Genomic DNA, 115,343 nt, shown 5'->3' with positions numbered 1-115,343 from the left:
TGTTTTCAAAAACAACGCTTCCGTTAAAGTCTGTGAGGGGATCGGGTAGCAATGGCGATCGCAACACCGCCTCTCGCACATTCATCGAACCGCTGATGGTGGGTCGACTCAATCGCCCCCCCACCTCAAGGGAGACTTGCCCCTTGCCAGACTCCCATATCACCTGATTGTTGAGAACATTGAGCAGAGCTAATCCCTCATCAGCCACATCCAGGGTCAATGCAATCCGATCATCAGCGGGTTGCACGGTCATAAAGTCAAAGGCATAGGGAATATCTCCCACCAGGGTCAGGGGCTGGGGATTATCGACTTGTAGCAACTCACCTTGCAACAGCAGGCGAGCATTTTCATATAGGAATAGGCTTTCCGCCTGCTCAATGGGTTGCTCGTTAATGCTGCCATCGGTCAGGACAACATCCCCTCGCAACGTTGGATTGCCCAAACCGCCACTAAAGTTTGCGATCGAATCCAATCGCCCCTCTAGCCCCACTGGCAAATTGAAAATATCACGCACCGCTGCCACCGGCAGGTCCTCAGCCACCAACTGCAAGCTGGATGCATCTTCTTCCACCAGCGATAGGTTACCGGCCAGGTTAACAAATGCCTGACGTGGATTCCCTTCTCCGTCCGGTGGCAAAGCGGTCTCTAAACGCACAGGCTGTAGCGTTAGGTTGCCATTGGCCAGCTGCCCCCGCGCCACCACCCGATCGGCCACAAAGTCCCTGGTCCAAGTCCAGGAACGACCGTCAACGTCAAACATAATTTCGGGAATTTCCTGGGGGCGACCGCTGAGGCGAACAGTCGCATCAAATCGTCCTTCCAGCTCATCTAGGGGCGGAATCGGGTTCTGTGCCTCAGCCAGAGCCTCTTGCTCCTGAATATCTTGAATTTCCGCCAACCGACGGATTTGGTCTAATAATGCTGCTTCGGTATTACCCGTCGCCTGGGTAGCTAATACCTGTGGAATCTCTTCAGGAGATGGCTGATTTTCTACCCACGTTGGAGCCTGAAATGTTTGGATTAAATCATCCAGGTCTGTAATCGCAAGGGCCGTGAATACGTCCTTGATATCACCATTTTCGACAGAAACATTGGCATTGTAAGCCAGGGTATCCAGCTGCACATTGCCATTGAAGCGATAGATACTGTCAGCCACATCCGGAGCGCCACAGTAGGAGGGCAATGCCTGACCATTCAGCCGATTGGAGCATGGGTTGAAAATGAGCTCACCCCGTTCCACAAAGACCCGCCGATCCCGATAGGCCAATTGCCCCGTAAGCTGTTGAGCATTGAGATACCCCACCCCTGGCTGAGCAATAAAGACATCGCCCACCAGGGTTTGACGATTCAAGTCGACGACCCATTCACCCCGGGAAGACAGGGTGCCCTTAAGGCCTCCCCCCAGACGCTCTACCGTTGGTAAGCCTAAGGCCTGCAGCGGCAGATCCTGGAGTGTGGCCCGTAAAATATCTCCCTCGGTGCGGCCAGAGGCTTGGGCCCCTTGCCAGCTGACATCAAAGTTTATGTTTCGGGGAGCTTGAAAATTAACCGCAATGCCATCGGCTAGACCATCGGGGGTGGCTGGCCCCGTTTGCCCATCTAAATCCACCATCAGTCCTGATGGACCCTGGTAGCTGACCGGCCCCAATAGCACTGGATCAAAGGCGACCTGATTGACGGCAAAATCTTCCAGTAGAAGGGTCCCGCTAAACTGGGGGTTATCGAGGGTGCCCACTAACCGTCCGTCTGATAATGAAGCAAAACCGGATAAGGGGACAGGGACAGGCAGTAGTGCCAACGGATAGCGCTGGGCGTCTAAATCTAACTCAAACCCACGAATCCCCTGATACTGATTGCCTTCAAACTGGGGAGAAATTACCCCCCGTGCCTGGAGCTGAGCACTATTAGCGTCTTCGATGAGTAGGTCTTGGCCGGTCCAGGCAAAGCGACTGGTGAGGGGGGCATCTAACCCCGCTAGCTGCGGCGAGAATCCGGCCAGGCCAGCGGAGAAACTTAAATCGCCACGCCCACGCAGATCCGCCAGGGTACGCGCGTTGACATCCCCCGATAAGGTTACAGTGCCGCTGGTGGTGCCCCCTAGCTGTGCTGCAAACTGACTGAGGCCAATGGTGTTGAGGTTGGCATCGGTTTGCCAGCGACCGTTTACCAGCTCTGCATTGCCCTGTACTGACCCATCGGCCAACTGCAGATTGTAGTCTCCCATGGCCAGCAGGTTTTCCAGGGAAGCCCCTTGAACCGGACCTGCCAGGGCAACATCGGCATTGAGATTACCCGCGAGAGCCTGGGCAATGCCCAATGCCTGTAAATCGATATTATTAGCGGCGATATTGGCCTGCCAGCTATCTGTCCCGACGTCACCGCTACCGGTTAGAGTACCTGCACCCACCTGCACCAATGCCTGGGGAATGGAGAAACCGCCATCGGCAAACACTGCCGTGGCATTGGCTGGATAAACCTGACCGCCATAGGCAAGGGTGGGGGCCTGGACATTAACTCGGGCTTCTAAGGCAGCAATGGGACCGGTAACTGTTGCTGTCGCAACAATCGCGCCCAGGGTGACTGGCAGTTGCTCAACATCATAGAGCGCAACAATCGCATCCCCTGGCACATTCGTCGCCGTAGCCTCAAAGTCCAACTCTGGTGGGCCATCGGGTAAATTTGCCAGATTCAAAACACCACTACCCGTGACTTGCCCCCCAAGCTCGGGGGTGGCACTAATTTGAGCCACCGTCACCGTGTTTAATAAATTTTCAATGCGATCGCTTTCTAGCACCACATCAGCATTGACATCATTCAGCACCAGTCGATCAACGGTGACTGGGCCATCAGCCACAACCCTGGCAGAGAGTTGGGGCTGCAAAATTGGCCCCGTAATCGCGATGTTGCTGTCAAAAACACCGCTTAGAGCAATGGGCGACTCCACCTCAGAACGCTCTAACAGCTGTTCAAGGTCCACATCTGCAACCTGGGCAGTCAGGTCATAGTCGCCATTCCAGTCAACGGTACCCGTGGCCGTAGCCACCAAGTCTTCATAGTTTCCCCTGGCGCTGTCAACCGTAATCGTAGTGCCCTTAAATCGAGCTTCAGCATCGATATCCTCGATAGTATTACCCCAGGGGCCCGTATTTGGCAGGGATGTCAACTGTAGCTGACCATTATCAAGGCTACCGGCTCCATCCACGGTTACCGGTTGGTCTGGCAAGAATGAAACGGTCCAGTTACCGCTAACCCGGCCAGCCGTCGCTGCCAGGGGCAAATCCTGTTGTCCTAACGTGGGCAACAGAAAGGTCAAACCCGTCTCAGCAGCGACTCCTTGAGCATTGACATTCAGCCTAATTTCTTGCTGTATAGGCTGTTCATCATTCCCAGAAGGTGTCGGCACTACAGCACCAGTGATTTCTAAATCACCCTCGTTGGGCGGTGTGATGGTGGCTGCAAACTCTATTCGTTGTGCCTCCTGACCATTAACGTCCACTGGCTCAATCGCCACAGTGCCATTAAGATCGACCAACGTTAACGGTGTCGGCTCTGCCCCATCCGCTGGTAAGGGGACCACAGTGATTTGGCTATCTACCAAATCAATATCATCCATCCGCACCTTGATCAGCGGATCTTCCACCGGTTCAAATGTGGGTACATCAATGCCTAGCCAGCCATCATCTGGGTGCTGCTCAACATAGCCCTCGGCCCCGACTAACCTGAGGTCAATCTCTAGCTCCCGTTGGAATAGCACCTGCAGTGGATTAAATCCCACATCTACAGTCTGCGCCGTCGCATAGGTGGGATCGGTTTCCGTAGCATTTAATTTAGAAGGCCCTACCCGTAAACCATTCCAAGAGAGGCCCTGTAGGTCACCGAGTTCTAATTCACGTTCTAAAAGAGTGGAGAGTCGCCGTTCCAATAGCGGCGTTAATCCTCTATTGATAAAAACCCAAGCCCCTATGGCGGCAGCGGTGCCAAGTATGAGGGTACCTGCCCCTAGGGTAATGGCTACTTTTTTCCAAAATAGCCGCCCTTTAGGAGGTCTATCTGTATTAGGCGAAGTCATGGGGGCATGGAACTACGTGCGCGACTACTCTAACAAACTTCCATCAAGGATTTTTGTAAGATTTGAAGTGAAACCAGGGATGAAGCTGCGGCAACCTTTAGTTGTTGCCGCAGCCGGTTAGAGATGTTGCCAAGGTTTTAGCTATTTCCTGGCCAGCCAAATAACCTTTTTCTAAAAAATTTTTATTTTGCCTTTATTTATCTTTTGTGAACCGATCTGAAGGGTCTGCTCGATTTCACTCTAACCAACGCCAATGGCTAAACCGTCACTTCGGGGGTCACAGGCCCCAAAAAGACGGGTCTTCTGCACCTGAATCATGTGGGCATGGCCCATGGCTTCGGACCAATTCGCCTCGATTTGAAGCTGATGTTTGCGCTGGCGTAGCCCATGGCAAATGTCATCACTAATACGTCCTTCTAACGCCAGTCGAGCAGACGTTTCACCCCAGGTACGGCCCCAACGCCAGCGGGGCATATTGATGGCAGTTTGAATATCGACGCCCAGATCTAAGACACGGGTAAGCAGGGCAACTTGGGTTTGAGGCTGACCTTCCCCACCCATGGTCCCAAAAACCAGGTGAGGTCGTTCATGTTGCAAAGCCATCCCAGGAATCAATGTCTGGAGGGGGCGTTTACCAGGAGCTACTCCATTGGCATGGTTTGGATCAGGGGAAAAGATAGCACCTCGATTGTTAAGCACAAAGCCTAGCTCTGGGGGCGCAACGCCACAGCCATAGTCAAAATATAAACTTTGCAGCCAGGAAACAGCGTTACCGTAGCGATCTACAACCGCTGCATAGATAGTATCGCCCCCCTTTGGCAAGGGGTTTTCAACTCGGGCCTGGGATAAATTAATTTGAGTTCTTAGCCGATCGGCATAGGCCTTTGAGGCTAACTGCTCTAGTGGGACATGGGTAAATGAGGGATCGCCAATCCAACGGTCACGATCGCAAAACGCCAGCTTAGTCGCTTCCACCATCAGATGGTAATAGCTGACCTCATCCAAATTAGCGATGTCGTAGGGCTCAATTAAATTCAGAATCTGCAACACTGACAGCCCCTGAGTATTGGGGGGCAGCTGATAGATGGTATGGTCTCGATAGGTGGTCGTCATCGGCTCCACCCAGTCGCTCTGGTGATTGGCAAAATCTCCCAAGCTCAGGGGACTCCCCAGGGGCGCAACATAATCAACAATGGCGCGGGCAATAGGCCCACGATAAAAAGCATCCACACCATCCCTAGCCAGGGTTTCCAGTACCTGTGCTAATGCTGGATTTTTAACCGTGCAACCAGGACGTTGTTCAGGGGCCAAAAATGTGGCTGCTGCCCCAGCGTCCCTAATCAATAGGTCTCGATCTTTCCGAGTCCAGCGAAACTGGGATGACGACAGCGGGTAGCCCTTTTGGGCCAGCTCTATAGCAGGCTTCAGCAGAGATGCCCAGGGCCACTGCCCAAACCGTTGATGGGCCTCCCACCAAGCATCAACAGCTCCAGGTACCGTTATGGCAGCGGCGGCCCCTCGCTGCGAGAGCACCATGGGCTTATTCAAGCAGGCAGCCGAACGACCTGATCCATTCAAGCCGTTTACCTGCCGAGTGGACGCATCATAAATCAACCACAGACCATCCCCACCCAGACCATTCATGTGGGGATAGGTAACTGACAGGGCAGCACTGACAGCAATGGCTGCATCGACAGCATTGCCACCCTGCTGCAAAATTGTCTCACCAGCTTTGGCGGCAACCGTGTGGGGTGAAACCACCATGCCGTGGAGAAACTGTTTACGATTTACCGCAACCGGTTCATGGGGGATTTTGACCATAGCGAAGAGGGTTGGCAGTATCCATCCTACGCCCCATAACAATTCACTATCCTGTAGCCCTTAGGCATAGATATGCTTAAGGGCATAGATATCTTAACAATCAGTCAGCTATGGATTCGGACCAATTGCAGTATTAAGTACTGCAACTTTGCATTCTAATCATTTAACCCAATCGATAACCAAACCCACGCACAGTCTTCAAGTACTTAGGCTTACTTGGATCTTCTTCCAATTTTTCGCGCAACCAACGGATGTGCACATCCACTGTCTTGTTATCCCCCATAAAGTCATACCCCCAGACACGATCAATAATCTGATCTCGGGACCACACCCGACGAGGTCGTCCCATAAACAGCTCTAGGATTTTGAATTCTTTTGGCGACAAGTTAAGTTCAACATCGTTGAGAAATGCCCTGCACTCATTGGGATGTAGCGTAATACCCTCAAAGCGCAGTGCGGAACTATCTTCTGACTTAGCCGTAGATTGATAGCGGCGCAGCAAAGCCCGACATCTAGCAATCAGCTCACGCATGCCAAATGGCTTAGACAGGTAGTCATCGGCACCCACTTCTAAACCGACAACGCGATCCATTTCTGTCCCCTTGGCACTGAGGATCAAAATGGGCACATTCAGACCTCGATGCCGTACCAATCGACAAAGATCTAATCCATTCATTCCTGGCAACATCAGATCCAAAATCACCAGACTGATGTCTGGAATTGCATCTTTGCTACCATCAGCCGAACCCAGTAATTTCTCTAACGCTGTTGGGCCGTCTGCGGCAACGACAATTTCAAATCCTTCTTCAGCTAAGGCCAGCGCTACTGTCTCTCTGATCAGCTCTTCGTCTTCAACGACTAACACTCTACCTAAACCTACCCGCAGCGAGGACTGGATAGGAGCTAGCCCGCTAGAAACCATGGCCATACATGTCGCCTTAATTACCTCTAGGTTGGATTCTATCAGGGATATTGCAAGGAAGACCCCTGTTTGAACTGATCATTTTCAGTAAATTTGACTACACGTCGAGTTGTGTAGGGGAAACTCCACAAGCTATAAACCAGTCTTCCACCTCTGTTAACTTGACCCATAAATCATTCTGGAGCGTTAACTAAATTTTTATCTTCTCGAAATTTTTCTATTAACTTCGTTTACAAACACAGACAAAGTTAATAGAGATTTTCATGACAAAACTTAAGCAATGGCTACGTCATTGCCCGATCAATATCAAGTAAATCCATCAAGATTGACGATGTTTAGGGCCATTGATGGGTAGCGCGCCCGTACAACTCTGTGAGGGTTCTAAATTGATGGCATACAGTGGGATTCAACATGGCAGCATCAAACCGCCACTCCCAGTTACCTTCGGCGAGTCCTGGGGTATTCATGCGGGCTTCGGAGCCTAGACCGAGTAAATCTTGCAGGGGAACGATAGATAGAGTAGCCACAGAAGACAGGGCCAAACGAATCATCGCCCAATGCACTGATTCCGGGGCCACACCACCCACAAAGTCGATCAGGCGTTGTTTTTCATAATCATTGGCCTTGCTATACCAACCAACGGTGGTGTCATTGTCGTGGGTGCCTGTGTAAATAACAAAATTGCGATCGCAATTAAATGGCAAATACGGATTACGATGGTCCGAGCCAAAGGCAAACTGGAGAATCTTCATACCTGGGAAACCAAACTTATCCCGCAGAGCTTCTACTTCAGGGGTGATGATGCCAAGATCTTCTGCTAAAAACGGCAGCTTACCCAATACTTCTTCCACCCGTTCAAACAGCGGCACACCGGGTGCTTCAACCCACTGACCATTCATCGCGGTTTCTTCACCTTCAGGCACCGCCCAATAGGACTCAAACCCACGAAAATGATCAATGCGAATCTGATCCACATAGGATAGGGACGTTTTAATTCGTTTAAGCCACCAATCAAACTGGGTTTCTTCTAGCTCTTCCCAGTTATAGGTGGGGTTCCCCCACAGCTGACCGGTTTCACTAAAATAATCCGGCGGCACCCCTGCCATCTGAGACGGCAGCAGTGTCTCAGGGTCCACCATAAAGTTCTCGGGGAATGCCCATACATCCGCACTATCGTGGGCCACATATATCGGCATATCGCCAATAATCTGAATCTGTCGCTCATTAGCATAGGCTTTGAGGGCAAACCACTGGCGACAGAACTCAAACTGGAAAAACTTCTGCAAAAAGATGGCATCCGCCAACTTAGTTCGCCACAGGTCTAACGCTTCTGGTTCCCGCTTAGCAATTGCCCGGTCCCAATCAGTCCAGCTGGCCCCCTGATTGGCATCCTTCAGCGCCATAAACAGACTGTAATCCTCTAGCCAAAAGGCCTGGGCCTGACAAAACTCCTGAAACTCTTGAGGCTCCTTCATCTGGAATTTTTGAGCCGCTTTCTTTAGTAATTCCAGCTTATGGGGAATCACTTTGTGATATTCCACCCGCTCAGCGGAAAACTCAGGCACCTCTCCCAGATCAGCTTTCTCCAATAGCCCCTGCTCTGCTAATTCATCTAAGCTAATCAACAAAGGATTACCGGCCATGGCCGAATAGCACATGTAGGGAGAGTTACCGTGGCCCGTTGGTCCTAGGGGCAAAATTTGCCAAAGCTGCTGTTTAGTTTCCACTAAAAAATCCACAAAACCATAGGCCGCTTGTCCCAAATCTCCAATGCCATAACGACTGGGTAGCGACGTGGGGTGCAACAAAATACCACTAGCTCGGGTGAATGCCATGACGAAGGGTGAAGAATAAAGGGTACTGGGTTAGTTGAAGGGCAATGCCCACTGTTTTATAAAGGCATGGATGTAAAGACAGGGAGTCGCACAGCCGTTCTTCACCAAAGCAAAGTCTAAGAGCTTAAGCTTTGACAATGTCTTGGCCTTAATCCAAGCCAATTGACTTTAGCATGGTTATTTGATGCAAGACCGTCCTGTTAAGAACACCTGTTAGCGACCCTATGGCCTATCGCAATCCCGCTCCCACTGTCGACATCATTATTGAATTAATCGATCGACCAAATCGTCCGATTATTTTGATTGAGCGGTTGAACCCACCATTGGGTTGGGCAATTCCCGGTGGTTTTGTGGACTACGGCGAGTCGGTGGAAACAGCAGCAATTCGCGAGGCGAAAGAGGAAATTGGGTTAGATATCAAGCTACTAGAGCAATTTCATGTGTATTCTGACCCCAGCCGGGACCAACGTAAACACACCATTAGTATTGTTTTCTTAGCGACAGCTACTGGAGAACCCACTGCGGGGGACGATGCCAAAAACTTTAAGGTGTTCGATCTATGGGAGCTGCCTGATAGTCTCTGCTTTGATCATGACAAGATTCTGCAGGACTATTGGCATTATCGCCATTATGGAAAACGACCGTGCTAAGACTATTGGCACTATCGCCATTATGGAAAACGACCGTGCTAAGGCTATTGGCATTATCGCCATTATGGAAAACGACCATACTAGGACTAAAGCTATGGCAGAGTCGTCTTTTGAAGCATTGCGGCTAAATCAAGTACGTCAATTTATAAGTTAACCGTGATCTTACGTAGAATCGAACGCATTATAGTATCGTAACCCTTAACCCTGAATGGAGCCAGAACTAATGACCCACAGGATTTGTCAACGTACTGCTGTGCAATTTTGTAATTAGACAATGCGTCCCCGGACTGACATTTTGGCAATTTTCTCCACATTTATCCAGTTCGAGGGAGATCGGTTTGATGCATGGGTATCTGAGCCACGTCTGGCCAGAAACATGCAACAGCAACTGCTTCAAAATAGACCATTGGAGCATTCAGAAAAGGATTGGGTCCTATATTGGTATCGACTCAGAGAGGAGACTCCTGACGCCACCAAACATCTATGGGCCTATTTGCAAGAACCCTGCTATTGGGCAGCCGATCATGTGACCCGTCGGTTTCCCATGGTTCAGTGCTCCCTTGCAGATGGCTTTCAGATTGCGATCGCACACGTTGATCGAATTCTCAATGGCTACAATCCTGACTACAGCAGCAATCTCAGAGCCTATGCCCGCACTGCATTTGGCAACTGCCTTAGAGACCAACTGCGCCAGCAACAAGCCATTAACATCAGTAGCGACTGGGGATTATTACGCAGACTGAGTCAAACGCAGTTAAAAAACTCCCTACAGTCAGCCGGATACATCCACTTAGACCCCTTAATCTTGATCTGGAAATGTTTTAAAGATGTTTGCATCCCTGAGCCAGGACGGTTGGTTCGCGGATTACAGCCTCCAAACAAAGAACAATTACAGGCCATCTCTGCACGCTATAACCAACTTCGTTACAATCTGATCCCTAACTCTAACGGTGTAGATATAAGTATAGATGTTGGTACTAAAGAACTCTTGAGAGAGCTCACCCAGTTAGCTGCGATCGCGAGATCTTATTTGACACCTTCTATAACATCCCTCAATCAACCTCAATATGATGACTCCGGTGAAGAACAGCTAGATGCTCTACAAACCCATGACACTCCAATGACAGAGCTACTCGCTACTGAAGACTATAAAGAACAGCAACTACGTGCACAGCAAATTGGAGCCATCTTGAAAAATGAAGTGGCAAATTTAGATACACCTAGTCAAACATTGTTAACCTTGTATTATCAGCAAGCACTTACCCAGAATGATATTGCCAATCAGCTAGATATCAAGCAATATCAAGTATCTCGTAAGCTTAGTCGAATCCGTCAACGCTTACTTCTCAGTGTTACAACCTGGAGTCAAGAAACCTTGCATATCCCCAATGAAGCTACCGTACTAGCTAGTGTTAGTGAGGTAATACATGAGTGGTTGCAGCGTCACTATTCCCCAGAGTTACCAAAGGTATTGGAATGAGCGTGTTATTTGACAATCCCGTACAGCCTGTTCTGGAAGTACCAACCGACCCGATCAAGTGGCAGCATAGTACGTCCATTTCCGATCCAGCTGCTCGCTGGCGTATCTATTTACACTCTTTGGGGCTAGAGGCACTCATGTCATGGTTCCAGGAAGAATTTGACCAAGCTGTGGGTTCATGGCCCCATGCAGCCCCCTTTGACATCTGGCATGTTGTCGAGGGCTTACCCCTATCACTGGGCAACAACCGAATTGTGGTAATTCTTGCCGAAACAATCGATGCAGCGGAATTAAGAGTACCTCAAGAATGGGTTGATCTACCTGGCTGGTCTGCAGATTATTACATTGCTGCCTACGTTGATGTTGATGAGCAACACCTGGTGTTGTGGGGCTACACGACCTACGGACAGCTTCAATTTAAGAGTGACTACGACTCTGCTGAACGTGTCTACCGCCTTAAGGAGATAGATTTAGTACAGGATTTTTCTACCTTTTGGGTCGCCCAGCAAATGGAACAAGTCCAATCTAGCCCAATAGATATGCTGCCTGATTTATCCGCCACTCAAGCGGAAAGCCTAGTGCAACAATTAGCGCATGTACCTGACCCTAGGCTAGCAATCAATTTTAGCCAGTGGGGTGCATTGTTTAGCAACGACCAGTGGCGACAAGCTTTATATATCAAGAGACAAAATGCCACTACCGTCAGCATCGAAGACTGGCTAGAAAATATCTTTGAGCAAGGCTGGCAAAGCTTAGATGTGTTGCTTCCTCAGTCTCAAATATCGAGGTTGCGCTCAGATGCTGACGGAACAGCTGTTCTCACCTGTGGCAAAAAGATCTTTCTGAATACTGCTCCCGATGATCTGTTGCTGATGTTTAGTGTGGATATTGAGGCCAACAAACGTCGTAATATTCGGATTCAGCTTTATCCATCTAGCGACACCATCTTGCCTAACAATGTCATGCTCGCCTTAGAGCTATCAGAAACTGGGGAACTGCTAAAAAGTGTAAAAGCTGGGGCGCATGATGATTACATCCAGATTCCTCCGTTTCGTTGTTCAGCCGGTCAACGACTGAGGGTCCATATCCAGCTTGCCGAAAGCACCTGCCAAGAAGACTTCATTAGCTAAACGGTTGTCAGAGATATACAGTCTCTTGATGCCATCAAGTTAGTTGGGGATAACAAATCACTTAGAGCCCCCCCCTGAACCGCAATGACTTTATTTTACATAGCCTCACAAAAGCGTTAACTATACTGTCCTGTCATCCCATAATCAGACTAGTAAGCCTACAAAATAGGCATCAAGTTTAGGGAACAGTCCATGAAACCTATTTTGACGAAAGGGCAGTTAATCACCTGGAAAGAAGGCAGAGGCTTTGGCTTTATCAAAGCCCATCATGGAGGTAAAAACGTCTTCCTCCATATCAGTGCGCTTCCAGAAAATAGTCCTCACCCTAAGGTGGGCGATACTATTTTGTATCAGCGAGTTATCACTCCAAAAGGAAAAGTCCGGGCGGCGAAAGCATCCATCGCAGGCATCAAACCTAAATCACCAAAACCCAGTTTCCCTAAGCAAAAAAAAAGTGGGCGAATTCAAACTATGATCGGCGTGATTATGCTATCTGCCATGGCTCTAATCATTCTGGAGTTTAGGTCCAGCCGTTCTCCTGGCCTGATTACTGCCATTACCAAACCAGGTTGCACCATTAAAGGTAACATCTCCATCAATACGGGCAAAAAGATTTATCACCTACCAAATATGGCAGATTATCAAACAACCGTAATCAGTCCAGAACAGGGTGAAAAGTGGTTTTGTACAGAGGCAGAGGCTATGGAAAAGGGCTGGAGTAAAGCCTCTAAATAATTTTAACCAACTGCGCCTCAAAGTTAGCTAGTCACATCAGTTATCACTCGTACAGAAAATCGACGTCTATATTCACTGGGTTGCAGCCCGATCAACCGATAAAAGACTTTTCGAAACGCACCCTGATCTTCATATCCAACTTTCCAGGCAATTTCACTAAACGAGGTTTGAGAAAACTCTAGCATTTCTCTCGCTTTACCTACCCGCAAAGCCTGAAGATATTCAATGGGTTTCATGCCAGTCGCTTTTTTGAAACGACGTAAAAATGTGCGTTCTCCCAATACGGCCACAGTCGTCATATCAGCAATAGATATGGACTCACTGTAATGGGCTTGAAGCCAATGCTGTACTCGCAATATCGCCTCATCACCATGGTAGAACTGAGGCGCAAACTTGCTATAAAACCGTTGTTCTCGACCGTTAGGATCAATAAGAAAAAACTGGGCCACCTCTAGCATTACTGAAGGGCCTAAAAATCGGTCAATCAGACGCAAGCCCAAATCAATCCAAGCCGTCACACCTCCTGCGGTGATGATATCGCCATCCTCAATTACCATCTGCTCGGTCCGCACTCGCACCTTAGGAAATTGAGTTGCCAGCACCTCTTTCAAAGCCCAATGGGTGGTAGCAGGTCGGCCATCTAGCAAGCCAGTACGAGCCAGTACAAAGGCCGCTGTACAAATAGAACAAATGACAGCTCCTCCGTCATGTTGTGTTTTTAACCAGTCCAATAGCACAACGTCTGGCTCATCTGTTCCTTGGCTTTCAAGATTAGGGGGAATAATGACTACCGTTAGTTGATTTGGGCAGTCAGTATTATCCAGAACCTCTACGGATCCTGACTTCGGGGCTAGCTGCCAACGGCTGACTGACAATGGTTCCACAGTTCGTGGGGTATGCTCCATCGCTATCCGATTAGCTGTAAAAAACAGGTCCGTCAGACCATAAACCGCTGACAGCTGTGCACCAGGATACATCAGGAGACCAATCGTTATCTGCTGAACCATAGGTTGTCAGAAATGACATCAAATAAGTCGATTTTGACACTGTTTTTCCAGTTTGAGTATCACTAACCTGGGTAATGTATACCGGCAAAGGAATCCAAACAATGAACCAGGTCCCTCAAAATTCAACCTTGTTAACAGCTGTCAATGAAGCTAGTTCAAGATGGAAAATGGCATTTAACACAGGTGATGCCGCAGGCTGCACAGCTCAATATGAGGCATCTGCCATCATGCAGGCTATTCCCTTCGGTACTTTTACAGGGCACGCTGAGATCCAAGCATTTTGGCAACAACTGATTGATGATGGTTTTTCTGATGTGGAGTACATCGAACCTAAGATCGAAGTCCTGGATGCAACAACAGCTGTTTTATCTTCGAAATGGAAGATGAACAAGGCCCATGGAGTGATTCATAAAGAGCTATGGGTTTTGCAGGCTGATGGTACTGCTAAGCTGAAAGAAGATAGGTTCGAGGCGCAAGGTTAACTGCATGTAGGAGATAAAATATACCGCCCTGAGAAGCTTGGTAATACGTGATTCGCATTGTAATTTGCAGGGATGGCAAAAGGCACAGCCACTTTTAGATCGTCTATTTTTATTGGGGATATTGTTGTCGAGACCGCTAGGGTTGAGGGCATTCAACAGTTTGGTCTGGGTTTGGGACCGCCGGGCGTAGTACAGGCATCCGTTTCGACATAATGCCGATAATATTCACAGCCCATTCTCAGGCTAACGCTTTAAGATGTCATACGTCTTGGTGAGAGGAACAGCTATGACAAGGTCAATCCATAGAAACTTGAGTCTGTTGTCGCTGTTGATGCTGATCGGCTGTCAGGATGTCACGTCTGGATCTACGCCTGAGATGACACAGGCGGACTGTGAGGCAATGCCAGGATTTGCATATGTGGAGGGTGGTGACTTTATTGCAGGTAGCGATCGCACCGAACGCGACTACGCCTATCGCATCAGTGCAGAAGGGTTTGCAGATTCGCCCGAGGATGTGGCTACAGCCGAAGCGGGCTACCGCCAGCGGGGTTGGTTTGAGCGGGAACCAGACAGACGCACAGAGACCTTGCCTTCATTCTGCATGGGCCAAAACCTGATCACCAATGCGGACTACCAGGCATTCGTGCTAACAACAGAGCATCGATCACCAGGGATTTCGGCAGCGGATTATCAGGAACAGGGCTTTTTAGTCCATGACTACAATGAGGTGGAACCTTATCTGTGGCATGAAGACCAATATCCAGCAGGGCAGGAAAATCATCCGGTGGTGCTGATTTCCTATGGAGATGCGGTGGCCTATGCAGAGTGGCGCTCTGGTCAAGATGGCGTCAGCTATCGGCTACCGACAGCATTGGAGTGGGAAAAGGCAGCGCGGGGGACAGATGGACGCTACTTTCCTTGGGGTCGTGAGTGGCGAGATGATGGGACAAATTGGGCCAAAAATGGTCCCTATGGGACGAGTGATGTAGGGACTTATCCATTGAGCCAGAGTCCTTACGGCATCGAGGATATGGCAGGAAATGTGTTTGAGTACACCAGCACTCTGACTAGAGGTGGCGCTGAGGTTTTCCTCAAGGGCTGCAGTTGGGACGATTTCCCCGGTTTTTGTCGCGCCGCCTACCAGCATGATCGGCCTGTAGAATCTCGACATATCCTATTTGGGTTCCGCCTAGTGATGGAGGACAACTAAGTCCTAAGCCACAAAAGTGCGGACATCCCCAACCCTGTTAAAGAAAAGATTCTCACCAATCTCTTCCTACAGACTCAATTGACTGAAATATTAGCCGAATATCCGAAATATTTAGCAGAGGCTATCCTGGTCCATCATAGCCAGTATGCTGGGCGGTTTTCTAGAATTAGGCTGGTTGCAGGCCCAAACTTTAGCCAGAGTTTTGCAGCATTGCCCCTATTTCCGTAGCCTGTATAAGCACAAACGGAAATCACAATCCCCATGTTCTACTTCACATCCTGGTAGGTCAACTTTAAAATTAGGGCGTTGCTGTAGATAAAGGATTATGGGTCGTTTACATTGGTTATGTCTGCTTAGCCTAGTTTTACTCTTACAAGCCTGTAGCAGTTTTGGCACCATGCCACCTCAATCAGTCATAGAACAAGGCCTAGCCATCAAAATGGCCCAAACCCAGCAGGCACTAATCATTCATCTAGCGCCCAAAGTACCTCAACTGCCCAACGTTAAACTCCGTCAGGTTGAAGTAACCCTACGCGAACCTCAAGATGACGATATATTTCACATTCAAGGCACCTACCAAGCTACCATCCAGCTAACCAGTCGAGAAAAAAAAGAATCTGGTCCATTTGATCTCTACCTTGCCAGAGAGAAAACAGAAGATACCGTCAGCTGGTTTTTGGTATCCGATGATCATAGAGAATTATTAATAACAAACCCTACGTAACACAAAGATAGCAGAGTACATTGAGCTTAATTCTAAAGGCTCCCTAATCATAAAAATAGAATGAGAAAACGTTCTCTTTGCCCTCAACATCGTATATGTCATACGTAAATGTGTGAGAAGAGAGGCCTATCTTTGATCTATACGCTGATCGGCAAACTGACGAATAAATCCGAACTTGTTCAACATGGTATTAAAAGGATCGTCAGTTTTTTTCTGTAACCGGTGTAGATCGTCTGCCACGCCATAAACTCCATCGGGCGTCAGAAAGAGAAACTGAATCAGGTCAGGTTCAGGTAGAGCATGGTCCTCGATGGGAGATGCTTTTGGCAGTAGCGTTTGAGCCATTTGAACAATTTCTTGAGCGACTTGGGCCACCTTGAGGTCAGCCCCCAACCCAACCATGCCACCCCCTGATGTGGGTCGAAAAGAAGCCTCGCCAGATAGAAACGCAGTCAACGATATCGCCCATTTTTCCGATGTGCGCTCATCCATCATACCAACGTCCATCAGCACAGCATACACTGGATCAATAGCACTGTCAGAACCCCCTGCCTGGCCAGCATCAATGTTAAAAATAGCCTCGCGCCAGGTTTGATAATCCGGTGTTATTCTCATGCGGTGATTGGAGGCATTGAACTGCCGTTCGCGCGGATTATCACCTTGCAAGGGTGTTTCACCTAAAAACTCTTTGATGGCTTGCAACGCTGCATCTACACCCTCACCATCATTGTAGTAGAGCATCTCTTTTTTCTGATCATCGCTGGTTGCAAACGTTAGGTTGTAGAACCAATGCGTTCCATAGTTACCATTGCGCTTTTTATATCGACGTTTGTGGGTACCTACACTGACATTCTGTAGTGTGGAGAATTGCAGCTGCCAACGTTTAGTGCCAAGTAGGGTTTTGCGATCGCATCTAACTGCATCAACCGTCTTATCCAAGGTTAGCGTTTCCGACTGTAGCGCCAGGTAGAGCATATACAGGCCATAGGCTCCCAAAGCCGCCAGTAACCAGAAACCATAGGCAGGCACTTCTCCACTAGAAACGATAAGGATACATCCCAATACTGTTAGGCTCAAAATAATCAGTGGCAAAATCAACCCGTTGCGATCGCTGGCACTGACAATAACAAGTTCTAAATCAGTCTGTTTATTAATTCTCATCAGAATAGAAGCACGGCGCTGTTAGCTCAGGCTCAGCTTACAGCGCCACGGTGTTGCCTCAGCAGACATTCATGAAACGTTAAGACATCACTCAGGCTTGGGATTGTTCTAGCACTCATACGCTTATCGCTCCATAACCGTTTGAGCAACATTTACAGGCACATCAGAAAAGTACTTTCGCTGAAACTGTTCTTCTCGTAAACTTGCTAAGAACAACCGTAGCTTAGTCTGTTGTTGTTCTGTTGTTGCAGCCAGACTCGCATCATATAGGAGAGTGATGGCCATAGAGGAAAATAGTAAAGGAGATGGGGGAAGCCCTCCGACTTCCATAGGCGCATCCAAATCAGTCTCTCTGATCTGAAACCCTAAACTACCCAATGCAGCTAACCCAGCTCCTAACGCCACCTCTCCCAGCTCCAGCTTTGTCATTAGTTCTGCCACCGTCACACATGTCTCCGTGCGCGCCAGATACTTGGCAATACCGACTAGCCGCTTCCACACCTCAATCGGAGGCACCGGCTCAGGCTTGTCATAGGCCAACACCAAAGGCGCATGCTGCTGGTTAGCCTGATGAAACCAGGGGCGCAGGTCTTGCCATGTCGTCGGACACTGGGTAACCACCAGCGCATCGGATACATCTGTTGCAGCAGATTGGGCACGACAATCAATCACCTGCTGCTTGGGTATGGCCACCGACACAGCAGTCTCAGACTCCACAGAGCGCACATCGATCAACCGCACCTCATAGCCGCCATACTGGGGCTGTTTCCGTCGAGAATAGGCATTAAAATCTATCTCTACCACCACATCACAACGACCCACGGGCAGGTCATCTTTATAGTGGCCCCACCACAGTCCCGGAAATCCAGCTGTCGACGTATCGTCCTTGATCAAAAAATGGGTTTTGATAAATCTCAGCTTACGATGCGAGATTGGGTCTTTAATCTTCTGATGCCAAGTATTATCAAACCAAGCATGGCGAATCAACAATCGGGGCACCGGATTGCCCATGCCATAGGGCTCTAGCAAATTTAGCTGCTGAAATAACTCCTTACCCAGCTCACATACGCTCACGTCCAAGTCCACCTGAATCATCGGACCAGAGGTGACTCCCACCTGCCGCAGCTGCCGGTTCAGGGCATCGGCAAACACACCGACATTCTCCACCGGCAACGTCATGCCTGCCGCAAAGGGATGCCCGCCAAAGCTAGTTAATAGATGCGCCTGGTCTGTCACTAGCTGATACAGATCAATCTGATTCACTGACCGAGCTGAGCCCCGCGCTACCTCACCATCAATGGTGAGCAAAATTGTTGGCTTGCCGTACTCCTGAGCCACTTGACCAGCAACAATTCCCAATACACCCGTTGGCCATTGAGCATCGGCTAGCACAATTACCTGGGCAGTGGCCATATCTACCCCACTCAGCTGCTGGCTCACCTGAGTGTAAACATCCTTTTGCAAGGCCTTACGACGGGTATTGGCGATTTCCGTCTGTTCTGCTAGCTCCTGACAACGGTCTGGGTCTTGGCTGGTCAGCAGCTCAACGCAAAATCGGGCATCGCCATGGATACGGCTAACGGCGTTGATGCGGGGACCAATGCCAAAGGAAATGTCCGTAGGGCGATCGCCGGTTCGACGACACAGCCTCAGTAGCTGAGCCACCCCAGGACGAATTGGATCGTCTGTTATTAGATGGGTCTGCAGTTGACGAATACCAATTTGTGCTAAGTAGCGACAGTCGTCGCTCAGCTGCACCAAGTCTGCAATTAGACCAATGGCCACTAAATCCGTCAGCTCTGCCAGAGGCCGTGTGGGTGTCAGACAGCCATAGAGTGCTTCGATTAACTTGTAGGCAACCGCAACACCAGACAGGTTAGCCAGGGGATGCTCGGGTTCAAAATAACGTGGATTAATGATGGCGACCACGTTCGGTCGCTCATCCGGCAAGGTGTGGTGATCGGTAATGATCGCATCGATCCCCAGTGTCCGGGCATGATCGATTTCTTGGAGGTTAGTACTCCCATTGTCACAGGTGATCACTAAGGTTGTCCCTGCATCTGCCAGGGCCTCAAGGCCATGGATAGACAGACCATGGGAATCAGTCAGCCGGTTAGGGATAAAGTAGTTGAGCTGTCCATCTGGAAAAAACTGGCGTAGACCATCCCACAACACCGCCGTAGAGGTAATACCGTCCGCATCAAAATCTCCCCAAATCGTGATGGTTTCTTGATGCTCCACGGCCTGAAGAATGCGTTCCACAGCTTGCTTCATTTCTGAGCCAAAAGCAGCTGGTGGAGTAGGCTGATAGGTATCAGGGGCAATAAACGCTGTTAGTTGCTCGGCTGTGCGAATGCCACGTTGCCACAGTAGTTCCGCCGCTCGCTTTGGCGGATTGGGTGAATTCGCAATCGTCTGGACAGTCTCGACCCAATCGGTGGAAATCGTCTCGTCGTTGGGGAGCTGCCACTGAGGAGTGGGTGTGGTCAAAATAACGGTGAATAGGCTAGTTTTTCTTTTGAAAGATTTTTATTTGTAGTAGGTTAGCTAAAATGGGCGGAATTCCGTCTGGTTATGGTGAGGTAGTTCTGTATTGGAGCAAATCCGATAACCAGTAAGCACAGTATGCCGTGGTGATAGTCAGGAGTATTTCGTGAAGCTTGGTGAATGGATTGGCCTGATCAGCATCTTAGCGACTTTCTATATTCTTTGGGCGCTACGGGCAATTTTACTGTTGGTGTTTATGGCAGTGGTGCTTGCGATCGCACTTAACAGCTTCGCACGTCGTGTACAGAAAACAGGCGTTCCCCGACGATTTGCCGTCCCCCTAGTACTGACGAGTAGTTTTTTAGTCGTTACCCTCTTTTTAGTTTTAGTAGTCCCCCCCTTTGTCGCACAATTTGAACTGTTAATCGCTCTCATCATTGATGCTATTCGCGAGCTCCCTGAAACGCTGGCTCAACTTGAAACGTACTTACCCGATCAGTTTCGTTTGCCCGAATTAGAGGAATTTATCAACTGGGCGACCTCTCCAGACTCAGCATTACTCAATGCTTTTAACAATTTAGATATTTTCAACAACTTTTTTACATTTTTCAACTCCTCACTGAGAGTTCTACTCCAATTTCTTCTGGTATTAATCCTATCCCTAATGTTCTTAGGGAATCCAACCATTTACCGCAACACTTTACTACGTCTCATACCATCCTTTTATCGCCGACGAGCAGATGGCATTTTACAAGATTGCGAAATCGCCCTATGCAACTGGATGGGAGGTATTGTTCTCAATTCAGTTTTTATCTTCTCTTTAAGTTTTGTCGGTCTGTGGGTATTACAAATCAAGTTTGTGCTAACTCATGCCCTACTAGCAGGCGTTCTCAACTTTATACCTAACGTCGGACCCAGCATAAGCGTTATTTTTCCAGCCATGGTGGCCCTTCAAGACCCCACCAACCCTTTAAAGATTGTTCCAGTTATTATTTGGTATGTCATCATCCAACAGATTGAAAGCTACTGGTTGACGCCAACGGTAATGGCCCGTCAAATCTCTTTGCCACCAGCATTCACCCTAATTTCCCAAATTTGTTTTGCCTTCATATTTGGTTTTCTCGGTCTTGTGTTAGCCCTACCGCTTGCCGTTGTCGCTAAAATCTGGCTACAGGAACTCGTAATCAAAGATATTCTTGACCAGTGGGAGGTTCCTAATTTTGCTCCTTGGAAAGTAGCTGTAGCCAATGGACCTGACAGTCCAGAATCTCTTCTTGATCAACCGGAACCATTCTCTGGAATCACACCGGACTCCAATGAAGAAGTTAAGGAGACAGGTAGTCCCATAAATAACGGCTAATCTGTTACTTTTCCTTTCTATTACTATCTGGGCATCCTGAGCCCAGCTACACCTGGATCGTTACCTTATGCCCTTTGCTGCCAGCGTTCGTCACCTGCAAACCTTAATCATGTCGTTTCATCCCATCATTGTGGTGGAAACAGTTGAAGAGGAACGCATACAGCAACTAATCAACAAAGCCACCCTGGATTTGCAACTCCCTATCTATGAATGGAGTATTGCTCAAGGGCTAGTCCGACTTGAGGGTAACCAGTATAACCGCTGGCAAAACGAATATGCACCACCTGGAGCCAGTCGTGCTGCTGTGGATCATGATACGGCTGAGCCCGTTGATGCACTGCGGCACATGCAAGCCGTTGCCCACCGCGCCATCTATTGGCTCAAAGATTTTTCTACCCACTTTAACGACCCGGTGGTCACCCGACTTTTCCGCGAAGTTGCCCAGCAGTTTGCCCACAACCAGTCCACTCTCCTGATCTCAGGTGAGCAAGTATCTCTATCACGGGAGATCGGACATGAGGCGGTCTATTTTGATATGCCTTTGCCTGATCGGGATGAATTGCATAAAGCCATTGTGGAAGCCGTACAGGCATTACGGGGACGCATCAAGGTCAAACTAAGCCCAGAGGAAATGCGTACCCTGGTCAGCACAACCCAGGGAATGACGCTAAACCAAACCAAAAAAGTGATTGCCTACGCCGCCCTAGAAGACGGTCACCTGACAGCCAAGGACATTAGTCGAGTCCTAGAGCGCAAGATGCAAATTATCCGTGAAAGCGGTTTACTTGACTATATACCGGTTGAAAAAAACACGGCTGAGCTGGGCGGTTTCGACAACTTAAAACATTGGTTAAATCGTGCTCGCACAGGCTTTAGCCCCCAGGCTCAGGCACTAAATCTCACACCACCGAAGGGCATCTTAATCGTAGGCATCCAGGGCTGTGGAAAATCCTTAGCGGCTAAAACCATTGCCCGTGAATGGCAAATACCCTTGCTCAAGCTGGATGCTGGGCGGCTCTACGATAAGTATGTGGGCGGCTCAGAAAAGAACTTTCGCCAAGCTGTTTCTCTAGCTGAGAAAATGGCCCCCGCTGTTCTGTGGATTGATGAAATCGAAAAAACCATGGGGGGTACCCAGAGCATGGATACGGATGGTGGTTTAAGCCGTCGCCTCTTTGGTTCGTTCTTAACCTGGCTCCAGGAAAAATCCCAAGAAGTTTTTGTTGTTGCCACAGCCAATGATATCTCACAGCTGCCGCCTGAACTGCTACGCAAGGGGCGCTTTGATGAGATTTTCTTTGTGGACTTACCCGATGCACAAGATCGCGCCAAAATTCTTACCATTCATCTCAATCGCCACCACCAAACTCCCGGAAATTTCAACATGGCCGAACTGGTTCAGGCTACCGAGGGCTTTAGCGGTGCCGAAATTCAGCAAATTATTGTATCAAGCTTATATCAATCCATACACGAGCAGTGCTCACTCGATACACCGTTACTGGTTCAAGCCATTAAAACAACCGTTCCTTTATCGATCTCTCGTCGAGAAGATATCCAAAGACTGCGTTGTATGGCGACCGATCGATTTGTACGAGTTAAGTAAATCTTTCAAGATGTAACTCTATCGGGGGCAACAACACTGAGAGCGGCCTTTTCCAAGAGTTTATGTAAACGCTTACTAAGCGGATCTTACAGTTTCTAACAGACAGACGGTGTTTTCGGGTATTCTCTGCAAAAGCTCTGTAACGTTGAGTACTTGCTCTTTTGCTCACAACTTTTTGACGCGTCAGGTGTTTGGACACAGGAGTCCATTGATCTGACATACCCGTTAGCTGACCTGACACACTATCTTACCGTTTTGGAGAAACCTCCCATGAACCCTGCTCAAATTCAAGGACTTTGGATTTGCCTGAGCTTTTCATTGGCAATGATCTTGCTAACACCAGTGCTCGTGTGGGTATTGCCCAATCGTCAGCAAACCGTTTAGAGAAGCACTTGTGCCATCAGGGTATGTTTTTGGCACCATAGACCCGGTACCATAATTAAAACCTACCCTGATTTTTTCCATGGCTTTTCGTGCAACCATTGTCGCCTTTTTAATCATGTGCTTTGGGCTCATGGCATCACCAGCCCAGGCAATGACACCGTTAGACGTGTCTAACCTCGCTTACGCTGAGTGCCCAGCCGAATATGCAGAAGGCATCGTTGACTCAGGCAGCCTTGGCAAAGCTACCTGCTACTTGGTCACAGGCACATTGACCAACAACTCTGGTAAGCCCATTCTCAATGCTGATATTTTTGGTCGTATTTACGACAAAAACAACAATCCAGTCATGCAAAATCGTGGTCGACTCGGTGGCGTAGACTATGTTCCCCCTGGCAGCAGCGACTTTGAAATCCGTGTGTCCATCGCTGCCAATCAACCCCCACCACTCAAGTTAAAGAACTTTAAGGCCTCTGGATTTGTAGGCAAAGTCAGACGCCAGGGTCGAATAGATTAAATTGAAATCTTTGAGAACAAAAAAGGGCGATGCTGTTAGCATCGCCCTTTTTTGTTCAAACAAACTTTGCCCATTCTGGAAACATTGTTGCATGCAACCCGCTAGAAGCTCGAATAAGCCATGTAACCACTTGCAGCCAACGCATAGGTTGCTTGCACCAGAGCACTGCGAACAAACTGAAGCACAATAAAGGCCAAAATCGCAGAAAAATCAATTCCACCCAAAGGAGGAATCACCGATCGGAACAGATTCAAGTATGGATCGGTAATCTGACTAAGCGCAGACAGGAGAGGGTTTCCCCAATCTAAGTTTGGTAGCCAGCTAAGCAGCACCCGTACCAACAGCAGAGCTAAATAGATACTGATAAACTGGGCTAACGCTGCAGGAATGACTTGAAGCATAGGTATCCTACCTTACGAAAATAGAGAATAACTCTAGGGCCTGGTGTTTAGTGTAACCGATGAGTTCTACAACCTAAAAGGGGTTTGATTCAAAGCATTACAACTTGAGTTTACGGTACCTCTCACCCCTTAGTAGAGTGTTGAAAGCCGATATAAACCGACAGTGTTGCTAATCTTCAGAACAGTTCTATCTGAAAGATACGGATATAGCGCAATTTTGCTAAATCCATGCGTCCCCTAAAGTCAATAGCAGCAAACCGACCGCATTAATCGGTGGTCGATGTTTCATAGTCAGCAGCTCGACCATTAGTACTTCCCAATTGCTCACGGACATCCTCAATGGCCGCATTTAGCTCAGAAATTTTATCCTCAAGACCGCGACGAGCAATTTCCATGCGTTCATCGTCACTTATATCAGCCAAATTTTGGCGAATATCTTCTGACAATTGACTAAAACTTGTACTTTTGTCATCCTCTACACGATTAATCCGATTGGCGGCAAGTACTCCAGCCACACCACCAACTAGCCCACCCAACAGAGCTCCTAGAAAAAATCCACCAGTGAAGTTACTCGATTGACTCATGATGTGACGTGATTAATTAGTACCAAATGTGCGATCCCCGGCATCGCCTAGACCTGGAACGATAAAGCCGTTTTCATCCAAACCTTCATCGATAATGCCTGCATAAATAACTAGTTGGGGGTACGCTTCAGCAAGTTTCTGTAGCGCTGGGGGAGCCGTTACTACTGAGACAATCCTAACCAGAGACGGGTCCACACCACGCTTCACTAACTCTGCCATAGTGGCCATCATTGTACCGCCCGTCGCCAACATTGGCTCACTGATCAAGATGCGAGTATTGGGACCAATCTGATCCGGCAGCTTGTTCAGATAACAGCTGGCCTCCAGGGTTTCTTCATTGCGAACAAAGCCAAGGTGATACACCGAAGCCGTAGGCAGTGCCGATTGGACGCCTTCCATCAACGCCAACCCCGCCCTCAAAATGGGGATCACCATCAGCGGCATTTCAGGATTGATAAATGTCGCAGGGCTAGGAGCCAGCGGCGTTTCTATGGTGGCATCCACAGTGGGTAACCAATCATTACGAATTGCTTCATAGGTTAACCATCGCCCCATTTCAGTCATGGCACTGCGAAATACAGCAGACGGTGTGTTAACGTCCCGTAACACACCGAGCCAATGTTTGATTAATGGGTGAGGAGGAACGTGAATCCGCAGCTGAATTGCCATGGGAAATGCTAATAGAGACAGTAAGATGGGCTCAAATCTGCCCAATCATACGCCTTTGATAGCGAGGCGGTCTAGGGTTTAGGTGCTGGACTTTTTACCCACTCCCTAGGCCATAAGCCCCCTATACTTATCGCCCCCGCAGCAAGTGTTTAACCGTTTCCACCATCTCGGCCGGGCGAAACGGCTTGGCAATGTAGGCGTCTGCCCCCTGCTTCATCCCCCAATAACGGTCAAATTCTTCATTTTTAGATGAACAAATAACCACTGGCACGTCCTTTGTGGGGCCGTTGTTCTTGACCCAGCGGCACAGCTCATAGCCATTCATATTAGGCATAACGATATCAAGCACCACAAGATCCGGTGGCCTTGACGAAATCATGTCTTTTGCTTTCTCGCCATCTTCAGCTTCTAAAACAGTCATACCCGCTTTGATCAGGAGACCAGAGATCATCTCCCGTAGGGTTGAACTGTCATCCACAATCAAAACCGTGGTCATAATGCAGGGGATAGGTAGAGTTCCTCAAGTGTTAGTTAGCCCATATCAGAGGGCTAGATTAAACGTAACCAGCTAATAATACGAATTCAGTCGACTTCAAGCAATGACTTTTACTACGAGCGATAGTTAAACAGTTAGACGGCTCTAATTTAGAAATGTGGCCTTACTAGCTATCCCTATCGTATTAATTATTAATTATACGAAAAAGATAAGAAGCATTCGTCACGTCAGTTGCCTATTATTCATAGCTCTTCCAGCAGGCTCAGTAGAGATTTAGGCTGTAGCTTATCTTTAAACCAAACAATCTTGGCTGGTACATTGTCTATATCGATACCGGCTTTTGCTAAGTTTAGCCGTTCTGAAATAGCCAGAATCAAATTCTGACAGTCGGACTTTTGCACCTGGGCAAACTTTTTGCGCAGATACTCTGGTCGCCAGTACCCTACTATTTCCAATAAATAGACACGACCGTCGGGATGCACTAACCGAAAGTCAGGAATCATGACGCTGCCAGGGATTGGGATTAAATCAACTTCTCGTTCCAACTGCCACGGAGTTTTCCCCTTCTCCACAAGGGTCATCCAGCGGTCGGCAAAGGCGGCTTCAACCATACTGTCGTAGGGTTTACCCGGCGGGTAATGACTTACCAGGTCACATTCAGAGTCAAGGGTATAGCTTTTTGCAGACAGCGCCTTGGTATAAGTGTCTTTCCATTGCAGTGTGGCGCTGAGGTGCCAACGTGTCACATGCAAAATAGCAGGTACTAACTTGGCAATATCGAGGCCATAGCGAGTACTGGCTTTGAAAAGACTGGCTGGACCGTCGATGGTAACGGTAAACCCCTGGTCTGCTTCCCCTTCAATGTAGGCCATCAACCGAAATAGCTTTAGATACCGGAACATCAGCTTGTACTCACCGGGATCATTACGGTGCAGATTTAAGACCACATGACTGGCTCGATAAAAGATGCCCTGTACTTGGGATAGGTTATAGCGATGGAGCAATGCCTCTGATGTAGGGGCATCAAACTGGGTAAGAATACGATTCTCCTTAAGGTCAGCGTATAATCCCTGCTGAATGTGAATGGGTTCAACATCTTTGTCGAGTTCCTGGGTCAGCTGGCCAGCCAGGTTTTTCAGATGTTGCTGTGCTGCTGTAGGGGATGGCACACTCGCAGCGGCAAGGGCAAAGACACGCTGTCTTAATGCCTGAGGCTCTAGAGGGCTAACAATCTCAAATGTGCTGAAACTGCTGCGGAGGATATGGGCTAAGCCTCGTTTGATCCGGTAGTCAGTGTCTTCACCTTCAAGTTCTTGTAGTTTTTGGTTCAGACTCCCTTGGGTATCGCCCACTGTCGCCTGGAACAGAGAAATGAGATTAGTTGCGATCGCAAGCCAATCTTTACTCAGCGGCAGCTGTTTTGCATCAATGGAGTCACCCCGAGGGCGATGGATTAGCAAGTCAGAAGGAAGCATGTTCCTAAGATAGAGGCTATATAGTTAGTTAAGAGCACAATTAATTTTGAGTTTTGAATTTTGAGTTTTGAATTTTGAGTTTTGAATTTTGAGTTGTGTCCCCCTCAAGCCCTTTTTGGTCAGAGACATCTCAAACCAAGAACCAAGAACTAAGAACTCAAAAATTTCCCCACCCAGAGCATTACATATTCCCTTCTAACCCTTGATCCAGTCCGAAACCTTAGACCTCTTAGAATGGCCCCGTTTATGTCAGCAGTGGGCCACGTTTGCCGCTACTAAGCTGGGTGCCCTCGCCGCTCGCCACGGGCGCATTCCCGAGCACCAAAGCGAAAGTGAACAGCTTTTGGCTCAGACCCGTGAAGCCTACCGACTAGAAGAGAAATCCCCCCTTAATTTTCGGGGTGTTCAGGACATGGGTGATGCCCTTGAACGGGCGAAGCGTCAAGCCATTTTGTCTGGGGACGAGTTGTTGCACATTGCCACCACCCTAGCGGGTGCCCGTCAGTTACGCCGCACCATCGATGCCCAAGAGGAAGAGGCTTTCCCAGTGCTACAGGCCTTGGTGGGTCAGCTGCGTACCTATCCAGAATTAGAAAAAGAAATCCACCACTGCATCGACGATCGGGGTAAGGTTACCGACCGGGCCAATCCAAAACTGGCCGGCATTCGTAAAAACCTTAAAAGTACCCACGATCAGCTCCATGCCAAGTTACAGCGCATCATGCAACGGCATTCAGGGGCCTTGCAGGAAACCCTGATTACTCAGCGAGCCGGACGCTTTGTAATACCAGTGAAAGCCCCTCAGAAAGAGTCTATTCCCGGCATTGTCCATGATGTGTCTACAAGCGGTGCCACCCTATATATAGAACCCCAGGGTGTGGTGGAATTTGGCAACCGTCTACGTCAGCTAGAGCGTCAAGAGACCCGCGAAGAAGAATTGGTACGGCAGCGCCTGACTGGACAAGTGGCCGCAGTCAGCGAGGACCTGGAGCAGCTCATGGCCATCGTCACAACGTTGGATTTGGCCACTGCCCGGGCTCGCTACTCCCTCTGGTTAGAGGCTAATCCCCCTCGGTTTAGTGAAACCAATGAGCGCACGGTTCTGCGGCAGCTACGTCACCCCATATTAGTGTGGCAACAGCGCCATGAAGAAGGCCCCACGGTGGTTCCCACAGACATCACCATGCACCCCGATATTCGGGTAGTAGCCATTACAGGCCCCAATACCGGGGGTAAGACAGTCACGCTGAAAACCCTGGGGTTAGCAGCCCTGATGGCCAAGGTGGGACTATTTGTGCCTGCTCGTGAACCTGTAGAACTACCCTGGTTTGATCAGGTTTTAGCAGACATTGGTGACGAGCAATCGATTGAGCAAAGTCTGTCGACGTTTTCAGGACATATTCGCCGTATTGGTCAGATTTTGGATGCGATTGGGGCGGATGGGATAGACGATGCGGACAATACGGCAGCGGTGGGTAGTGCCCACCACACAAATTCGTTGGTGCTTTTGGATGAGGTGGGGGCGGGGACTGACCCGACAGAAGGTAGTGCGCTTGCGATCGCACTCCTGCAACACCTAGCCAACCACACTCGTCTAACCGTAGCTACGACTCACTTTGGTGAACTCAAGGCCCTCAAATATCAGGATGAGCGCTTTGAAAATGCCTCAGTGGAGTTTGATGACGTCAGCCTGTCTCCCACCTATCGGCTGCTGTGGGGTATTCCCGGTCGCTCCAATGCCCTCACCATTGCTCGACGGTTAGGGCTCAATCCCAACGTAATTGATACAGCCCAAACCTATGTGGGCGTGAGTAAACAAGATGATGTCAACCAGGTCATCGCTGGCCTTGAAGCCCAGCGTAAGCGGCAGGAGGACCAAGCTAAACAGGCTGCCGGAATCGTTGCCCAGGCCGAAGCCCTCAAAGCAGATATCGAACGCAAGGCTGCCGTTATTAAAGAGTGGGAACGCAGTCAAAAGCTAGAACAGGAAAAAGCGATTCAAGCAGCCGTGGCCGAAGCTAAAGCTGAAATTGCCACGGTTATTCGCCAGTTGCAAAAGGGAAATCCCACCGCCCAGGCCGCCCAAAGGGCAACCGAGTTAGTCGAAGACATTGCTCAGCAGCAACAGGTACCCAAGGGCAACCATCCTGCCAAAAAAGTAATCACCGACTACAAGCCTAAACTGGGTGAAAAAGTCCGTCTGATTGGTCTGGGGGGCCAAACTGCCGAAGTCGTCGGTGAACCCGATAGTGACGGTAAAGTGGCCGTGCGCTTTGGCTTGATGAAAACCATTGTCGATCTCAGTGACATTGAATCCCTCACGGGTCAAAAAACAGCGACGTCTAAACCCGCTGCCGAAAAAGCACCTGAGAAACGCCGCACAACGGTCAAAGTTGCCAAAAAGGAACCAGAGGCTCCAGCCGTACGCACCTCAAAAAACACCATTGACCTCAGGGGCATGCGTGTGGCTGAAGCCGAAGCCGACCTGGAAAACTTTATTGCCAAATCCACTGGCCCCATCTGGATCATCCATGGCCACGGCACTGGCAAATTAAAACGCGGTGTCCGCGAGTTTCTCAAGCGACATCCCCAGGTGCAGAGCTTTGACAACGCTGAACAGGCAGATGGTGGTACAGGGGTGACCGTAGCCCAGGTTTAAGATCAGTGCTTAGTTTTGCGTCCGTAGTAATGCGCCCTTTTTGTTAAAGGCCTAACAGGAAAAAATAGGCAATGGCCGCAAAGAGGACAAAGGACAAAACCAACCGTGTACAAATAATCACCGCCGCTCCCATCGCTAGAGCGCCAAATCCATCTCGCCAGTCAACATTAAACTCTTTAACCACAAGGCTGGTCAGGCCAACCGCAATGATTTCCGCAATGATGCCGTATAGATACCCACCTAAAAACGGAATATAAAAGATAACGGTTTCTATCAGACCTAACACAAATGCTGTTTTATAGATTCCTTCCAAGGTGTAGCAGGTATAGCAGGAACAGAAAAGAACAGCGAGGAAAACCCCCACTACAGAAAAGAGCATGTAAGCCCCCAAGCGAATAAAAACAGCGTAAACACTGGCTGTTTTATTCAACGCGCTCACCCTGGCCTCAGCTTCACTGTAGGGTTCTTCAGGCCAGTTGAGGGCAATGGGTCTAGCTGCAAGTTCGCCAACAATATGCTTGTGGATATAAGCCTCAGAATCTGGTTCATGTTTAGTCCGGTCATAGGTGGATTGGACACACACCACCCGGAAACTTTTTTGGTCTTGCCCATCTGGGTCATTGACTATTTTTTGTACAGAAATGTCACTTAGCAGCACCCCTTCGAAAATTTCATGGGTCTCTTTAGAAATGGGAATGACTTTGTTCTCCTTGCCATCCCCTTGCAACAGATCGGGTGCCGTTACCAGGAGTTCTGCTGTTTGCACACAGTCTTTAATCGCCCACTCTTGCAATAGAGGCGTGACAGGGACAGATTCGTCAATTGCCGTGGCGATGGTATCTTCTCCTGCTAGTTGTACGGCCAGCTCACAGGCTTCGGGCGTTCCCATACTATTGGCACAAATGGGAAAACTGCTCCTGGTTGCGGAGTTAATGCCCAGCAGAATAAAAAGACTCATACAAACCAACCATCCCACTGGCACTGTCCAGGCGGGTAATGAGCCTCGAGAAAACGCTGGGCGGTTTTTGGGGCGGAAGTAAGACGCCTCCTCCTCAGCAGCAGCCCTACGGGGGATATTGGCTGAGCGCTCCATGGGGGTGTTGGCAGGTACTGAGGATAGCTCTTTTGGTTCCTGTAGTAACCCTGGGGATGAATCTGCTGAAGCAGTTTCCCCAGGGGGTTCAACCGGTATAGCAACGGGGCGTAATTGCTCAAGGGTGGCCCCGTGGTCCCTACAGTATCGACTCATCCAGATGGATAGCTTACGCTGCTTTGTTTTTTCCAGGATCGAGAGTTGCTGCAACCATTGTTGAGAGGCTTCCTCAAGCGCCTGAACAGTAACTCGCTGGCCATCTCGAAAGGCCTCATTCAGCAGCGGCAATATCTCTAATTTCTGTGGGTTGGTGAGCGTCTCAAAATCAAGGACTAGTTGGGCAACTGACTGGGGTGGCGCCGCTAATATACCCGTGAGTAAAGCTTGATTGCGAGTAAAACAATAGCTGCTGAGGTCAAGGGCTGGTTCCTCGGCAGGCGTTTGAACGGTGGTGGAATTGTCAGATGCAGACAAGGCAAAGTCAACACGTTCTTGCCAAGCTGGTTTAGGAGCGTTAATGGCCTTACCCCAAATCACCACCTGCTTCAGGTTGGGAATCTCTAATTTTGTTAATCCCCTGGTTAACCACTGCACTGTTTTCGCTTGATTCGGGGCCTCAGGAGCCTGTACAAGGATTTGATATAACTCTCCTTTCTGACGCACCTGGATAGTAACGTTTTTAGTTTTGAGAGATTGATTGATCAAGGTTGCGATCGCAGTTGGGTCACCTTGTTGAGCTTGTGCCAGTAAAACAGCGCGTGAAGTCATATCCTGGTGCCAGTCACCGTCCTCAGGTGTATTCTTCCCAGTTTCCTGATGTTCAGGAAACTCGCTTGCGCTCATGGTCGAAATAAGACTGACATGCCAACCGCTATGCTAACTATGGGTTTTATAGTTGCAAAGAAATTACGTCCAAATGGTCATCCCTACAGTTGGTCAAGCCTCTGATCAAGCGTCTGTCACTCAAGATTCTGACAACCCTGCCGCTCCCAAATCTCTTTGGGTTGCCGCCATTAAGCCCCCGATGTACAGCGTTGCCATCATTCCCATTTTGGTGGGTAGCTTACTGGCGCGTCTAGAAACAGAACAGTTAAACGGGCGCATCCTGGCCATTTTTTTGCTGTCAGCAATACTGCTTTTAGTCTGGGAAAACCTCAGCAATGACGTTTACGACGCCGACACTGGCATTGATAAAAATAAACATCATTCCCTGGTAAACCTGACCCAAAACCAAGCTTTAATCTTTTGGCTTGGCAATCTCAGTTTGGCCCTAGGGATTACTGGCGTAAGCGCCATTGCTCTCATGCAGCAAGATATGACCATTCTGGGGCTGATTTTAATTTGTTGTGCCCTGGGCTATCTCTACCAGGGACCTCCTTTCCGGTTAGGGTATCAAGGATTAGGCGAACCTTTATGTTTTATTAGCTTTGGTCTCGGCGTGGGCGCGGCTTACTATTCCCAAGCCCAGACATTTTCCCTAGCTTGTTGGGGATTAGGGGCTGTTATTGGCATGACGACTACATTAGTGCTATTTTGCTCCCACTTCCATCAAGTCAATGATGATATAGCTGCCGGTAAACGCTCTCCCATTGTCCGCCTGGGCACCCTGGGGGGGGCAACACTTTTACCATGGCTATGTGGCAGCATTTTTGTGATTTTGCTTGGAGGCATGCTTCTGCAAGTGTTTCCCAGCAGCCTGATCTTGACCTTAGTCAGTGCCCCATTTGCCATCCAACTTTGTCGCCATGTGAAGCGCTATCACAATCAGCCCGAGTTGGTACAAAATGCTAAGTTCGTGGCCATACGTTTCCAGTTTTGTTGTGGAATACTCGTATGCCTGGGACTGTTGCTGCCGATCACCCTTAAATTACGCTAGTCAAGCGGCTCCCGATTGAATTGACTCAGTACCTATCACCATGTCCTACCGGTTTGAGTTTCGTCCCTATAATCGTCGGTTTCGACAGCCGGTACGCACCCACCATGGGGAATGGCAAGTACGTCAGGGACTCATTCTTAAACTGACCGATGAAGATGGGCGCAGTGGATTTGGTGAGGTGGCACCGCTCCCCTGGTTTGGCTCTGAAACCTTTGAGCAGGCTTTAGATTTCTGCCAGCAACTGCCGACTCAATTATCGGACCATAGGGTGCCTTCTTTATTGCCCACACTACCTGCCTGTCAGTTTGGTCTGGAGTCAGTCTTTGCTAGCTTAGAGCGCAAACTACGCCCAATCGACTTACCCAATGCTCAATGTGGGGTTCTATTGGCTAGGGGTCAAGCTTCGCTAGCACAGTGGCAAACGCTATGGCGACAGGGCTACCGCGTCTTTAAGTACAAGATTGGTGTGGGCTCAGTGGCTGAAGAAATAAATTGGCTCGATCAGCTGCTGGGTCAGCTGCCATTAGGGGCCAAACTGCGTTTAGACGCTAATGGGGGTCTAAATGAATTGGCAGCACGACAGTGGTTAGATTGGTGCGATCGCAATAACCAACGCATCGAATTTTTAGAACAACCCCTGCCCCCTAAAGACTTTGATACTCTGATGCGACTCAGCTATCGCTATCAAACCCCCATTGCCTTAGATGAATCCATTGCCAGCTTAGAACAACTTAAGGCTCACTTTCACCAAGGCTGGGATGGCATCTATGTGATCAAAGCAGCCATCATGGGTTCACCCCAACGATTACAGCATTTCTATCACAAGTATCCGATCGATCTAGTAATTTCATCGGTATTTGAAACCGCCGTTGGTCGTCAGGCCTTGATTCGACTAGCCATCGACTTGGCCATGGCTTACCCTGATATTCCCCACCGAGCCTTGGGGTTGGGTACCGAACAGTGGTTTACCAATGATGGTCTCAGCCAGACCAATTGGCAGCAGCTATGGCAAAGATTGGGATAGTCCCGGCAAATAGGCAACACTTACCAGACATAGGGACAACAATGAACAATGGAAACCTAGGAGCACCCCGTTATGAGTGCCCTAGCCCCTGGGATATTTGGAATACCCTAAACGAACCCTGGTGCGATCGCATTCGGCAAATTCCAACGGATGCTGTGGTGCTGATTAACGAGGCTGAACCGACACAGTTCTTGGCATATCTTTGGAGCGGGCTGCTGGCTAAAGCCACTCTAGTGCTGGCAAATCCTAACTGGCAGCAACAGGAATGGCAGCAGGTGGCAGCACAGCTAAAACCCGATGTAATTCTTGGCCAACCTCCTCCTGTATCTCTTAATTTATCGAACCAGCAACCAGAGCCAGGACAGATCCTCATTGCCACCGGAGGAACGTCTGGAAAAATCAAATTTGTTATCCATACCTGGGCAACTCTCAGTACAGCAGCCCAGGGATTTTTAACCCATTTTGACCAAACACCGGTCAATAGTTATTGCGTTTTACCGCTGTACCATGTCAGCGGTCTCATGCAGGCAATGCGCGTATGGTTGTCCGGCGGTCAACTCATCATCCAGCCATTCAAAGACTTAGACGCAGATCAGCGATTAGTTCAACCCAATCAGACCTGGTTTATCTCCCTTGTGCCCACCCAACTACAGAGGTTGATAAAGAACGGCAACACCCTGCTCTGGCTTTCCCAGTTCCGAGCCATTTTGCTAGGCGGGGCTCCCGCTTGGCCTACTTTACTTGCACAAACAGCTCAGTTACCCATCGCCCTTACCTATGGCATGAGTGAAACAGCGGCCCAGGTAGCCACCTTATTGCCTACAGACTTTCAACAGGGGGTACGCAGTAACGGCTCACCCCTGCCCCATGTCACCCTAGCCGTCCACGAACTGAAATCATTTCAACCTCAGCCCGTAGGCACCATGGGTCGAATAGCTTTAAGGACAGCCTCTTTGGGCTTGGGTTATTGGCCCGCAATACCGTTGTCGCCACACCAAAGTTGGTTTTATCCAGACGATCTTGGCTATATCGATCAGCAAGGCCACCTACACATCGTCGGACGCCACAGTCAGAAAATTATTACTGGTGGTGAAAATGTCTTTCCTGTAGAGGTGGAAGCCGCCATATTGGCAACGGGGTTAGTACAGGATATATGCGTCGTGGGTTTGCCCGACCCGGTATGGGGCCAGGCAGTGGCAGCATTATGCGTCCCAGCACCCCATAGTCAAACCACTCCACAAAAGCTCAAGGCAGCTCTAAAACCTGTGCTCAGCGCCTACAAACATCCCAAGCATTGGCACTGGGTTGCACAGCTGCCCCGCAATGCCCAAGGCAAAGTTAATCGTTCGGTAGTGATGGAGTGGCTGACTGCATCCATTGCTCCAGTTCGGGGCTCAGGGGATGACGCTGGCGACTCGTGCTGTCAATACAGACATGGCGAGTAAGGGCGGTAGCTACGGTTTTCTCAGCGGCACCCTTGAGGCAGTAGCGAATTTCAAAGGTGGTTTCGTTTAAGCGGTGAGGTGTGAGCGCGATCTCAACCTCATCACCACAGTGCAGCGGTCGCCGAAAGTCCACAGAGGCATGGACCACCGGTACTGCTAAGGCCATTCCCCCGAAAAACTCTCGAGTATTGATGCCCGCATCAGCTAGAGCCGCTTCATAGGCTTCGTGGCAAAGGGTCAAAATATTGGCAAAGTACACCACACCAGCTGCATCCGTTTCATGGAAACGAATAGTGCGGCGATAGGTAAATAAAACATCCCTATTGTTGCCGGGCTCTTTACTGGGCATGGGGTTGAGCTGGGCGGAAGTGGGGCGCATCCTTCACCATCGTTTCGGTTTTGACGCCCTTGGGCAAAGCCGCCTGAACTGCAGCTGCCTGAGCTGAAGGAATAATGTTGAGCGCCTGTAGTGGCCGACCATCCATGCGGTTGTTGAGGTTAGCCAACGCATATCTCAATACATCGTCAGGGTTAATCGCCGACCATCCCTCACGGGTCAACTGACGTAGCTCAAAGTGCAAGTGTGGTCCGGTGGAATCCCCTGTGGAACCGACCAGTCCAATAACTTCTCCCTGCTCTACCCACTCACCTGGCTGCACGAGCATATGAGACATGTGTGCATAGCGGCTTTCTAAGGTGTTGTCATTGTGCCGCAAAATCACCGTCAGACCGTACCCTCCTAAATAATCAGCCACAGAAACCTGACCCGATTGAGTGGCTAGAATGGGCGTGCCTTGAGGAGCTCCGAGGTCTGTTCCACTGTGGAAGCGATAGGTATGGTGGATAGGGTGCCAACGCCAGCCAAACAACGATGTAATGGGAGATGGAGCCGCCAGGGGAAAGATAAAGGATTCACCCGCCTGTAGTTCAACCAGTGGCTTTGCAACCGTGTTGTAAAACTCACGCCCTGCCACAGTGGTAGCACCACCAGAGAAGCGGACGCCCGAGCGGCTAATACTCACCGGGCCGATATTGATGGCAGCTTCGGAAATAGTGGTTCCAGGCCCACTAGCAACCGTTGCAGTATCTTCGCCAGCGCCACAGCCACTGAGAGTTTCAGCATCAACCGTATACTCACATCCCGTCGATCGTTCTGAAACAACGACATCAGGCGCATTTGAATCCAGAGTCTCCCCTTCGCTGTACTCAGTTGGATCAACGAAGACATCCCCAAATTCAGATGCTAAGTCTTCTACCGTAGGTATGGCTCCAGGGACAACGTCACTGGGGGTAACGATTTCCACGGCAGGGATCACATTTTCCCCATCAGATATTGTCTCGCCTGCCGTCACCGTAGCATCAGCATCAGTCGCATCCTCTGCTTCTTCTACCACCGTAGCGTTAGCGTCAGTCGTCTCTTCTGCCGTTGTTACATCTTCTGCCTCTGCCACCGTAGCATCAGTGTCAGTCGCCTCTTCTGCTCCTGCCACCGTAGCGTCAGCATCAGCAGTTTTTCCGTCTTCTAATTCGACTGCAGGCTCCGATTCAAGCAATTCTGGCTCCAAGGCCAGTTCAGGGACGGGGGCAGTAATCTCAATGTCTACCTGGGATGTAATCGCGTCTATCGCACTAGATGGCACGGGCTGAGGAGCGGGGGAAAATTCAGGAGGAGCCGCCTCTGGAGACACTACAAGCGGCGGCGCTACTAAAGTAGACACTTCCGGTGCATCTGGCGTAGCAGCAATAAAAGGAGTTGCTTCAGCGGTAACAGATGGCGCATCCATCTCACCCGCAGGCATATCAATTTGAGCCAGTACTGGCTGACTACCCATCACAGCCACGGAACCGACTATGCCGATTTTTTTCCACAACTGTCCAGGCTGCTTGTTAGCAACAATTATCTTAGGCGTAACGTTACTGGAGCTAGTATTGGACGCATCAGAATTAGACGATGCCGAAGGAGATGGGCAAAAATCAGCCATAGGAAGATAAATAAATAGTTCGAGTGACGATTTAGATTAGTGATTAAGGAATTTAGTGTAAGAAGAACAAAATAAATGAAGTTATTAGGAAACTGAATCGAAGTCACGCCACCCAATACGGGTGCTTGCTATTCAATATCAGTGTGGGAGTATCCGAGGGACAGCTCACCGGGTTTGATGTAGACCAGTTGATCAACTGTCTGATTAACATCCCTTGAGACCTGTGACGAAGACTTTAAAGTTAAGTGTCCCGCTTCCGTAACACCAACTACCCTTAACGTCTTTCCTTCCAGAACTACAGGCATATTTAGATTGGTCAGCAGACTTTGATAAGCATCCGTGAAACTTTTGCCATCTGTATGATTCCTATAAAAAACACCTCGCCAGATACCTAGCAGCACAGCCGCAGCCACCTCACTCAAGCTGGCAACAGCCTCTTTACCCTTGACTTTAGTGAGTTTGTGCCAAGTGACACCGGTTACCGGGACTGGATTGTAGACATTAATCCCTACTCCAATCACGGCACGAGCTATAGTTCCCCGTTCCAGCTTGCTTTCACTCAAAATCCCCCCCAGCTTTTGACCAGCCACCACAATGTCGTTGGGCCACTTGATTTGCGCCGGAATGCCTAACCATCTAAATTGGCTGACAATGCCCCATGCACTACAGAGGGTAAGTTGGGCCGCTCGGTCAGCAGGCCAGTCGGGCTCTAACATCACCGATAGATAGACGCCGCCTAATGAAGACTCCCATTGTTTGCCTCGCTGACCTTTACCAGCGGTTTGGGTGTGTGCGATCGCAACCGTCCCTGCCTGAGCACCAGCCATCGCCCATAGGGTTGCATTCGTCGATGCCACCTGCCCAAATACATGGACATCAAACCTGGGCCGTACAGCCTTTAAAAATGAAGGCGTTTCAGGCATCGGCAATATCGCCAATGCTTGATTAACCGCATCCCGATTAAAATCGTCTAAGATCAGTCGTTCTTCCAAAACGCTGGAACCGCTTGCTAGACCAAACCAGCTAATTTTACCGGTCAACAGATTGCTATCCTAATGCTCTATTGCATTGCTACCTGTCATGACCGAGTTACCCCCTCTAACCGAAACCACCCTCTGGGCCATTCTTAACGAAGAACTTGAGGACGATATCGTTAATCGCTTAGTTTGGCACTATCTGGGCTATCGCTATGACGAGGCTACCAAGGAGTGGGACGCCAGTAACGTCATCGAACCCCTGCAAGAAAAGTTTCCTGAACCGCCCAACTTTATCGAGAGTCGCCCTGCAACGGTGCAACTCACCCGCTCAATTCCTAAATCCAATAAGCAATTACTTAAAACCTATCTAGGCTTCAAAGGCTATAGCATTGATCAGCTAGTCCCCCGCCTAACCCGGCGAGCCACCATGACTAGCTGGCTACTCAGCCATATGCAACTCAAAGGCTTGCTCAAAGACTCACCCAAAAATGAGACTTAAACCATAGCCGGAGAAACTCCCACAATCTGACCACCCCAAATAGTACACATAAACTATTTTGATGTGTTATCACTGATTTGTCACGCTCCAATCTTGGGGTAAAAGCAGCCATCAGCCAAATGCTTTCCCCTTGAACATCCGCTCCCTATTCCCCACCCAATATGGAAATCAAAAACGTCTACGCAGAACTCACTGCCCACTCTGAGGGATCTTTTGTCGACGTTGTACCCTTTAACGGCAACCATGTGGGCGCATGTAGCATCACCGGCATTTCACCGGTCTGGGAAATGCATCCAGACACGGATGAATGGTTCTACATCCTTGAAGGGGAATTTGAAATGACGCTGCTGGATGGAGAAACGCCGCAACACGTTGTTGCCTCAGCTGGTTCAACATTTGTGGTGCCTAAGGGAATCTGGCATAAGCCTGGCGCACCTAATGGGTCAAAGTTTATGTATCTCACCCCTGGTCAAACCCTGCATTCGGACAAGGAAGATCCTCGTATCCCCTAATCCCTCATTAACCTCGTCCGTTTTGTAGAGACGTTCCATGGAACGTCTCTACAAAACGGGGATTTTTCGAAGAGATCCCTAAGAACCACAAATTTGGATTAAGACCTTCCGTCCCTGTCTAGGGCCATCCAAATCCACCAACATCACCGATTGATAGGTCCCTAAAGCCAGTTGACCATTCACAATTGGCACCGTTTCGCTATTGCCCAGGGTCATCGCCATCAGGTGTGAGTGCGCATTAATGGGCTCATCAGAGGGCACATCTCGTAAATGCAGGTCATTGTGTAAATAGCGATCCTGCGGCGGAACAAGGCTACGCAAATAGGTTTTGATATCCACCAATAGCCGTTCTTCATGTTCATTGACAGTTAAGGCTGTCGTAGTGTGACAAGAAAAAATAACCACATGGCCCTGACTCACCTTAGCGACGGTCACTTGCTGTTGAATCGCTGAAGTAATGTTTAGGATATCAATAGTGTCAGCCGTGTCAAATAGTAGATAGTGAGAAACAATTTGCATGAGCTCGCGATATCCATTAACAGTCACAAGCCATGAACACCCTGTATAAAGATCCAACTGTCATTAAGCATGTTCTGGCCAAAACGAAGTATATCGCTGTTGTGGGTCACTCTCCTAAACCCCAACGCCCCAGCTATCAAGTGGCTCAATACATGCGCCAGCGAGGCTACGTTGTCTATCCCATTCACCCTGCCGTTAAAGAGATTGACGGCCATCGTTGCTATGCTCACCTAGCCGATGTTCCTGGCCCCATTGACATCGTGAATGTCTTTCGCCGTAGTGAGTTTCTCCCTGACCTTATGGAACAACTCCTGACACTCAAGACAATGTCTGAGGTGAAATGTTTGTGGACCCAGCTAGATATCTATGATGTAGGTGTTGCCCAACAAGCCATTGATCATGGCTGGCAAGTGGTCATGGATGCCTGTCTTAAGATTGAATTTCAAAAGATTCAGCACTCATTTGCGTCCGTTGAACCATAGTGGCAGTAAAGGTTTGCTGACGCGCTTGGAGCTGATGACGCTCATGGGTATGTTCCATCAACCATCGCAGTGATTGAACATACATCGGCTCTTGCCATAACCCCAGGGTTGAATTGGTCTGAGCTTGTTCAATATGGCGCTGTAACTGCATCTGAGCGATCCGTCGTAGCTCTCGATCAGTGTTATACAAACGCACATAAATTTGGTTGAATGTGGCTGTATCTGCTTGGGCAATAGCGGCTTGGAGTAGTTCCGCCTCTAAACTCTTCAGTTGACGCATTTTAGTTTGATAGGCGTCATCTTCGACCAAAAGTCGATCAGCAAAACTTGTGCCATAGGCCTGGATGGATAACAGTTGCTGCAAACCTAATAACTGAGATTCGACGGCATTCGAACGACGATGCAAATCTCGACGGTAGTCTTCCAAATTTGTAATAGGTTTTGGGAAAGAAGGTGGGGCCTCAGCCTGACGGACTTGCTGAGCCTGTGGACTCGCTTGAGAAAACCTTGGCCTGAGCAGAGCAGGTTCTACAGAGGAGGTCCCATTTGTATCGACAGCTGTAGCGGTATTGTCTGTCTCTCCCAACTCGTTGATCGGTGTGTTGGACTGCCCTAAAAACCCTGGCCATTCTCCCAGGGCATTGGCAGTGCCTTGGACCCCAACGGTTAGCGCTAACATACCTGATGCTGTAGGTAACCAATAAAGGGGTCGTTGCTGAGGTTGCATTGGACGACGAGTGACCGCTTTAGATTGAGTCCTATTTCGTTCCATGGATAGTTTGGGGAAAACACTGATGACGCAAGCGTACAGAACGATTAGCGTTAATCCACTATCCAAAGTGGCATAGCCAAGCCCGGAATTTCTAGGTGGCTTATGGAAGTCTATAAATTAAAGATTTAGATGCACATTGAGCCTACACATACTGAAATCAGGTAAATTAGGGCGGTGCTATTCGTTACATCGGTACGCGCTCACCCATTTGAACGCGCCATAGATTGGCATAGATGCCAGAACGAGCTAGGAGTTCCTCATGGGTTCCCCATTCTGCTAACTGTCCTCGATCCATGACATAGATACAGTGGGCATTTCGTACCGTTGATAACCGATGGGCAATGGCAATGGTGGTGCGATCGCACGTGATCTTTTCTAGCGAACGCTGAATGGCCGCCTCAGTTTCGTTATCCACCGCCGATGTGGCCTCATCCAAAATTAAAATCGGTGGGTCTTTTAGCAACGCACGGGCAATGGCCAACCGCTGACGCTGACCGCCTGAGAGTTTCTGGCCGCGCTCACCGACGATGGTGTCATACCCTTGGGGCAACTGCTCAATGAAATCATTGGCTTCAGCTAGTTTGGCCGCTTTCTCAATCTCAGCGGACGTTGCGCTAAAGCTGCCATAGGCAATATTCTCAGCCACCGTTCCATGGAATAAAAACACATCTTGACTGACTAAACCAATGGCTCGACGTAAATCATCTAGATGTAGCTGCCGCAAATCGTGACCATCAAGGATGATCTGCCCATTGCTGATTTCATAAAAGCGCAGCAAAAGTTTGACTAGGGTACTCTTTCCGGAACCCGTCGCACCGACAATCGCCGTTGTTTTACCGGCAGGCACTTTCAGAGTTAGGTGTTCTACCACCGGCAGGCGATCATGATAAGCAAAGGTCACATCCTTAAATGCAATATCGCCACGCACATTACTAACGGGCAACCGATAATCCCCAGGGCGAATAGCCACAGGCGTATCCAGCAAATCCATCACCCGCTCGATGGAGGCCATGGCACGCCGATACTGATCCAGGGTTTCGCCTAAACGAGTCAAAGGCCACAGCAACCGCTGCGTCAGAAATACCAACACACTATAGGTACCCACAGCCAGGTTGCCAGCCACTGCTTCTAAACCTCCATATAGCAGGGTGGCCGTAAATCCGATCAAAATCAGAATACGGATCAGGGGAATAAATGCAGAACTGAGTGCGATCGCTCCACGATTACTCCGACGATAGGCTTCGCTATCTGCTGCTACCCGCTGATTTTCATAGGCCTCAGCTGTGTAGCTTTTAATAGTGGCAATGCCTGTTAGGTTATTGGCCAGACGACCATTCAATAAACCTACACGCTCTCGTACCTCAGCGTAGCGGGGGGCCAGATATTTTTGGAATGAGATCGCACCCCACACAATAAACGGCATGGGCAACATCGCCAGCCACGCTACCTTAGGAGCCATGACAAAAAAGGCTCCACCAATCAGTAGCACAGTGGTCACCACCTGCAGAACTTCGTTTGCCCCGCGATCCAAAAATCGCTCCAGCTGATTGATGTCGTCATTGAGAATAGACATCAAGCCACCCGAGCTGCGCTCCTCAAAAAAGGCCAGTTCCAAGGACTGAAGGTGGGTATAGGCATCTAACCGCAGATCATGCTGAATCGATTGGGCCAAGTTGCGCCACAGCCAGTTATAGGCATATTCAAACGCTGATTCTAAAGCCCAAACAATCACCGTTAGTACTGACAGCCATAGAAACTGCCCGCGAATGCTCGCCACACCCCAGTTGGCAATGAGTGAATCCTGCTGTTTAACCACCACATCCACCGCTAGACCAATGAGTACTGGCGGGGCCAAATCAAATAGTTTATTGAGAACTGAGGCTGAACTGGCCAGCCAAATTCGTCGGCGATAGCGACGACCGTAGGTCAACAAACGTTGGAGTGGGTAGGTCATAATCCCTGACATCTAAGGATAGAAGGAAACATCAATATTTCCAGTTCCTCCATTGTGAACTATCACCGCTGCAGCTTAATCACATGGGTTGACCTAAATCGATGGCCCAATCCATCAAAACAACGACAGAAGTCCTAAAACAACGACAGAAGTCCGGATACCTTATTTGAAGGCTTTAAGAAGATCGCCATAGCTTGACCCCGAAATCCAAACTTTTTAGGTATTCTCCTTAGACAGGTGCTACACATTAACTACCAGTAGAGGTCTATCTGCATCGAGATTATTGGCAGCTTTCTTGGATAGACCGCTAATAGAGTTCTAGGTTTACGACTTAGCTCACAAGTTTTTTCATAGTCAAACGTTATCCCCATTTAAAATCAGCGTCTCAATTTTGCTTTTGCCAAATTTAGCTTTGGCACAGGCTTGTCAGCTAACGCCAAAGTCAAACTTGGTTGAGACAAAGCTCTCGCCCAGTATTTACTAGGGCGATATTTAACAATTTAAACAATTTCAAAACTCCCACCCCTCAAAACACCCAAGCCCTATGGAAACTCCTTTTGAGATTCGCTATAACAATATCAAGCTACAGGTAGAAAGACTTTACAAAAGCGCCGATCAAACCATTAAACAACACTTTCCAGGCCTAGAGGATATCTCATTCACCCTCAGAGGCGGAGAATGTGTTCACTTACATAGTTACGTACCGTCCGCCAACAGATTATTACTCGATACGCTGAGTGGTCATTTTCGCATTGATGCTGGGGCCATTTGGGTTGATCACCAGAGACAATGGTTAAACCTATCCCAACTATCTCAGCGGCAAACGGGCGAAATTCAAGCCCGCACTATCGGCCATCTAGGGTGCAGCGAAACACTACGGACACAATCCATCGTGATGGATTGTGTCTCCAAGCCATTCCTTAACCTCGGACTTTCCCGCGTTCAAGCCGAAGGACAAAGTCGACATGTTTTAGATTGGGTGGGTTTACCTCGACGGCTGTGGCACCAAGCACCTAAGCACCTGACCTTAGCTGAACTACATCAAGTTAATCTGGCTCGTACCTTTGCCATCGATTACAGCGTGATTGTGATTGATGTGCCCATCAATCATCTAGATCGAGACAATCAAAGGCGTCTGATTCAGCTGATTGAGTATCGCAAGGCTCAGAATACTTGTTTTATTGGCAGTTTCAACGACGATGATTTGCGTCAACAAATTTGCGATCGCAACCTCTCCATTCACGTTCCCACACCTATTTTCAGTGACTCAGCACCTACTCACGCAGCAGCAAGTAATATAGCTGCCCACTCGTATTAATCAATCCAGCCTGTTCTCCAGCATTAGTGCCCGTACCCACAAAAATATCCACACGACCAGGACCACGAATCGCACCACCCGTATCCTGATCCAGCACATAGCGATTCATCGCCATGGACTGCCAGCTATCCGTGGTGGTGGGCACCGGCAGGTTTAAACTAATCAAAGCCAAAGCCCCCGGCGGCATCAGTGTCTTGTCTGTAGCAATAGAACGACCTGCCGTCACAGGTACGTTCAGATTACCCATGGGAGGGGAGCCCCCAGTCGCCTTGAAAAATACAAACCGATCATTCTGGGGCAAGTAGCGATCAAGCGCCTCTGGATATTGCTCAAAATAGTCAAGCAACACCGGCAGAGTTAACTCTGACTCCGCCACAATGCCATCATCAATCAAAGCCCTGCCAATGCTCACGTAGGGGTACTCCGTACGGCCAGCGTAGCCCACTGACATGACTGAGCCATCGGTTAACTGTAGTCGGGCTGACCCCTGCACCTGCACCAAAAACGCTTCCAAACGATCTTGCAGCCAGACTAACTCTAGACCCGCTAAAGGCCCCTTCTCTCCCTGTAAGCCATCCATTCCTTCTAAATCAGAGCGGGTGGGATGGGGCAATGGCCAGGTGTCTAGATCCGCAGGTCGGCCATACAAGGGATAGCGATATTCCGCTGTGGGCACTGCACTGGCCCTGTATGTGGGCTCAAAGTAACCGGTAAAGTCCACCTGACCATTGTCATCACTCCCAATCGACCGATAAAAGTCAAATTCTCGTCGAACAGACTGCTGCAGCTGCTGTGCTGAATGACTAGTGGCTACCAACTCACGGAAACGCACCAAACTACGCTGTACCCGTTCCCGAGTAATACTTAACACTGGATACTCTTCATAGGCTGTCACTGCAGCCTCTGTCTCTAAATAATCCAGGCTATAGTCAACAGCTTGAAGTAATCGGCTACGATCCTGGCCAAACTGAGCGTCGTACCCCAAACATAGCTCCGGTAAAAACTCGACATGGCAGTTAACCAAATTTAACGGCACTGCCGCTGCCGACATCGGGGCACACACCACAGTCGTGACCAGAACCGTACGGAGCCACCGCCCACTTAGCATCACTGTCTGCCACCTAAAACCGCTCGACACTAGAACTAAACTGTGGTTCTACACGAATTGCCACTAGTCTAGAGGGACGAATCACCATATATTCACCAGGATTAATCTCTGGCAATGGCACCTTAATAAAGTCGTCCGAAGAGGACTTGGGCATTAGCTCATTGCTATACCACTTTTGAAAATCTTGAATCGATGAAAACCTTACTTCCTCATGATGGCCGCCATCAAAAAGTAGATGGACAATAAATTCGCTTGGTTTCCTGGGCATAACGGCTCGTCGATTTAAATCATCGCCCTATTATGGACCTCCAGCTGTCAAAAATTGCATCTAAAACGATACGAATACTTACAAAATATTGGTCGACTCTCTGGTGTTCTATAAATGGCGGTAGAGTTTATCTGTATTTTTGGTCCTGGTTCTGTCCCATAAATAGCCATACTCTTTAAACTTCATGTTGCGTAAAGTTTCCGTAGCCATCGGTGCTCTTTTGCTCATCGGGCTACTTGTTGTGGGTGGCTGTCAGCTCACCCAATCTAAAGCATCCTTACCAAGCGACACTGCTAAATGGGAGCAAATTGAAGAGCAAACACCCGCAGTCGCTGTTGACAAGAAAGCTGTTATTAACGGCGGTGAGTTCAACAAGTTCTTTCCCACAGCTAATGGATTTGAGCGGGTCTACACCCAAGAAAAAGACGGCTTTGCTGAAGCCAAGCTGAAGCAAGATGGCAATACGTTGGCGATGCTATCGGTATCAGATACCGCCTCTAATCCAAGCGCCACCCTTAAATATCAAAATAGCGATCGCACCCTTGCAGGCTATCCTTTAGTCGAAGTTGGCAGTACCGCCAGCAGCCTACTAGTATCTGATCGATTACAAGTAAAAGTCCTCTCTCGAGACACCGATTTCACCCCCTCTGATCGGGAAGCTTGGCTAGAAAAGTTTGATCTTGATGGTCTTGCTAAACTCGTCAACTAATATCGCCTGCGCCATCATACAAGGACATCAACATGAGCAAGTCGATTTATGAGCTAGTCAACGAGTTACCTCAGAAAAATCTCACGGTTTTTGCCCTCCGTTCCCTTGATAAGGTACTACCTGGAGAATGGGAGAACATTGTCGGTTTCGAAAATACTATCCGACAGGTTACTGGGGAGAGTGACACGGCTCTAATTGAACAAATTGGGGCACGGGCTATTCAGCTCTATAACGATAAGTCTGAAGGATACCAAAGAGCCATGTGGCTCTATCAAACCATTGACTCCACAGGGCGGGCTTTAGGCCAAGCGGCTTTGGCCAATAAAATGACAGAAAATGTCCGCTTTCTGTCCATTGTCAATCGCCTCACACCCAAGGCTGACAAAGCTCAGACCATCGATCTGTGCATGAAGCTAGTGACTGAAATCGTTGCTTTCTGCAAAATCAATGGCATCCCTGGCGACAGCGTGGGTGATTTTATTAAAGCACTGGGAGATTATGGCGGTGAGTCGTTGATCCGGATGGCCGCACTGGTATGTTTTGACGGTCTTGTTCCCCTGGGTCCTAACTTTATTAAGCAAACCGAAACTGTTTTAGGAAATCTCACCCCTAAAGACTTGGATAACAATCCAGCGTTCAAAGCCATTAAGGAAGCGGTGCCTGGCGCTAAAACAGCTGACCAGCTCACATTTATTGGTGCGAGCTTTGAGTCAGTCAAAGGTTGGATGGGCAATTTTGTTGAATCTAAAGGCATTACACCCCAAAGCGTAGCAGCTAATCTCAAAACATTTGTGGATATAGCTGACGACAAAATGGACTACTTTGGTGCCTTTCTAGATATTTCCATCAACTATTATGAGCACACGGGTGTTCAGACCCTCACTCGTCGGCTCGTTGAGCGAGCTGTTGCTGAAATTTAGATCTAAGGCTATGGCGATTATAAAAAACGTTCTGGGTGACAATCTACAAATATGTTGCACCAGTCCAATGACAGGATTTTATCGTGACGGTACTTGTAATACAGGACCGAATGATTTAGGCGCTCATGTCGTCTGCGCTGAAGTCACAGAAGAGTTTTTAACTTACACCAAGGCTCAGGGTAATGATCTGAGTACACCCATGCCCATGTACAAATTTCCTGGCCTCAAACCCGGCGATCGCTGGTGCCTGTGTGCTAGCCGCTGGAAAGAAGCCCATGATGCCGGTGTGGCTCCCAAAGTGGTGTTAGCCGCAACCCATGAAGCTGCCTTACAAATAGTTTCCCTTGAAATTCTGCAAAAACACGCTACCGAGTAACTATTAATGATTTTGGAATGTGCAGACGTTACATGCAACGTCTTTTCCACAGCCCTAACCCCCACTAACAGGTGGAATTAAAACAACTTCATCACCATTGCTGAGGGGAGTATCGGCTTCAACAAAATTGAGGTTAATGGCAAAACGCGTGAGGCCTTGCCATTTTTTTAGATCCGGGTATTGATTGCAGATGCGATCGCACAATTCCCTAACCGTTATCCCCTCAGGCAACTCCATTGTCATTTCAGGACACCCCAAAACATCCTGATATACCGCAAACAGCTTTAAGGTAATGGAAATCATTCCCGTTGCCCACCCTATCGTTCATCTCCATAGATCCTAAAATATACGGGAATAAACTGTCTTTTGGCTAATGTACAGACGTTACATGCAACGTCTCACCAAAACCTAATTCAAAGGCGCATTAAACACAGCATTTGCCAAAGTATCCAGCAACAGCTGTTCACGATAGGGCTTCGAGAAATAAGCATTGGCCCCCAGCTTCATCGCCAACTGACGGTGTTTATCACCGGTACGCGACGTCAGCATCGTAATTGGAATATGGGAACAACGCTTATGGGACCTCAGTTTAGCCAAGAAGCCATATCCATCTAAACGCGGCATTTCAATATCACACACAATCGCATTGATATCTAAGCCAGCATTGAGTTTTTCCAACGCATCTAGGCCATCCTTAGCCTGAGTCACTCGATACCCTTGCTTTTCCAACGTAAGGGCCAGCAACCGTCGCACATTGACCGAATCATCCACCACCATGATTGTCGGTTGTTTAGACACACTGGCGGCTACATCAGGTTGCAGGTCACTCAGCTTGCCACTGAGTAGAGGATTACCATATAGAACTGACGCTTCTTTGATATTGGACCCTTCACAACTCAACACCCAACGGAGAAATTCTGGAGCATTGAGCAAAGGCACAACTTGTCCATCACCCAAAATAGTGCAGTTGTTAAATCCTGTAGGCATAGGAACATTCCCTTCCACCCGACGCAGCGCCGCCTCTTGATCGCCCCATGAGCGGTCAATTTGTAAGCCAAATAGTTGATCGTTATATCGGAAGACCAAAACTGTCGGCACCGTCACGTTAGCGCTCATTTCCAAACTTTCAATATGCCGAGCACAGTTAAATGCTAACCACTTAGCCATGCGGATCAGTCGGATTGGCTCACCATTACGGGTGAACATTTCACGCCCAGCATCGTCGTAAATTTCGTCGTCTGCAACCTCTGTGATTTCCTGAAGATTATCGGTCGGAATAGCCATGGGGAGACGATTACTCTCGGCCAGCAGCACCCGAGTAACAGAAAGCGTATAAGGCACCGAAATGGTAAACGTCGATCCTTGCCCTGCTTTGGTCGCTACGCTAATATCACCACGAATCTCTTCAAGATTGTTGCGAACCACATCCATACCGACACCACGGCCGGATAGCGTAGTCACTTGACTAGCCGTACTAAATCCAGGCTCAAAAATGAGTGACAACAGGTCAGTTTCGCTTGCGGTAGCCAATAGGGATTCATCTAATCCCATATCTTTCGCACGAGCACGAATTTTCTCTAAGGGAATACCGCGACCATCATCCTGAATTGTGATCACCGTCCGGCTACTACGTTGTAGGGCACTAATGGTAATGGTGCCCTGCTCTGGTTTACCTACCGCTAGGCGTTCTGCCGGAGCCTCAATACCATGGTCAAAGGCATTACGCAGAATGTGCATTAAGGGATCATTTAAGGACTCTAAAATATTGCGATCAACTAAAGTTTTATCGCCTTCAACCTTGAGTTCCACAGGCTTACTAAACTCTAGCGACAGCTCACGTAAGGCCCGTGGAAAGCGATTGGTAATGTCTGATAAAGGCCGCATGCGCAGCTGATTGAGATTACGCTGTAGCTGACGAGTAGTACGCTGTAAATTGCGTGATGATTGCTCGGCTGTATCAACACTAATTTCAATATCGTCAGCAACTTCTCGCAACCTGACAGCGGTTTCCATCATGTCGCGGAAGGGCAGATGTCGCTCATCATAGCGATCCATCTCTAGGGCATCAAACCCAGGGGTTGTAACGCCATTGCCCCCCCCTTGGTTCAAGACCAGGGCAACAGAACCATTATTACCAGCAGCTGGTAGCATCGGTGGATTATTGCTGGCTGTTTTATCGTAGACATCGCGCAGATCCTCTTCCGATTCTTCTAAGGAACGCAACCGCTCGTGCAACAGTTTCACCAACGTCCTCAGACGTTTTACTTCACTGTCAAGTCGATGACGCTCAATGGTTAAATCACCGAAGTAATCATTGAGTTCATTCAGCTGTCGCACCGAAACCCTTACAGTCGTATCCTGCTGTGCATCCGGAGCGACCTTAGACTCATTACCGGACTTGCTAGAAAACCGAAATTCTGCAGCCTGCGATGCAGTCTGCGATGCAGCAGACTCTTTCTCGACAGACGGTGAACCAGATTCCACAAACGGTCTGACTGGTTGAACAGCGTCTCCTGATAATTCGGACTCTACCGCTGGATCTGCTGCTTCAGGTTGAATAGGTACTGTTGGCTGAATCTCTTCAGTAAATAGAAATTCCGTAGGTTGCGAGTTATCTGTTGCGGCTTGCGCAAAAATATCCTGGTCAACGGGTGCATTTTCCGCCTGAGCCAATATAGTGGCCCAATCATCCTCTACTCCCTGACCATCATTGAGCATGGGATCGTCCATCGCCAACGGATCGCTGACGTTTAGATCGACATCACTAAAGATATCTGAGGTAGCTGTCACTACAGGCACTTCAAAACTCAACCCCGACAGAGCAACGGGCAACTGTTCCACTTGACCATCTAAGATGCAAGTCTGAGACTGTCGCCAGGCCGTGAGAGCGGCTTGAGCCACTTCCATAACTTGGTCATCACTCGCCATCTTAATAGCCTGTCCAACTGACATACACAGCTCACAAAAAGCAGAGAGCTGTAGCATTTCCCCTAAACCGCCCAGTTCCTGAGCCAGGATGTCTACCTCTTCACGCAGCCGAGGCGTTTGACTAGAAATAGCCGCTTCTAATCGATTAAGACAGCCTTCAACCTCAGTGCTAAACAGAACAGGAATAATATCCTGATTTTCATCTGAAGACAATAAAATATTCTCGTCTTCAGGATCAGCTTCTCCTAGAATCTCATAAAGCTGCTCAAAAATAGGCATGGCTGTACCGTTCAGCCATGTTTCGTCAGGTGGTTTCTGGTTGCGATCGCACTCAATGACTCGACGTAAAATGTCCACCGCCGACAGTAGCAATCGCTCTAAATCATCATCAATCACTAAACCATCGCGCTGCAGTTTGAGGACCTTCAATGAGTCCTCAAGGCGATGGGCAAAGTCACTTAGCAGCACATACCCCATCATGGCAGCCCCACCTTTAATCGAGTGGGATGAGCGCAATGCTGCGTCAATATCGTTACGCAGTACACCTTTCTGCGCTAAATCCAGCAGGGCTCCATCTAAAGTCTGTAGATACTCATCAGCTTCATCCAGGAACTGAAGCTTAATTTCAAGTTCTTTATCAACCGCCATGACGCTGCACCTATTGGATACCTGCCTTATGTGACTGCCTATCGATCAAACTATTCGCTCTGCATCTATTCAATAATGACCTGCTATTGCTCCTGAGATGCTCTTGAAGCCTCCTGATCATCCACCTTAAAGGCAGCCATAGAAAGTTCTAGCTCCTTAGCCACTGCAACCGTCTGTTGTAGCGCTTCCGATACAGTTTTGGAAGAAATCGATGTACGTTCAGACACCTGGGAAATTTCTTGCATCAGTGTGGACACATTGGCTGCTGTTTCTACCTGGGAAACGGTAGCCGCAGAAATTGTCTGCACTAGAGCATCAATTTGCTGAGATACTTCCATCATACGCGCCAGGCTCTGCTTTGCCTCATCCACTCGGCGAGTTCCTTCAACCACCTGAGAAGTACTGCTTTCAATGGCATCCACCACATCAGCAGTCTCCCTCTGGATACTGTCTACAATGCGCTCAATATCCTGAGTCGCAGCTGCAGAACGGGCTGCTAGTTCACCCACTTCTTCAGCAACAGCAGCAAAACCTTGACCTTCTTCACCAGCGCGGGCCGCCTCAATACCCGCATTAATAGCCAGCAAGTTGGTCTGGGTAGCAATCTGGTTAATCAAGGAAACGACCTTAGAAATCTGCTGCGATGACTCACCCAATCGCTTCACCTTTTTAGCCGTTTCACCGACGGTTGTCCTCAGATCCAAAATATTCTGTACCGTCAGATCCATAGCTAATCCGCCGTCTTCAGCAGTCTGGGAGGCTTCACGAGCCACAACGGCCGCTTGCTGGGCCCGATCAGCTGCTTGGGTAATGGCCATGGTCATATTTTCTACAGAATCAAGCGTCTGCGTTGTGCGATCTGCCTGCTGTAGGGCATCATCAGCCAACACTTGCATAGCAACCTCGTTAGCTCCCAAAGATGTATTCACCTGCACCGCTGAAGTTTTAACCTGAGTCACAATTTGTCGCAGGCTCTCAATAATGGCATTAAAGAAGTCAGCAACAGTACCAATCTCTCCAGCTGAAACATCAGCACGAACCGTCAAATCACCACGAGCAGCGCCTTCAACATCGTCTAAGAGACCTAGTAATTCCATTTGAAGAGTCTCTTGGCGCTGTCGCCGCTCCTCAGATAGTGCCTCTGCCTCTAACTGTGCTTGCTGTTTCTGATTGAACAGACTAACTTGTTCAATAGATAAACCGATCTGCAAAGCAGCCTGCTTAAAGAAGCTAATATCCAACTCACTCCACTCTCTGGGCCCCGAACATTGGTGGGCGACCAACAAACCAATCAATTCTCCATTGTCCAAAATGGGGGCAACCAAATTGGCCTTAACTTTAAATGGCGTCAGTTGACCTAAATGACACTCAGTCAACCCGGCTTCAAAAATATTACTGGTTGCCTGTATACGACCGCGACGGTATTGATCAACATAGCCAGAAGCAAAACAGGGATCTTTAATAGTAGCCCCCAACGCCGCAGGCCATCCCATGCCAACGGACTCAGAAATAATCTCACCACTCCAATCTTCATTAAAACGATAAAAGATCACTCGATCTGTCTCTATCGCCTTACGAACACCATTGACAGCAATGCTGTACAAACGCTCCTCATCGATATTATTTTTGCGTAAGTCACTCGTCAAACTAGCTAGTTGATTAGCCCGTTGAGCCGCTCTTGCCTGGACACTCGCTTGATCCAGTAGAGTGCCTTCCGAACGCAGCACCGTATTCGTTAAGTCGTTAAAAGCAGTTGCTAGCTGACCGACTTCGTCCCTGGCAAAAACATCGGCTTTTGCCTGACGATCTCCCTCAGCAAACGCCTCGGTTGCACGCTGTAGACGCTTAATCGGACTAGCGATTGAACGCCCCAACAACTGAGCTAAAAAGATATCAGCTAAAATAGCCAATAATGCAATCAAAAATTGAATCTGCAGACTTCTATTAATTAACTGCTGTAAACGTGCCTCTGAAGTCCCACGGATTAAAATCCCAATCGGCTCACCGTTGATATCACTCAAGGTTTTTGCAGCCATAGCGTAGGCATCACCCTCGGACTCCACCAGACGTTGGGAAATCGTTTCACCTTGGCTGTCTAATGCACCTACTAACAGGTTCTGATCATAAACTTCAACTTCTTCACCAATTTCGATTTCAGTGGCCCCTTCATCTAAATTAGCCAAGGAAGCCAATTGAAAATCATCGGAGCCTTCACTCAAATAGATAGCGCCATAGCCAGTTCCAAATGCTTGAACAATGCCTTCAACAATCGATGTTTTACCGTTAACGAGATCACCCGCAATCAATACCCCAACTAATTGGTCAGTCTGGTTTTGAGCAAACACAGGAGTCGCTACATATCGAATGAGCGCCTTATCTCCATCTGTTGTTAGCTCAACTCCCTGGCGTTGCAACTCACTTTGCTCAACCAAACCATTGGCCTTAATCTGCTGGCGCTCAGAAACAACACGGGAAACTAACCCATAAGGATCAAACTCTTCTCCAGTGCGATCAGTTTGGGCATTGACAATGATTTTCCCATCTATGCCAATGAGCGTAGAATACTCAATATCGCGAGCCTCAACTTCTCCCTGCAAAATCTCCCGAACAACTGCGCGCTGATTAGCACTAATATCAGAACCATTAGCTACTCCCTCAGCCAGCGTCACAATGGCTGTGTTTTCGGATTGACCCCGGAAACCAAACCCCATTTGGTTGACTTTAATGTTGTATTGAATATCCGTGACCGCTAGTTCCGCCTCAGCTTGCTTTAATAACTGCTGACGGGCACCGCTAATAATTAGGAGTGAGCCTGCCCCAACCAAGCCAATAACGGAGATAACCTCTGAGGAGATTAAACCAATTAGCTGCTTGCTGCTAACAGGTAAGTCATAAAACCATTGTAGTAGAGCGCTACCACGAGAAATTTTAAGATTCTCAGGGGCATACCGCTCCTCTGCCGAAGGATATTTTACGCCTCGATAAGATAAAGTTTGTTGATCTTGCACATTGGCCATTGGTTTTGACACACCGTTAGACGAGGTTGGAGGAGATGCATTACGACGACTAACCGCCGCAATCTCTTCTAATTGGGCAGCTAGTTCTTGATTTGGATTGTGCTCACGGGCATCCTCCAAGCCATTATTATTTTCTTGAATATCGTCTACAGATTTCACTACAACACCATCCAATAACCGATCACGCTGAGAACTATCTTCTTGGTTAGGGGTATTATCCACTGCATCTACCTCAGAGTTAGACTCAGCATTTGAGTTCGTACCAACATCCATACCCATAAGAAGTTTCCTTTAGATAGCGTTTCAATAACAATTCGTCGAATGACTCAGAGTAGATAACTATAGAAATCAGCAAAAGATAATAACAACCTTAATCAAGGGAAGAGCCTAGGGTGCCTGTAGCACTGGAGACTGTAGCAGGGCTTCAACGTCTAATATAAAAATAGTTTCATCGTTGTGAGTAACACAGCCTATGAGGTACGGCAAAATAATACTGCTCACATTATTTGGAGGGGGATGAATAGCTTCCGGTGGAAAGCTGACCATACCATCAATAGCTTCAACCTGTAACGCTAGGGGTGTTGACTGTCCTTGAACTACGATTAAGCTATATTGTTGACTGTGGTGATCGGGCACTGGCAGCCCCAACAGGCGCACTAAATTAGCAACCCAAAATACACGGCCACGGCGATTAGTTAACCCTAAGAGGGCTGCTGGCATATTGGGCATCGCCATCACTCGTCGTGTGGGTAACACGACCGCTTCCTGAACAGCCCGGGCAGGAAACATGGCTACAACATTAGGAGCCAACTGGAACTTTAAGAATGACTTTGCCAGTACAGGCCTGTCTTTTTTCAGAGATAAAGCAGACAAAATAGTGACCTCACAAACGATATGCGATCGCACACTAAAAAAATTACAATACTGATTTAATTACCTTCAGTAGTTCCTCTCGCTCAAAGGGTTTAGTGATGTAGGCATCTGCCCCCTGTCGCATACCCCACAGGCGATCAATTGCCTGATCCTTAGATGAACAAATGATCACCGGAACCTTCTCTGTTTCAGGCGCACGCTTTAAACTTCGACACAGCTCAAAGCCACTCATTCCAGGCATCACTACATCCGTAACAATGACGCTCGGCTGACTAGAAATAGCCTTATCTAACCCCTCTTGCGCTGTCACAGCATGGATGACACTGTAGCCTTCTTCCTGTAAATAATGGCTAATTAATTCTCGTTCAGAGGGTGTATCCTCAACGATTAGCACTGTAGCCGTTTTAATTACCGTCATAGTCTGTCTGTCATCCCCCAAATGTGTGGCCAACCGCCCTCAGTGTTCATAATAGTAACTATCACAAAATCTGAAACATTGAAGTAGATGAGCAATTTAGCTCACTACTGTCTCGGCCCCACGGCCGGTAAATGCATGAATACCATTTTCAAGAGCTCTGACTGACTAAATGGCTTAGTCAAATAACCAGAAGACCTTACCAACTTGGCTTTCGCGCGATCAATAAAGCCCGTATTACCCGTCACCATGACAATGGGCGTATTTCTAAAGCTTGGATGCCTGCGTAACAAAGAGCATAGTTCATAGCCATCCAAATTAGGCATGGTTACATCCAACAGAATCAGATCTGGACGACAGCGCATAACCTGCATCAACGCCTTGACCGGGTCACTAATAGGGACAACGTTCAGACTCCTATCATTCAAGAATTCTTGAATTGCGTTCAAAACAGTTGGACTATCATCAATACAGGCAATTGTGTAAACAGCCCTGCGAGCATCAGAAGATGCTGAAATGTTAGCGCCTCCATCTCGAGCCTGAGGATTAACAACAGCAGCCCCAGCTTGTGCAGTGGATTCAGAATCCACCAGCTTATTAGCAGCAGGTGAAACAGACGGCACAGAGGCAGCTACAGACTGTACAGAAACCACTGGCGCTCCAGCTGCCACCGCTGAGGGGGATGATAGTAAGCTCTGCCGCCGATTTCGTTGACAGATTTCAACAATAGGACGTAAATCTAACTGACAGAGAACCGGATACTCACCAATATCCTCTAAACCAAGTAAATCATAACTACCTTCCTGCACACCCAAAAAGGACTCAATTACCTCAATCGCCATGGCGCGTATCAACCCACTCGCTTGTTCCGGCGTTAGATGAGATTGCTCTACCAACCAACTAATCGCCTGATAATCTGGCGTTAGGGGAGCCTGCTTAGGTGACTGCTCAAACATCAACCGTAGTTGAACTCGCACAGCACCTACTAGAGTAGAAATTTCACTACTCAAGTCCTGAAGATGACGATCTAAGCGATCAAAGGGCGCATCAGTATCTGTAGCAAAATTAAGCTTGCCTTGGTTAAGAAAAAGCGACCATGAGTTAGTCCCCGAGTACAACTTGAAGTGACCACTCACCTGCCGACTGATCAACTGAGCCAAAAAGCTTAGAGGATGTAACTTCTGGGTTGCACCATAACCCACAATCGAACGACTGTTCATAACTGAATGTTTAACGATACAGCAAAAAGCCAAAACCCTTTAGGGCTAAATTAGACCAAAGCAATGGGTAGTACACCTATTACACACGGCCACGAATAGATATATACATTTTCGACTCAATAACCATACAAATGGTTTCTTTCCTATGGAAATAGATATATGCGGCAATAGAAATAAATTTATGCGACAACTTCACTATGAAGAAATTCCACTATTTGCTCCCTAGTCCGGACCATCTATTTGGAAGAACCCTGTTTCAAGGTCACATTTATCAAAATTTTAATCACCCTGCAATAAGCCACTATATCCCCCTTAGTTTAGGAACATATAGCACTGTAAGTTTGTACATTTAGTTTGAGAATACCAGTAAAATTACGTACGCCCAAACAAAGTCTTCATAAAAGAGGTAACAGAAAAAGGAACTACGGTAATAATTCCCTATACCCAGGATCACAGGACATTACCAGGCTACGTACACCATTAGAATGACGAAATAATAATGAAAATCGCAGTTGCGAACTAGAACAAATGAGCTTTAGAAACCCATCACACGAGCAGTGATCTTTAGGCAACCTGTCTGAGTAACGTTTTAATTTGGTTCTGCTGTTGCTGATCCAAGGATGCAGGGAACGTAAGTTCCAAAGCCACACGATAATCCGAGAGTTGACTGGGATTATTTAAATCTGCGTTTGTAACCGAGCCACTATAGGTACTTGAAAGCTTAGGTACGAGTTCAAGACGCTCAACCTGAGCCATCAAATCATAGGAATGAACGCTATCCACTTGTGGATAGACCTGCAAATGTAACAGGGGGTGATTATCCTGCAGGGCAATAGCCGCCGTACTAGCATCACCCAACAACTCTAGCCGCATGTCCCTTGACCCCAGCTCAGTGATCATAGCAGCTTGAACATTGCTACCCCACCCTTTCCATCTAAGGTCACTCATCACCTCAACTTGTTTACGCATCTTAATGCTATTAGCTGGGCGTAACTCTTGGAAAGCTCGCCTCAAACTCATCAAAATAAAGCTGAGGGACTGCCATGGGTTATCAGTATTTTCACGAATTTGGGAATACCATCTGCGCACATCAGAAAAAATCACAATGGCGAGATCATCTTGCTGTGCTTGAGTCATATTGACAAAGTTAATGGCTAGCTTTGTCTGCAAGGCATCTGTTGCAGTAGCTCTGACAATTTCTGCATCTAGTAAGGCGATCGCTCCATAATCACCCAAAATCTCTAGCTGTACCCGGTCAGAAACATTGGGCCAAACATCAAGCAGCACCTGAGCGCCCGTTTCACTAACATCAATCGTTGTACCTTCCCAAACTTGACCATCATCACTGTAAAGGCGAGCAATTAGCTCACGCGGTAACCGGTGAGATTGTCGCAGCTGTGGTTGTTCAAATGCCACCAGACACGCTGTTAAAACCAGAGAAAGGTTAAACACACACCATAGGGTGTTGATCAGTACAGCCTGAGTATCCAAAGGGCTGAGAATTAGCCAGATAGGTACAGTCAGTAGAGACGCAGCTGTAATCGCTCCTAGAACCACAAGATAGCGCACACTATCGATATCAAAGCTACGAGATTCTACTGAGACTCCTTTATCAGTCACGTTAAAGGAACCTAAATGTGGATTGATCAACGCTAGCAATGTCACAATACCTGCCTGGAATGACATTGCAAATTCATAAATCTCATTCCAGAAAGAAAACCGAACATGTTTGTAGGAAATATGATTCGCATGCATTGAGAGCACAATGTGCGGCAATGCATAGAACAATGTCTCAATACCTAAACCCTTTACAGGGTTGATCCCAAACAGCAAAAACAGGTTGGGAGCAATTGCATACATCAACCGGGGAAAGCCAAAAAAGAAATGGGAAGTGGCACTGAAATAGCAAAATCGCTGAGATAGACGCAAATTAAGTTTGCGGTTAAACAGGGGATTTTCAATCCGTAAAATCTGAGCCATCCCCCTGGCCCAACGAACCTGCTGACCTACATATGAGGAAAATTTCTCAGGGGCTAAGCCAGCCACCATAATTTTGTCGTAGTAAACAGTGCGATAACCCAGAGAGTGCAATCGTAAAGATGTGTGGCAGTCTTCGGTTACTGTCTCGGTTGCAATCCCTCCAACGTCAACCAGATACTTACGACGAATCAAGGCTGCAGAGCCACAGAAAAAGGCTGCATTCCAAAAGTCATTACCTTTTTGCAACACCTTGTAAAATAGCTCGTTACCAACGGGTATCTGCCCTTGAGTAAGTAAATTACGCTCAAATGGATCGGGATTATAGAACCAGTGAGGAGTTTGTACCAGAGCTAATTTTTTATCAAAGAAGAAGCCAACAGTTTCCTGCAAAAACCCTCGTACCGGTATATGGTCACAATCTAGAATAAGCACTAGCTGACCGTCTGTTCTGTCCAGTGCTGTATTGATGTTACCAGCCTTAGCGTGATCGTTGTTGTCACGGGTCAGCATCATACATCCTAACTCTTCACACATGGCCTTTAGGGCAAGGCGACGTTCCCGATATTTTTCAGCACGACCATCATCTAACACATAAACAACCTTTTTATCTGCCGGATAATCAATCTTGAGGGCTCCCAATACGGTTTTACGGACGATGGCAACATCTTCGTTATAGGTAGGAATATAAATATCTACCTTAGGCCATTTCTCCTGTGGCCAACGATCGAGGGAAATAGATTTACGCTCGCGAATCCTTAAGGTCTGGAAATAGGACAATAACAGAGTAGCAATTGCATAAAGCTCTGCCGTAAACAGCAAAATTGAAAAGAAACCATCCAGCCAAGAACCTAAGTTAAGCGTGTAGTTAGAGCGATAGTACAGATACCGCAGGGTTGTGATGGTACTAACAGCTATCAATAGCAAATGCAAGTATTCACTGACTCGTTGGCTAGTCTGGCGATCTTCTAACCGCAACAATACCTGACCTACACCCAATAGGGCTAACGCCACCAGTCCCTGCTGCAGAATTGTTGGCCGCGCTGTCATGATAGGCCAGGCAAATGTGGTTAAACACAATGCCAACACCAATAGCTGTTGTTTATTGAGCCACTGCAAACTCTGATCAAACCAATCGGGGAGCGTAATGATCAGCAGTTCAATCAGTAAAGGCCGAACTCTTTTAGACAGATAGGTTTTGAAGACAGACTGAAAGTCTCTCAATCGATGGGTAATGAATATTCGTTCAGCCATAATTAAAGTTCTCCTGGCGCAGATGGATCGGTCATAACACCTTGGGCAGCCGTCAGAGCATCATTTCGTTTTAAGTATGCTTGGAGAACACCATAGAGCAACAATGAGAGCACAATGATACCGGGAATCAGGAGGAACCAATTACCCTGAATGACGGTGATGGCTCTTTGAAACGCACTCTTTTCTTGAATATCTTGCTGGGCAGAACGCTGTAAGAACTCTAGATTATAGGCGTTTTCGTCATAAGGAGATGGCGTTTCGTCATTGGCACTAATTAACACCGTGTCCCCTTGCAACTGGAAAAATAGGGAATCCAGTTCTAAGAGATCGCGGAGCTGCTTCAAACCATCTTCACTTTGAGCTGTCATAGTCAACAATACTCGTGATTCATTCCACGGAGATAGTTGCTGCTGTAAAACACCCTCTGCATCAGGCAACGTTTGAACCTGACTGTCACCCCATTGGCGGGCTCCATCTTTCAGGTTAAACTCCGCAGCTTCTAAAGCTTCAACCAAGGGAAATTGCGATCGCAATCCAATAGCCACCAGATTCTGTGATTCCCGTATTTCCGGGGTCAGTTTGCCAACCGGATAAACCTGGACCCGTACTGCTTCTGAACGACTTAAACGACCGAGACGCTCACTTAATTCAAGCATCAACGATAACTCAGTCATACTGGGTTTGTTGGGCAACACAATGGTAGTACGAGACAAATCTTGAGGTGCTGCAAACGGATAACCAGCCTTTAATAGATTTAGATCCGGTAGTTTTGCCACCTGTTGACGGTTGAGATTAAAGGCACTGTCGCTGTGGATGGTGCCCCATAGTTGGTGGTCTGTAACACGGCTACAGGAACGACGTTCCCGTGGATCAAATCTCAAATAAACTTTTAAACGTGACTGAGGTGTAATGTGCTGTTCTGGCAATTCCACTTTCAAGGTGGATCGCCGCTTACCGTCAATCGAATCGAGACGGCGACCAGCAACGGTAATACCGTCTAACTGCACTTCCACTAGAGATGTGAGCGGGTTTACCTGGGGACCATAGGTGTACCGCAGAGTCATCACATTTCCTGGCAAAAAGCGATCGTCCGGTAACGCCTTAAAATCAAATTCAAACGGTGGCGCATGAGCACCTCGAATCACCACATCATCAATCGGCTCATTATTAAATCCTGTTAGATCGCTGAGCTCAAAATTATCAGATAGGGGCAGATAACGAGGCCAATCACGAATGTCAGGTGCCTCAATTTCTTCCACCTCATCTACCAAAACAATTTGACCGGCACCAATTTTGCGATCTTGAGACTGTGTTAAGAACCGCACTGCCTTATCTACAGCAGTAGATCCATTACCTGTTGCTACTAATACAGGGGACTGTTTATCCTTAAGCACAGTCCACATCAAAATACCAGTATCAGAAGAAATTAGTGTCTGTTTGTTATCCAACCAACGCTTATTTTTGAGAGTCAGTGGTAAATTAAGGTTCTCCAACATGGGTTGCTGACTAGGTGTCCCAACTATTACGACTCGGTTGCCATCAGCTACATCATCAAACTTTTCAACTAGATCTGTTTCTAAAGGGCGATAGTCAGCAATACGTCCTAAAGATGTCTGTAGCCGTGAAATAGCTGTTAACCAAGCTTGATCCTGCTCAGTAGGAACAACATAATCAATGTGGTTTGTTTCCAAACTGAGCACGTCAATCAGGGGATAGGGATAGCTATTGAAATCCAGTTGGAACGGTTCAGCGTCATAGTTAAATACCAGCTTTGAATCCGGTAAAATTTCTGTCCAAAGTGATGGGTCAAATGGATCCTGGGTACAGGTGGGTGAGTTATTCTGCAAACCCGCAATAATGAGCTCGTTGTAATCTTTTAGAATACGTGTAGGAATGTCAAAAACAATGGTGCCCGTATCACCCTGTTTCAGATTTAGCGGTACACTACCAACATTATTGTCATTAACAATCACGTTCAGATTGGAGCGAGTTGCGTAAAGAGCCCCAGAATGACGATAACGCAACAGAATCTTGACAGACTTAACCGACCAGTTACGTGGCCGTGTAAACCTTAACCGAGACTCATTATAAATACCCTCTAGACGCAGGCGTGTACCTACGACCGGACTACGATTGAATTCAAGAATATATTGACTGCCATCTTCCTGTTCTAATTCAGCCGCTTGAGCATCTTGCAGAAGATCTCGTCCTAATGTTGCACCATCTTCGTTACGATTACGACGATCAACAGCAGTACCTGCCTCCGCTGGATCATCAGAAGCTCCAGGAGATGACGTCACCTGAGCCATACTAGGCCCTAAGGTGGTCACAATTAATAGAACAGATAAAAATAGCGAGATAAATAAGCGTTTTCTGATTATCCTTAAAAACACTGCTGTAAGCACTCCCCCCAGATACATACCTAGGTCAAAATAATCAAATTATTGGCTCTTTTGCCCTTTCAAAACATATACAAACCCTGATGAACCCTAGGCGGGTCTCAATCAAGTCTTACCCAGTCAGAAAATTCTTTGCAAGGGTTTGCTCTGTAGCTTATTGATTTACACATAGATCAGTCTTCACCCTGAGAACTCTATAAAGGTTAGTGTTATTTTGTTTAAGGAATAATGCATTAAGAAGCTTTTTTACAGTCTTCCAAGATCAAATATCAAGCTTAATCGCCACAATCCGGCAAAAATAGATCAAGATACGATTAAGGTGACTACTATATTTTGTTATTCATAATTAAGTTTTTTACGAACTAACGAATACCTATACTGACCTATGATGGGCAAATTCACGCATAAAGGAATCATTAAAAACACTAGAATTTGTATATTTTTTCGGTGAAAAGGCCTAATTCTATTCATTAGGAACAACCCCATCCCAAAATTGATCTATGGATTCAATAGTGATTTTATAAGTCATATAAAGTGATTTTTATGACTTATTTCACCTAGTTCTGACGGAGATAACGGAAGTTTCTTTCCGGTTAGACAACAGAAATTGTTGTAACCGTTGTTTATGGCAGTAGCCAATTACTAAAGCTTCAAGCAAAGACTCCCTACGAGAAGGCTCTTATCTGTTCTCTGACAAAAATTCTGACAAAAGTACAGCCACGTAATTTATCCGGACTTACTATTTACTGACTATGTCTTTCCATATAATGACGCCATCTAGTCTTCGTAGACTAAAGTTATTCTTCCTGCTTGGCGGCTTAGGTAGTGTGTTAAGCGGCTGCGGTTTTTCAATCGAGACACCTAATAATCCTGTTTTAATCAATCGGTTACCTGTGGCTGAAATGGACTTCACCATAGAACCAGGCAGGAATAACTATACCTATGAATTACAAGGAACAGCTAACTTTCCTAACCAAACGGAACTTAATGTGTTGGCAATGCGACAGCTTTCGCCGACTGATGACAATGTAGAACCTAAACCCACCTATTCAATCTTGGACTATCAGGTCGTCAACGTACAAAATGGTCGCTGGCAAGGAGAACTGACCTTCAAACAGCTGGCTGATGATGGCAGCAGAAAAGAAACTTGGCAGCTTGATCAGTCAGAATTGAATATGGATGTGGAACCCCTTGACACAGTTGTTGTTATGGCTACCTACACTCCATTAGATCAGCTCACCACTCTAGAGCGCATTCTTGCGCAACAAGGTCTCAAGGTATCCCCTGAACTGCTCCAGACAACCTTTGAAGGTCGGCGCTATTTAGAAATGAAAAAAGTGCTAGATATACCTGTAGATAATCTGGTGGGCGCACGCCCTGAGCTCTATAACGATGGTTGGGGCACCCGGCATATTCTCATTGAAGAACCACCCTTGCCTTATCAAGTCGACTTTCCTAAGGAACGGCAAACAAATCGTCCTGCGGAACCTACAGAATTCTTATATTAGAGACAATTTGGGTGCTCAAACCACCTAGGAAAGCATGGTAGCTTCAAGGTTAGCGGTGTCGATTTCGGCTCCTGTCAGGTCTGCATCAACCAAGTTCGCACCCCATAAATTTGCACCAGCTAAACAGGCATCTCGCAGATCGCACCCTTGCAAATTAGCTCCCCATAAATCGGCCCCTGTAAAATTAACGCCGACCAGGTTAGCTCCGCTAAGATCAACCCCAACGAGCGCCAGATTACTTAGATCAGCTGCCCACAAAGATTGATTGGGTCCTAGACAATAAACCCCAGCCCACTCCCAATCAAAGTCTTCGGGCCACTGGGTAGATGGATCACACACAGCTCCGGATAAACAACTCTCTTTTAGCTCTGCATGAATTAAGTCGACACCAAATAAGATGGCTTTTGATAAGTTCGCCCTAGTCAGATCAGTACCTTTGAATTTGGCCCGTTGCAAGTTGGCGTTGGAGAGATTGCTGGAATTCAGATTTGCATAGCTTAAGTTCGCTTCGGTAAGCTGTGCACCGACTAACCAGGCTCCCAACAAATTTGTCTTTTTTAGTTGAGCACCAGCCAAATTACTATGGCTAAGGTCAATACCACCTAGATCACGCTCACTCAAGTTGCAATCAATTAATGCAGCTTTAGACCCCAAATAATGAACTCCAGCCTGGGCAGGGTCAAAGGTTTCCGGAAATTGGGTTTGATAGTTTGCGATCGCATCCTGAAAATTGGCATCCTCTAACTGAGCACCCAGGAGACATGCCCCCCGTAAATCAGCTTCTTGAAAATTCGTTCGTCGTAAATTTGCCCGTTGTAAATCAGCACCCCGCAGATTGCTTTGGCTAAAATCAACATCCGCCAAATGAGCATCCGCTAAATTACAGCCCCATAAATCAATCCCAGTTAGCTCATACTGAGACATCCGAATAGCCGGCATCTTACAGTAGCTAAAATCTCGTCGTCCCTGAGAATACGCGGCAATTACCTGGGAAGATAAGTCAGCCATACTTCATTACGTATAAAAAACAGAAATAAATATAAGAATCTAACGTATGCCCCTCATGTGGGCACTTGATATCCATCTAATTTATCTAAGATGTTTGGGGGGTACATACCATAGCGAATATTGCGCCTCACTATTCTGAGTCACAATCACATCTCTATGTTGCCGGATGAGACGTCTCGCCCATCCCAACACTTTTTCCTGGTCTGATGTACTGCGCCATAAACAGTAGTACTTATTTTGATAACGTACACCAAACACCATGGCATCACCAGTATCTAAATGCGCCGGATCCACCTGCTCTAGAAACGTAAGTATAGGAATATCGACTGGAGTGACATCGGCATCCAACTGCATCAACTCATCCAGAGAAATCGGTTTTAACTCAAGACCGTCAATAGTACCATTCTGGGTATATCCTCTAAAATGAACAACTGTTTGACCTGGGGCCAGTTTTGTCGCCAATAAGCTCTGCCCATTTAATGTCATTGAGCTACCCACCGCCATAGAAGGCGACACCGAATCGTCGAAACTAGTAAACGTTTTCTCCTCTGAAGAAGTAGTTGGCTCAATTAAAGGGGCTTCAAATGGAGCAGGCACTGCAGCGAGAGCACGTTGGCGTCGGTAAAGACGTCGCAAGACGTCTGCCGTTATCATGCCAGTCCCCACACTACCCAGAATGGCCAACCCAATGTAACGAATAATTGGCTTAGCCGAATTATCTAGAGGGCTAACTAAATCACCCCGAGCCTGACTAGGAGACACCCAAGTGGGTACTGAATTTGCCATTGACAACGGTAACGTAATAACGACAAATGCCAACCCGGATGACACTAGTGATGGTAAGAAAATACTACGAAAGGGAGATGAGCCCATGGAATTCAATCTGTAATCGGTGAATAATAACGTAAGGTTGAGCTACCGTCTGTAGGGTCCCCTTAAACAATCCATCCAAAACCGTTGACGTCAGGAGGCCGTTTAAGAAAGCCATAAGAACAGACTCATCTGTTGCCGACATCCCATAAAGAATAATGGAAACAGATGGTACAAGAACTCAACTTCAGGGTATCAATACACACACTAGAGTCAAGCATAATTAAAACCAATTTTTATTGATTATTAGATAGGTAAAACCTATAACCATGGTCTGAATGTTCTGGTGTGCGTCCTTTGGATTAGGACAGGTATAAATGGTAGAGGTTTTTATTCTGACTCTGGGTTCTAAAACGAGCCCATAATTTTGATTTTTTAGATAACTTTTATTATCGGCAGTGCATGGCCTATGAAACTTAACTTTCTGCTAACCCTGTTGATTTTATCTGCAGCCATGACCCCACTACTTATGCGATTACCACAGGTCAATAAGGCGCTATCAAAATCAAGCGACCCTGCTGCAGCGGTTACTCAACGGGATAATTCGTTAGATGCTATGACCGATCCACAGCATCCAAACTATACCTGTGTTAGCTGTGATCTGCGCGGTAAGGATTTTAGCAATCAAGATTTGAGTCGAGCCAATTTTTTTGGCTCCGATTTACGGGGAGCTGACTTTAGTAATAGCTTATTGATTAATACTGTTTTCCGAGAAGCCAAGTTGGATGAAGCGGATTTGAGCTACACCAACATGCGAGGAGCTGATTTAGAGGAGGCCAGCTTAGTACGAGCTAACCTACGCAATGCCAAAATCCTCCAGGGCACCTTGGAATATAGCAATTTAGAGCGGGCAGACCTGACTAATGCAGAACTGCGTGATGCTAACCTCTGTGCCGCTCGGTTAGTCAACAGCAACTTCGAAAGCGCCAGTCTCTATGGCACTATCTTACGGGCAGCTGATATGAGCGGAGCTAATTTTACAAAGGCCTATATGCGCTACGCCGACATGTACAACGCCATTACTCGCAACACTCGATTTGATCAGGCTGACATGGCCTTTGTCACCTACCCCGATGGATCAACTGCTCACGAAGGCTATATCAACTCAGTAAATCAGGCTACTGACTGCAATATTGATGATGAGTCAAGTAGTTCAGAATAAAAACAGGGATGCTGCTTACACACCATCCCTAACAGCGGCTTAATCTCAGGGCCGCATAAAAAAACGATTTAGCGATCTACTGAGCCCATAATCACGTCAATACTTCCTAAAATTGCCATAATGTCGGCCAGCTTCACACCCCGCAATAGATGAGGCAAGATCTGAAGGTTATTAAAATCAGGTGCACGAATCTTCCAACGCCACGGGTAGATGCTGTCATCGCCAACAATAAAGACTCCGAGTTCTCCCTTCCCACTTTCCAAGCGAACATAGTGTTCACCTGCTGGAATCTTAAATGTGGGAGCAATCTTCTTACCAATAAATTGATAATCAAAGCTGTTCCATTCAGACTTAGGCCCCTCTGCCATACGTTTGGCCTCAAGGTTCTCGTAGGGACCACCAGGCAACGCTTTCAAGGCCTGACGGATAATTTTGATGGATTCCCGCATCTCACGTACGCGGATAATATAACGGGCAAAACAGTCTCCAGCAGTTTCCCACTGTACTTCCCAGTCAAAGTCGTCGTAGCATTCATAATGATCAACTTTGCGCAGGTCCCACTTAACGCCAGAGCCTCTCAGCATAGGCCCTGAAAGTCCCCAATTCAAAGCATCCTCACGGGTAATGGTTCCAATACCCTCAACGCGACGACGGAAAATTGGGTTGTTGGTAATCAACTTTTCGTACTCATCAACCTTGGGTAAAAAGTAATCACAGAAGTCTTCACACTTATCGACCCAACCGTAGGGTAAATCTGCTGCTACACCACCGATGCGAAAATAGTTGTTATTAATTAACCTTGCCCCTGTAGCCGCTTCCCACAGGTCATAAATCATTTCCCGTTCACGGAAAATATAGAAAAAGGGGGTTTGAGCACCAACGTCAGCCAAAAATGGTCCCAACCAGAGCAAGTGATTCGCAATGCGATTTAACTCCAGCATAATCACCCGTATATAGCTGGCCCGCTTAGGCACTTCAATGTCAGCCAGCTGCTCAGGAGCGTTGACAGTAATTGCCTCATTAAACATGCCAGCCGCGTAGTCCCAACGGCTAACATAGGGCACAAACATAACGTTTGTACGGCTCTCGGCAATTTTCTCCATGCCGCGATGCAGGTAGCCAATCACGGGCTCACAATCAATCACATCCTCACCATCGAGGGTAACGATGAGTCGCAACACACCGTGCATTGAGGGATGATGAGGACCCAGGTTGATTACCATGGGCTCTGTTCTGGTTTCGAGCCGTGTCATAGAAACTACGCCGTATTATTCTCTGATTTACTTTAGCAAGATTCTTCGCTGAAAGTTTGAATAAAAGCGCAATAGCTCAATTAAGTAGATCTGATTGTTGCCTAATTTTTCTGCGCTAGCAAGATATAGCGATTAATTCACCTCATTTGCCAAGCTCATCACTGCGGTATGATGCAGTCCCAATTGCAACGAGACGATCCGTGAATACTGTCAGTAATGATGACCCGTTAAATTCAGCTACGCCCTTTGACCATCAACCTGTCCTTGCAGAGGAAGTTTTGACAGGGTTAGCCCCTCAACCCCATGGTTATTATTTGGACGCCACAGTAGGCGGTGGGGGCCATAGTCGTTTGATTTTAGAAACTGATCCTACGGTTCATTTGATGGCTCTAGATCAAGATCCTATGGCCTTAGAGGCCGCTCAACGGAACCTGGCGGAATTTGGGGACAGGGTGACGTTTTGGCATGGTAACTTTGCGGATTTTGAGCCTTCTGACGAAGGTTTTGACGGCGTGCTGGCAGATTTGGGCGTAAGCTCCCCTCAACTAGACCAACCTGAACGAGGCTTCAGTTTTCGCCACGAGGGGACATTGGATATGCGTATGAACCCCAACCAACCCCTGACAGCGGCTGACTTGGTTAATCACAGTTCAGAACGTGAACTGGCAGACATTTTTTATCACTATGGTGAGGAACGCCTCTCCCGCCGGATTGCCCGTCGGATCGTGGAGCGTCGACCGTTTCAAACCACAACCATGCTGGCTGCTGAGATCGCAGCTAGCGTCCCAGGGAAATATCGTCATGGTCGCATTCATCCTGCCACCCGGGTTTTTCAATCCCTCCGTATTGCCGTTAACCGAGAGTTAGACGTGCTTGAACAGCTAATCGAAACAGCACCTAACTGGCTCAAAATAGGAGGCAAGCTAGCCATCATTAGCTTTCATAGCCTTGAAGATCGACGGGTCAAACATGGCTTACGGAACCATGAACAGCTCAAGGTTTTAACTAAAAAACCGATTACTGCTAGCGAGGCAGAATTGCGGCACAATCCCAGGGCTCGCTCTGCAAAATTACGGCTAGCAGAACGTATTTAGGCATGGGCTCTACATCTTCAAAGAGCCTATGCCTAAAACACAACCCGTTAACAAATCTAGGGCAACAACGCTTGATATGGTGTCACGCCTGTCAGGGTCACTGTATAGTCAAAGCTATTATTTTGACTAGTTTGCCAGCCCACAATCAGACCATCAGCATCCAGAATAGGGCTGGTACCTTGGGGACTCACCACAGCAAAATAGACATCCGTGCTAGGAATCATAAAATCTTGAATTGACGCCTGCAAAGCATCAATCTCGCTTTGCACAAGCAAACGCCCTCTGTGATCGAATAGGAGTAGATGGGGATCCCCCCCATATAGGCCCGGGTAACATCTATCTCCAGGGATATGCGATCGCCTAAACGAGCTAGCAGGTTATATACCTGCGGCCTGCTATTAATGCTGCCACCCACCACACTAAAACCATCAGTCGTATCGACGGGAATCGCAAAATCCACTAGGGCGTCAGGGCTGTTCACCGTTAGTTCAGGCGGAATTAAGGTGTCAGTTGGCTCAAAGTCGCTATCAAACTGAACAATGGGGCGAGGATTGCGAAACGTAGCTAAAGCGCTATTCCAATCTAAGGGCTGAGGTTGAGCAGGCTCGGGAGCCGTAAGGGTGAGGTACATGGGGAGGGTGCGATCGCAATTGACTTGCACGATAGGAGTCGTTTCACTGATGCGCCATGCCTGTAACTGATGTCTAAAACTCAGCAATTCCTGACGATAACTAGATGACACAGAGGCAGAAGCTATCAACCTACTGGTGATATTAATCGCTTGGTCCCACTGCTGAAGACAAATTGCTCGATCTAGCTGCGCTAACTCCTCAACCAAATCACGATGGGATGACTGACCATAAGCCCACCCACCCGATAAAGCAATCGCCATGGAAAAAACTGCAGAAAGCCCTAAACAAATTGAGGAATGTTTAGCCATAGTTATCAACGACCAGCAGAAATCTCTAGGTAGACCATAGTTTAAAGCTAACCGAACGTCCATCACCTATATATACGCGAAATGCATTAATTTTGATGGGAATGGGCACAGTCTCCCTAGGATTTCCCTGGGCACACTAAGATTGACTGGTAAATATTGGTGAATTGGTGATTATCTTCCCAAGGTTGGCCCTAATATGCCCCGAGAATCAGATATCCCACAGGATAGTATGAGTTCCACCACTCATGAACAGCTCAAGTTACTTGTTGTCGACGATGAACTCGATAACTTAGAGCTGCTGCACCGCACCTTTAGGCGTAGCTATCGTGTCTATCGGGCCAGTAGTGGTCAAGACGCCCTGGAGTGCCTTAAACAGTACGGTGAAATGGCGATCATTATTTCCGACCAGCGCATGCCCAAAATGAATGGTACGGAGTTTTTAAGCCTCACCACCGATCAATATCCCGACACCATTCGTATTGTCCTCACAGGCTACACCGATGTTGAAGACTTAGTGGATGCAATTAACTCGGGTAAAGTTTTCAAATACATTACCAAACCGTGGAAACCTAACGAGTTACGTCAAGTTATTGACCAAGCCGCCAACACATATCGCATTGTCAAGCAACGCACTCGCGCCCTATCTCAGTCCCTCAAAAAAGAATCGCTATATAACTCAATTACCACAACGATTCGGAGTTCTCTGGACTATGCCAGTACCCTCCAAACTGTGGCAGAGGCCCTAGGGAAAGCCTTTGAGGCCGATTATGCCGTTTTATATCCCGTGGATTCAGTCGAAGTCGGAGAAGCACCCAAACCGGTCACCTATGCTAAATCAGAAAAATCCATGGCTGACTTGGCAGAAGTAGGTGCCCCCTGCCAGGAACTCGTGTTAGACAAGTTCCCCCATGGAGATACCTCCCTAACTCGTTTAGCGGCAAGGTTTACCTATCGAGATCAGCCCTTAGCGTCGATTGCCCTGTACCAAATCGCAGGCACATGGGACAGTACGACCGTCAGCCTATTTACCAGCATCACTGAGCAAGTAGTGATGGCTATATCCCAGGCGAAACTTCACCATCATATCCAGCGACAAACTGAACAGATGCGTACGGAGCTGGAGGTGGCACGGCAGATTCAGCATAAACTGCTCCACCAAGTTTGGCCCGATATCCCTGGTCTTAAAATTCAAGCAAAATGTCAGGCGGCACGAGCCGTTGGGGGTGATTTCTACGAAGTTTTTATCCATCCCCAAGGCGATATCTGGCTAGCCGTCGGAGATGTCTCTGGCAAGGGAGTTCCTGCTGCTCTGTTTATGGCTAGTGCTATCTCCTTGCTGCGTCGAGAACTATCGGCCAGCCAACCACCGGGGCCTGAAACCGTCATGGCAAACCTGAATCAGGCCCTCAACGCTGATCTGGTCAATAACGAACACATGATTACCATGGTGTTGGTGCGATACACCCCCACCAGTAAGGAGCTAGTCTATGCCAACGCAGGCCACGTTTATCCAGTGGTGTGGTCCCAAAAACTCTTAATGCAAGGCACTGCGCCACCACCAGAACCTACTTATTTAAGGAAAGGTAACGGCGTTCCCCTCGGAATTTTACCGAAATGGCAGACTCAAGCAGGCCAACTAGCATTAAAGGATGGGGATGCTCTGCTATTGGCCAGCGATGGCATTACTGAGGCCTTAGTGACCATTGATGGCCAGCACAAGATGCTAGGTCAACAGGGCCTGTGGCAGCTACTGCAAAAACAGACCACTGGGTTGAATCTTGAGCAATTGCTGGCTCAATTGAATACCGCAGCCAACGAACAACATGACGATCAAACCATCTTGTCTTTGGAGGTAGGGTTTTAGCTATGAAAACTGAACTTGCTATCCCCAGTGACTTAAAGTTTTTGGCTGTAGTGGAAGATTGGCTACTCAGTTCACTCAAAGCCGAAATAGGCAGCGATACCGATCTAGATTGGCAAAAAGTTGAAAGCCGACTGCGACTGGTCATTGTTGAAGTTTATTCGAATATTGTGCGCCATGCCCATCAAGACCGTCCTGATATTCCCGTTGTTCTACGCCTCGGTATTGAAGGTTATTTCTTGTCCCTAGAAGTCTGGGATGAAGGCCATGGTTTTGATATGCGTAACTATCGCACGCCTAACCCCAATTCCCCTCAAGAAGGAGGCTATGGCTGGTTGATCCTGCACCAGCTAATGGATCGTGTGGACTATCAACTCAGGGTAGGAGATGGGCGTAATTGCCTCACCCTAGAAAAAGATTTAGGTGTAACCGTCGAATACTCAAAATAGGTTCACCCCAAGGTCACTGCTTACAAAACCAAAGAAAGCATTGGTCAGAAGAAAGTTGTGCACCCGTTAAATTCATTAATAAACCACTATCCGTTTGGTTCTCTAACAAACTGCGAAGAGCAACTCCCCTAGGACTATGTTTGATGTCATTGGATGTGACCAGGCCACAGATGCCTTGAGGAGCCAAAAGCTGATAGCATCGCTCAATGAAAAGCCAGTGTCGACGCAATTGAGTCCGCTGCCGCTGCCCCTTAAGCAAAGGGCTTTGGTGATCATATTGTGGGGAACGATAAAAATAATCGGTTAGTAACGAATATTGGCTTTGGTACAACAACCAGGCATTCGCAATTTCAGCATCCGTATTGAGCAGCGAACGCTTAGCTGTTTTAAACGTATGAACATCAATATTTTTTCGTTTAGCCAAGTCACAAAAGCGTTGAAAAAATTCTTGGGTAGTGGGTCGAAACGAGCCTTGGGGAGGCCTAGATAAAATCACGTTAAACCCATGGGACTGTTCCAGCACATGGCTAAAGTGATATCCCCAATGGAAAGGACGTAGGACTGTCATATCCTCAATACGCAGCAACCGCCGCCGTGGAGCTTCCAGTAATTGAGATTCTCTAAATTGGATACCTAGGGTTTGACTAAATTCAGTGAGCAACAGCTCGTTCAGTTTGGTCTGGGCTCTAACATCAAGGCGACTAATCTGATCTCGAAAAAATTCGAGTCGAGCATAATGGGGGATACCCTGACTTAATTCCTCCAACACATAGGACTGAGACCGATAATGTTCAAGAGCAATATTTTTCTCTGAGAGAATCGTGCGATAGCTTTCAGCCGCTAAAGGCTGCAACAAATTGCCCTGCAGCAGAGTTTCTGAAGCTCTTAATCGATCAAATCCAGCCTCATCTACCCGAATGAATCCTACTAAGCTATCCCCCGTAACAAGATTGAAATCGAGACTGGGTAAGGGTTCAATATCTTGCGGTTGCCGCGCCATGGTCACCAATCCCAGCAGCAACTGAAGACGGGCGATATCAATCACTGCTGGATTGAGGTCCACACCATAAAGACCATACCTAAAGACGCGGCGATAGATGGTCTGTAGCAAGGAAGGGTGTTCTGTGTGTACTCCTTTAACCCAAATATCAAGCTGACTGTCAACTTGATGGGCCAATTGCCCAATTAGTGCACTGTAAACGTCAACGAGCCGATACTGTAATGCCAGCAGCAAAGTACCAGCACCACAGGCTGGATCTAGAACGGAAAACTGCGGCAAAATGTCCTGCACTAGCTGGCGTAGATGCCTAGGATGTCCACGAAATAGAATATCCCAGAAATCGGGCACAGCTTGCCCTTGATCAACCTCAAGATGACAGAGCATGAACTTATTAAGAATTAGCTCACAACAAACACCGAGAGCATCCGTCACATTCTCCGAATGATCAGTCTGCCCCTCTATCAGTACTTGTTCAAACGCCAGACCAATGGTGCTGATTTGAGAGCAATGAGTCAACTGTTGCCATAAGGGGGACTCAAACCACACTAAGATTGACTCGAACAGCGCATCAGCTATGTCCAACTCGCCATATTGCTGCTCAAGAGGATGGGTGTAAAAAACGTCTCCTAAGTAAGGAATTTGACCGGCCCAACTAATCCGTCGAGGACGCTCAAGAGGAGGCAGCGATAACCCTTGAGTAAACAGGGGCTGAAGCACCTGTCGAAAAAAGATATTTCGCTGCTGTTGCTGACTACGCCCCAGTTGATTATGCAGATACCAAATATCTTGATTTAGAAATCCACGCCGCTGAAGTATGTGGATAATAATCAAACGTTGCAATAATATAGCCGCATACCAACGTCGATCATGGCTGTTAGGGATCCCAATAATCCCGTCACTCAGATGATTTAATTGTTGTCGCAACTGCTCAGTAAACTCAGCACAGCTGACAGACTGTGACTGTAAATCGAGGGACCCTGAGTCAGGGCTATAATCGGCCAAATAATTTAATCGAGCTTCCCATGCGGCTAAGGGTTGCCGAGGGATAAAGACCATTGAGTGAGAACTTTTAGAGGCGCTTTGCCAATACCAAAGACTCCGACATCGCTGACGATCAATAAAGACAATTAAAGGATGCGGATATTTTTTATGGATGGACTGATAGAGTTTTGTCTTTAGCTTTGCAGTCAGAACTTCGGGGTTATTGAGCTTGATTTCCCAAACTCGGGCATCACCTCGCTGAGCGATGCAGTGGGCACGATAAGGGTGATTGAACGCTCTGATTGCGATCGCACGTCCATTAGCCGGAGTGACCCACCCTAGCACATCCGTAAACAACATAACCAGGTCTAGAGACTGCAAGCATGTCTCTGCCTGCTGCATGTCGAAGCTCATGAGCACCCGTCGAAGTAATCAACAATCACCACTAGGGTCTAGTAAATGCCCTTCAGCCAGCCTTAGCATCCTGTTCAGCTTTTTGGCGAAATCGCTCCAGGTCAGCCTGTAGCGTAGAGTCGACAATTTGTCGCAACCAGCCATTTTCCATAAAACGGGCCAATACACTTGGCACCGAATAGGAAAGGGTCATCTTAACTGTGCTATTACCAGCATGATGGCCATAAAACCGGATTGCACCACGATTGGGCAACCCATCTACCGATTCCCACTGCAAAATCTGATGGGGAACCACTTTAACTGTACGAGACATCCAAGTAAATTCCCAAACGCCCGAAGCTAGCTTCCAACGAGATAGTTCGGGCTGATCGTCTAAAAGTTCTACCGAATCAATCCACTTCATCCACTGGGGCATCTGCTCTAGATCCGACCAGAGAGCCCACACTAATTCAATGGGGGCCTCCACATCAACGTACACGCTATGTTCAAGCCAATTTGCCATGGGGGATATGGACTAAAACAAAGAACTAATGGCTGCAAAGACCACTACATTCCCATGACTTCATAGCCAGAGTCAACGTAAAGGATTTGCCCAGTCACACCGGAGGCTAAATCACTACATAGGAACGCTGCGGCATTTCCTACTTCCGACTGAGTAACTGTACGACGCAGGGGAGCAACTTCCTCTACATGGTGAATCATATCTAGAATTCCGCCCACCGCTGACGATGCCAGGGTGCGGATCGGACCGGCTGAAATCCCATTTACTCGAATATTGTTAGACCCGAGTTCTGCCGCTAGGTAACGAACATTCATTTCCAGAGCCGCCTTGGCAATACCCATTACATTGTAGTTAGGCACTACCCGCACACCCCCCAGATACGTCAGGGTAAGGATGCTGCCGCCCTCAATCATTAAAGTTTTTGCCTGCTGAGCAAGCTTCACCAGAGAGTAAGCGCTGATATCCAGAGCAGTTTGAAACCCCTGACGGGAAATATCGCTAAAATCTCCCGCTAAATCATCACGATTGGCGAATGCCAAACAGTGAACCAGAATGTCCAACTTGCCCCAATCGGTCTTCACGGTATCAAACGTAGCCTGGACCTGCTCATCATCCTGGACATTACAGGGCAAAAACAAACTAGGATGCAAAGGCTCGGTTAAATCCCGAACCTTTTTTTCCATGCGCCCCTTGTCATCAGGAAGATAAGTGACACCAATATTCGCACCAGCCTTACTCAACTGCTGAGCAATTCCCCAGGCAATTGAACGATTATTGGCAATACCAGTTACCAAGGCATTTTTTCCAGTCAGGTCTAACATGATAGTTGGGTGGAGCTGTATCGAAATTAGTTAATTAAGGCTATGCCGCCGGAACGGCCCCTAGGAGCATACTGAAAAATGGCTCCCATGAATACCCTTGCCAGCGAGTTAGCCCAATTAACGTTGAGGCTAGTCATTAAGGTGACCGGAAAACAAAGTTTAGTATATTGCTATACAAAAGCCTCGACGAACTTGGGTTTTATTGGTCTAAAGTCAGGAAATCTTACCAATTGGAGGTTTTCTACCGATTGGTTGAGTATTTTTACTGAGGCACTGATTGGTTAGAAACGCTGCTAAATTGTTTTCGGCATCTCCGCTTCTGATCGGTTTAAAACCTGAAGGCTCAGTTTGCCACTACAGCTTTCAGCTACTCTTATTTGCAAATATTTGCTATAGCTTTGAGATCGCATACTCCCACTACCGTGACTACAGAGAAACCTCTTGCCAACCTATTACGGCAGCTATCCACAGGCTCATTCCCCCCTGTAGCCGAAACCTACGAGCGCGGTAAGACAATTTTCTTTCCAGGCGATCCGGCTGAACGAGTTTATTTTTTACTGAAGGGTGCCGTTAAGCTTTCTAGAGTCTATGAAGCTGGCGAAGAAATTACAGTAGCTCTGCTTAGGGAAAATAGTGTTTTTGGCGTTCTTTCACTGCTAACAGGCAATCGGTCAGATCGGTTTTACCATGCCGTCGCCTTTACACCAGTCGAACTAATGTCCATGCCCATTGAGCAAGTGAAACAGGCACTTGAGGAACATCCTGAGCTCTCTATTATGCTGCTCCAAGGGTTATCCTCTCGTATTTTGCAAACTGAGATGATGATTGAAACACTGGCTCATCGGGACATGGGTTCTAGACTTGTCAGCTTTCTTCTCATTCTTTGTCGCGATTTTGGAGTGCCCAGCACCAGCGGCATTACTATAGACCTCAAACTTTCCCATCAGGCCATCGCCGAAGCCATTGGCTCCACACGAGTTACCGTCACACGGCTACTGGGGGATTTGCGTCAAGACACGATGATATCTATTCACAAAAAGAAAATAACTGTCCACGATCCCGTCGCTCTCAGCCAGCAGTTTGCTTAGGGTTATCGTCGGTTTACTCACCACAGTGACAAACAATCAAGTAACCTATACGAGAGCCTGCTCAGGTGCTTCTGCTCCGTTGGATAGACGTTAGATGGACGTTGGTCTAATACTGATTACGACCGTGCTCGTCCTCGGTGGCCTTATTGCCACACTGGGCGACCGAATTGGTATGCGTGTGGGAAAGGCACGTCTATCGTTATTCAATCTTCGCCCCCGACAAACAGCCACCCTTGTCAGTATTTTGACGGGCAGTGTAATTTCGGCTTCAACCTTGAGTCTATTACTGATCACCAGTGAGCAACTACGCAAAGGCCTTTTTGAGTTTGAAGAAACCCAGGCTAATTTATCAGAGGCCCGCAATGCCTTAGAAGAAACTCAAATCGCTAAATCTGAAGTAGAACAAGCCCTCAATCGAGTCACTCGTCAAAAAATTAATGCCGAAGGTGAACTGACCGAAGTGATTACGTTTTTAGATGAGGCCACTGAACGAGAAACCATCATCCGACAACGTCTTGGTCAAACTCAAAATCAGCTTGGCATTGTTTCTGAACAGGCCGATCAGCTCCAGGGAGAAATTAGCCGACTACAGCGGGATCGTCAACTTCTACAACGTCAGCAGGCCGAGGTCAAGCGACAAATTGCCCAGCGAGACCGCTCACTGGCTCAGCGAGACCAAGAGTTGCTACAGCGAGATCGCGCCATTGCCCAGCGAGAAGGAGCCCTGGAGCGATTGAAGACTGAGCAAGCTTTTCTAGAGGACGAGATCCAGCGTTTAGAATCAGAGTTCCTCAAATTACGCGCTGGCAATGTTGCCATTAGTCGGAACCAAACCCTGGCCCTGCTAATCACTCGGCCATCCTCCATTGCAGCCGCCACAGCAGAAATCGAACAACTCTTATCAGAAGCCAACCGATTAGCCTTAAATGCGATCTGGCCCGATGCCCCTAATAAGGCAGTGCAAATTTTGCGCATTAATCCCCAAATCATTCGAGGAATCGCCAGGAATATCACCGACGGTCAGCAATATGTAATTCGCGTTGGCGTCTCGGGAAACTATGTAGTCGGTGAACCCTGCGTTGTACAGCAAGAAGTTCCCCCATGTGTAGAAATCACTCTGCAAGCCAAGCTCAACCGTATCGTTTTTGAACAGGGGGAAATCATAGCCCGTGTCCCTATCGAGGCAGCTTACCCTAGCACACCTTCTTTAGTAGAGGCCCTACGCACCCTGGTTACCAGTGCTCAAATCAGAGCGAGTTTAGAAGGCATCATCATCGTAGATAACCCTCGCGTAGCTGGCGGTTTTAGTGAACCTGTTATCGATTTTCTTAACCAGGTGCAAAACTATGGCGCTCCTCTGGAAATTGAAGCCGTTGCAGGCAAGCAAATTTTCACCACAGGCCCTTTGGCTTTAGAACTCGTTGCTAGCCGTGACGGTCAACGTCTATTCCAAACCCAACTCTCTTCATCACCCTCACCAAGGGACGAACAAGAACCATAACTCAAGGCCCTTGAACTAGAAAAATATCAAATGGCATTTCTGACTATTAGTACAGTTTGCCAAATTTAGGCTGGTGAAAATTTTACGGATCGATTCATCCTCTAAATCAGTAACAGCGAACGGAGAAAGGACTATCAGGCATTTTTTATTATCAAAATCTCAAGCTAGTTTATATTTTGTTTGCGGATAGTAACTATATAAGGCAGCGATCCCACTAAGCATTTTTTAGCGTCTAAAATAAAGCTTAGATTTTTTAATAAAATCTTTTGACGAAATATCTAGGTTGGCGAAATATCTAAGGTTGAGGCTGTAGCTTTTGCTCCTTATTGCCATGACAAGGGTATACACGCAACATAGGTCATAGTCACCATTTAGCTTGAATAGCTCAGTCAGCTTTTGAGAAGCCCTCTCATTTGGTGATCTCCACCAAGTAATGGTGACTATCACCAAATAGTGGTGACCATTACCAAGTTTGGTGACCATCACCAGCCCTTGAGCTTGAACTACTCAAGGGCCTTTGGAACATTAATTTATAAAGCCGTTAGGTTGGACCTAACACTTTTTCAATGCTCCATTAACAAATCATCAATAGCCAAGCTGTCTTAAACCCATCCCTATTGCAGCCGGAGCAATAAACCATGAAATTTGAGGACATTTATCAATTTTTTGAAGATCCGCCGCCTCTCTACCTCAATAAGGAATTAGCTGTTTGTTACGTCCTTTCGGTACTCATACGTCGTGATTCTTACGGTACTGAACTGATTCACGCGATTGAAAATGAGTACCCTGACTATCGTTTGTCAGATACAGTGCTCTATAGTGCTCTGAAATTCCTAGAGAATCAGGGTGCGATTATGGGCTATTGGAAGAAGGTTGAGGGTCGTGGCCGTCCCCGTAGAATGTACCGCCTACGCCCTGACTGGCAGACTAAAGCACGAGAGCTCGCAGAGCTTTGGCAGCGTTATATTTTAGGTCAGCGTAATACTACACCTAGGCGTCGAGCAATGAGCTCTTAAGGTATCGTCTCAAGGATGCGTCTTAGATTCGATAGCTATCTAGCAATCAGTCAACCGCATAAGCAACAGCTACTGGGGTATAGTCAATGTGATTCCAGTAGTTGTTGTTTTTGCAGGGATAGCTGTTGTGGAAAGTGCAGTCAGTCAGTCAACCTTTTTCCTAACTATGCTTTTAGGAGTAGGGTTGTTCTTTTTTATCAAAGCAGCTACTAAGGATCGTACCGAGATCGCTGAATTTTTGACCGATCAGTCTCCAGAGACATTACACCAAAAGCTACTTGACTATTTTGAGGAGCGTGCCTACCACCTAATGCCCGAAGTATCAGCATCTGATGAAGATACTTGGGTTAAGTTAGTTGGCTTAGTGAGACCTAGCATCTTTTTGGCTATTTTTTTGGCATTTTTAGCAGCTGTAGCGTTAATGTGCTTTTCTTTGGTATTGGCGACTCTATTTAGTAACTATGGGCCAGTTTTCTTTGTCTTAGTCTTGTTATCCCCTGTTGTTGCCATTGCCTATTGGAAACAGGCTAAACGTGAAGAACAAGTTGCTTTCCGTATTAGCAGCACAGATAAGGGGAGTGCTCTAGCTGTAAGGGGTCATCGGGATGAAATTATTCAGCTTAAAGCCCATGCTCCCTTTCAACTCTTGTAAAACGTCGGACAACAGCCTGCTTGTGGCATCAAAATACTCGCCAAAAAGGGAGGCACAAATGGTACACCTCCCTGGTAATCTTTTATAGGTTTTGTTTGAACAGGTTAAGTGCTGACCAAAGCACTTAACCTTTACTTTTTAGCCCAGAACTGCTTCTTCCTCTTCACCAATTAAGGCGCGAAGACTAGGAAACAAAAAGTGGTTCTCTTCAACATACTGAGCACCAAACAGCCCCTTCTCTGCCCAAAAGTACCGGTCAGTGGTATGCTCATTACGCTTGACCAGTAGTACAGCAGGTGGTTGAATTCCTTCAGAATGAATGAAGTTACGAGCCGCAGTCACAGGCTTTGCTTCTCCACTCTCTATGCTGTATTGAGGAACGGACTCTAAAATACGACGCCCTTCGAGGCGGCGACGGCTTTTGCGTTTACGTCTCCGTGCCAAGTTAATTGACCTCCCATGCATTTATTGAATAGCGGCTTCGTGTATTGATAGTTACAAAAACACTTAACCCAGCAAAGTATATCGGTTGTGCCTTAGATTTTCAACTTCTTTTAAAAATGTGGCGTACTGGCTGAAAGTGTGCTGGTGACAATCATCTAAAAAATCGGGGACAATATAGACCCCATAATTTTTCTGGTTATCTTGATAAAAATTAAACTTTAGATAATTTTATCCGGATTTGTGAAATACCCAAGGGATCGTTCCATTGATCAACGTAAGGCCAGACCATGCCAGCCAGTGCCGAATTAGTAGATTTATGTCAGGCTCACCTCGAATTATTGCGCCGGACATTCGGCGAGGTATCGTCTGTCATCTATCTCACCTTAGGTATGGATCAAGAATCTGAACCCATACTGGTTCCCATAGCTCAATTACCAGAGTCTGGCGACTTCAAAGATTTGCTTGATCCTAGAACTAAGCGCGATGCTCTACCGCCATCAGACCTAGATAGTGCTTCACCTGGAGAATTAACTGGAATTGAACCATCAGGTCCAGACTTGGGGGGTGAACGCCTGGTTATGCCATTAATGCATCAGGAAATCGTTATGGGCGTCCTAGTTACCATGCGTTCGGACCGCGCCTGGCAAGCGAGTGAACAGCAGTATTTACAAACGGTCTCGACGAGCTTAGCGGCCGGTTGCTTTTTAGATCGGCAAAATCAATGGTTACGTCAACGTCTCAAAACCAAACAGGCGTTACAAGGAGAACAATCTGACGTTTTTCATAACCTGCTACATCAGTTTCGTAATCCTTTAACCGCTATTGGTACGTTTGGGAAGCTAATGCTGCGGCGATTAACCCAAGATGACCCCAACTATAGATTGGCAGACGGTATTGTACGTGAAAGTCAACGACTGAAGGAACTGGTTACTGATTTTGACGCTGCAGTTGACATTGGGGATGCTGATATTGCCCAAGAAGTCACACCTCCCCTGCTGCCACCAGATAACATTGACACTAGTCAAAAGCCACTGCTGCCTGCATTAGGTCGCTCTTTAGAAATTACCCCCCAACGTTTGGAAGATGTGATTCACCCCTTGATCATGGTGACGGTAGCTGCTGCTAGTGAAAGAAATCGACAGTTTTGGCATTCTCCCTTGGATGGTTTCCCGCAAACACTCGTAGGCGTTGATGCCCAAGCATTACAGGAAGTGATTGCGAATTTACTGGACAATGCATTCAAGTATGCACCTCATCAAGCATGGGTTTGGCTTCTGGGAGGATTAACCAAAGAAAATTACGTAGGCATTGTCATTGGCGATAATGGTCCCGGAATTCCAGCAGAGGATCAAGTTCATTTATTTGAACGACATTACCGAGGGATTCAGTCCCAGGGGGCCATTGGTGGTACGGGCCTGGGCTTAGCGATCGCAAAAGATTTGGTTATCCAAATGGGAGGGACCATAGACTTGATCAGCCCCATTTGGACTCAAACAGCAGTACCGCCATGGATACCTGTACCCTTACATCAAAAACTATCACCTGCTGATAAGGGTACAGTTTTTATTGTGTGGCTACCGATTATGGACGCTCCGAAGTAGCCGTTGAACTAGCAGGTCTAGCCCCCGCTGAACGGACTGACGTTATCCGCCGTAGAGCATCAAACCAAAAGTTAGATCCCATAGAAACAGCCAAGCCTGTCACAATCCATCCAAACCAATGGCGCGGTATTGGTAGGGGCCAATCAGCTTCTAGCACCGCTTGAGTCGCCAACAGTTTAGGAGAGCGGCCAATGGGCAGCGAATAGTCCGAAAGTGTGGTTTGTACAGCAGTCCCTAAGGACTGTAGGTCATCGCTTAGGGCTCTAGCATCGTCAGAGGGGGAAACGAGAGTGTCTAGGGATGCCTGGTTAACGGTTTGAATTACGCTATTACGTACAGCTTGATCGACCGTCAAACGATTGACAATGTAAAACGTATCTGCATTAACGGCAGCTGCAATCGCCACACCAATTAAAATGGCAACTATTTTTGAGTTACGGCGATATACCCCTGCGGCCCGATCCATACCTCGGTCGTACCAATGTTCTAATTCCTGCTGGAAAAGTTTAAACTGATCCTCTGCGGCACCGGTGCGACGACTCACTCGCTCAGCCAATATATTGAGACTCTCTTGAAGACGTACAGGTATTCTGCCATCAAGGGTTTGACGGATATAGGCCAGTTCAGAACGGGAGTCGGCTTGCTCACCTGAACTCGTTAATAACGCCAGCAATTCTTTCAAATTTGGCTGTAGCTGATGGACTAAACCTTCGGCCATATCCATGCCGCCGGCAATTTGCGATCGCAAGTATCCTAGCCGCCGAGTAAACGCCTGGGTTGCCCCATAGCTCTCAGGCAAAACTTGAGCTCCCTGATCGGCAAAATGATCTAGCTCGGCCATGACCCGATCGGCAATTTGGGCTAAACCAGTGCGCCCCGTCCGATAGTCTATGAATATTTTCTCTAAGGACGCTTCCAAATTTCGCAGCTCGACATCAAGCAGCGCACCATCACCAACGGCTGCTCGTAGCGTATGCAGCGTATCTCCTAAAGGAAGCATGATGCGCTCCTGCAACAATCGCTTGAGGCGAGCTTCGACTACTGTTTTTTGCACCCCTTCCAACTGCAAGGTTTCCATCAGTGTGGTTGCAAATGCTTCTGACGGAATATACGAAGGGCCGGACGTTTGCCTGCCAAATACATTACGGGTACGGCTCACCAATCGATACACACTACCTATCACATGGAGCATCTGCCGAGCCGAGCGAGCAATGATTCCCTGGGCTTCATAATTCAAGTCACGCACCATGGGACTACTGTAAATCTGGTCGGCTAACCTACGAGCAGCACGATGATCGGCAGATTGTCCCCCTGCCAACAGCTGCTCAATCGAATACTTAAGATGTTCAGCCCGCCATTGCAGCATAGTGCTAACAATTTCCTGCACCTCACTGGCAATCAAACCCAAGGCCATATAAACGAACACCAGCCCTAGGGCAACATCTAAAACTACTGGCAACCCCATAATTTTTCTGAATTAAAGCTAAGAATTGAGCCAACTAACGATGACGCAATTACAAACGATTATTCGTCAGCATCGTCATCACTATCGACATTAAGCTGCTTTAAGCGAATATGCTTACGACCTAAAGAAATCTCAAACTCATCTCCGGGTTTTAGCCCCATTTGCTTGGTATAGGCAGCTCCAATCAACAAATTACCGTTAGATTGCACAGTAATTCGATAGCTTGCACTACGCCCGCCTCGCCCATTACCTGTTTGAATACTATCCAATTGAATACCTTCGGCATCAATCAGCGCATTCATAAATTTCATCATGTTCACACGGACAACATCATTCTTTGTCACCGTGTAATAGCCACAGGCTTTAGCCTTTTCCTCTCTAGAGAGATGTTCTAAGTCCTTTACTTTTTTAAGTAATGTCTTACCAGTTAATGGATTTGAATTTGACGGTTTAGCCATTCACCCACATCTCTAACACGAACACGTTTGGAAGTTTGCTTTTACTGCTTAAAGAAATGATTCTGCTTGCTGTGACTGTTAAACCATGTCTGAGTAAACTTCATATTTTCCCCGAGAAAAACCATCGTTCTGAATGGAGACATGATCAACTAATTATCACCTCATACAGGATTCATTCCATTGGTCCGCAATATCAAAAGCTAATCATAGATATTTGGGAAGGAGTCCACGAGTAATGCTTCAATTAAATTGCTTTAAACTCCCTGAAGCACCCAGCCCATTACTATTTTTAAACATTACCTACTCACTGCGCAGTAGATAACGAGCAGAATCATACATGATTAAAATACGTTTGTGCACGCTGTTTGCATTTATTTCTTGATAATTGTATTAAGAGTTGATTTACCTAGTAATTTGTCCAGGGTCTAATCATTATGGAAACTTCTTATGTTAACTTTTCCCTAATTCTCCCTAATCTATCCTGTTGACCTGAGGCTAGATTCACCTTTTTCTAAACCTCAAAGTCGAGCCAGTATCCGCCTTAACCATGAAACTGACAACCCGCGGACACTATAGTGTTAAAGCAATGCTCGATCTGAGTTTGCAACCCCGTTTAGCGTCCGTTAAACTCATTGCTCAGCGACAAAATCTACCAGCTCCCTACTTAGAAAAACTGCTAATTCAACTGCGTCAAGCGGGCTTAGTTGAATCAGTTCGAGGCTCGCGTGGTGGCTATCGTTTAGCAAAAGCGCCCAGTCATATATATCTAGGCCAAATTTTAGATGCCGTCGGCGAACCAATTACGCCTTTGGAGCTAGCATCTCCTGAAAAAGCTGAGGACTGGGTCACACTTACCCTATGGCGAAAATTGCAGGAAAAACTAAGAGAAACGCTTTATAAAATTTCCCTAGAAGAACTCTATTACGATGCGCGTAGTTGGCAAGCGGCCCAAGGTGAAGATACAAACTTTATGGTTTAAGGCTTGCTAAGTCGAAAGTCTTCGTTATGGTTATTAAACTAAGCGTTAATGTACCTTGAGATCCCTTAATCTATGAATTGCCAATTGTACGCTGGCAACATAGATAGAAGTATCTCTTGATCAGCAACGGCATAAATTGCTTTCACTTCTCGCCTTAATTATGGCCGATCAGGTTGTTGAAATTCTATCCGCAGAGGCGATTCGCCGTACTCTAAACCGTTTGGCTTCTGAAATCATTGAACGCACCCATGCTCTGGATGACTTAGTCTTAGTCGGCATTTACACCCGTGGCATTCCCCTGGCCCATACCATTGCCCAGCAAATGGAACGGCTTGAAGGCATTAAAGTTCCTGTGGGAGAACTCGACATTACATTTTACCGAGACGATCTCGATAAAATCAGCACTCGTACACCTGCAAAAAGTGAGATGCCCTGTGATCTGACAGGGAAGAAAGTTGTGTTAGTGGATGACGTCATTTTTAGCGGGCGCACCATTCGAGCCGCCCTCAATGCCGTACTGGACTATGGCAGACCCAATATGATTCGTCTGGCTGTGCTAATAGATCGGGGCCATCGGCAGGTTCCTATTCATCCGGACTTTATTGGCAAATCTCTACCCACTGCCCGCGAAGAGTTGGTCAATGTACAGCTTATGCCTGTAGATCCCAAGGACACGGTTGAGTTATTGAAACCGACCTAACAAACGCCTAGCGAACTGATCTGAACCAGGATTCGGGTACCCATTCCGGAGGATAGAGCCCCAACCAAGCAAGGTTTTGCGTGTAGTAGGCAGAATCTCCATCCCAAAAATCATTGGGGTCTGCCAGTGCCAACTTATTTTCTCGAATCGCCTCGGCTGCCTTGGGATCTAAATGACGAGCAGCCTGATAAACCATGGCGTATTGAGATGTGGCCCCATAATCAACCATCGCTTCACCCGCCAGATCGATCTGGGCTGGTAGCTTTTGAGATTGTTGCCAAAGTTCCAGTAAGGGTGTGAGATGCTCGCTCAGGTAGTGGCCCGCTGGAGGAGCCTCAAACCAAGTCAAATCAAGGGCTACTCGCCACCACACTCGATAGGCATCAAAGCCATAAATACTTCTAAGCGGGGCTGAGGCTGGTAATTTTCGATAGTGAGGGGCTTCACTGTGCAGCAAAAACCAATCGCTAGGCAGTCCTAGTTCTGAGATTTTTGCACTCTCTTCCAGCATTCTGTAACTGGTATGGACAAGTTCCATCCAATCGCGCCGTCGATCGACTTGGGCAAAAAGCCGGAAAGCATAGGGTGCTGCATAGGATGGGTTTAGGTACCAGGTTTCAGGGGAGGGATGAAAGGCCTCCATGGGGCCAGGCAAAAGATAATGTCCAGACAGATCATCTTTTAAGGCGATATCAGCTGTCGAAAAGTCCCAAATATCCTTGAGTTTGATCTTTGCTAGGGTCAAATAGGCTGGCTTTTTCCAACGACGGGCAGCCATAATCAGGGCTGTCGCTGCATCGATATCGGCATCAGTGGCAAAGTTTTCGTCAAGGATGCCCCATGTCTGAGCTTCACCCGGTGCGGCATCAGGCCCCCACTTCCAGGCCCAAAGATGGTCGAGCAGTTCACCGTCTTCATCCAGACGCGCTAGATTTTCTTCGCCCCATTGCAGTACTCGATCAAAGGTCTCAGGATCATCGATCAGCAATGCACGCAACATCGCATAGGCTTGACCTTCAGACGTGGTGCGCTGATCGTCGTTTTCCCAATCAATCACCCGACCATCAGCCTGAATAAAACGATCGCGATAACGCTGCCATGTGGTTTCAAAAAAAGACTGTTGAGCTGCACCATCCGACGTAGCTATTGTGATAGAAGCCGGTAGCTGTGTTGGTAGGTTATAAATAGCCTGCGATCGCACAGATACCAGGCAACCAGTAATCCATACATTAAGCACAAGACCCAAAAGGACTAGACAGCCCCAACGCTGTATCCATTTAAAAACCGCTCTCGACAACATGTTTGTCCCATCCTTTTTATATGGTCTAGCGTTGTAGTCATGTCCTAACAAATTAAAACCGCGACATATCCCATTAGTTGCCACTTCAATTAGCTGCCACGTATATCAGTGCTCAGTTTTGACTACGGTGTGATGCACAATGTGATCACTTACGGTGTGATCGCTTGCTGATCCGGTGTAGGATGTCCATCCTGCACCATAGAAAATCGACTGGAAACTGATATAAACCGATATACAGCCAGTGTGCCAAGCTGTCGGCAAACGTCCTTATCCTGCCACACCACTCTGAAACTCATCAAAATTGAGCGATTGGATTCACGTCTTACCCAAAAATTACGGCTCTAAATGTAGAAACGGTTAATAACGCTCCCAAACAGGTTGAAAACCGCGATGAAGTAGTAATCCCTCTTTAATTAAAATTTCCTGGCGCTCCAGACCAAGATTGTTAGGGACTCGACTTTGCAGCGCATTGATTTCTTCCAATGCTCGTAAAGGACGATCTTGAGCCACCGTTAAGCTAATGGAGGTCTGGCGTAAATTAATATCGTCCGGGGCCAGTTCAATGGCCTGGTCATATAGACGGCGCGCCTCTTGATAGCGCAATTGCCGGAAACGAACCCCAGCCAAACCGACCATTGCATCAAACTGCTCAGGGTTTCGCTCTAGCAAAGTGTTATACGCATTAGCCGCCGTCGATAAATCATCGGTGTCTTGGGCAATCTGTCCCTGTAGCAGATAAACTTCAGGAGCATCTGGGTTATCAGCCACGAGCTGCGCCGCAGCCTCATTAGCCGCATCGGGGTCGGTCATCGCCAGCACCTGGATCTGACGCTGACGCACCGCAATGGAATTAGGGTTAGCTATCAGCAGCGCTTCATACAGCTCGCTGCGGGCTGGATCCGCGGGTAGTGCACCCACCAGACTATATAGTTCAGGCGGGTTTTCATTGGTAGAGTGATTGGCAAGCCACTGCTCTAGAACTGATTCCGCCGTTTCGACTGAAATAAATTTACCCTGATAGGCCAGGCTGGTTTGACCCAGGATTTTGGCATCGTTACCGGGATTGAGGGCAATGATTTCTTCATAAAGAGCCAAGGCCTCAACGTACTGACCTTGACCTTGATAGATACCCGCCAGACCTTGCAGAGCACCGGTCACTACCTCATTGCTACTGGTAGGGTCATTAATCAGCTGCTGATATAGTGCAATACTCGTGTCGATATCATCTTGACGACGAGCTTGTTCCGCCTGGAATAGAAAAACAGCCGGATCATCTCCGGCATAAAGACGCAGCTGCTCCTGGGCCAGGTCCAACTGATTTTTCTGAAGATAAATTTGGCCGAGACGATAGTGGAGAAATGGCTCAGCAGAAGTCACTGCAAGCACATCCTGATAAAACGTGATTAGCTCTGCATCGGGGGGATCAAGTCTGGCCAGGCTGGTGGCAATGTACTGAAGCTGGGTGGGATTTTGCGGTAAGTTGATCGACAACAGACGCTGTCGCAGCTCGTAGGCCGAAATTTGAGCCAGCTGTCGCTCCCAAATGCTGGTCTGTACATAGAGGCTGACGTCATCGGGGTATTGAGCCGACAGCTGGCGATAGGTCGCTAATGTGGTGGGCTGGCTACTGGGATAAGCGCCCAGGGCAGCCGCCACTTCACGAGCGGCCCCCACCGTCAGGCTGGAGCTGGTTAAGACCCCTTGATAGGCTGAGATCGCACGACGTTGCACGACAGGGGCATCTGTGTAGAACGTCATCCCTCTGAGGGCACGAGCCACCACTAGCGGCTGGCCTTGAATGGTATCTAGTAATGCTAACCCACGCTCATATTCACGATTTGCAGCATAGGAAGTGGCAAGCTCTGCCTTAATTTGAGCCTGTTGAATGGAATCGCCATTGGCATCGAGAAACGGCGTAAGCACCTCGATTGCTGCCCTGGGATTATCTTGCTGGCGGAGGGCAAAACTGTAAGCCTGGGCTTCAAACACCGTTAGAGTTTGACCAGCATTGATATAACCTTCAAACAATTCAACGGCCTGGGCAGAGCGTCCACCATAGGCAAAGGCCTGGGCAGCGCCCACCTGAGTGGCCAATGGGGGGGACTGCTCCAGGGCAATTTCGTAGTCAGCAACGGCTTCAGCCAGGCGGCCATCATAAAAAAGGAGGAGGGCGCGTTGCGATCGCACCTCTCCATTCTGTCCATACCCCGGCTGCTCCAATAGCGTAGTCAGCGCATCAATGCCAACCGTCCGCCATTCAGGGCGATAGCTCCCCAAAAAGCCCAACGTTTCCAGCGCTTCAATATTAGTTGGATCAAGCCCTGTCAAACGACGAAATTCTTCAAATGCATTGGCATCCTGACCTAACTTGAGATAGGACCGAGCCACCCCTAACTGAGCTGGAACAGAGTCTGGATACTGCTGTACCGCCTGTAGAAACTTTTCAAGGGCCTGATCAGTCCAGCCTTTCTCAAATAGGTCATACCCTTCTTGCACTAAGGCAGGTTCATTATTTAAGTCCGGCAATTGGGCATTGGGCAATTGGGCCAACACCGGCTGAGCCAACATCAGTGGCGTAGCAGCCAGTAAATTAAAACCGAGGCATAGACCTAAAGTGCAACGATACCAGTTCATAACAATAAGGGTTCCTATATTTCTTCGGGAATGGCGTTCTGCCTACACATCAATCAAAAAGGAGGGCAAAAAAGAAGGGTGGGCGGCCCACCCGATCAGAATCAATCCAAAAGCTCCAATAAATCCCAATCGGCACGAACACGGACACCAAACACCGCATCAGAGAATTCATCCCGCAGCTGCAAACTAACAGCGGCTCTAGCATTGGGGGCGAGTCGGATGTCATAAAACGTTTCTAAAACATCAGGACGATCTCCCTGACGTCGATCGTCATCGCTAAGGTCACGACCATAGCCAATGCCAAAACGGTCATCTTCCATGAACAGGTCTAGGAAATTAACACCAAAACTGTAGGTATTGCCTGAAATATCTAAATCAGTATTTCTGTGATGACCATAGCGACCAAACAGTCCGGCATTGAGCTGAGGAATAAACCACTCGGCATTGATGCCGTAGGACTCTTCACGATCCCCCTCCTGGGGGCCAAAAATGCCATTGCGGTTGAGCTGAAAACTCTCAGGGATACCATCACGATCACCGTTATCAGTGGCTGTCACGTAGGTACCACGCACAATAAAATTACCGACATTAATACCCAATTCACCAGCAAAGGCATCAAAGTTCAAGTCATCAAATCCACCGGACGAAAATGTTGCCGCCTTGAGAATAATTTCATCAATGGGCCGCCAATGAATCAGTGCTGCTGGTTGGGACTCAAGCTGTGTTGCCGCGAGGGCAGGATTCGTCTGAAAAACAGGATTAATGAAATGGGTCAGACTATCTTTAGCAAAGCTATTACGATCAAAAAAGGACGTCAGCTCAATGAGCCCAGCAGCTCCTCGCAGACTGGGCAAATTTGTTGGAGACGCAACGACATAAAGTTCGCTGACGTTAAAACCAGTGGAATCCGTGTCTGAGAATGCATCGCCAGTGGATAAGTCAACGGCACCTACAAACGCAACGTTAGATTCCAAGAAGTAGTGACCATAGACACGCGCTCGGGCAGAAAAATCACCATCTTCTACAATCGCAGCGGTTTGAAGTTTGAGAGACGGTGGTGTGAGGGGCCCTTCGACGTCGACATCTTCTCCAGTGACTGCATCATCGATTTCTGACTCCGTATTCGAGAGAGGAGCAAGCACGCCATCTTCAGATGCTTCAACAGAGGTTTCATCAAAGAAAAATGGGTCTGCAGGTTCCGCTAGATCACTGGCATTTTCCTGGGCCAAAAGAATCTGCTCAGCTTCAGCCCCATTGGTAGCCTCAGCCGTTTCGTCTTCTTCCTCCTCAGACGCTTCCTCTTCCTCAGATGCTTCGTCTGGAGTAGATTCCGGTAGTGACGTCACTAGGGTAACCTCTTCTGTCTCCGCTGTCTCCGGCAGTGCTTCTACAGGTAAGGCCATCACTGGAGCTGCAATTACCGCCATGGCTATCCATACCATCCAAGACACCAGCGGCAGGGCTTGAAAATTCCTAGCGATATCCCTCATAGTCCTTTCCAATAAGTGTTCCTATTTAAGAATTTTGGGCGTTACTAACCCTTGGAATCAGTAAATCCGTAATGCCATGGGCAAAACAGACAAAACCATCCCACAAAACCAACAACAGCTTTTTAGATAGTTTTTTTAACCCTGATATCGGTGACAGATTAAACATCTAGGGCCACATCGGTATTCACCCCATAGTTATCCCATCGGGTCAAATCATCTTTAATACCCTGGAATATCAAGATGCTTAATTCGCCATCTTGTTCCAAAACTAGTGTGAACTCTCTGTTTGGGCTTATAGTTCTTAGTTAAAGACAAATCGCCTTTATCAGTTCTTTACAAAGTCTTTGAATGCGTCCCCAGGAAAACTCCGGTTTTGCCATGAGTTCGCCCAATGTATCTTACGTATCTTGGTCAGACGCGTGAATAAACGTTGACTAACAATAATTGGTTCAACCTAGGGCTTACTTTAGATAAAGCAAGATCAGCAAAAATATAGAAACATACCGTGGGCCAAACCGTTAGCTTGGACAACACCAATCCTGCAATTATTCAGGATCGCAAAGCGGATCATCTGCGCATTTGCCTCGAAGATGATGTGCAATGTCATCAGATCACCACTGGTCTAGAAAACTATCGCTTTATCCACTGTGGTCTACCTGAATTGAAGTATGACCAAGTGGATATTAGCACCACATTCCTGGGTAAACAGTTGGCCACACCGTTACTGATTTCCTCTATGACCGGTGGCACAGAACAGGCTCGGGTCATTAATCAACGCCTGGCTGTCGCCGCCCAGAAATTTGGCTTAGCCATGGGGGTAGGTTCTCAGCGCGTGGCCGTGGAAAAACCAGAATTAGCGCCCACGTTTAATATCCGTCGATATGCGCCGAGTGCTCTACTGCTGGCTAATCTGGGGGCGGTGCAGTTAAACTATAGCTATGGGCTAGAACACTGTCAGCGGGTGGTGGATTGGTTGGAAGCCGACGCCCTGATTTTGCATCTAAATCCGCTTCAAGAATGTGTGCAGACCCGGGGTGACACTGACTTTAGCGGTCTGCTGGTTAAAATTGAGACTCTCTGCGCAAAGCTGCCGGTGCCGGTCATTGCTAAAGAAGTGGGCAACGGTATTTCTGGCGGTTTGGCGAAAAAGCTTATTGATATAGGTATCTCGGCCATTGATACCGCTGGGGCTGGTGGCACATCCTGGGCCAGGGTAGAAAGTGAGCGGGCTCAGGATATTAAACAACGTCGCCTGGGGCAAACCTTTGCGGACTGGGGTATACCCACGGCTGATTGCATTGTGAGTGTGCGTGCGATCGCACCCAAAATTCCCCTAATTGCCTCTGGCGGACTGCGCAACGGTCTAGATGTGGCTAAAACCTTAGCCCTGGGTGCTGACATTGCCGGCATGGCCTTACCATTCCTCAAAGCAGCTGACAATTCCGAAGAAGCCCTGGACACCCTGGCCGATATCCTGATAGCCGAACTTAAGACTGCACTGTTTTGTACGGGTCAAGGGAATCTTAAAGACCTGAAACACAGTCAAGTTCTACAGCGCATACCATAGAGTAATCTGCGTTGAGTCAGATTTTCCAAACCCAGATTTTCCAAACGTTGCCCACATCCCACCATGCGAGACTTTTTTAAATATATGGCAGCTAGTGCCATTGGCACTTTAGTTGGTCTATTCAGTTTAATTGCCCTACTGGGTGTGGGCGCAATCGGGCTGGCAGGCTTGTTTATCACCTCCGCGTCCAGTGACACAGAACCTGAGGTTGAAAAAAATTCGATCTTAGTTTTTGACCTGGCCACCGACATTGTGGATGCGGTGCCCTATTCAGGAGCCAGTGTCGTACTCGAAGAAACGCTTTACGGTAACCCCTATCGGTCCATGTCTCTGCATAGCGCCCTAGAAGCCATTGAGGCTGCTGCCACCGACAACAATATCACTGGCATTTACCTCACTGGCAATACCAATGCTGGGCTGGGCACATTAAAAGAGATCCGGGCCGCCCTGGAAAAATTTAAAGCCGACTCCGGTAAACCGGTTTTGGCAAACAACTCTGTCTGGAGCGAGCGGGACTACTATCTTGCTTCGGTAGCCGATTCTCTATATCTAAACCCGGCAGGTATTCTTGAACTCAATGGTTTTCGAGCCGAGATTCAGTTTCTAGCGGGCGCGCTCAGCAAATATGGTGTGGGCGTGCAAGTGTTGCGAGCTGGCCGTTACAAATCTGCCATCGAGCCATTTACCCGTACCACCAGTAGCCCAGAAGAGAAGCAACAGACCCAAGCACTGCTAACTGACCTATGGCAAGAGTTTTTAACCACCGCCAGTGAAGCTAGAGAAACCACACCGGAATCCATTCAGGCAATTGCTGAGAACCAAGGCTTACTGCCAGCCGCCGAAGCCCAGACAGCTGGACTGATTGATAATGTCGCTTTTTATGACGATGTGCTGAGTGAGCTGAGGGCATTAACTAAGCAAACCGATGAAAAATGGGTTGAGGATGAAGATGATTTCACTCAGATTAGCCTTCATCGCTACAGCCAGACCCTAAGCCCTGATATTGGCAAGGATACCATTGCTATTGTGTATGCCAGTGGGGAAATTATCGATGGAGAGGGAACCACACCTGGCACCATTACCTCCGGCGGTCTCTCGGATACGCTGCGCCAAGTACGTCATGACAATGATATTGAAGCGGTGGTGCTCCGGGTCAATAGCCCAGGGGGCAGTGCGATCGCATCTGAAATCATTGCCCGTGAAGTGGAACTCTTAGCAGCGGAAAAACCTGTGATTGTCTCCATGGGTAACTACGCTGCTTCAGGGGGCTATATGATTGCGGCCCCTGGCGATCAGATTTTTGCCACCCCCAGCACGGTAACCGGCTCCATTGGAGTATATGGCCTGCGGCTCAATTTCAAAGAAATTGCCAACCGCAATGGCGTTACCTGGGATGTAATTAAAACTGCAAAGCTGGCCGATATTAACACCATTAGCCGTCCCCAAAGTGAGGATGAACTGAAGCTGCAACAGGGGTTTGTTAACACCTTATACGACCGTTTTGTGAGTCTGGTGGCAGATGGGCGAGAACTCCCCAAAGAAAAAATCAACCAGGTGGCGCAAGGACGTGTGTGGTCAGGCACCGATGCCCAGAGTGCCAACCTGGTGGACCAAATGGGCGGACTAAATGATGCGATCGCGGCTGCCGCCGAAGCTGCCGAATTGGATGATTGGCACGTGGAAGAACTGCCCAAACCTCCCAGCTTTGAAGAACAACTTTTTGAAAGTCTCTTTGGTGTAGGCGTTGTTACCAGGTTACCCTGGGCTCAGGATCCGATCTCTCAAGAAGCGATGAAACTCAGAGAAGATCTAACATTGTTAAAAACTCTCAACGATCCCCAGGGAGTCTACATGAGACTCCCGTTTACCACCGAGATTGAGTAGATTTTAAACAACGATGTCTAATGTTGTTGTCTAATCGCCCATAACCCACTTCCGACTACCCCAAGGGCAAGCAACAAACTGGGTTCTGATACAGATTTCGCATCAGACTGAGCTAATAGAGTTACGGGCGAACTGCTTAGATCTGTTGTATCTGCCAAACCTGATAGCACTGGCACCGGGGCGGATGTCGCGAAAAGAGGAGTATCTTCTGTGGCGACCTCAGGAGGAAGGGATGGGAGGGTGAGATTAGGCAACACATGGGTGGCGATATCTTGCACAATGCGATCATGCAATCTTGTATCGTCGTCTATGGTGCGGTGTGTGATGTTGCGATCGCCAAATAACTCCTCCACATTAATATTCTCAGACCCATTAACGTTGCTTGCTCCCCCTAAATCAAACAGGTCCCAACCAGGCCTAAAAAAGTTAAAGCGGTTACGACGCTGGTAGTAATTAATGCCAGTTTGCACATTAGGGGGCAAAACCTCATCTTCTTGGTCCCTCCCAGTCAGTGGCTCATAGGAATCAATCTGTACCAGCAGATCAATCGGCGAAGGCGACTGACCGGTAGCAGTTCGCATCGCGGACAGACCTCCGCCACTATAGCCAATTAGACCAATAGCACCAACATCGTCAAACTGGTTAAGAAAGGATAGCCCTTGAGCACTGCCCACTTCTTGAAAGTTGAAGATATTCCCCTCGTAAGAATCAAAGACTTGAACGGTCAAGTTATGGTCCGGAAAGGCTGTGCTGATACGATTGGCGAGGGTATCCATACCTGGTGGGCCAGAATCACCACTTAAAGAACCCAGTAAGCCACCGGCCCCTCGAAATAGACCAATGACGGCCCGTTCGCCCAGGGTAAGCTTGGCAGCTTGGGCAGCCGTAGGACTGAGTACTGCAACTGAAATGATCAGCAGGCTGAGCCCAACCCCCTTGGGAGTTACACGCCTGACAGGATCATACTTTTGGGGAGGCTGCGGACCTTCGGGAGGATTTAATCTGAAAAATGCTGATATCGGGCCAGCCCGCCAGCTCGCTTCATCCCCTGAATCAGCAACGGTATTTTGGATCGCCTGCCTGAAGCATTTTGAAAGCCAATGACTCATTTGCCGCACCGGGTAAGTTTTAGCGTGTTGCCATCAACAATAATCCATACAATGTTGGCACAGCCCTTCTGTGCTAACAATATTGCAAGCATTGATTGAAATTATGGATCGATACTGTCCTCGATACTGAAGGCATCGAAGAAGGTTAAATCCTTGAAATCTTCCATGTCCTGGGCGAATCAATTGATGTTGTGACGGCACCTAAGTCTGCTGTTGCTCCACTCAGTCTCGTTTTAGTGTGGCAGAGCCACAGTAGTCTTCTCCAGGCTGAGCCTGGGAACAAGGAAAGGGGAAGCAGAGCTATGATTAATCTGAACACTGCAAGCTTAAACTGTCACAGCCACCATGCCCTCACCATTTCCAGGGATGGATCCATATCTAGAACAGCCAACATTCTGGTCGTCTTTTCATAGTCGACTAATTGTAGCGATTGCCGATACCCTAGCCCCTCAACTTCGTCCCCACTACTTCATTGAAGTTGAAACCAGAACTTACAAAGATATTCCTGACGATGAGCTACTAGTAGGCATTCCAGATGCAGTAGTTTTAGCCGGTATCGCCCAAAATAATCCGAAGCCACCAGATTCCCCATCAACACCTGGCATAGAAGGACAATTTCAGCCTCAAACCGTTACCCTACCCATGCCAGCGGAAATCAAAGAACGCTATCTAGAGGTGCGTGAAGTCGGTAGTAATGCCGTTATTACAGTGATAGAAGTGCTGTCTCCCAAAAATAAGCGGAAAGGTAAAGGTCGCAATGTCTACGAAGAAAAGCGACAAACCATTTTAGGTAGCGCTTCTCACCTAATTGAAATCGATTTGTTGCGTAGCGACTCTCCAATGCCAATGCAGGGAGCCGTACAACTTGCCCATTACCATGTCTTGGTCAGCAGAGCAGAACAACGCCCTCAAGCAACACTGTATGCAGCCACCATCCGTGATCCATTACCGGAATTTCCAGTACCGCTAAAAGTCGCTAACGAGAAGGTCTTGGTAAACTTGCAAACTATTGTTGCAGGGGTATATGAGCGAGCCAGTTACGATTTACGCATTGACTACTTGCAGCCGTTGCCACCCCCTAGGTTTTCTCAAGCTGACAAAGACTGGATTGCTGCACTGTTAGAGTCGACATAATGCTTGGGTTTCCAAGGCAATACGAGGTTGCGTTTGGTCATCAAACGGTCGATTTAATACGCTTGTATCCCAAAAATCCTTATCTGCCCTCCCCCTAACCTAATTGACAGAACGCAAATCCGCTAATCTGTAAAACTCTGATCCACCGCCCTAACAGCAACTGCTTCACCCATTAGAGTTGTCAACGCTAATGTCTGAGCCATCGACATCTGCCCATAGCTAAACACCCAGGGCACATCATCCGTCAGCGACAACCTCTCCAACAAATAAGGACTGCCGTAAACAACCACCGCCTGCAAATCCCCTGCAAGCATCTCCAAATACTTGCGGGCCAACTGAACCACAGGCTCCCCACGCCGAAATGGATTATCCCGCACAAACAACTGCACCAGTGTCGGCAAACCTGTCCTCGGCAACTGTGACAACCGACTATCCAACAGCGTCAGCCCATAGTCCCATCCCATCGGCTCAGTAATCGCCGGAGCAGTCCTCGATAAATACCGACAATTCAAAACATCGTCTACGAGGATCACATTTTGCCCCGGTCCCTTTGGCCTAAACTCAGCACCACCCCGCCGACTTGATGCTTTCAAAATAGACCTTGCTAACCCTAACGTCTCAGGCTGTGCCAGCTGCTGCACCTGAGTTACTGGCTCCGCAGGCTCCCAATTATGACAGGACGGCCCAGTCCCCAAAGGCCCCGAAACCTTATACTTAGCTCGCCAAATGCGCTCCACCGATGCCCGAATCTGGTCCTCATCTATGCGACCTACCCGTACTGCTTCGCAAATTGCCTGAATGCAACCCTCCGCATCCGCAGGCATCATGATCACATCTGCCCCCGCTTCCACTGCCAGCACCGCTGCCTCGTACGGGCCATAGGTTTCCGTAATCGCCCCCATCACCATCGCATCGGTGACAATCAACCCATCAAACCCCAGATCCTGACGCAATAGCCCCGTCAAGATTGCTTTAGATAACGTGGCAGGATACTGCTTATCTAAAGCAATCAAACAAATGTGGGCCGTCATCACGCTATCTACGGCCTTACCTGCCCCAGTAAAAATCGCGCCCTTAAATGGCAAGAGTTCCACCCGATCTAACCTGCTTAAATCGTGGTCAATAACTGGCAAACTCAGATGCGAATCGATTGACGTGTCTCCATGGCCCGGAAAATGTTTCGCCGTTGTCAGTACTGGATACTCCTGCGCTCCCTCAATAAATGATTGGGTCAGTTCAGCAACAATCTCCGGTGTTTCTCCAAACGCCCGTACATTAATTACCGGATTTACTGGATTATTGTTCACATCCACCACTGGAGCCAATACCCAGTTCAGACCAATGGCCATGGCTTCGCAGGCTGTGCACTGACCAAATTGATAGGCATAGGTTTTCGCTAGGGATAAATCCGTTCGAGCAATTTCCCCCAAAGCCATTGGTGGTGGAAACCAGGTGGCACCACTAAACCGTTGACCCACACCTTCTTCAATATCCGCTGCCATCAATAGGGGAATATCCGCCATGGCTTGGAGTGCCTGGCAACGTAGGGCAACTTCAGCACCGCTACCGCCTAGCAGGATGACACCACCTACGCCCAGATCAGTGATGTAGTGTGCTAACTGTTCTTGGTTGGCTTCCCATTGGGGATATGCGATTTCATGATCAAACAGATGCCCGGTGGTCCGGACCACGATCATCTGGGCGACGAGCTGCTGTAGTGACAGGCTATCTGGGTCGGGGAGAATGGGTTTTAGCATTTACGCCGTAGGGGCATACCGACGTGCGCCCTCCGAAATCTAGACAAATTAGACAAATTATCAATATCTGATTTGCACCAATGTGCATTTTTCAAGATCTAGGCAAATTACCAATATCCTGCATTGGGCGCACAGCAGTGCGCTCCTACGGAATCATGCTAATTTGCTTAAATTTGATGAAAATTGTGGTTCTTACAAACCATCCTCATCTTCAACGGCACTGGGTACCACAGTCGGAATACCATTCTCATCAACGCTATTGCGTTCGTGCTTCAACCGGCTCAGTAAGTTGAGCACGTCAGTGCCCTGCTCAATTGAAATATCCTCTTTGAACATAATTTCGGGTGTACGTCTCAAGCGTAACCGCCGCCCCAATGCCCCGCGCACATAGGGTGTGGCTGCTGCTAGGCCTGCCATTGTTTCGGCTTTAGCTTCGTCAGTGCCGTAAATGCTGACAAACACCTTGGCGTGTTGCAAATCACCGGACACATCAACAGCAGTGACACTCACCATACCCGCTCCGACACGGTCATCCTTGATATCGGACACCAGCATCTGACTAATTTCACGCTTAATCGACGCCGATACCTTTGCTACTCGACGACTTGTTGCCATGATTTTCTCCTATTTATGAATGGTGGGGATTTTGAACGTAGGCGATGCCCACTCGTCCACCGATTATTGGGGGCCTCCTTTGTGGGGAGCCCTATGCTAAACCCAGCATTGCTCTCAGGGTAAAGGTTAGGAACATAAAGCCAGCCACTATAGCACCTACCAAAGCAATTGCAGTCACGCGATTTTCGAACAACGGTAGAAGGGGCTTAACAATGCTGTAGAGTACGCCCAGGGTAAATGTAATAAAATAACGCGGATACCGCGATACATTGGAAAAAAAGTCTTGCATCGTCTAAATTAAGGCTCGGCAGCAGCCCTTGGAGTTAAGCAGCTTATTATAGGCTCTATCTATCCTACCGTAGGTGCTTGCTTCTCCTGAGAGGAAAATTCTTAAGAGTTTATGGTTCAACTATCCTCCCCATCTGTAGCGCTACGTCCATTCTTAAAATGGGCTGGGGGTAAACGACAGTTAATACCGGAACTACTTAAGTATGCGCCTGATTCCTATGGTCGCTACTATGAGCCATTTATCGGCGGTGGGGCATTGCTACTCACCTTGCGGCCTGAACGGGCAACGATTAGCGATCGCAACCAGGAACTGATCAACTGCTACCAGGTGGTCAAAGGCTCCGTCGATGACCTAATTCAAAACCTACAGCAACACCGAAACGAGAAGGCCTATTTCTACGAAGTCCGTAGTTGGGACCGTCAGACTGACTTTATCAATAAAACTGCAACCCAGCGGGCTGCCCGCATTATTTTTCTTAACAAAACTTGTTATAACGGCCTATTCCGGGTCAATTCCAAAGGTCAATTTAATGCCCCCTTTGGTCGCTACAAAAACCCTACCATTGCCGATGAAATCGTTTTAAGAAACGTCAGCGCCTATCTAAATCTGGCCAATGTCACCATCCAAAAAGCAGACTTTGCCGTCGCCGTTGCTGATGCAGGCCCAGATGATTTTGTCTATTTCGACCCGCCCTACGATCCGGTGTCTACCACAGCATCGTTTACGGGTTACTACAGAAACGGCTTTGATCGCACTGAACAGCAGCGCTTAAAAAGCGTAGTCGACAACCTCACCATGCGGCACTGCAAAGTACTGCTGAGCAACGCCTACACAGAATTTATTCAGGACCTGTATCGGGACTATCGCTGCGTACGGGTCAGCGCCACTCGGGCCATTAATTCAAACGCAACAAAGCGCGGCAAGGTAGACGAAATTCTAGTGATGAATTACTGATATCGAAATCCTTTATTCATCCACTTCCGGTAATGGTGGAACGAGCGGCTTAACCTGCCCTAAAATCTGCGGAACTTCGTCTGACACAATTTGCCAAAGGCGAGCATAGTCAATGTCGTCGTACTTGTGAATGATGATATTTCGCAATGCGATCGCACCACTCCAATCAACATCTCCATGGGTCGCTTGAAAATCAGCACTCAAACGATTCGCCGATTCGCCCATAATCTCTAATTGACGCTCTACAGCACTTTGAAACAGTTCATCGTCTAACAAATCGTCGTAGGTGCGTCCTACTAGAAACCGAGCAATGGCTTCCATCGCTTTTACCATGTCAAGCAACGCAGCATTATTTCGGGCTGTCTCGGTCATTGTGGGCTCACACTCTATCAAGTTCGTAAAATTCCTTTGCTCTGACGGATAAAGCACACAATAGGTGCGCAGTATTTCTGCCCGGCTAAAGGGATTCAGTAGTAACCGTTTTTGGGTTAGGTCCACCTCACGTCTAACTAGCTGGTTCAGTTCCCACTGAACGTTCTCGCTATTTAAATAATCCCCATCGCTATTAAAGACGACCAACACGTCAATATCGCTATCCTCTCGAAAATCTGTTCGGATAGCAGAACCAAATAGCCCCAGTTCCTTAATATGCCAGCGTTGACAAAAATCAATAATTTCAGACTCAGTCAAGTTCAATCTGTCCACCAGCACAGACGGCAAAGCTGAAACTGTATTGGTTTTCATACTTCACACCTCTTGCCCCATGGGCTTATTATCACCTCTTTTATTGCCTATGTCCCAGATGGTTACTGCACTATACCTATAGCCACAGACAGGGATAAAATTGGCACCGACTTCATTATGAAACGAGGACCATGGCAGTCTATCGCTGGCAGCAGTATACCTGCGCCTATGAGACACACAATACAGAAAGCACCGAAACGCCTTTGCTTTTAATTCATCCCATTGGTGTGGGGCTAGCGGGCAAATTTTGGCAGCCATTGATCGAACAGTGGCAAGGGAGATCCCTATATGTGCCCGATTTATTGGGTTGTGGCGACAGTGATTTACCCAGTCGTTCCTATAGTCCCCGCGACTGGGCGGAGCAGCTGCATTACTTTATTTCGGAAGTCATTCAACGGCCCGTCATCATTGTGGTGCAGGGGGCGCTGCTACCGGTGGCTCTGGAACTGATGGCAGATCAAACCATGACTCAGTCGGTCGCAGGAGCGGCCCTATCGGGACCACCGGCCTGGCGCTTGATCACTGCACCGACACCGCAGTGGCGACAACGGCTGAACTGGTCGCTATTTAAATCGCCCCTGGGCTGGGGCTTTTATCAATACGCCCGCACTCAAAAATTTCTCAAGTCATTTTCTGAACGACAGCTGTTTGATCGAGCAGAGGATGTCACTGATGTCTGGTTAGCCATGCTCAAGGGCGGCTCGCGGGATATGGGCACTCGCTATGCCGTGTATTCGTTTTTGGCTGGGTTTTGGCGACAGGATTATGGGGCTGCGATCGCAGCCATCCAACAGCCCGTCCTTGTCATCATGGGCAAAACCGCATCCACCATTGACCGAACCGCTCAAGACACAACAGCCCAACAGCGTCTTGATGACTACACTGACCATTTTCCCAACGCCCGTGGCGTCTTTATTCCAGGACGTAATGTGCTGCCCTATGAATCAACAGCTGAGTTTATTGATGCACTTTTACCCTTCGTGAACGAGCTGTAGACTTGCCAATGCTAGAGCCACTAAAAATCAACGATGGGAGTATCAGAGGTATCGGTATCAGTACTCTGGTCACTGCCATCTGGGGTTTCTGCGTCAGCATCATCCGTTTCATTATCAGGGGCTGTAGAGTCACCACCGTCAGATGGAGTTTCATCCGTCGCCTCATCTCCATCGGGGGCTGAGCCTTCATTAGTCGGCGGCGTATCACCACTCTCAGCCTCCTCCTCACCCGTCTCATCTGGGGGAGGTGTGGGGCGAATGTTGTCAACAGCCGTTGTCAGGGCATAGTTGAGAGGATTGGGAGAATTAGATACCACCACCACTTCGTAATAACCACTTTGGGGCAACCGTCCTGACCAGGTAGTTTCAGATGAATCAGACAGCAAAAACGGCGTATCTTGGGTGGGCTCCGGCAAATAGAGAGACATTAACGTACTCTCCTGAGGTGCTTGCAAATTGAGCCGCAAATTTTGCCCGGCTTCCAGATCCAAGACAAATACTTTCCCTTCACCAGGGGGTAGCTGCCCAGTTAACCGTTCTCTAAACGTCCCCGGTTCAAACTCTACCCGTTCCAAGGTGTCGCCAGACTTCAAATCATCCACACCATCTTGAGCCAGGGCATACCATACTTGACCAATGGGCTGATCCAAAATCCCATCGCGTCGCTCTTGAGGAAAAATAGCCGTAAACTTTGCATCGGCCAAATCATCCAGGGCCCGACTGCTGACATTGAGCTGATTTACCGTTCTGCGCCAGCTTTCACGATCGTCAGCTCCATAGGCCCCCAATCCACGTCGCGCTGGCATACTCAAATGCAGCTCCAGCGTATCAAGAGTATCCATCGATAGGTTGTCCCAGCGTAGTCGCAACGGAGCATCTTCCACCGACACCGTTAAGGGACGCCCCCGGAGGTTTGGGTACTGCTCATAGAAACGCTGATTTACCCAAAGATTGAGCCAAGCTTCGCCCACACCTAACGATTGACGCCGCTCTAATAGTTCCTGTTTACGAGCACGTTCATCTGGGGTGATCCCATTTTGCACATCCTCAACAGGATCAGGCTGGGATGCTCTTTGCCCAAAGGGCCAGCGCGGGCGGAACCCCAATCCCACCACCAATGCCAGGATCAAACTCGTGATGCCCAGTAACGCTAGCAAGCCAATTGTGGCTTGAATAAACCCGCTTCTATCGCCAGTTTGCTTCATCGGACTAACAGCACTAGGTGTATCTAGCGTCGTTGCCGTTAATGAGGGAGAAACAACCTGAGTTGCCTCGGTGGTGGGATAGACGTCAGCATCGTTGCCACCGACAGAACTACCACCATCAGTGTATATAGGCGGCAGCTCAGTCTCATCAAAGGGTAGATCAGCCTCTGCTGGCATTTCTTGCCCAAACATCTCTCCTTGCAAAGCCTGCATCACCGCAGCAGCAGAAGCATAGCGCTGTACTGGAGATGGAGCCAACATTTTCTTGAGCACCTGATTTAGGGGTTCACCCAGGGTGACAAAACGCTCCCAGTTCCAGACGCCTTCGTAAATGTCAAAAAGTTCTTGAGGTTCTTTTCCAGTAGCCAAAACCACCAGGGTTGCCGCCAGGCCGTATAGATCGCTGGTGGCATCCACCGAACCAGACTGAAACTGTTCTGGCGGCACATAGCCAGCTTTACCAATGCGGGTCTTATTGGCTGCCGCTGACAGCTCTTGCTCCACAGTTGCGGCGATTTCTTTAACGCTGCCAAAATCAATCAGCACTGGCAGCCCATCCTGGGTGCGTAAAATCAAGTTCTCAGGGGAAATATCACGGTGAATGATATCCAAGCCGTGAATATAGTCCAGCACTGGCAGCAGCTGATACAGCAACTGGGTAATTTCCGTTTCACTAAAATGACCGCCATAGTCCTGACGATTTTTTAGCAAGCTACGGTACGTAGTCCCTGCCACATAGTCTTGTACCAGGAATAGCTGGCCGCCTTCCCGCATCAACTCGCGAAATTTGGGAATCTGGGAATGCTCCAACTGATAAAGTACCTTGGCTTCCCGCTCAAATAGTTCCTGCGCCTTGGCTAATAAGCCCGGATCGTCAATTTGGGGCACAAATTCTTTCAACACGCAAAGCTCTTTAAACCGATGTAGGTCCTCAGATAAATAGGTACGACCAAACCCCCCTTCTCCCAGTTCTCGCAGTACGTTATAGCGTGCGCCCAACGGGGTGCCAGGTTCCCAGGGTGTGCTCATTGATCGGCTCCTTCACAGGTGAGTGTGCGCCCCACTAAAAGTTGATCGGGGGAAGTATCCCCCTACCAGTATCGGGACTAATTGGTCAGTGTAGTGGGTTTTCCCACGGATGCAACCACCGTCTTTAATTTTTTTTATGGCCATTGGTAAAGACATTCCATGGAACGTCTCTACCAGTGGCCTCCCCCTATTCGTTCATATTTTTGTAGGTGGCCACGGCGGATGGCGAAATCCGATTGAGATAACGGAAAATCCAATACTTAAACACCGTGTCTAAAATCACCGGGAACGTGGCAATGAATAGAAAAATGAAGTCGCGGTTGGCCGGAAACCCCAGGTGGCGCGATAGACCTTCCAATAACACCTCCCAGCCATGGGGAGAGTGGAATCCCACAAAAATATCCGTGAACAGGATGATGATGAATGCCTTGGCACTATCGCTCAAGCCGTAAACAATTTCATCGATAAAGGCTTTGAGGGTGGCAACCTGACGTTTGCAGGTACTCAACAATAGTGAAAACGCGAACACCGCAAAAATATCGGCAAAAACATTTTTGACTGAATCGGCACTACGTTCACGATACTCTTCTTCAATATCTAAGGCTTTGGCTAATACTCGCTCTTCTAATTGAATTTCATTCAGGGCAGCCACTTTGCCCAAAATCACCTCAAACCGCAGTCGCTCTTCAAACTGCTGTAGTTCATGTAGGGCTTCTTCTTCCATCTCATCGTTGAGAAATACCTCAGCTTCTGTGGTTTCGCGCACATAGTCCACCACAGGGCCAACAATGAAGTGCTTGGTCAACTGCTGGGTAAGCAGGGGCACAATCACCAGCAGCAATATAAAGCGTAAGGCTATTTTCGTCTTATTCTGAGATTTGCGAAAACCGCGCATCACGTCAGCTTCAGCCTTAGGATCGAGATCTTGTTTAACCCGATCGACCGTACGCAAGATGGAGCGTGGTAACACGCTACTGCGAGCAGCTAGTCCGGCTCGGCTCTTCTCAGTTTTGCCTGCGACATTATTTGAATTTTGCTGAGTTGTCTTGGTGTCATTGACCTTGCTCAAGGTGAGCGAAGCAGACAGGTCGTTGTAGCGCCCCAAAATCTCATCAATAAACCGTAATTTCTTGAAGATGATGGCAGATTGATCAATTAGATCGAGGGTATATTCATCCTGCTGATCGTCGTAGGACTGCACTTCCATCTGCCGCCCTTGAGAAAGGCTGGATCGAGTAGCTTCAAATTCCTCCATTCGCTGCCGAATTAGGGCAATGTTACGCTCAACTTCTCCTTCGATGTAGCGATAGGCACTGTCCCCGTACTCACTATTGTCTTGAGTGATGGGTTTACCGTCGAAGTAGTCGTCTTCTATCTTTTTGATAGCTAAAGCAGCTCCGTAGGCCTGATCAAGTGATTGGTCAGGAGACTTAAAAAGCCACTGCCCTGCGTTGCGAAAAAATGCGCGAAGCTGCATGGAGATACTGGGGTGCGCTGGAATGCCAGAACTATAGTATCAAGTCCAGGGAAGTGGGGAATGGGGAGTCTTGGGTAGGGTTGAGATCACACTCAACTCTCTTGTCCATCAGCATCAGGGGAGAAAATGTGCCAGGACTGATCCAGCCGGGCCGCTTGGCCTAAAGGGGCTAGACTTCGCACTATCGGACCATCGGTTACCTGACGCAGTAACGCCACAGCCGGTTGTTGACTCGTAGCCATGGCATCGTAGGCAGTAATACTGCGCAAATTCAACAGGGTAATCAACAATAGCGCAACCAGAGCGAGCACGCTGAAAACACGGTGGGAGCGGACGGTAAACGACTGATATTTAAAGGGCTTGGTAAAGTTACCAGCAAAGCGACGATTACTGGCAATGGTTTCATAGAGGCGAGTACCCACGGCCATCAGCGGAGGCACTCGTAGTACATGGGCTAGGGGACGAAACACAGGTGAGAGACTAACCACATAGGCAATGCCATGCCATTTGTAATGATGCTGTCCCTGCCAATCGACAATCACCCAGGAGTTGTGGGTTTCCATCGCGGTCTGGATCACCGGATCACTCTGGGTAATTTGCAATGGGACTCGACGCGGCAAAATTAAAAACGTCCGAATCAGATGCACAACTTTTTTGCAAAAGCCACACTCCGCATCGTAATAAATTTTGAGTCCTAGGTGTTTGGGGGTAAATGTGCGCTCAGCTAAGTTATCCCACACCGATGAGGGCACAAAGGCTAACCAGGTAATACAGCTGATCATAGGCAGTAAGCCCAGGTTTAAGGTAAGTGCCCCGCCAATGTGGAAAAGCAGCAAGAGCACAACGGCCAACAGGCGACAAACATCAGTTTTGATTGGGCTCCAGAGTAGCAGGGGGCCTACCCATGCCAACACCATGGCCATCATACCCACCCCGGTACCACCGCTCAGGGGTTGAGACAGGGCAGACGCTATATAGATATAGCTTTGTTGAGCCATCAACCCCACGGTGGCCATGGTCACAATACGTTTCGGCTGGGGAGTTTTGGCCATGTTTAATGCCTGGTCCACTGAGTAGCTGCTGCCCGACGGTAAAAACATGGCCCAGAAAACCATGGCTCGCAGCACATCGTCAGCTGACGATACGATCAGAGGGTTGCGGTTATGCAATGAGATCAACATGAGCCAGGCCACGATGGTAGCCCAGCGAGTACGATAGCCGATCAGCATAAGTAGGGCACTAAAGGTTGCGATCGCAAAACACCCCCACTGCCACACCACTGAGCCACTTAACGCATGAATCGACCAGTACCCTGGCAGCCAAAGTGCTCCCAGGGCACTAAGAGGCAATGTCCCCTGGTCAGTATAATCAGCCACTACATTGCCCAGGCGGAACCACACATCGAAGAGAATCACCAACGCCAGCCCCAAACGCAGCAGCGCTAAGGAACGTAAATCGAGACCGTAACGATGTTCAAGGGGTTTAAGCCAGCGAGAAATCATGGCAGAAAACAGGTAACAAAGGAGCACGTAGGGTGGGCAGTGCCCACCTCACAAAAAAATCAACGCAAAGGTAATTTAGCAACCATTCACCCAGAAACACTTAGGCCAGTTCAGTAACCCCCATCATCCAAACCAATTCTACGATTTCTTAAACGGCCAAAGTCCAGCGACAATCTGTTGTAGGGCACGACGGGCCACCTTCAATCGATGCCGATTGGTGGGTAGACGATGAATATACACAGCTCGGCGAATAATGCCACCTAGTTTTCCACCCAAACTAAGGCCAAAGCTCCATACCCCAGCGGTTCCCTTGCCAAGGGCCAACATGTCACCCAGGTGCAAATAGCGAAAAGATTTGGGCTGTCGCTGTCGCGTCATATAGGCCAAATTGCTAGCCACAGCAGCGGCAGCTTGATAGGCAGCCTGGGCGGTGTTGGGAATCGGCTTTGGTTGAGCCGCCACATCTCCAACCACAAAAACATTGAAATAGTCTTCTAGCTGTAGCGTAGAACGCACCCACACCTGTCCCTGATCATTAGTACGCACGGGGGTACCTAGCCATTCAACCGGCTCAGTTCCCGTAGCCCAAAGGGTGAGATGGCTGGGCATATCACCCTCGTCTAACCCCACTGTAGTAGGCCCTACCTGATTGATCTGGGTTTGTAACAGCACGTCTACATTACGCTGCAACAGGGCATCCATGGCCTGACGCTGCAGTCCTTTAGGAAAGGGCTTAAGAATTTGATGACCACGATCCACCAACCGCACCTGCCCTTTTTGACCAAGACGATCAGCGACCTTTGTCGCCAATTCAACACCACTCGCTCCAGCCCCAATAACGGTGACAGCAACCGGGTGTGCAGCCTGGACCAGCTGATCTAACCGAGCCTTAACAGTCACCACATCATCAAGGCTGCGAAACGTAATGGCATGCTCACGAATACCAGGAATTGGCAATGGTCGCGTCTTAGCACCGGTAGAGACCACTAGATAGTCATAGGGGAGACTGTCACCCTGACGCAGCATGACTCGCTGCTGTTCTAGATCAATATGGTCAGCCCAATCCTGCTGCCATTGGACATTGGTCCCCATTAACAAGCTCTGGTAAGCAGGCGCGACCTCCCAAAGCAACAACTCCTCAGTCAAAACTTCGTATAGCAGTGGTGTAAAAAGAAATCGTTCGCGAGGCTCGATCAGGGTAATGGCACTGTCCCTAAGATGACGATATTTCTGCAGATATAACGCCGTATACAAACCGCCGAATCCACCACCAACAATCACAATACGTGGGCAATAGTTAATGGAACGACCGGAATAAGACGTTTGCGCAGGAGATAGGGCCATATGGACTATTTATTTAATAGCAATAACCGGTAGTAATACTTCCAGATTTACATAAAGCGATTGACTATAATTCTGACCATGGGTGCTCTAACGTTTAGTTGTTTAGAAGCCAACATAGTCACCAACGCAGCATCCCCCACAGTCGCTGCAGTCTTGGGCTACAAATCCTTGCGGTCAACAAGATTGACTCGGCAACCCTCAGGATTAAGATAATGAAAGCCCTATGGTTAATTCTGGCAGCTTCCCAAGACTATGACAAAGGCAATCCAAGACAATCTTGAGCATAGAACTTGGAGGCAAGCTCCAGCTGATTGCTACCAAACCATAGACCACAGCACAATGGATCTATGGCGCATTCCCCTGGATCGACCAGCACAAGTGGATTTACTGTCAAAAGATGAGCTCAACCGCATGAATCGCTATCGTTTTGCCGCCGATCAGCGTAAATTTGCAGTTGCCCGCAGTAGTCTACGTCAGATTTTGGCCGGTTACTGTCAAACCAGTCCTGCTGACCTTATTTTTAACTATGGGACCCATGGCAAGCCATCCCTGCACAAGCATTGTGACTGGCAATTTAATCTCTCTCACTCAGGTGAATATGCCCTGTGTGGTGTTGCCCAACACGTTGTTGGCGTAGATATTGAGCAATTGCGCTCTATGGATAGATTAGACGGCCTGATCAAGCGTTGCCTGGCACCATCAGAACAACAGTCCCTTGCCAGCATTTCACCCACACAGCACAGCAGCGCTTTTCTAAAATATTGGACATGCAAAGAGGCCTACCTCAAAGCCACAGGCCAGGGGATCAGCGAATCGCTAGCTGGCATTGAAGTTGACCTGTCACCAACACCGCAATTAAAGGTAACAGGTCAACCATGGCAGCTACAGATATTTACTCCCTGCGACGGATATACAGCAGCTGTGGTTGTCGCACCAGAAATCACTCAAATACGGCTTTGGGCCTAAGGAGAGGACTATAAACTAGCAACCCGATGGCCGAAATGTAGCGGCTATTGCATCCCCTCATCCACATCCCTAGTGGATAAATTTACGCCACACAGCACTAAACCAAGGCAGGCGGTTCAACTGATTTGGCAATCACTCCATCCAGGCGCACATTGGACCAGTTAACACCCCGCACAATCGCACCAGTCAAATCAGCACCACTCATGTTGGCATAGGATAAATCAGCACCACTCAAATCAGCAAAACAGAGCTTAGCGCCCTGTAGGTTTGCCCCCTGCAAGTTTGCCTGCCTAAAATCACTCAAACGTAAGTCCGCCCGCTGTAGTGATGCATCGGATAAATCGGCAAATGTGAAACAACTGCGCAATACTAAGGCTCGACACAAGTCGGCTCGCTTCAAATTGACCCAGCTTAGATGGGCTCGCCAAATCATCGCACCCACCAATTGAGTTGCTTCCAGATTCGCCTGGTTCAAGTTAGCCCATGTTAAGTCCGCATAATTCAGACATGAGCCATTCAGCGTCGCTTCAGGCAGATGGGCCTCACGCAAATCTGCTCGATCAAACTGACGCTGACCAATGTTATATCGTCTAATTAACTGAGATGCTTCCAAAGGTGGTTCCTCAACCGCTAGTGCAGAGTCGGATAGGGTTACATCGCCCAAAACAGCAACTTGTCAGTACAGCACCGAAAGTGTGCAGGCTTTTGTAAACTTATATTAACGTAAACTAATGTAACAATTTACGAGACACGACGCAACCTCAGTTTTTGTGGCTAATGCCCTTTGCATCATGAAACATTGAAATACAGGCGGGGTAGCCTAATGCTTCAGTTTCCTTCAATTATGTTGAACTCCGGTTCACGTAACTTCATCCCATAAACCTTATGGTCGATGGGGTTGCTTCGTAGCAATCCGTGGTAACAATATCGAAAATAACAGAGGTCAATTAGGCGATTAATGGCAAAGCAGTGGTTATGGAGCTCACTTTTAGGTTTGTCGATGCTTTTGCCTGGGACAGTGGCCCTGGCGCAAATTGAAACGACGCCGGAGCCAGAAGACGCTTATACCCAAGCAATGAACCTGGGCTATACCTATGCAAATCAATTTGATTATCAGACAGCACTCATTATCTTTCGCCGGGCTTTAGAGGAACGGCCAGATGATGTTTATGCCCTGAATGCGATCGCAAACATGGAGTATTACATCAAGCGTAATCGCCTTGACGCTATTCAAGCAGAGGTCGATACCCTTCAAGCCCGGCTAAACCTGGCAGCTCAAACCAAAGATTGGGTCTGCGTTACCGCCACTGTCGATGAGCTTATCCCCTATGCTGAGGGCCTAGAACGAGAGCGTCTAACCGGCTATCGCAGCCAACTCACAGGCGTTCTCGACTCTCGCACAGATGTAGAATTTTGGTCTACAGTGTGCAGTCCCGATCAGCCATTGCAATAAAAACTGGTATTACAGGTCCGCTAGCTGACCGTCACGAGATAAGGTTTTACCCGTCAGAGCCGCTTCTAGAAACTGTTTTGGAGGGTCAATATAATTTCCGTCGAGTTTGACTCGAAAATCATAGTGTTCGCCTGACCCCAGACCGCTATTGCCAGTCAGGGCAATCACTTCGCCGCTAGTAAATTGGCCCGAACGGCACTCATTTTCTAGCAAATGCAGGGACTGAAACACTAGTTTCGGGTAGGATTCTGTAGTTTGATTGGCAACCCAGCCACCGCCATCCACATCCCACCAGCATTCCACCGTAACCTGGTCTCCCGTCACCCCCACCGCATACACTGGGGTACCTGACGGGGTCGCCACATCCACACCATTATGGGGCACATTAATGGCACCTGTTACCGGATGCACAGGCCGGATGCGCATATGGTCAGTGACGTCATAACCTGCGATCGTATCGCCCGTCTTCAGGGTCAACGCACTCTGAAAATCAACTATGGCTCTCTTAGGCCCTGACAGCCGCAGGTCTAACACATAGAGAATGGGCAACAAAATAAGTGACGCGCAGGTTGCCGTCAGGGCTAGCTTTGGCAATCTGCCAAGGGAAGATCGAAGCTGTTTGGTTTGAGACGCTCCTTGATTAGTTTGAGACGCTCCTTGATTAGTAGGATAGGGCTTTACCTGGGTATTAACTGAATCTGACGACCATGCTGTGACTGTCCGAGCCTGGGCTGTGGGAATATCCGTTGCAAACGTTCCCCACGGCTCATCACTGACTGGAGAGCTCCCTTGATCAATAGGCGGTCCCACTTCATCGGCAGTGACAATAACCAGCTCACCATTGCCTAGTTTTTCCAGTAGCTCTGAAATACTGCCACAACCCACCGCTTGCGCCGCCGCTTTTGAACCGTGCCAGGCCTGCGCAGATACTGTAACGGTACAGCGACGTTTAGCAGGGGCAGCTGGCGACTGAGGAACGTTATTCACAGATAAACACAGCCTCGCGGACATTTTCTGCCCCTTATCCTACTGGAATCTCACCGGAAGGCAAGGCAAAACTGACAGGTTGGTCAGTCCCACACGTGACCGACACAACAACAGCCCCACAGAGTATAAAATAGGGCCGTCCTGCATCAGCCCCCACCGTGAAGTCCACCACAGATATCCATGCACTGATTCGTGAGATACCCGATTTTCCCAAACCTGGCATCCTTTTCCGAGATATTACAACTCTGTTACAAAATGCTGACGGCCTGAGAGCCACTATTGATCTGATGGCAGAACAAGCCGTCAACCATCAGCCAGACTGCATCGTCGGCATTGAATCCAGAGGCTTTATCTTTGGCATGCCCCTTGCCTACCAACTCGGTCTGAGTTTTATCCCCGTCCGCAAACCCGGCAAGCTCCCCGCCGCTGTCCACCAAGTTTCCTACGCCTTAGAATATGGGCAAGATAGCCTCGAAGTACACCAGGATGCTCTAGATACCGGTCACCGCCCCCTGATCGTAGATGACTTACTGGCCACTGGCGGCACAGCAGCAGCCACAGCAAAGTTGATTGAGCAGACTGGCGCAACCATTGCAGGCTTTAGTTTTGTAATTGAGCTAAGCGAATTGAATGGTCGCCAAAAACTCCCTGACGGAATTCCCATAACCACGCTACTGTCATACTGAGATCACGCCTGTAGGGGCGCAGCATGCTGCGCCCCTACAACGAAATTCTGCACCCAACTTTAATTTCGTTGCCCATGACTGCAGAGCCCACTTCTACCCAATCTCGTTCACCATTGCAAACACTGCAGATGGTGCTCACCAGTGAGACGACGCTCTATGTGCTCAAGCGCATTTTGCAGGCATTATTGACGCTTCTACTGGCCTCAGCCTTTAGCTTTTTTATCATTCAGCTAGCACCTGGGGACTTTTTAGATGCTCAGCGACAAAATCCACAGATCTCTCCTGAAACTATCCAGCAGTTTGAAGAACAGTTTGGACTCAATAAACCCATTTGGCAGCAATACTTTCAGTGGATTTACCAGGTGGTCACCAAGCTCAATTTTGGTGTGAGTTTTGCCTATCAACGCCCAGCGGTAGAAATCTTGGCAGAGCGTATCCCCAATACGTTGCTGCTATCCATTGCATCCATTATCGTTACCTGGGCCATTGCAATTCCTCTGGGCATCATTGGGGCCGTTAATCACAACAAATTCACCGACCGTATCCTACGGGTACTCAGCTACATTGGCCAAGGTTTTCCCGCCCTAATTACGGGTCTGCTGTTGCTATTTTTTGCTCAGCTCACCACTCCCCTATTTCCAGTGGGCGGACGCACCAGCATCAACCATGACGACCTCAACTGGATTGGCAAAGTGCTAGATGTGGCTTGGCACATGATCTTGCCGACACTGGCCCTCAGCATTACCAGCTTTGCAGGCCTACAGCGACTGATGCGGGGCCAAATGCTCGACGTATTGCGACAGGACTATATCCGTACTGCCCGCGCAAAAGGTCTCCCAGAAGAGCGAGTCATTTATACCCACGCCCTGCGCAATGCCATCAATCCTTTGATTACTTTGCTAGGGTTTGAATTTGCAAGTTTACTGAGTGGTGCATTTATTACTGAATATTTCTTCGGCTGGCCAGGTCTGGGACGATTAACGTTACAAGCAGTGCAGTCCCAAGACCTGTACTTGATTATGGCCAGTCTAATGATGGGAGCCACCATGCTAATCGTTGGTAACTTGCTGGCTGACCTGGCGCTGTCCTTTGTGGACCCGCGCATTAAACTCTCAAAGATGAATTAGACCATGCAGCCTTTTAGGTCCTACAGTGGTCTACTTGTCGGCTTTATAGTATTTGGCATCGTGATTTGGTTAGCGAACCGGGTCCACGGTGAATTAAACGACCCAGGCTTTGCCCAAACGATATTAATTGCCGTTTCCGGTTGGGCCGGGGGATGGTTAGTAGGGTTCCTGGTCGCTCCAAACACCAGCAATGAACTAAAAAATCTCTCTCAAGCCACCTCTACCATTACGGCCTTCGTTGCCGGGTTCATCATGGCAAAAATAGAACCTTCATTTACCCCGATCTTTGCTGATGGCCAGCTGATGAATGAACCCATCTACGGCATTCGTGTATTAATCTTTATCATCTGCTTTGTGGTAGCGGCTATTAACATGTATGTATTCCGTGAGTTTAACGGACGGTATTGAAACATGTACGCTGTGGTTTCTCCAGAAAAAATTCAACTTCCCCCAGGTACGGTCATGCGAAGGCAGCGTGCATTAAAGCTTACTGTCCTTGGTAATGCTGGTTTGGACAATACAACTGCATTTTAGTGTCATTGAATTGTCCAGTTGCCAAGCTCATCTCGATAGAGTGTTTCATCAGAAAACTCAAAACACAACGTTTCTGAGTGGAGTAAATCCCCTCCGTGGCGTGGCATTTTAAGATACATGGCTACTTGGTCCTCGTTGACGAACACAAGCACATAGATATCGTCACGCTTTTCTATACCGGTTCGAACTTCTACATCCCAAGGAAATCCAAGGGTAGATTGGGCCATATTATTGGTGGTATATGGCCCAAGTACACACATGCGATTCCAAGTGTTAGGGCCAATGGAAGCCAGGCTCAATTCACGATCATTGGCTTGCAGATCGGCGACAAGACTGCGCTGGGGAAATAGTCCTCCCATGCGGCATCCAAC

At 48.1% G+C, this 115,343-nt stretch carries 100 protein-coding genes and 1 pseudogene (2 of these 101 only partly in view); 45 read left to right on the top strand and 56 right to left on the bottom strand.

The features are described 5' to 3' along the window. The 4 genes and pseudogenes from U2F10_RS17475 to malQ form a co-directional block, all read right to left on the bottom strand. Positions 1–4,069: the 5' portion of a translocation/assembly module TamB domain-containing protein gene (locus U2F10_RS17475; RefSeq protein ID WP_499872877.1), read on the bottom strand. Its footprint begins 1,316 nt before the window's first position; only the first 4,069 of its 5,385 coding nucleotides appear in the window; the start codon lies at positions 4,067–4,069; its stop codon lies off the left edge, out of view. 240 nt (positions 4,070–4,309) lie between these two features. Next, positions 4,310–5,890, bottom strand: coding sequence for a gamma-glutamyltransferase (gene ggt / locus U2F10_RS17470; RefSeq protein WP_163660802.1), 1,581 nt, complete (start codon positions 5,888–5,890; stop codon positions 4,310–4,312). Positions 5,891–6,053: 163 nt separating this feature from the next. After that, the gene (locus U2F10_RS17465; RefSeq protein ID WP_163660800.1) at positions 6,054–6,818 is read right to left on the bottom strand and encodes a response regulator transcription factor; all 765 of its coding nucleotides are present in this window, start codon (positions 6,816–6,818) and stop codon (positions 6,054–6,056) included. Between the two features lie 329 nt (positions 6,819–7,147). After that, positions 7,148–8,665, bottom strand: a pseudogene (gene malQ / locus U2F10_RS17460) (4-alpha-glucanotransferase); the annotation flags it as partial. Between the two features lie 206 nt (positions 8,666–8,871). On the opposite strand from malQ, the gene U2F10_RS17455 reads away from it, so the two are divergent. The 5 genes from U2F10_RS17455 (at position 8,872) to U2F10_RS17435 (ending at position 12,642) form a co-directional block, all read left to right on the top strand. Then, positions 8,872–9,297, top strand: a complete 426-nt coding sequence (locus U2F10_RS17455; RefSeq protein ID WP_163660796.1) for an NUDIX domain-containing protein — start codon at positions 8,872–8,874, stop codon at positions 9,295–9,297. Continuing rightward, on the top strand, positions 9,278–9,451 hold the full coding sequence (locus U2F10_RS17450) for a hypothetical protein (RefSeq protein ID WP_499872876.1): 174 nt from the start codon (positions 9,278–9,280) through the stop codon (positions 9,449–9,451). The genes U2F10_RS17455 and U2F10_RS17450 overlap by 20 nt, the downstream gene beginning before the upstream one ends. A 120-nt stretch (positions 9,452–9,571) precedes the next feature. Beyond that, on the top strand, positions 9,572–10,777 hold the full coding sequence (locus tag U2F10_RS17445) for a sigma-70 family RNA polymerase sigma factor (RefSeq protein ID WP_499872874.1): 1,206 nt from the start codon (positions 9,572–9,574) through the stop codon (positions 10,775–10,777). Further along, a complete protein-coding gene (locus tag U2F10_RS17440; protein ID WP_499867009.1) occupies positions 10,774–11,907 on the top strand; it encodes a DUF1822 family protein in 1,134 nt (377 codons plus the stop codon). Before U2F10_RS17445 ends, U2F10_RS17440 begins: the two co-directional genes overlap by 4 nt. Positions 11,908–12,099: 192 nt before the next feature. Then, positions 12,100–12,642, top strand: a complete 543-nt coding sequence (locus U2F10_RS17435; RefSeq protein WP_163696892.1) for a sunset domain-containing protein — start codon at positions 12,100–12,102, stop codon at positions 12,640–12,642. A gap of 23 nt (positions 12,643–12,665) precedes the next feature. On the opposite strand, the gene U2F10_RS17430 is transcribed toward U2F10_RS17435, so the two are convergent. Beyond that, complete coding sequence (locus tag U2F10_RS17430; RefSeq protein ID WP_163696894.1) at positions 12,666–13,649, bottom strand: GlxA family transcriptional regulator; 984 nt, start codon at positions 13,647–13,649, stop codon at positions 12,666–12,668. A gap of 101 nt (positions 13,650–13,750) precedes the next feature. Between U2F10_RS17430 and U2F10_RS17425 the strand changes: the two genes are divergently transcribed. The 4 genes from U2F10_RS17425 to U2F10_RS17410 all read left to right on the top strand — a co-directional run bounded on the left by U2F10_RS17425 (position 13,751) and on the right by U2F10_RS17410 (position 16,065). Further along, positions 13,751–14,131: a Cif family virulence factor gene (locus tag U2F10_RS17425; RefSeq protein ID WP_163696896.1), complete on the top strand. Its 381-nt coding sequence runs from the start codon at positions 13,751–13,753 to the stop codon at positions 14,129–14,131. 72 nt (positions 14,132–14,203) lie between these two features. Continuing rightward, a complete protein-coding gene (locus U2F10_RS17420; RefSeq protein WP_163696898.1) occupies positions 14,204–14,344 on the top strand; it encodes a hypothetical protein in 141 nt (46 codons plus the stop codon). A gap of 73 nt (positions 14,345–14,417) precedes the next feature. Further along, positions 14,418–15,341 (top strand): formylglycine-generating enzyme family protein, encoded by a 924-nt coding sequence (locus U2F10_RS17415; RefSeq protein ID WP_499867010.1) that lies wholly within the window; start codon positions 14,418–14,420, stop codon positions 15,339–15,341. A 397-nt stretch (positions 15,342–15,738) separates the two neighbouring features. Beyond that, the gene (locus U2F10_RS17410; RefSeq protein WP_163660779.1) at positions 15,739–16,065 is read left to right on the top strand and encodes a hypothetical protein; all 327 of its coding nucleotides are present in this window, start codon (positions 15,739–15,741) and stop codon (positions 16,063–16,065) included. Between the two features lie 126 nt (positions 16,066–16,191). Here U2F10_RS17410 and U2F10_RS17405 read toward each other — a convergent pair whose 3' ends face one another. Next, complete coding sequence (locus U2F10_RS17405) at positions 16,192–17,226, bottom strand: hypothetical protein (protein ID WP_499872871.1); 1,035 nt, start codon at positions 17,224–17,226, stop codon at positions 16,192–16,194. Positions 17,227–17,349: 123 nt separating this feature from the next. Next, positions 17,350–19,716: a single-stranded-DNA-specific exonuclease RecJ gene (recJ, locus tag U2F10_RS17400; protein WP_499872869.1), complete on the bottom strand. Its 2,367-nt coding sequence runs from the start codon at positions 19,714–19,716 to the stop codon at positions 17,350–17,352. Between the two features lie 163 nt (positions 19,717–19,879). Between recJ and U2F10_RS17395 the strand changes: the two genes are divergently transcribed. The 3 genes from U2F10_RS17395 (at position 19,880) to U2F10_RS17385 (ending at position 23,574) form a co-directional block, all read left to right on the top strand. Beyond that, positions 19,880–21,073: an AI-2E family transporter gene (locus U2F10_RS17395; RefSeq protein WP_163660773.1), complete on the top strand. Its 1,194-nt coding sequence runs from the start codon at positions 19,880–19,882 to the stop codon at positions 21,071–21,073. 67 nt (positions 21,074–21,140) lie between these two features. Next, on the top strand, positions 21,141–22,676 hold the full coding sequence (locus tag U2F10_RS17390) for an AAA family ATPase (RefSeq protein ID WP_499867014.1): 1,536 nt from the start codon (positions 21,141–21,143) through the stop codon (positions 22,674–22,676). Positions 22,677–23,139: 463 nt separating this feature from the next. Beyond that, positions 23,140–23,574 carry an FxLYD domain-containing protein gene (locus tag U2F10_RS17385; protein ID WP_163660769.1) on the top strand — a complete coding sequence of 145 codons (435 nt, stop codon included), beginning with the start codon at positions 23,140–23,142 and terminating at the stop codon, positions 23,572–23,574. 101 nt (positions 23,575–23,675) lie between these two features. Here the strand turns inward: U2F10_RS17385 and U2F10_RS17380 are convergent, their stop codons facing one another. The 5 genes from U2F10_RS17380 to U2F10_RS17360 all read right to left on the bottom strand — a co-directional run bounded on the left by U2F10_RS17380 (position 23,676) and on the right by U2F10_RS17360 (position 27,199). Next, complete coding sequence (locus U2F10_RS17380) at positions 23,676–23,975, bottom strand: YggT family protein (RefSeq protein ID WP_006515111.1); 300 nt, start codon at positions 23,973–23,975, stop codon at positions 23,676–23,678. Between the two features lie 266 nt (positions 23,976–24,241). Next, positions 24,242–24,559, bottom strand: coding sequence for a ssl2009 family thylakoid membrane protein (locus U2F10_RS17375; protein ID WP_163660767.1), 318 nt, complete (start codon positions 24,557–24,559; stop codon positions 24,242–24,244). A 12-nt stretch (positions 24,560–24,571) separates the two neighbouring features. After that, positions 24,572–25,228: a uracil phosphoribosyltransferase gene (gene upp, locus U2F10_RS17370; RefSeq protein WP_163660765.1), complete on the bottom strand. Its 657-nt coding sequence runs from the start codon at positions 25,226–25,228 to the stop codon at positions 24,572–24,574. Between the two features lie 127 nt (positions 25,229–25,355). Continuing rightward, a complete protein-coding gene (locus U2F10_RS17365) occupies positions 25,356–25,724 on the bottom strand; it encodes a response regulator transcription factor (protein WP_006515114.1) in 369 nt (122 codons plus the stop codon). A 242-nt stretch (positions 25,725–25,966) separates the two neighbouring features. Beyond that, the gene (locus U2F10_RS17360) at positions 25,967–27,199 is read right to left on the bottom strand and encodes a DUF790 family protein (protein WP_499872867.1); all 1,233 of its coding nucleotides are present in this window, start codon (positions 27,197–27,199) and stop codon (positions 25,967–25,969) included. Between the two features lie 202 nt (positions 27,200–27,401). Between U2F10_RS17360 and U2F10_RS17355 the strand changes: the two genes are divergently transcribed. Next, a complete protein-coding gene (locus U2F10_RS17355; protein ID WP_499872865.1) occupies positions 27,402–29,858 on the top strand; it encodes an endonuclease MutS2 in 2,457 nt (818 codons plus the stop codon). Positions 29,859–29,901: 43 nt separating this feature from the next. Here U2F10_RS17355 and U2F10_RS17350 read toward each other — a convergent pair whose 3' ends face one another. Beyond that, positions 29,902–31,794 carry a hypothetical protein gene (locus tag U2F10_RS17350; RefSeq protein ID WP_499872863.1) on the bottom strand — a complete coding sequence of 631 codons (1,893 nt, stop codon included), beginning with the start codon at positions 31,792–31,794 and terminating at the stop codon, positions 29,902–29,904. A 73-nt stretch (positions 31,795–31,867) separates the two neighbouring features. Here U2F10_RS17350 and menA point away from each other — a divergent pair, with 73 nt between their 5' ends. From menA to U2F10_RS17335, 3 genes are read left to right on the top strand one after another with little or no spacing between them, the layout of a single operon-like run. Then, positions 31,868–32,827 (top strand): 2-carboxy-1,4-naphthoquinone phytyltransferase, encoded by a 960-nt coding sequence (menA, locus tag U2F10_RS17345; protein ID WP_284681681.1) that lies wholly within the window; start codon positions 31,868–31,870, stop codon positions 32,825–32,827. A gap of 40 nt (positions 32,828–32,867) precedes the next feature. After that, positions 32,868–33,851 carry an o-succinylbenzoate synthase gene (locus U2F10_RS17340; protein WP_499872862.1) on the top strand — a complete coding sequence of 328 codons (984 nt, stop codon included), beginning with the start codon at positions 32,868–32,870 and terminating at the stop codon, positions 33,849–33,851. A gap of 41 nt (positions 33,852–33,892) precedes the next feature. After that, positions 33,893–35,296 carry an AMP-binding protein gene (locus U2F10_RS17335; RefSeq protein ID WP_499872861.1) on the top strand — a complete coding sequence of 468 codons (1,404 nt, stop codon included), beginning with the start codon at positions 33,893–33,895 and terminating at the stop codon, positions 35,294–35,296. On the opposite strand, the gene U2F10_RS17330 is transcribed toward U2F10_RS17335, so the two are convergent. The 3 genes from U2F10_RS17330 to U2F10_RS17320 all read right to left on the bottom strand — a co-directional run bounded on the left by U2F10_RS17330 (position 35,190) and on the right by U2F10_RS17320 (position 38,318). After that, positions 35,190–35,645, bottom strand: a complete 456-nt coding sequence (locus U2F10_RS17330; protein ID WP_163699356.1) for an acyl-CoA thioesterase — start codon at positions 35,643–35,645, stop codon at positions 35,190–35,192. The genes U2F10_RS17335 and U2F10_RS17330 overlap by 107 nt on opposite strands. Beyond that, on the bottom strand, positions 35,635–37,278 hold the full coding sequence (locus U2F10_RS17325; RefSeq protein ID WP_499867019.1) for a M23 family metallopeptidase: 1,644 nt from the start codon (positions 37,276–37,278) through the stop codon (positions 35,635–35,637). The genes U2F10_RS17330 and U2F10_RS17325 overlap by 11 nt, the downstream gene beginning before the upstream one ends. Before the next feature lie 128 nt (positions 37,279–37,406). Further along, positions 37,407–38,318, bottom strand: a complete 912-nt coding sequence (locus U2F10_RS17320; protein ID WP_499872859.1) for a biotin--[acetyl-CoA-carboxylase] ligase — start codon at positions 38,316–38,318, stop codon at positions 37,407–37,409. Between the two features lie 40 nt (positions 38,319–38,358). Between U2F10_RS17320 and U2F10_RS17315 the strand changes: the two genes are divergently transcribed. Continuing rightward, positions 38,359–38,754, top strand: a complete 396-nt coding sequence (locus U2F10_RS17315; RefSeq protein ID WP_163699353.1) for a DUF1823 family protein — start codon at positions 38,359–38,361, stop codon at positions 38,752–38,754. A 161-nt stretch (positions 38,755–38,915) separates the two neighbouring features. After that, positions 38,916–39,266, top strand: a complete 351-nt coding sequence (locus U2F10_RS17310; RefSeq protein WP_163699350.1) for a cupin domain-containing protein — start codon at positions 38,916–38,918, stop codon at positions 39,264–39,266. A gap of 78 nt (positions 39,267–39,344) precedes the next feature. Here the strand turns inward: U2F10_RS17310 and U2F10_RS17305 are convergent, their stop codons facing one another. Further along, positions 39,345–39,785: a secondary thiamine-phosphate synthase enzyme YjbQ gene (locus tag U2F10_RS17305; RefSeq protein WP_499867022.1), complete on the bottom strand. Its 441-nt coding sequence runs from the start codon at positions 39,783–39,785 to the stop codon at positions 39,345–39,347. Between the two features lie 32 nt (positions 39,786–39,817). Between U2F10_RS17305 and U2F10_RS17300 the strand changes: the two genes are divergently transcribed. After that, complete coding sequence (locus U2F10_RS17300; protein ID WP_163699346.1) at positions 39,818–40,267, top strand: CoA-binding protein; 450 nt, start codon at positions 39,818–39,820, stop codon at positions 40,265–40,267. Here the strand turns inward: U2F10_RS17300 and U2F10_RS17295 are convergent. After that, the gene (locus tag U2F10_RS17295) at positions 40,215–41,039 is read right to left on the bottom strand and encodes a hypothetical protein (RefSeq protein WP_163699345.1); all 825 of its coding nucleotides are present in this window, start codon (positions 41,037–41,039) and stop codon (positions 40,215–40,217) included. The two genes, U2F10_RS17300 and U2F10_RS17295, sit on opposite strands and share 53 nt — an antisense overlap. Before the next feature lie 184 nt (positions 41,040–41,223). Further along, positions 41,224–42,993, bottom strand: a complete 1,770-nt coding sequence (locus U2F10_RS17290; protein WP_163660738.1) for an ABC transporter ATP-binding protein — start codon at positions 42,991–42,993, stop codon at positions 41,224–41,226. A gap of 544 nt (positions 42,994–43,537) precedes the next feature. Between U2F10_RS17290 and U2F10_RS17285 the strand changes: the two genes are divergently transcribed. After that, positions 43,538–44,311, top strand: coding sequence for a P-loop NTPase family protein (locus tag U2F10_RS17285; RefSeq protein WP_499872857.1), 774 nt, complete (start codon positions 43,538–43,540; stop codon positions 44,309–44,311). Here U2F10_RS17285 and mltA read toward each other — a convergent pair. Beyond that, complete coding sequence (mltA, locus tag U2F10_RS17280; protein WP_163660734.1) at positions 44,268–45,419, bottom strand: murein transglycosylase A; 1,152 nt, start codon at positions 45,417–45,419, stop codon at positions 44,268–44,270. The genes U2F10_RS17285 and mltA overlap by 44 nt on opposite strands. A 13-nt stretch (positions 45,420–45,432) precedes the next feature. Continuing rightward, the gene (locus U2F10_RS17275) at positions 45,433–45,687 is read right to left on the bottom strand and encodes a hypothetical protein (protein WP_006515131.1); all 255 of its coding nucleotides are present in this window, start codon (positions 45,685–45,687) and stop codon (positions 45,433–45,435) included. Between the two features lie 184 nt (positions 45,688–45,871). Between U2F10_RS17275 and U2F10_RS17270 the strand changes: the two genes are divergently transcribed. Genes U2F10_RS17270 through U2F10_RS17260 form a run of 3 tightly spaced genes read left to right on the top strand, consistent with a single transcriptional unit; the run spans position 45,872 to position 47,692 of the window. Continuing rightward, positions 45,872–46,396 carry a hypothetical protein gene (locus U2F10_RS17270; protein WP_163660732.1) on the top strand — a complete coding sequence of 175 codons (525 nt, stop codon included), beginning with the start codon at positions 45,872–45,874 and terminating at the stop codon, positions 46,394–46,396. A 32-nt stretch (positions 46,397–46,428) separates the two neighbouring features. Further along, the gene (locus U2F10_RS17265) at positions 46,429–47,316 is read left to right on the top strand and encodes a hypothetical protein (protein WP_163660730.1); all 888 of its coding nucleotides are present in this window, start codon (positions 46,429–46,431) and stop codon (positions 47,314–47,316) included. 10 nt (positions 47,317–47,326) lie between these two features. Further along, a complete protein-coding gene (locus U2F10_RS17260) occupies positions 47,327–47,692 on the top strand; it encodes a DUF2237 family protein (RefSeq protein ID WP_163660728.1) in 366 nt (121 codons plus the stop codon). Between the two features lie 54 nt (positions 47,693–47,746). On the opposite strand, the gene U2F10_RS17255 is transcribed toward U2F10_RS17260, so the two are convergent. From U2F10_RS17255 to U2F10_RS17220, 8 genes are all read right to left on the bottom strand, one after another. Beyond that, complete coding sequence (locus tag U2F10_RS17255; RefSeq protein ID WP_163660726.1) at positions 47,747–47,995, bottom strand: MoaD/ThiS family protein; 249 nt, start codon at positions 47,993–47,995, stop codon at positions 47,747–47,749. Positions 47,996–48,100: 105 nt separating this feature from the next. Continuing rightward, positions 48,101–51,268 carry a hybrid sensor histidine kinase/response regulator gene (locus U2F10_RS17250; RefSeq protein WP_499872855.1) on the bottom strand — a complete coding sequence of 1,056 codons (3,168 nt, stop codon included), beginning with the start codon at positions 51,266–51,268 and terminating at the stop codon, positions 48,101–48,103. Positions 51,269–51,351: 83 nt separating this feature from the next. After that, complete coding sequence (locus U2F10_RS17245; RefSeq protein ID WP_499867027.1) at positions 51,352–54,564, bottom strand: methyl-accepting chemotaxis protein; 3,213 nt, start codon at positions 54,562–54,564, stop codon at positions 51,352–51,354. A gap of 108 nt (positions 54,565–54,672) precedes the next feature. Continuing rightward, positions 54,673–55,158, bottom strand: coding sequence for a chemotaxis protein CheW (locus U2F10_RS17240; protein ID WP_499061856.1), 486 nt, complete (start codon positions 55,156–55,158; stop codon positions 54,673–54,675). Between the two features lie 43 nt (positions 55,159–55,201). Next, positions 55,202–55,576 carry a response regulator transcription factor gene (locus U2F10_RS17235; RefSeq protein ID WP_006515139.1) on the bottom strand — a complete coding sequence of 125 codons (375 nt, stop codon included), beginning with the start codon at positions 55,574–55,576 and terminating at the stop codon, positions 55,202–55,204. 104 nt (positions 55,577–55,680) lie between these two features. Next, entirely contained in the window at positions 55,681–56,793 is a 1,113-nt protein-coding gene (locus U2F10_RS17230) for a response regulator (protein WP_499872853.1), read from the bottom strand. A gap of 564 nt (positions 56,794–57,357) precedes the next feature. After that, entirely contained in the window at positions 57,358–60,024 is a 2,667-nt protein-coding gene (bcsA, locus tag U2F10_RS17225) for a UDP-forming cellulose synthase catalytic subunit (protein ID WP_163660715.1), read from the bottom strand. Positions 60,025–60,026: 2 nt separating this feature from the next. Then, positions 60,027–62,333: a cellulose biosynthesis cyclic di-GMP-binding regulatory protein BcsB gene (locus U2F10_RS17220; RefSeq protein WP_250564717.1), complete on the bottom strand. Its 2,307-nt coding sequence runs from the start codon at positions 62,331–62,333 to the stop codon at positions 60,027–60,029. An 842-nt stretch (positions 62,334–63,175) separates the two neighbouring features. On the opposite strand from U2F10_RS17220, the gene U2F10_RS17215 reads away from it, so the two are divergent. After that, the gene (locus U2F10_RS17215; protein ID WP_163699330.1) at positions 63,176–63,931 is read left to right on the top strand and encodes a hypothetical protein; all 756 of its coding nucleotides are present in this window, start codon (positions 63,176–63,178) and stop codon (positions 63,929–63,931) included. A 24-nt stretch (positions 63,932–63,955) separates the two neighbouring features. Here the strand turns inward: U2F10_RS17215 and U2F10_RS17210 are convergent, their stop codons facing one another. Next, on the bottom strand, positions 63,956–64,939 hold the full coding sequence (locus U2F10_RS17210) for a pentapeptide repeat-containing protein (RefSeq protein WP_163667950.1): 984 nt from the start codon (positions 64,937–64,939) through the stop codon (positions 63,956–63,958). Between the two features lie 81 nt (positions 64,940–65,020). Next, positions 65,021–65,725: a hypothetical protein gene (locus U2F10_RS17205; protein WP_163667948.1), complete on the bottom strand. Its 705-nt coding sequence runs from the start codon at positions 65,723–65,725 to the stop codon at positions 65,021–65,023. 493 nt (positions 65,726–66,218) lie between these two features. Between U2F10_RS17205 and U2F10_RS17200 the strand changes: the two genes are divergently transcribed. Further along, positions 66,219–66,971, top strand: a complete 753-nt coding sequence (locus U2F10_RS17200; RefSeq protein ID WP_163699326.1) for a pentapeptide repeat-containing protein — start codon at positions 66,219–66,221, stop codon at positions 66,969–66,971. Positions 66,972–67,039: 68 nt separating this feature from the next. Here U2F10_RS17200 and U2F10_RS17195 read toward each other — a convergent pair whose 3' ends face one another. After that, the gene (locus tag U2F10_RS17195) at positions 67,040–68,224 is read right to left on the bottom strand and encodes an NAD(P)H-quinone oxidoreductase subunit H (RefSeq protein WP_163667944.1); all 1,185 of its coding nucleotides are present in this window, start codon (positions 68,222–68,224) and stop codon (positions 67,040–67,042) included. Between the two features lie 200 nt (positions 68,225–68,424). On the opposite strand from U2F10_RS17195, the gene rsmH reads away from it, so the two are divergent. Then, a complete protein-coding gene (rsmH, locus tag U2F10_RS17190) occupies positions 68,425–69,318 on the top strand; it encodes a 16S rRNA (cytosine(1402)-N(4))-methyltransferase RsmH (protein ID WP_163667942.1) in 894 nt (297 codons plus the stop codon). A gap of 56 nt (positions 69,319–69,374) precedes the next feature. Here rsmH and U2F10_RS17185 read toward each other — a convergent pair whose 3' ends face one another. Then, positions 69,375–69,542, bottom strand: coding sequence for a hypothetical protein (locus U2F10_RS17185; RefSeq protein ID WP_499872851.1), 168 nt, complete (start codon positions 69,540–69,542; stop codon positions 69,375–69,377). Beyond that, positions 69,539–70,210 (bottom strand): hypothetical protein, encoded by a 672-nt coding sequence (locus tag U2F10_RS17180; protein WP_499872849.1) that lies wholly within the window; start codon positions 70,208–70,210, stop codon positions 69,539–69,541. Before U2F10_RS17180 ends, U2F10_RS17185 begins: the two co-directional genes overlap by 4 nt. 277 nt (positions 70,211–70,487) lie before the next feature. On the opposite strand from U2F10_RS17180, the gene U2F10_RS17175 reads away from it, so the two are divergent. Beyond that, positions 70,488–72,122: a SpoIIE family protein phosphatase gene (locus U2F10_RS17175; RefSeq protein ID WP_499867030.1), complete on the top strand. Its 1,635-nt coding sequence runs from the start codon at positions 70,488–70,490 to the stop codon at positions 72,120–72,122. Between the two features lie 2 nt (positions 72,123–72,124). Then, positions 72,125–72,568: an ATP-binding protein gene (locus tag U2F10_RS17170; RefSeq protein WP_163667934.1), complete on the top strand. Its 444-nt coding sequence runs from the start codon at positions 72,125–72,127 to the stop codon at positions 72,566–72,568. A 13-nt stretch (positions 72,569–72,581) separates the two neighbouring features. Here U2F10_RS17170 and U2F10_RS17165 read toward each other — a convergent pair whose 3' ends face one another. From U2F10_RS17165 to fabI, 3 genes are all read right to left on the bottom strand, one after another. Beyond that, positions 72,582–74,951 (bottom strand): DNA methyltransferase family protein, encoded by a 2,370-nt coding sequence (locus U2F10_RS17165; RefSeq protein WP_163667932.1) that lies wholly within the window; start codon positions 74,949–74,951, stop codon positions 72,582–72,584. Between the two features lie 64 nt (positions 74,952–75,015). Continuing rightward, complete coding sequence (locus U2F10_RS17160) at positions 75,016–75,465, bottom strand: SRPBCC family protein (protein WP_006515154.1); 450 nt, start codon at positions 75,463–75,465, stop codon at positions 75,016–75,018. Between the two features lie 44 nt (positions 75,466–75,509). Further along, complete coding sequence (gene fabI, locus U2F10_RS17155; RefSeq protein WP_163667930.1) at positions 75,510–76,286, bottom strand: enoyl-ACP reductase FabI; 777 nt, start codon at positions 76,284–76,286, stop codon at positions 75,510–75,512. Positions 76,287–76,708: 422 nt separating this feature from the next. On the opposite strand from fabI, the gene ntcA reads away from it, so the two are divergent. The 4 genes from ntcA (at position 76,709) to U2F10_RS17135 (ending at position 80,543) form a co-directional block, all read left to right on the top strand. Continuing rightward, a complete protein-coding gene (gene ntcA, locus U2F10_RS17150) occupies positions 76,709–77,374 on the top strand; it encodes a global nitrogen regulator NtcA (protein ID WP_006515157.1) in 666 nt (221 codons plus the stop codon). 94 nt (positions 77,375–77,468) lie between these two features. After that, positions 77,469–78,875: a DUF3084 family protein gene (locus U2F10_RS17145; RefSeq protein ID WP_163667928.1), complete on the top strand. Its 1,407-nt coding sequence runs from the start codon at positions 77,469–77,471 to the stop codon at positions 78,873–78,875. Between the two features lie 638 nt (positions 78,876–79,513). Continuing rightward, positions 79,514–79,891 carry a PadR family transcriptional regulator gene (locus U2F10_RS17140; protein ID WP_006515159.1) on the top strand — a complete coding sequence of 126 codons (378 nt, stop codon included), beginning with the start codon at positions 79,514–79,516 and terminating at the stop codon, positions 79,889–79,891. An 88-nt stretch (positions 79,892–79,979) separates the two neighbouring features. Further along, positions 79,980–80,543, top strand: a complete 564-nt coding sequence (locus U2F10_RS17135) for a cofactor assembly of complex C subunit B (RefSeq protein ID WP_348918245.1) — start codon at positions 79,980–79,982, stop codon at positions 80,541–80,543. Positions 80,544–80,681: 138 nt separating this feature from the next. On the opposite strand, the gene U2F10_RS17130 is transcribed toward U2F10_RS17135, so the two are convergent. Continuing rightward, positions 80,682–80,987: a DUF3155 domain-containing protein gene (locus U2F10_RS17130; RefSeq protein ID WP_036018428.1), complete on the bottom strand. Its 306-nt coding sequence runs from the start codon at positions 80,985–80,987 to the stop codon at positions 80,682–80,684. A 287-nt stretch (positions 80,988–81,274) separates the two neighbouring features. Between U2F10_RS17130 and U2F10_RS17125 the strand changes: the two genes are divergently transcribed. After that, positions 81,275–82,588, top strand: a complete 1,314-nt coding sequence (locus U2F10_RS17125; protein ID WP_163667923.1) for a GAF domain-containing sensor histidine kinase — start codon at positions 81,275–81,277, stop codon at positions 82,586–82,588. On the opposite strand, the gene U2F10_RS17120 is transcribed toward U2F10_RS17125, so the two are convergent. After that, a complete protein-coding gene (locus U2F10_RS17120) occupies positions 82,569–84,053 on the bottom strand; it encodes a hypothetical protein (RefSeq protein WP_163667921.1) in 1,485 nt (494 codons plus the stop codon). The two genes, U2F10_RS17125 and U2F10_RS17120, sit on opposite strands and share 20 nt — an antisense overlap. 59 nt (positions 84,054–84,112) lie before the next feature. Continuing rightward, on the bottom strand, positions 84,113–84,511 hold the full coding sequence (locus U2F10_RS17115) for an AbrB family transcriptional regulator (protein WP_006515164.1): 399 nt from the start codon (positions 84,509–84,511) through the stop codon (positions 84,113–84,115). Between the two features lie 547 nt (positions 84,512–85,058). Between U2F10_RS17115 and U2F10_RS17110 the strand changes: the two genes are divergently transcribed. Continuing rightward, on the top strand, positions 85,059–85,490 hold the full coding sequence (locus U2F10_RS17110; protein ID WP_006515165.1) for an Rrf2 family transcriptional regulator: 432 nt from the start codon (positions 85,059–85,061) through the stop codon (positions 85,488–85,490). Positions 85,491–85,650: 160 nt separating this feature from the next. Continuing rightward, positions 85,651–86,190 (top strand): bifunctional pyr operon transcriptional regulator/uracil phosphoribosyltransferase PyrR, encoded by a 540-nt coding sequence (pyrR, locus tag U2F10_RS17105; protein WP_163667920.1) that lies wholly within the window; start codon positions 85,651–85,653, stop codon positions 86,188–86,190. A gap of 7 nt (positions 86,191–86,197) precedes the next feature. Here the strand turns inward: pyrR and U2F10_RS17100 are convergent, their stop codons facing one another. The 4 genes from U2F10_RS17100 to U2F10_RS17085 form a co-directional block, all read right to left on the bottom strand. Beyond that, positions 86,198–87,490, bottom strand: a complete 1,293-nt coding sequence (locus U2F10_RS17100; RefSeq protein ID WP_163667918.1) for a family 8 glycosyl hydrolase — start codon at positions 87,488–87,490, stop codon at positions 86,198–86,200. Positions 87,491–87,639: 149 nt separating this feature from the next. Beyond that, positions 87,640–87,786 carry a hypothetical protein gene (locus tag U2F10_RS17095; protein ID WP_163667916.1) on the bottom strand — a complete coding sequence of 49 codons (147 nt, stop codon included), beginning with the start codon at positions 87,784–87,786 and terminating at the stop codon, positions 87,640–87,642. A 61-nt stretch (positions 87,787–87,847) separates the two neighbouring features. After that, positions 87,848–90,124 carry a tetratricopeptide repeat protein gene (locus U2F10_RS17090; RefSeq protein ID WP_163667914.1) on the bottom strand — a complete coding sequence of 759 codons (2,277 nt, stop codon included), beginning with the start codon at positions 90,122–90,124 and terminating at the stop codon, positions 87,848–87,850. A gap of 101 nt (positions 90,125–90,225) precedes the next feature. Next, positions 90,226–91,614: a hypothetical protein gene (locus U2F10_RS17085; protein ID WP_499872846.1), complete on the bottom strand. Its 1,389-nt coding sequence runs from the start codon at positions 91,612–91,614 to the stop codon at positions 90,226–90,228. 505 nt (positions 91,615–92,119) lie between these two features. Between U2F10_RS17085 and fni the strand changes: the two genes are divergently transcribed. Together fni and sppA are read left to right on the top strand one after the other, a co-directional pair. Then, complete coding sequence (gene fni, locus U2F10_RS17080; RefSeq protein ID WP_499872844.1) at positions 92,120–93,181, top strand: type 2 isopentenyl-diphosphate Delta-isomerase; 1,062 nt, start codon at positions 92,120–92,122, stop codon at positions 93,179–93,181. Between the two features lie 63 nt (positions 93,182–93,244). Then, positions 93,245–95,065, top strand: a complete 1,821-nt coding sequence (gene sppA, locus U2F10_RS17075) for a signal peptide peptidase SppA (protein WP_163667910.1) — start codon at positions 93,245–93,247, stop codon at positions 95,063–95,065. A gap of 17 nt (positions 95,066–95,082) precedes the next feature. Here sppA and U2F10_RS17070 read toward each other — a convergent pair whose 3' ends face one another. Then, a complete protein-coding gene (locus tag U2F10_RS17070) occupies positions 95,083–96,174 on the bottom strand; it encodes a hypothetical protein (protein WP_499872843.1) in 1,092 nt (363 codons plus the stop codon). Positions 96,175–96,519: 345 nt separating this feature from the next. Here U2F10_RS17070 and U2F10_RS17065 point away from each other — a divergent pair, with 345 nt between their 5' ends. Beyond that, positions 96,520–97,308 carry a DUF4058 family protein gene (locus U2F10_RS17065; protein WP_499872841.1) on the top strand — a complete coding sequence of 263 codons (789 nt, stop codon included), beginning with the start codon at positions 96,520–96,522 and terminating at the stop codon, positions 97,306–97,308. A gap of 122 nt (positions 97,309–97,430) precedes the next feature. Here U2F10_RS17065 and U2F10_RS17060 read toward each other — a convergent pair whose 3' ends face one another. The 3 genes from U2F10_RS17060 to U2F10_RS17050 form a co-directional block, all read right to left on the bottom strand. Next, positions 97,431–99,065 (bottom strand): glycoside hydrolase family 3 N-terminal domain-containing protein, encoded by a 1,635-nt coding sequence (locus U2F10_RS17060; RefSeq protein ID WP_163667905.1) that lies wholly within the window; start codon positions 99,063–99,065, stop codon positions 97,431–97,433. A 192-nt stretch (positions 99,066–99,257) separates the two neighbouring features. Next, on the bottom strand, positions 99,258–99,680 hold the full coding sequence (gene rbfA, locus U2F10_RS17055; RefSeq protein WP_163667902.1) for a 30S ribosome-binding factor RbfA: 423 nt from the start codon (positions 99,678–99,680) through the stop codon (positions 99,258–99,260). A gap of 91 nt (positions 99,681–99,771) precedes the next feature. Next, positions 99,772–99,969: a DUF751 family protein gene (locus U2F10_RS17050; protein WP_006515175.1), complete on the bottom strand. Its 198-nt coding sequence runs from the start codon at positions 99,967–99,969 to the stop codon at positions 99,772–99,774. Positions 99,970–100,080: 111 nt separating this feature from the next. On the opposite strand from U2F10_RS17050, the gene U2F10_RS17045 reads away from it, so the two are divergent. Then, a complete protein-coding gene (locus U2F10_RS17045) occupies positions 100,081–100,923 on the top strand; it encodes a DNA adenine methylase (RefSeq protein WP_163667900.1) in 843 nt (280 codons plus the stop codon). Between the two features lie 12 nt (positions 100,924–100,935). Here the strand turns inward: U2F10_RS17045 and U2F10_RS17040 are convergent, their stop codons facing one another. Next, on the bottom strand, positions 100,936–101,667 hold the full coding sequence (locus tag U2F10_RS17040) for a HepT-like ribonuclease domain-containing protein (RefSeq protein ID WP_499061846.1): 732 nt from the start codon (positions 101,665–101,667) through the stop codon (positions 100,936–100,938). A 131-nt stretch (positions 101,668–101,798) separates the two neighbouring features. Here U2F10_RS17040 and U2F10_RS17035 point away from each other — a divergent pair, with 131 nt between their 5' ends. Beyond that, on the top strand, positions 101,799–102,662 hold the full coding sequence (locus U2F10_RS17035) for an alpha/beta fold hydrolase (protein ID WP_163696462.1): 864 nt from the start codon (positions 101,799–101,801) through the stop codon (positions 102,660–102,662). A gap of 20 nt (positions 102,663–102,682) precedes the next feature. On the opposite strand, the gene U2F10_RS17030 is transcribed toward U2F10_RS17035, so the two are convergent. From U2F10_RS17030 to U2F10_RS17015, 4 genes are all read right to left on the bottom strand, one after another. Continuing rightward, the gene (locus tag U2F10_RS17030) at positions 102,683–104,896 is read right to left on the bottom strand and encodes a protein kinase domain-containing protein (RefSeq protein ID WP_499872838.1); all 2,214 of its coding nucleotides are present in this window, start codon (positions 104,894–104,896) and stop codon (positions 102,683–102,685) included. Positions 104,897–105,083: 187 nt separating this feature from the next. Beyond that, positions 105,084–106,373 (bottom strand): proton extrusion protein PcxA, encoded by a 1,290-nt coding sequence (locus U2F10_RS17025; RefSeq protein WP_163667891.1) that lies wholly within the window; start codon positions 106,371–106,373, stop codon positions 105,084–105,086. 92 nt (positions 106,374–106,465) lie between these two features. Beyond that, complete coding sequence (locus tag U2F10_RS17020) at positions 106,466–107,875, bottom strand: DCC1-like thiol-disulfide oxidoreductase family protein (RefSeq protein ID WP_163667889.1); 1,410 nt, start codon at positions 107,873–107,875, stop codon at positions 106,466–106,468. A gap of 138 nt (positions 107,876–108,013) precedes the next feature. Then, the gene (locus U2F10_RS17015; protein ID WP_499872836.1) at positions 108,014–109,219 is read right to left on the bottom strand and encodes an NAD(P)/FAD-dependent oxidoreductase; all 1,206 of its coding nucleotides are present in this window, start codon (positions 109,217–109,219) and stop codon (positions 108,014–108,016) included. Positions 109,220–109,471: 252 nt separating this feature from the next. Here U2F10_RS17015 and U2F10_RS17010 point away from each other — a divergent pair, with 252 nt between their 5' ends. After that, complete coding sequence (locus U2F10_RS17010) at positions 109,472–110,185, top strand: 4'-phosphopantetheinyl transferase family protein (RefSeq protein ID WP_163667884.1); 714 nt, start codon at positions 109,472–109,474, stop codon at positions 110,183–110,185. A gap of 97 nt (positions 110,186–110,282) precedes the next feature. Here U2F10_RS17010 and U2F10_RS17005 read toward each other — a convergent pair whose 3' ends face one another. Further along, entirely contained in the window at positions 110,283–110,798 is a 516-nt protein-coding gene (locus tag U2F10_RS17005) for a pentapeptide repeat-containing protein (protein WP_499872834.1), read from the bottom strand. A 345-nt stretch (positions 110,799–111,143) separates the two neighbouring features. Between U2F10_RS17005 and U2F10_RS17000 the strand changes: the two genes are divergently transcribed. Then, positions 111,144–111,638, top strand: coding sequence for a hypothetical protein (locus U2F10_RS17000; RefSeq protein WP_499872833.1), 495 nt, complete (start codon positions 111,144–111,146; stop codon positions 111,636–111,638). 9 nt (positions 111,639–111,647) lie between these two features. Here U2F10_RS17000 and U2F10_RS16995 read toward each other — a convergent pair whose 3' ends face one another. Beyond that, a complete protein-coding gene (locus U2F10_RS16995; RefSeq protein WP_499872831.1) occupies positions 111,648–112,625 on the bottom strand; it encodes a M23 family metallopeptidase in 978 nt (325 codons plus the stop codon). Positions 112,626–112,783: 158 nt separating this feature from the next. On the opposite strand from U2F10_RS16995, the gene U2F10_RS16990 reads away from it, so the two are divergent. The 3 genes from U2F10_RS16990 to U2F10_RS16980 all read left to right on the top strand — a co-directional run bounded on the left by U2F10_RS16990 (position 112,784) and on the right by U2F10_RS16980 (position 114,846). Continuing rightward, the gene (locus tag U2F10_RS16990) at positions 112,784–113,311 is read left to right on the top strand and encodes an adenine phosphoribosyltransferase (RefSeq protein ID WP_163667875.1); all 528 of its coding nucleotides are present in this window, start codon (positions 112,784–112,786) and stop codon (positions 113,309–113,311) included. 74 nt (positions 113,312–113,385) lie between these two features. After that, complete coding sequence (locus U2F10_RS16985) at positions 113,386–114,438, top strand: ABC transporter permease (protein WP_431732049.1); 1,053 nt, start codon at positions 113,386–113,388, stop codon at positions 114,436–114,438. 3 nt (positions 114,439–114,441) lie between these two features. After that, positions 114,442–114,846: a hypothetical protein gene (locus U2F10_RS16980; protein WP_163667873.1), complete on the top strand. Its 405-nt coding sequence runs from the start codon at positions 114,442–114,444 to the stop codon at positions 114,844–114,846. A 128-nt stretch (positions 114,847–114,974) separates the two neighbouring features. On the opposite strand, the gene U2F10_RS16975 is transcribed toward U2F10_RS16980, so the two are convergent. Further along, a protein-coding gene (locus tag U2F10_RS16975; RefSeq protein WP_499872829.1) for a hypothetical protein crosses the window boundary here: on the bottom strand, positions 114,975–115,343 show its 3' portion. It continues 3 nt past the right edge of the window; 369 of the gene's 372 nt are visible here — the last part of the coding sequence; its start codon lies beyond the right edge, outside the window — the gene reads right to left on this strand; it ends in the stop codon at positions 114,975–114,977.

This window comes from Leptothoe sp. EHU-05/26/07-4 (genome assembly GCF_043421015.1).
GTDB lineage: Bacteria > Cyanobacteriota > Cyanobacteriia > Phormidesmidales > Phormidesmidaceae > Leptothoe > Leptothoe turfae.
The sequence above is the reverse complement of the archived record's forward strand: the minus strand, read 5'-3'. Positions and strand labels throughout refer to the sequence as shown.

What these genes read in the sequence shown, in the direction of transcription:
- menA (WP_284681681.1), top strand. Translation starts at nt 31,868, where the DNA reads ATGGTCATCCCTACAGTTGGTCAAGCCTCTGATCAAGCGTCTGTCACT.
- U2F10_RS17140 (WP_006515159.1), top strand. Translation starts at nt 79,514, where the DNA reads ATGAAATTTGAGGACATTTATCAATTTTTTGAAGATCCGCCGCCTCTC.
- U2F10_RS17025 (WP_163667891.1), bottom strand. Translation starts at nt 106,373, where the DNA reads ATGCAGCTTCGCGCATTTTTTCGCAACGCAGGGCAGTGGCTTTTTAAG.
- U2F10_RS17410 (WP_163660779.1), top strand. Translation starts at nt 15,739, where the DNA reads ATGCCACCTCAATCAGTCATAGAACAAGGCCTAGCCATCAAAATGGCC.
- U2F10_RS17235 (WP_006515139.1), bottom strand. Translation starts at nt 55,576, where the DNA reads ATGACGGTAATTAAAACGGCTACAGTGCTAATCGTTGAGGATACACCC.
- U2F10_RS17195 (WP_163667944.1), bottom strand. Translation starts at nt 68,224, where the DNA reads ATGACACGGCTCGAAACCAGAACAGAGCCCATGGTAATCAACCTGGGT.
- U2F10_RS17315 (WP_163699353.1), top strand. Translation starts at nt 38,359, where the DNA reads ATGACCGAGTTACCCCCTCTAACCGAAACCACCCTCTGGGCCATTCTT.
- U2F10_RS17095 (WP_163667916.1), bottom strand. Translation starts at nt 87,786, where the DNA reads ATGAGTTTCAGAGTGGTGTGGCAGGATAAGGACGTTTGCCGACAGCTT.
- bcsA (WP_163660715.1), bottom strand. Translation starts at nt 60,024, where the DNA reads ATGGCTGAACGAATATTCATTACCCATCGATTGAGAGACTTTCAGTCT.
- U2F10_RS17425 (WP_163696896.1), top strand. Translation starts at nt 13,751, where the DNA reads ATGAACCAGGTCCCTCAAAATTCAACCTTGTTAACAGCTGTCAATGAA.
- U2F10_RS16980 (WP_163667873.1), top strand. Translation starts at nt 114,442, where the DNA reads ATGCAGCCTTTTAGGTCCTACAGTGGTCTACTTGTCGGCTTTATAGTA.
- U2F10_RS17110 (WP_006515165.1), top strand. Translation starts at nt 85,059, where the DNA reads ATGAAACTGACAACCCGCGGACACTATAGTGTTAAAGCAATGCTCGAT.
- U2F10_RS17290 (WP_163660738.1), bottom strand. Translation starts at nt 42,993, where the DNA reads ATGACCTACCCACTCCAACGTTTGTTGACCTACGGTCGTCGCTATCGC.
- U2F10_RS17020 (WP_163667889.1), bottom strand. Translation starts at nt 107,875, where the DNA reads ATGATTTCTCGCTGGCTTAAACCCCTTGAACATCGTTACGGTCTCGAT.
- U2F10_RS17145 (WP_163667928.1), top strand. Translation starts at nt 77,469, where the DNA reads ATGGACGTTGGTCTAATACTGATTACGACCGTGCTCGTCCTCGGTGGC.
- U2F10_RS17365 (WP_006515114.1), bottom strand. Translation starts at nt 25,724, where the DNA reads ATGACCACGGTTTTGATTGTGGATGACAGTTCAACCCTACGGGAGATG.
- U2F10_RS17065 (WP_499872841.1), top strand. Translation starts at nt 96,520, where the DNA reads ATGCCCTCACCATTTCCAGGGATGGATCCATATCTAGAACAGCCAACA.
- U2F10_RS17185 (WP_499872851.1), bottom strand. Translation starts at nt 69,542, where the DNA reads ATGATTCCTAGCACGGATGTCTATTTTGCTGTGGTGAGTCCCCAAGGT.
- U2F10_RS17305 (WP_499867022.1), bottom strand. Translation starts at nt 39,785, where the DNA reads ATGCAAATTGTTTCTCACTATCTACTATTTGACACGGCTGACACTATT.
- U2F10_RS17260 (WP_163660728.1), top strand. Translation starts at nt 47,327, where the DNA reads ATGGCGATTATAAAAAACGTTCTGGGTGACAATCTACAAATATGTTGC.
- U2F10_RS17440 (WP_499867009.1), top strand. Translation starts at nt 10,774, where the DNA reads ATGAGCGTGTTATTTGACAATCCCGTACAGCCTGTTCTGGAAGTACCA.
- U2F10_RS17115 (WP_006515164.1), bottom strand. Translation starts at nt 84,511, where the DNA reads ATGGCTAAACCGTCAAATTCAAATCCATTAACTGGTAAGACATTACTT.
- U2F10_RS17360 (WP_499872867.1), bottom strand. Translation starts at nt 27,199, where the DNA reads ATGCTTCCTTCTGACTTGCTAATCCATCGCCCTCGGGGTGACTCCATT.
- U2F10_RS17330 (WP_163699356.1), bottom strand. Translation starts at nt 35,645, where the DNA reads ATGCCCAGTAAAGAGCCCGGCAACAATAGGGATGTTTTATTTACCTAT.
- U2F10_RS17085 (WP_499872846.1), bottom strand. Translation starts at nt 91,614, where the DNA reads ATGAGGGATATCGCTAGGAATTTTCAAGCCCTGCCGCTGGTGTCTTGG.
- U2F10_RS17160 (WP_006515154.1), bottom strand. Translation starts at nt 75,465, where the DNA reads ATGGCAAATTGGCTTGAACATAGCGTGTACGTTGATGTGGAGGCCCCC.
- U2F10_RS17170 (WP_163667934.1), top strand. Translation starts at nt 72,125, where the DNA reads ATGAAAACTGAACTTGCTATCCCCAGTGACTTAAAGTTTTTGGCTGTA.
- U2F10_RS17030 (WP_499872838.1), bottom strand. Translation starts at nt 104,896, where the DNA reads ATGAGCACACCCTGGGAACCTGGCACCCCGTTGGGCGCACGCTATAAC.
- U2F10_RS17270 (WP_163660732.1), top strand. Translation starts at nt 45,872, where the DNA reads ATGTTGCGTAAAGTTTCCGTAGCCATCGGTGCTCTTTTGCTCATCGGG.
- U2F10_RS17050 (WP_006515175.1), bottom strand. Translation starts at nt 99,969, where the DNA reads ATGCAAGACTTTTTTTCCAATGTATCGCGGTATCCGCGTTATTTTATT.
- U2F10_RS17380 (WP_006515111.1), bottom strand. Translation starts at nt 23,975, where the DNA reads ATGCTTCAAGTCATTCCTGCAGCGTTAGCCCAGTTTATCAGTATCTAT.
- U2F10_RS17220 (WP_250564717.1), bottom strand. Translation starts at nt 62,333, where the DNA reads ATGGCTCAGGTGACGTCATCTCCTGGAGCTTCTGATGATCCAGCGGAG.
- U2F10_RS17275 (WP_006515131.1), bottom strand. Translation starts at nt 45,687, where the DNA reads ATGCCCAGGAAACCAAGCGAATTTATTGTCCATCTACTTTTTGATGGC.
- U2F10_RS17090 (WP_163667914.1), bottom strand. Translation starts at nt 90,124, where the DNA reads ATGAACTGGTATCGTTGCACTTTAGGTCTATGCCTCGGTTTTAATTTA.
- U2F10_RS17310 (WP_163699350.1), top strand. Translation starts at nt 38,916, where the DNA reads ATGGAAATCAAAAACGTCTACGCAGAACTCACTGCCCACTCTGAGGGA.
- U2F10_RS17180 (WP_499872849.1), bottom strand. Translation starts at nt 70,210, where the DNA reads ATGGCGATTGCTTTATCGGGTGGGTGGGCTTATGGTCAGTCATCCCAT.
- U2F10_RS17385 (WP_163660769.1), top strand. Translation starts at nt 23,140, where the DNA reads ATGGCTTTTCGTGCAACCATTGTCGCCTTTTTAATCATGTGCTTTGGG.
- upp (WP_163660765.1), bottom strand. Translation starts at nt 25,228, where the DNA reads ATGGCAATTCAGCTGCGGATTCACGTTCCTCCTCACCCATTAATCAAA.
- sppA (WP_163667910.1), top strand. Translation starts at nt 93,245, where the DNA reads ATGCGAGACTTTTTTAAATATATGGCAGCTAGTGCCATTGGCACTTTA.
- U2F10_RS17045 (WP_163667900.1), top strand. Translation starts at nt 100,081, where the DNA reads ATGGTTCAACTATCCTCCCCATCTGTAGCGCTACGTCCATTCTTAAAA.
- U2F10_RS17300 (WP_163699346.1), top strand. Translation starts at nt 39,818, where the DNA reads ATGAACACCCTGTATAAAGATCCAACTGTCATTAAGCATGTTCTGGCC.
- ggt (WP_163660802.1), bottom strand. Translation starts at nt 5,890, where the DNA reads ATGGTCAAAATCCCCCATGAACCGGTTGCGGTAAATCGTAAACAGTTT.
- U2F10_RS17445 (WP_499872874.1), top strand. Translation starts at nt 9,572, where the DNA reads ATGCGTCCCCGGACTGACATTTTGGCAATTTTCTCCACATTTATCCAG.
- U2F10_RS17450 (WP_499872876.1), top strand. Translation starts at nt 9,278, where the DNA reads ATGGAAAACGACCGTGCTAAGACTATTGGCACTATCGCCATTATGGAA.
- rbfA (WP_163667902.1), bottom strand. Translation starts at nt 99,680, where the DNA reads ATGGCAACAAGTCGTCGAGTAGCAAAGGTATCGGCGTCGATTAAGCGT.
- U2F10_RS17165 (WP_163667932.1), bottom strand. Translation starts at nt 74,951, where the DNA reads ATGCAGCAGGCAGAGACATGCTTGCAGTCTCTAGACCTGGTTATGTTG.
- U2F10_RS17015 (WP_499872836.1), bottom strand. Translation starts at nt 109,219, where the DNA reads ATGGCCCTATCTCCTGCGCAAACGTCTTATTCCGGTCGTTCCATTAAC.
- U2F10_RS17245 (WP_499867027.1), bottom strand. Translation starts at nt 54,564, where the DNA reads ATGGGTATGGATGTTGGTACGAACTCAAATGCTGAGTCTAACTCTGAG.
- U2F10_RS17405 (WP_499872871.1), bottom strand. Translation starts at nt 17,226, where the DNA reads ATGAGAATTAATAAACAGACTGATTTAGAACTTGTTATTGTCAGTGCC.
- U2F10_RS16985 (WP_431732049.1), top strand. Translation starts at nt 113,386, where the DNA reads ATGACTGCAGAGCCCACTTCTACCCAATCTCGTTCACCATTGCAAACA.
- U2F10_RS17415 (WP_499867010.1), top strand. Translation starts at nt 14,418, where the DNA reads ATGACAAGGTCAATCCATAGAAACTTGAGTCTGTTGTCGCTGTTGATG.
- U2F10_RS17375 (WP_163660767.1), bottom strand. Translation starts at nt 24,559, where the DNA reads ATGAGTCAATCGAGTAACTTCACTGGTGGATTTTTTCTAGGAGCTCTG.
- U2F10_RS17350 (WP_499872863.1), bottom strand. Translation starts at nt 31,794, where the DNA reads ATGAGCGCAAGCGAGTTTCCTGAACATCAGGAAACTGGGAAGAATACA.
- U2F10_RS17175 (WP_499867030.1), top strand. Translation starts at nt 70,488, where the DNA reads ATGAGTTCCACCACTCATGAACAGCTCAAGTTACTTGTTGTCGACGAT.
- U2F10_RS17200 (WP_163699326.1), top strand. Translation starts at nt 66,219, where the DNA reads ATGAAACTTAACTTTCTGCTAACCCTGTTGATTTTATCTGCAGCCATG.
- U2F10_RS17040 (WP_499061846.1), bottom strand. Translation starts at nt 101,667, where the DNA reads ATGAAAACCAATACAGTTTCAGCTTTGCCGTCTGTGCTGGTGGACAGA.
- U2F10_RS17430 (WP_163696894.1), bottom strand. Translation starts at nt 13,649, where the DNA reads ATGGTTCAGCAGATAACGATTGGTCTCCTGATGTATCCTGGTGCACAG.
- mltA (WP_163660734.1), bottom strand. Translation starts at nt 45,419, where the DNA reads ATGCTAAGTGGGCGGTGGCTCCGTACGGTTCTGGTCACGACTGTGGTG.
- U2F10_RS17325 (WP_499867019.1), bottom strand. Translation starts at nt 37,278, where the DNA reads ATGGCTGATTTTTGCCCATCTCCTTCGGCATCGTCTAATTCTGATGCG.
- U2F10_RS17250 (WP_499872855.1), bottom strand. Translation starts at nt 51,268, where the DNA reads ATGGCGGTTGATAAAGAACTTGAAATTAAGCTTCAGTTCCTGGATGAA.
- fabI (WP_163667930.1), bottom strand. Translation starts at nt 76,286, where the DNA reads ATGTTAGACCTGACTGGAAAAAATGCCTTGGTAACTGGTATTGCCAAT.
- U2F10_RS17265 (WP_163660730.1), top strand. Translation starts at nt 46,429, where the DNA reads ATGAGCAAGTCGATTTATGAGCTAGTCAACGAGTTACCTCAGAAAAAT.
- U2F10_RS17215 (WP_163699330.1), top strand. Translation starts at nt 63,176, where the DNA reads ATGTCTTTCCATATAATGACGCCATCTAGTCTTCGTAGACTAAAGTTA.
- U2F10_RS17100 (WP_163667918.1), bottom strand. Translation starts at nt 87,490, where the DNA reads ATGTTGTCGAGAGCGGTTTTTAAATGGATACAGCGTTGGGGCTGTCTA.
- U2F10_RS17465 (WP_163660800.1), bottom strand. Translation starts at nt 6,818, where the DNA reads ATGGCCATGGTTTCTAGCGGGCTAGCTCCTATCCAGTCCTCGCTGCGG.
- U2F10_RS17120 (WP_163667921.1), bottom strand. Translation starts at nt 84,053, where the DNA reads ATGGGGTTGCCAGTAGTTTTAGATGTTGCCCTAGGGCTGGTGTTCGTT.
- U2F10_RS17060 (WP_163667905.1), bottom strand. Translation starts at nt 99,065, where the DNA reads ATGCTAAAACCCATTCTCCCCGACCCAGATAGCCTGTCACTACAGCAG.
- U2F10_RS17455 (WP_163660796.1), top strand. Translation starts at nt 8,872, where the DNA reads ATGGCCTATCGCAATCCCGCTCCCACTGTCGACATCATTATTGAATTA.
- U2F10_RS17035 (WP_163696462.1), top strand. Translation starts at nt 101,799, where the DNA reads ATGGCAGTCTATCGCTGGCAGCAGTATACCTGCGCCTATGAGACACAC.
- U2F10_RS17230 (WP_499872853.1), bottom strand. Translation starts at nt 56,793, where the DNA reads ATGAACAGTCGTTCGATTGTGGGTTATGGTGCAACCCAGAAGTTACAT.
- U2F10_RS17335 (WP_499872861.1), top strand. Translation starts at nt 33,893, where the DNA reads ATGAACAATGGAAACCTAGGAGCACCCCGTTATGAGTGCCCTAGCCCC.
- U2F10_RS17010 (WP_163667884.1), top strand. Translation starts at nt 109,472, where the DNA reads ATGACAAAGGCAATCCAAGACAATCTTGAGCATAGAACTTGGAGGCAA.
- U2F10_RS17420 (WP_163696898.1), top strand. Translation starts at nt 14,204, where the DNA reads ATGGCAAAAGGCACAGCCACTTTTAGATCGTCTATTTTTATTGGGGAT.
- U2F10_RS17340 (WP_499872862.1), top strand. Translation starts at nt 32,868, where the DNA reads ATGTCCTACCGGTTTGAGTTTCGTCCCTATAATCGTCGGTTTCGACAG.
- U2F10_RS17070 (WP_499872843.1), bottom strand. Translation starts at nt 96,174, where the DNA reads ATGAGTCATTGGCTTTCAAAATGCTTCAGGCAGGCGATCCAAAATACC.
- U2F10_RS17435 (WP_163696892.1), top strand. Translation starts at nt 12,100, where the DNA reads ATGAAACCTATTTTGACGAAAGGGCAGTTAATCACCTGGAAAGAAGGC.
- U2F10_RS17295 (WP_163699345.1), bottom strand. Translation starts at nt 41,039, where the DNA reads ATGGAACGAAATAGGACTCAATCTAAAGCGGTCACTCGTCGTCCAATG.
- U2F10_RS17255 (WP_163660726.1), bottom strand. Translation starts at nt 47,995, where the DNA reads ATGATTTCCATTACCTTAAAGCTGTTTGCGGTATATCAGGATGTTTTG.
- U2F10_RS17390 (WP_499867014.1), top strand. Translation starts at nt 21,141, where the DNA reads ATGCCCTTTGCTGCCAGCGTTCGTCACCTGCAAACCTTAATCATGTCG.
- pyrR (WP_163667920.1), top strand. Translation starts at nt 85,651, where the DNA reads ATGGCCGATCAGGTTGTTGAAATTCTATCCGCAGAGGCGATTCGCCGT.
- U2F10_RS17210 (WP_163667950.1), bottom strand. Translation starts at nt 64,939, where the DNA reads ATGGCTGACTTATCTTCCCAGGTAATTGCCGCGTATTCTCAGGGACGA.
- U2F10_RS17205 (WP_163667948.1), bottom strand. Translation starts at nt 65,725, where the DNA reads ATGGCAAATTCAGTACCCACTTGGGTGTCTCCTAGTCAGGCTCGGGGT.
- U2F10_RS17000 (WP_499872833.1), top strand. Translation starts at nt 111,144, where the DNA reads ATGGCAAAGCAGTGGTTATGGAGCTCACTTTTAGGTTTGTCGATGCTT.
- U2F10_RS17285 (WP_499872857.1), top strand. Translation starts at nt 43,538, where the DNA reads ATGGAAACTCCTTTTGAGATTCGCTATAACAATATCAAGCTACAGGTA.
- U2F10_RS17125 (WP_163667923.1), top strand. Translation starts at nt 81,275, where the DNA reads ATGCCAGCCAGTGCCGAATTAGTAGATTTATGTCAGGCTCACCTCGAA.